The sequence below is a fragment of the Halobaculum sp. P14 genome, assembly GCF_051195155.1.
Classification (GTDB): Archaea; Halobacteriota; Halobacteria; order Halobacteriales; family Haloferacaceae; genus JBNTKA01.
This window is the reverse complement of the sequence record NZ_JBNTKB010000004.1, coordinates 1-111733: the sequence shown is the minus strand read 5'-3', so window position 1 is coordinate 111733 and position 111733 is coordinate 1. Positions and strand designations below refer to the sequence as shown.

General features: G+C 70.4%; 108 protein-coding genes and 2 tRNA genes (1 of these 110 cut by a window edge). 60 read left to right on the top strand and 50 right to left on the bottom strand.

From position 1 onward, the window contains the following. Window positions 1–253, bottom strand: the 5' portion of a protein-coding gene (locus ACQUS7_RS09310) for a hypothetical protein (RefSeq protein ID WP_435126586.1). Its footprint begins 107 nt before the window's first position; only the first 253 of its 360 coding nucleotides appear in the window; it begins with the start codon at window positions 251–253; its stop codon lies beyond the left edge, outside the window. Between the two features lie 146 nt (window positions 254–399). On the opposite strand from ACQUS7_RS09310, the gene ACQUS7_RS09305 reads away from it, so the two are divergent. After that, window positions 400–1203, top strand: a complete 804-nt coding sequence (locus ACQUS7_RS09305; RefSeq protein WP_435146559.1) for a hypothetical protein — start codon at window positions 400–402, stop codon at window positions 1201–1203. On the opposite strand, the gene ACQUS7_RS09300 is transcribed toward ACQUS7_RS09305, so the two are convergent. The 3 genes from ACQUS7_RS09300 to ACQUS7_RS09290 are packed head-to-tail and all read right to left on the bottom strand — an operon-like array spanning window position 1189 to window position 2555. After that, window positions 1189–1791 carry an L-threonylcarbamoyladenylate synthase gene (locus ACQUS7_RS09300; protein ID WP_435146557.1) on the bottom strand — a complete coding sequence of 201 codons (603 nt, stop codon included), beginning with the start codon at window positions 1789–1791 and terminating at the stop codon, window positions 1189–1191. The genes ACQUS7_RS09305 and ACQUS7_RS09300 overlap by 15 nt on opposite strands. After that, on the bottom strand, window positions 1792–2295 hold the full coding sequence (locus tag ACQUS7_RS09295) for a redoxin domain-containing protein (protein ID WP_435126594.1): 504 nt from the start codon (window positions 2293–2295) through the stop codon (window positions 1792–1794). Further along, window positions 2295–2555 carry a glutaredoxin family protein gene (locus tag ACQUS7_RS09290; RefSeq protein WP_435126597.1) on the bottom strand — a complete coding sequence of 87 codons (261 nt, stop codon included), beginning with the start codon at window positions 2553–2555 and terminating at the stop codon, window positions 2295–2297. The genes ACQUS7_RS09295 and ACQUS7_RS09290 overlap by 1 nt, the downstream gene beginning before the upstream one ends. 216 nt (window positions 2556–2771) lie before the next feature. Between ACQUS7_RS09290 and ACQUS7_RS09285 the strand changes: the two genes are divergently transcribed. Both ACQUS7_RS09285 and ACQUS7_RS09280 read left to right on the top strand, forming a co-directional pair. Beyond that, window positions 2772–4187: a hemolysin family protein gene (locus ACQUS7_RS09285; protein WP_435146555.1), complete on the top strand. Its 1416-nt coding sequence runs from the start codon at window positions 2772–2774 to the stop codon at window positions 4185–4187. 90 nt (window positions 4188–4277) lie between these two features. Continuing rightward, window positions 4278–4643, top strand: a complete 366-nt coding sequence (locus tag ACQUS7_RS09280) for an STAS/SEC14 domain-containing protein (RefSeq protein WP_435146553.1) — start codon at window positions 4278–4280, stop codon at window positions 4641–4643. A gap of 29 nt (window positions 4644–4672) precedes the next feature. On the opposite strand, the gene ACQUS7_RS09275 is transcribed toward ACQUS7_RS09280, so the two are convergent. Next, window positions 4673–5878: an anion permease gene (locus ACQUS7_RS09275; RefSeq protein WP_435126606.1), complete on the bottom strand. Its 1206-nt coding sequence runs from the start codon at window positions 5876–5878 to the stop codon at window positions 4673–4675. A gap of 173 nt (window positions 5879–6051) precedes the next feature. Then, a complete protein-coding gene (locus ACQUS7_RS09270; RefSeq protein ID WP_435126609.1) occupies window positions 6052–6207 on the bottom strand; it encodes a hypothetical protein in 156 nt (51 codons plus the stop codon). Between the two features lie 105 nt (window positions 6208–6312). Between ACQUS7_RS09270 and ACQUS7_RS09265 the strand changes: the two genes are divergently transcribed. Then, window positions 6313–7299 (top strand): replication factor C small subunit, encoded by a 987-nt coding sequence (locus tag ACQUS7_RS09265; RefSeq protein WP_435146550.1) that lies wholly within the window; start codon window positions 6313–6315, stop codon window positions 7297–7299. Between the two features lie 106 nt (window positions 7300–7405). On the opposite strand, the gene ACQUS7_RS09260 is transcribed toward ACQUS7_RS09265, so the two are convergent. Then, window positions 7406–8368 (bottom strand): cation diffusion facilitator family transporter, encoded by a 963-nt coding sequence (locus ACQUS7_RS09260; RefSeq protein WP_435146548.1) that lies wholly within the window; start codon window positions 8366–8368, stop codon window positions 7406–7408. Between the two features lie 103 nt (window positions 8369–8471). Here ACQUS7_RS09260 and ACQUS7_RS09255 point away from each other — a divergent pair, with 103 nt between their 5' ends. The 10 genes from ACQUS7_RS09255 to ACQUS7_RS09210 all read left to right on the top strand — a co-directional run bounded on the left by ACQUS7_RS09255 (window position 8472) and on the right by ACQUS7_RS09210 (window position 20285). Next, on the top strand, window positions 8472–10508 hold the full coding sequence (locus tag ACQUS7_RS09255; protein WP_435146546.1) for a DEAD/DEAH box helicase: 2037 nt from the start codon (window positions 8472–8474) through the stop codon (window positions 10506–10508). Window positions 10509–10601: 93 nt separating this feature from the next. Further along, window positions 10602–12461, top strand: coding sequence for an SLC13 family permease (locus tag ACQUS7_RS09250; protein WP_435126624.1), 1860 nt, complete (start codon window positions 10602–10604; stop codon window positions 12459–12461). Window positions 12462–12524: 63 nt separating this feature from the next. Beyond that, window positions 12525–12597 (top strand) — tRNA-Pro (locus ACQUS7_RS09245). A gap of 128 nt (window positions 12598–12725) precedes the next feature. Beyond that, window positions 12726–16274, top strand: a complete 3549-nt coding sequence (locus ACQUS7_RS09240; protein ID WP_435146544.1) for an LAGLIDADG family homing endonuclease — start codon at window positions 12726–12728, stop codon at window positions 16272–16274. After that, window positions 16274–16555, top strand: coding sequence for a hypothetical protein (locus ACQUS7_RS09235; RefSeq protein ID WP_435146542.1), 282 nt, complete (start codon window positions 16274–16276; stop codon window positions 16553–16555). The genes ACQUS7_RS09240 and ACQUS7_RS09235 overlap by 1 nt, the downstream gene beginning before the upstream one ends. Before the next feature lie 122 nt (window positions 16556–16677). After that, complete coding sequence (locus ACQUS7_RS09230; RefSeq protein ID WP_435126632.1) at window positions 16678–17301, top strand: DUF7504 family protein; 624 nt, start codon at window positions 16678–16680, stop codon at window positions 17299–17301. Window positions 17302–17463: 162 nt separating this feature from the next. After that, window positions 17464–17802, top strand: a complete 339-nt coding sequence (locus tag ACQUS7_RS09225) for a hypothetical protein (RefSeq protein ID WP_435126635.1) — start codon at window positions 17464–17466, stop codon at window positions 17800–17802. A gap of 84 nt (window positions 17803–17886) precedes the next feature. Beyond that, window positions 17887–18840 (top strand): hypothetical protein, encoded by a 954-nt coding sequence (locus tag ACQUS7_RS09220; RefSeq protein WP_435146540.1) that lies wholly within the window; start codon window positions 17887–17889, stop codon window positions 18838–18840. Window positions 18841–18897: 57 nt separating this feature from the next. Beyond that, window positions 18898–19632 (top strand): hypothetical protein, encoded by a 735-nt coding sequence (locus ACQUS7_RS09215; RefSeq protein ID WP_435146537.1) that lies wholly within the window; start codon window positions 18898–18900, stop codon window positions 19630–19632. Continuing rightward, window positions 19629–20285 carry a P-loop NTPase gene (locus ACQUS7_RS09210; RefSeq protein ID WP_435126642.1) on the top strand — a complete coding sequence of 219 codons (657 nt, stop codon included), beginning with the start codon at window positions 19629–19631 and terminating at the stop codon, window positions 20283–20285. Before ACQUS7_RS09215 ends, ACQUS7_RS09210 begins: the two co-directional genes overlap by 4 nt. Window positions 20286–20303: 18 nt before the next feature. On the opposite strand, the gene ACQUS7_RS09205 is transcribed toward ACQUS7_RS09210, so the two are convergent. Then, complete coding sequence (locus ACQUS7_RS09205) at window positions 20304–21161, bottom strand: transcription initiation factor IIB (protein ID WP_435146534.1); 858 nt, start codon at window positions 21159–21161, stop codon at window positions 20304–20306. A gap of 168 nt (window positions 21162–21329) precedes the next feature. Between ACQUS7_RS09205 and ACQUS7_RS09200 the strand changes: the two genes are divergently transcribed. Further along, window positions 21330–21845, top strand: a complete 516-nt coding sequence (locus ACQUS7_RS09200; protein ID WP_435126651.1) for a hypothetical protein — start codon at window positions 21330–21332, stop codon at window positions 21843–21845. 90 nt (window positions 21846–21935) lie between these two features. On the opposite strand, the gene ACQUS7_RS09195 is transcribed toward ACQUS7_RS09200, so the two are convergent. The 3 genes from ACQUS7_RS09195 to ACQUS7_RS09185 are packed head-to-tail and all read right to left on the bottom strand — an operon-like array spanning window position 21936 to window position 23467. After that, window positions 21936–22724, bottom strand: a complete 789-nt coding sequence (locus tag ACQUS7_RS09195) for an AAA family ATPase (protein ID WP_435146532.1) — start codon at window positions 22722–22724, stop codon at window positions 21936–21938. A gap of 39 nt (window positions 22725–22763) precedes the next feature. Further along, entirely contained in the window at window positions 22764–23186 is a 423-nt protein-coding gene (locus ACQUS7_RS09190) for an HIT family protein (RefSeq protein ID WP_435146530.1), read from the bottom strand. 50 nt (window positions 23187–23236) lie between these two features. Beyond that, entirely contained in the window at window positions 23237–23467 is a 231-nt protein-coding gene (locus ACQUS7_RS09185; RefSeq protein WP_435126659.1) for a hypothetical protein, read from the bottom strand. An 82-nt stretch (window positions 23468–23549) separates the two neighbouring features. Between ACQUS7_RS09185 and ACQUS7_RS09180 the strand changes: the two genes are divergently transcribed. Further along, window positions 23550–23801 (top strand): hypothetical protein, encoded by a 252-nt coding sequence (locus ACQUS7_RS09180; protein ID WP_435146528.1) that lies wholly within the window; start codon window positions 23550–23552, stop codon window positions 23799–23801. Between the two features lie 32 nt (window positions 23802–23833). Here ACQUS7_RS09180 and prs read toward each other — a convergent pair whose 3' ends face one another. After that, window positions 23834–24691, bottom strand: coding sequence for a ribose-phosphate diphosphokinase (prs, locus tag ACQUS7_RS09175; protein ID WP_435146526.1), 858 nt, complete (start codon window positions 24689–24691; stop codon window positions 23834–23836). Window positions 24692–24727: 36 nt separating this feature from the next. Next, window positions 24728–25564, bottom strand: a complete 837-nt coding sequence (locus tag ACQUS7_RS09170) for an HVO_0234 family beta-propeller protein (RefSeq protein WP_435146524.1) — start codon at window positions 25562–25564, stop codon at window positions 24728–24730. A 207-nt stretch (window positions 25565–25771) separates the two neighbouring features. On the opposite strand from ACQUS7_RS09170, the gene ACQUS7_RS09165 reads away from it, so the two are divergent. Next, window positions 25772–26038, top strand: a complete 267-nt coding sequence (locus ACQUS7_RS09165; RefSeq protein ID WP_435146522.1) for an HAH_0734 family protein — start codon at window positions 25772–25774, stop codon at window positions 26036–26038. Window positions 26039–26143: 105 nt separating this feature from the next. On the opposite strand, the gene ACQUS7_RS09160 is transcribed toward ACQUS7_RS09165, so the two are convergent. After that, a complete protein-coding gene (locus ACQUS7_RS09160; protein WP_435146520.1) occupies window positions 26144–28639 on the bottom strand; it encodes a DUF2298 domain-containing protein in 2496 nt (831 codons plus the stop codon). Window positions 28640–28799: 160 nt separating this feature from the next. Between ACQUS7_RS09160 and ACQUS7_RS09155 the strand changes: the two genes are divergently transcribed. The 3 genes from ACQUS7_RS09155 to ACQUS7_RS09145 all read left to right on the top strand — a co-directional run bounded on the left by ACQUS7_RS09155 (window position 28800) and on the right by ACQUS7_RS09145 (window position 30272). Then, window positions 28800–29633 carry a glycosyltransferase gene (locus ACQUS7_RS09155; RefSeq protein ID WP_435126674.1) on the top strand — a complete coding sequence of 278 codons (834 nt, stop codon included), beginning with the start codon at window positions 28800–28802 and terminating at the stop codon, window positions 29631–29633. Continuing rightward, a complete protein-coding gene (locus ACQUS7_RS09150) occupies window positions 29630–30109 on the top strand; it encodes a GtrA family protein (RefSeq protein ID WP_435126677.1) in 480 nt (159 codons plus the stop codon). The genes ACQUS7_RS09155 and ACQUS7_RS09150 overlap by 4 nt, the downstream gene beginning before the upstream one ends. A gap of 88 nt (window positions 30110–30197) precedes the next feature. Continuing rightward, a tRNA-Met gene (locus tag ACQUS7_RS09145) sits at window positions 30198–30272 on the top strand. 87 nt (window positions 30273–30359) lie between these two features. On the opposite strand, the gene ACQUS7_RS09140 is transcribed toward ACQUS7_RS09145, so the two are convergent. The 6 genes from ACQUS7_RS09140 to ACQUS7_RS09115 all read right to left on the bottom strand — a co-directional run bounded on the left by ACQUS7_RS09140 (window position 30360) and on the right by ACQUS7_RS09115 (window position 35876). Then, window positions 30360–30779: a Rieske (2Fe-2S) protein gene (locus tag ACQUS7_RS09140; RefSeq protein ID WP_435126680.1), complete on the bottom strand. Its 420-nt coding sequence runs from the start codon at window positions 30777–30779 to the stop codon at window positions 30360–30362. Between the two features lie 31 nt (window positions 30780–30810). Further along, a complete protein-coding gene (locus ACQUS7_RS09135) occupies window positions 30811–31911 on the bottom strand; it encodes an aminotransferase class IV (RefSeq protein WP_435146517.1) in 1101 nt (366 codons plus the stop codon). After that, on the bottom strand, window positions 31908–32498 hold the full coding sequence (locus ACQUS7_RS09130; protein ID WP_435146515.1) for an anthranilate synthase component II: 591 nt from the start codon (window positions 32496–32498) through the stop codon (window positions 31908–31910). Before ACQUS7_RS09130 ends, ACQUS7_RS09135 begins: the two co-directional genes overlap by 4 nt. Then, a complete protein-coding gene (locus ACQUS7_RS09125; RefSeq protein ID WP_435146513.1) occupies window positions 32495–34201 on the bottom strand; it encodes an anthranilate synthase component I family protein in 1707 nt (568 codons plus the stop codon). The genes ACQUS7_RS09130 and ACQUS7_RS09125 overlap by 4 nt, the downstream gene beginning before the upstream one ends. Window positions 34202–34291: 90 nt before the next feature. Continuing rightward, on the bottom strand, window positions 34292–34993 hold the full coding sequence (locus tag ACQUS7_RS09120) for a helix-hairpin-helix domain-containing protein (protein WP_435146511.1): 702 nt from the start codon (window positions 34991–34993) through the stop codon (window positions 34292–34294). A gap of 49 nt (window positions 34994–35042) precedes the next feature. Beyond that, on the bottom strand, window positions 35043–35876 hold the full coding sequence (locus ACQUS7_RS09115) for a shikimate dehydrogenase (RefSeq protein WP_435126694.1): 834 nt from the start codon (window positions 35874–35876) through the stop codon (window positions 35043–35045). 157 nt (window positions 35877–36033) lie between these two features. Here ACQUS7_RS09115 and ACQUS7_RS09110 point away from each other — a divergent pair, with 157 nt between their 5' ends. From ACQUS7_RS09110 to ACQUS7_RS09090, 5 genes are all read left to right on the top strand, one after another. Further along, window positions 36034–37095: a calcium/sodium antiporter gene (locus ACQUS7_RS09110; RefSeq protein ID WP_435146509.1), complete on the top strand. Its 1062-nt coding sequence runs from the start codon at window positions 36034–36036 to the stop codon at window positions 37093–37095. A gap of 90 nt (window positions 37096–37185) precedes the next feature. After that, the gene (locus tag ACQUS7_RS09105; protein WP_435146507.1) at window positions 37186–38628 is read left to right on the top strand and encodes a D-aminoacyl-tRNA deacylase; all 1443 of its coding nucleotides are present in this window, start codon (window positions 37186–37188) and stop codon (window positions 38626–38628) included. Window positions 38629–38772: 144 nt separating this feature from the next. Then, window positions 38773–39948 (top strand): cell division protein FtsZ, encoded by a 1176-nt coding sequence (ftsZ, locus tag ACQUS7_RS09100; protein WP_435146505.1) that lies wholly within the window; start codon window positions 38773–38775, stop codon window positions 39946–39948. 246 nt (window positions 39949–40194) lie between these two features. Further along, on the top strand, window positions 40195–40368 hold the full coding sequence (locus ACQUS7_RS09095) for a protein translocase SEC61 complex subunit gamma (RefSeq protein ID WP_435126706.1): 174 nt from the start codon (window positions 40195–40197) through the stop codon (window positions 40366–40368). Next, window positions 40369–40824 carry a transcription elongation factor Spt5 gene (locus tag ACQUS7_RS09090; protein WP_435126709.1) on the top strand — a complete coding sequence of 152 codons (456 nt, stop codon included), beginning with the start codon at window positions 40369–40371 and terminating at the stop codon, window positions 40822–40824. 151 nt (window positions 40825–40975) lie between these two features. Here ACQUS7_RS09090 and ACQUS7_RS09085 read toward each other — a convergent pair whose 3' ends face one another. Further along, on the bottom strand, window positions 40976–41272 hold the full coding sequence (locus tag ACQUS7_RS09085) for a DUF7565 family protein (protein ID WP_435126711.1): 297 nt from the start codon (window positions 41270–41272) through the stop codon (window positions 40976–40978). Between the two features lie 232 nt (window positions 41273–41504). On the opposite strand from ACQUS7_RS09085, the gene ACQUS7_RS09080 reads away from it, so the two are divergent. Then, window positions 41505–42254 (top strand): PHP-associated domain-containing protein, encoded by a 750-nt coding sequence (locus ACQUS7_RS09080; RefSeq protein WP_435126713.1) that lies wholly within the window; start codon window positions 41505–41507, stop codon window positions 42252–42254. A 30-nt stretch (window positions 42255–42284) separates the two neighbouring features. Here ACQUS7_RS09080 and ACQUS7_RS09075 read toward each other — a convergent pair whose 3' ends face one another. Both ACQUS7_RS09075 and ACQUS7_RS09070 read right to left on the bottom strand, forming a co-directional pair. Beyond that, on the bottom strand, window positions 42285–42779 hold the full coding sequence (locus tag ACQUS7_RS09075) for a metal-dependent hydrolase (protein ID WP_435146502.1): 495 nt from the start codon (window positions 42777–42779) through the stop codon (window positions 42285–42287). Window positions 42780–42833: 54 nt separating this feature from the next. Further along, window positions 42834–43352, bottom strand: coding sequence for a CinA family protein (locus ACQUS7_RS09070; protein WP_435146500.1), 519 nt, complete (start codon window positions 43350–43352; stop codon window positions 42834–42836). Window positions 43353–43490: 138 nt separating this feature from the next. Here ACQUS7_RS09070 and ACQUS7_RS09065 point away from each other — a divergent pair, with 138 nt between their 5' ends. After that, entirely contained in the window at window positions 43491–44591 is a 1101-nt protein-coding gene (locus ACQUS7_RS09065; RefSeq protein WP_435146498.1) for a pyridoxal phosphate-dependent aminotransferase, read from the top strand. A gap of 193 nt (window positions 44592–44784) precedes the next feature. Beyond that, window positions 44785–45942 carry an ArsA family ATPase gene (locus ACQUS7_RS09060; protein ID WP_435146496.1) on the top strand — a complete coding sequence of 386 codons (1158 nt, stop codon included), beginning with the start codon at window positions 44785–44787 and terminating at the stop codon, window positions 45940–45942. Here the strand turns inward: ACQUS7_RS09060 and ACQUS7_RS09055 are convergent. The 6 genes from ACQUS7_RS09055 to ACQUS7_RS09030 all read right to left on the bottom strand — a co-directional run bounded on the left by ACQUS7_RS09055 (window position 45939) and on the right by ACQUS7_RS09030 (window position 50028). Next, window positions 45939–46259, bottom strand: coding sequence for a hypothetical protein (locus tag ACQUS7_RS09055; RefSeq protein WP_435126728.1), 321 nt, complete (start codon window positions 46257–46259; stop codon window positions 45939–45941). The genes ACQUS7_RS09060 and ACQUS7_RS09055 overlap by 4 nt on opposite strands. Further along, window positions 46260–47087 carry an SDR family oxidoreductase gene (locus ACQUS7_RS09050; RefSeq protein WP_435146494.1) on the bottom strand — a complete coding sequence of 276 codons (828 nt, stop codon included), beginning with the start codon at window positions 47085–47087 and terminating at the stop codon, window positions 46260–46262. A 284-nt stretch (window positions 47088–47371) separates the two neighbouring features. Further along, complete coding sequence (locus tag ACQUS7_RS09045) at window positions 47372–48187, bottom strand: endonuclease V (protein WP_435146492.1); 816 nt, start codon at window positions 48185–48187, stop codon at window positions 47372–47374. After that, on the bottom strand, window positions 48188–49147 hold the full coding sequence (locus ACQUS7_RS09040; protein WP_435126737.1) for a rhomboid family intramembrane serine protease: 960 nt from the start codon (window positions 49145–49147) through the stop codon (window positions 48188–48190). It lies immediately after the preceding gene. A 52-nt stretch (window positions 49148–49199) separates the two neighbouring features. After that, entirely contained in the window at window positions 49200–49334 is a 135-nt protein-coding gene (locus tag ACQUS7_RS09035) for a hypothetical protein (protein ID WP_435146489.1), read from the bottom strand. Between the two features lie 160 nt (window positions 49335–49494). Continuing rightward, a complete protein-coding gene (locus ACQUS7_RS09030; protein ID WP_435126741.1) occupies window positions 49495–50028 on the bottom strand; it encodes an inorganic diphosphatase in 534 nt (177 codons plus the stop codon). 261 nt (window positions 50029–50289) lie between these two features. Between ACQUS7_RS09030 and ACQUS7_RS09025 the strand changes: the two genes are divergently transcribed. Then, entirely contained in the window at window positions 50290–50649 is a 360-nt protein-coding gene (locus tag ACQUS7_RS09025; RefSeq protein ID WP_435126743.1) for a PadR family transcriptional regulator, read from the top strand. Window positions 50650–50671: 22 nt separating this feature from the next. On the opposite strand, the gene ACQUS7_RS09020 is transcribed toward ACQUS7_RS09025, so the two are convergent. Beyond that, window positions 50672–51355, bottom strand: a complete 684-nt coding sequence (locus ACQUS7_RS09020; RefSeq protein WP_435146487.1) for a DUF7108 family protein — start codon at window positions 51353–51355, stop codon at window positions 50672–50674. Beyond that, on the bottom strand, window positions 51348–51938 hold the full coding sequence (gene rnhA / locus ACQUS7_RS09015) for a ribonuclease HI (protein ID WP_435126747.1): 591 nt from the start codon (window positions 51936–51938) through the stop codon (window positions 51348–51350). Before rnhA ends, ACQUS7_RS09020 begins: the two co-directional genes overlap by 8 nt. A gap of 148 nt (window positions 51939–52086) precedes the next feature. Between rnhA and ACQUS7_RS09010 the strand changes: the two genes are divergently transcribed. From ACQUS7_RS09010 to ACQUS7_RS09000, 3 genes are all read left to right on the top strand, one after another. Continuing rightward, window positions 52087–53073, top strand: coding sequence for a transcription initiation factor IIB (locus tag ACQUS7_RS09010; protein ID WP_435146484.1), 987 nt, complete (start codon window positions 52087–52089; stop codon window positions 53071–53073). A 364-nt stretch (window positions 53074–53437) separates the two neighbouring features. Then, window positions 53438–54712 carry a DNA repair protein NreA gene (gene nreA / locus ACQUS7_RS09005; RefSeq protein ID WP_435126751.1) on the top strand — a complete coding sequence of 425 codons (1275 nt, stop codon included), beginning with the start codon at window positions 53438–53440 and terminating at the stop codon, window positions 54710–54712. Between the two features lie 25 nt (window positions 54713–54737). Continuing rightward, window positions 54738–55079 carry a preprotein translocase subunit TatA gene (locus ACQUS7_RS09000; protein ID WP_435146482.1) on the top strand — a complete coding sequence of 114 codons (342 nt, stop codon included), beginning with the start codon at window positions 54738–54740 and terminating at the stop codon, window positions 55077–55079. On the opposite strand, the gene ACQUS7_RS08995 is transcribed toward ACQUS7_RS09000, so the two are convergent. Both ACQUS7_RS08995 and ACQUS7_RS08990 read right to left on the bottom strand, forming a co-directional pair. Beyond that, window positions 55055–55504, bottom strand: coding sequence for a DUF302 domain-containing protein (locus tag ACQUS7_RS08995; protein WP_435146480.1), 450 nt, complete (start codon window positions 55502–55504; stop codon window positions 55055–55057). The genes ACQUS7_RS09000 and ACQUS7_RS08995 overlap by 25 nt on opposite strands. Window positions 55505–55533: 29 nt before the next feature. Further along, a complete protein-coding gene (locus tag ACQUS7_RS08990; RefSeq protein WP_435126757.1) occupies window positions 55534–55824 on the bottom strand; it encodes a DUF5789 family protein in 291 nt (96 codons plus the stop codon). A 168-nt stretch (window positions 55825–55992) separates the two neighbouring features. Here ACQUS7_RS08990 and ACQUS7_RS08985 point away from each other — a divergent pair, with 168 nt between their 5' ends. Beyond that, window positions 55993–57015 (top strand): DUF7139 domain-containing protein, encoded by a 1023-nt coding sequence (locus ACQUS7_RS08985; RefSeq protein ID WP_435146478.1) that lies wholly within the window; start codon window positions 55993–55995, stop codon window positions 57013–57015. A 15-nt stretch (window positions 57016–57030) separates the two neighbouring features. On the opposite strand, the gene ACQUS7_RS08980 is transcribed toward ACQUS7_RS08985, so the two are convergent. Genes ACQUS7_RS08980 through ACQUS7_RS08970 form a run of 3 tightly spaced genes read right to left on the bottom strand, consistent with a single transcriptional unit; the run spans window position 57031 to window position 59728 of the window. Then, window positions 57031–57549 (bottom strand): Mut7-C RNAse domain-containing protein, encoded by a 519-nt coding sequence (locus tag ACQUS7_RS08980; protein WP_435146476.1) that lies wholly within the window; start codon window positions 57547–57549, stop codon window positions 57031–57033. After that, on the bottom strand, window positions 57549–59291 hold the full coding sequence (polX, locus tag ACQUS7_RS08975; protein ID WP_435146474.1) for a DNA polymerase/3'-5' exonuclease PolX: 1743 nt from the start codon (window positions 59289–59291) through the stop codon (window positions 57549–57551). The genes ACQUS7_RS08980 and polX overlap by 1 nt, the downstream gene beginning before the upstream one ends. Then, window positions 59288–59728 carry a DUF5788 family protein gene (locus ACQUS7_RS08970; RefSeq protein WP_435126762.1) on the bottom strand — a complete coding sequence of 147 codons (441 nt, stop codon included), beginning with the start codon at window positions 59726–59728 and terminating at the stop codon, window positions 59288–59290. The genes polX and ACQUS7_RS08970 overlap by 4 nt, the downstream gene beginning before the upstream one ends. 193 nt (window positions 59729–59921) lie before the next feature. Here ACQUS7_RS08970 and ACQUS7_RS08965 point away from each other — a divergent pair, with 193 nt between their 5' ends. The 3 genes from ACQUS7_RS08965 to ACQUS7_RS08955 all read left to right on the top strand — a co-directional run bounded on the left by ACQUS7_RS08965 (window position 59922) and on the right by ACQUS7_RS08955 (window position 64604). Continuing rightward, window positions 59922–61625 carry an acyl-CoA mutase large subunit family protein gene (locus tag ACQUS7_RS08965; RefSeq protein ID WP_435126764.1) on the top strand — a complete coding sequence of 568 codons (1704 nt, stop codon included), beginning with the start codon at window positions 59922–59924 and terminating at the stop codon, window positions 61623–61625. Window positions 61626–61741: 116 nt separating this feature from the next. After that, window positions 61742–63733, top strand: coding sequence for an acetate--CoA ligase (gene acs / locus ACQUS7_RS08960; protein ID WP_435146471.1), 1992 nt, complete (start codon window positions 61742–61744; stop codon window positions 63731–63733). A 181-nt stretch (window positions 63734–63914) separates the two neighbouring features. Next, on the top strand, window positions 63915–64604 hold the full coding sequence (locus ACQUS7_RS08955) for a zinc-ribbon domain-containing protein (RefSeq protein ID WP_435146469.1): 690 nt from the start codon (window positions 63915–63917) through the stop codon (window positions 64602–64604). Between the two features lie 18 nt (window positions 64605–64622). Here the strand turns inward: ACQUS7_RS08955 and ACQUS7_RS08950 are convergent, their stop codons facing one another. Next, window positions 64623–64865, bottom strand: a complete 243-nt coding sequence (locus tag ACQUS7_RS08950; protein WP_435126769.1) for a DUF7576 family protein — start codon at window positions 64863–64865, stop codon at window positions 64623–64625. Window positions 64866–65033: 168 nt separating this feature from the next. Here ACQUS7_RS08950 and ACQUS7_RS08945 point away from each other — a divergent pair, with 168 nt between their 5' ends. Further along, window positions 65034–66644: a class I adenylate-forming enzyme family protein gene (locus ACQUS7_RS08945; protein WP_435146467.1), complete on the top strand. Its 1611-nt coding sequence runs from the start codon at window positions 65034–65036 to the stop codon at window positions 66642–66644. A gap of 89 nt (window positions 66645–66733) precedes the next feature. Here the strand turns inward: ACQUS7_RS08945 and ACQUS7_RS08940 are convergent, their stop codons facing one another. Beyond that, the gene (locus tag ACQUS7_RS08940) at window positions 66734–67540 is read right to left on the bottom strand and encodes a P-loop NTPase (RefSeq protein ID WP_435146465.1); all 807 of its coding nucleotides are present in this window, start codon (window positions 67538–67540) and stop codon (window positions 66734–66736) included. Window positions 67541–67686: 146 nt separating this feature from the next. Further along, the gene (locus ACQUS7_RS08935) at window positions 67687–68442 is read right to left on the bottom strand and encodes a GNAT family N-acetyltransferase (RefSeq protein ID WP_435126774.1); all 756 of its coding nucleotides are present in this window, start codon (window positions 68440–68442) and stop codon (window positions 67687–67689) included. Window positions 68443–68540: 98 nt separating this feature from the next. Here ACQUS7_RS08935 and ACQUS7_RS08930 point away from each other — a divergent pair, with 98 nt between their 5' ends. From ACQUS7_RS08930 to ACQUS7_RS08900, 7 genes are all read left to right on the top strand, one after another. Further along, entirely contained in the window at window positions 68541–69221 is a 681-nt protein-coding gene (locus ACQUS7_RS08930; protein ID WP_435146462.1) for a haloacid dehalogenase type II, read from the top strand. 161 nt (window positions 69222–69382) lie between these two features. After that, the gene (locus ACQUS7_RS08925; RefSeq protein WP_435146460.1) at window positions 69383–70738 is read left to right on the top strand and encodes a substrate-binding protein; all 1356 of its coding nucleotides are present in this window, start codon (window positions 69383–69385) and stop codon (window positions 70736–70738) included. A gap of 111 nt (window positions 70739–70849) precedes the next feature. Next, window positions 70850–71803, top strand: coding sequence for a branched-chain amino acid ABC transporter permease (locus tag ACQUS7_RS08920; RefSeq protein ID WP_435146458.1), 954 nt, complete (start codon window positions 70850–70852; stop codon window positions 71801–71803). After that, window positions 71800–72915, top strand: coding sequence for a branched-chain amino acid ABC transporter permease (locus ACQUS7_RS08915; RefSeq protein WP_435126781.1), 1116 nt, complete (start codon window positions 71800–71802; stop codon window positions 72913–72915). The genes ACQUS7_RS08920 and ACQUS7_RS08915 overlap by 4 nt, the downstream gene beginning before the upstream one ends. Then, window positions 72912–73670 carry an ABC transporter ATP-binding protein gene (locus tag ACQUS7_RS08910; protein WP_435146456.1) on the top strand — a complete coding sequence of 253 codons (759 nt, stop codon included), beginning with the start codon at window positions 72912–72914 and terminating at the stop codon, window positions 73668–73670. The genes ACQUS7_RS08915 and ACQUS7_RS08910 overlap by 4 nt, the downstream gene beginning before the upstream one ends. Beyond that, a complete protein-coding gene (locus ACQUS7_RS08905; protein ID WP_435126784.1) occupies window positions 73667–74419 on the top strand; it encodes an ABC transporter ATP-binding protein in 753 nt (250 codons plus the stop codon). The genes ACQUS7_RS08910 and ACQUS7_RS08905 overlap by 4 nt, the downstream gene beginning before the upstream one ends. Next, window positions 74416–75117, top strand: coding sequence for a thioredoxin family protein (locus ACQUS7_RS08900; RefSeq protein ID WP_435126786.1), 702 nt, complete (start codon window positions 74416–74418; stop codon window positions 75115–75117). The genes ACQUS7_RS08905 and ACQUS7_RS08900 overlap by 4 nt, the downstream gene beginning before the upstream one ends. Before the next feature lie 82 nt (window positions 75118–75199). Here the strand turns inward: ACQUS7_RS08900 and ACQUS7_RS08895 are convergent, their stop codons facing one another. From ACQUS7_RS08895 to ACQUS7_RS08870, 6 genes are all read right to left on the bottom strand, one after another. After that, window positions 75200–75598, bottom strand: coding sequence for a universal stress protein (locus ACQUS7_RS08895; protein ID WP_435126788.1), 399 nt, complete (start codon window positions 75596–75598; stop codon window positions 75200–75202). A gap of 123 nt (window positions 75599–75721) precedes the next feature. Further along, entirely contained in the window at window positions 75722–76015 is a 294-nt protein-coding gene (locus ACQUS7_RS08890; RefSeq protein ID WP_435126790.1) for a DUF7520 family protein, read from the bottom strand. A 352-nt stretch (window positions 76016–76367) separates the two neighbouring features. Continuing rightward, the gene (locus ACQUS7_RS08885; RefSeq protein ID WP_435146790.1) at window positions 76368–78098 is read right to left on the bottom strand and encodes a cbb3-type cytochrome c oxidase subunit I; all 1731 of its coding nucleotides are present in this window, start codon (window positions 78096–78098) and stop codon (window positions 76368–76370) included. Window positions 78099–78201: 103 nt separating this feature from the next. Further along, complete coding sequence (locus ACQUS7_RS08880; protein ID WP_435146452.1) at window positions 78202–78687, bottom strand: DUF6684 family protein; 486 nt, start codon at window positions 78685–78687, stop codon at window positions 78202–78204. Window positions 78688–78841: 154 nt separating this feature from the next. Beyond that, the gene (locus tag ACQUS7_RS08875; protein WP_435126793.1) at window positions 78842–79219 is read right to left on the bottom strand and encodes a DUF7541 family protein; all 378 of its coding nucleotides are present in this window, start codon (window positions 79217–79219) and stop codon (window positions 78842–78844) included. A 72-nt stretch (window positions 79220–79291) separates the two neighbouring features. Further along, window positions 79292–79495, bottom strand: a complete 204-nt coding sequence (locus ACQUS7_RS08870; RefSeq protein WP_435126795.1) for a VNG_1110C family protein — start codon at window positions 79493–79495, stop codon at window positions 79292–79294. Window positions 79496–79662: 167 nt separating this feature from the next. Here ACQUS7_RS08870 and ACQUS7_RS08865 point away from each other — a divergent pair, with 167 nt between their 5' ends. The 5 genes from ACQUS7_RS08865 to ACQUS7_RS08845 all read left to right on the top strand — a co-directional run bounded on the left by ACQUS7_RS08865 (window position 79663) and on the right by ACQUS7_RS08845 (window position 84419). Continuing rightward, complete coding sequence (locus ACQUS7_RS08865) at window positions 79663–80772, top strand: OBG GTPase family GTP-binding protein (protein ID WP_435126797.1); 1110 nt, start codon at window positions 79663–79665, stop codon at window positions 80770–80772. After that, a complete protein-coding gene (locus ACQUS7_RS08860) occupies window positions 80772–81248 on the top strand; it encodes a hypothetical protein (protein WP_435146450.1) in 477 nt (158 codons plus the stop codon). The genes ACQUS7_RS08865 and ACQUS7_RS08860 overlap by 1 nt, the downstream gene beginning before the upstream one ends. A gap of 82 nt (window positions 81249–81330) precedes the next feature. Beyond that, complete coding sequence (locus tag ACQUS7_RS08855; RefSeq protein WP_435146448.1) at window positions 81331–82410, top strand: hypothetical protein; 1080 nt, start codon at window positions 81331–81333, stop codon at window positions 82408–82410. Window positions 82411–82484: 74 nt separating this feature from the next. After that, a complete protein-coding gene (locus ACQUS7_RS08850; RefSeq protein WP_435146446.1) occupies window positions 82485–83234 on the top strand; it encodes a VOC family protein in 750 nt (249 codons plus the stop codon). 198 nt (window positions 83235–83432) lie between these two features. Then, window positions 83433–84419 carry a hypothetical protein gene (locus tag ACQUS7_RS08845; RefSeq protein WP_435146444.1) on the top strand — a complete coding sequence of 329 codons (987 nt, stop codon included), beginning with the start codon at window positions 83433–83435 and terminating at the stop codon, window positions 84417–84419. Window positions 84420–84538: 119 nt separating this feature from the next. Here ACQUS7_RS08845 and ACQUS7_RS08840 read toward each other — a convergent pair whose 3' ends face one another. Then, window positions 84539–93622, bottom strand: a complete 9084-nt coding sequence (locus tag ACQUS7_RS08840) for a right-handed parallel beta-helix repeat-containing protein (protein ID WP_435146442.1) — start codon at window positions 93620–93622, stop codon at window positions 84539–84541. Between the two features lie 380 nt (window positions 93623–94002). Between ACQUS7_RS08840 and ACQUS7_RS08835 the strand changes: the two genes are divergently transcribed. From ACQUS7_RS08835 to ACQUS7_RS08805, 7 genes are all read left to right on the top strand, one after another. Further along, window positions 94003–94560 carry a DUF7344 domain-containing protein gene (locus ACQUS7_RS08835; RefSeq protein ID WP_435146440.1) on the top strand — a complete coding sequence of 186 codons (558 nt, stop codon included), beginning with the start codon at window positions 94003–94005 and terminating at the stop codon, window positions 94558–94560. Window positions 94561–94698: 138 nt separating this feature from the next. Continuing rightward, window positions 94699–95331 carry an HAD family hydrolase gene (locus ACQUS7_RS08830; RefSeq protein WP_435146438.1) on the top strand — a complete coding sequence of 211 codons (633 nt, stop codon included), beginning with the start codon at window positions 94699–94701 and terminating at the stop codon, window positions 95329–95331. Beyond that, entirely contained in the window at window positions 95328–96236 is a 909-nt protein-coding gene (gene cbiB / locus ACQUS7_RS08825; protein WP_435146436.1) for an adenosylcobinamide-phosphate synthase CbiB, read from the top strand. The genes ACQUS7_RS08830 and cbiB overlap by 4 nt, the downstream gene beginning before the upstream one ends. Beyond that, entirely contained in the window at window positions 96227–96997 is a 771-nt protein-coding gene (locus ACQUS7_RS08820; RefSeq protein WP_435126812.1) for an adenosylcobinamide-GDP ribazoletransferase, read from the top strand. Before cbiB ends, ACQUS7_RS08820 begins: the two co-directional genes overlap by 10 nt. Further along, entirely contained in the window at window positions 96997–97641 is a 645-nt protein-coding gene (locus ACQUS7_RS08815) for an NTP transferase domain-containing protein (RefSeq protein WP_435146788.1), read from the top strand. The genes ACQUS7_RS08820 and ACQUS7_RS08815 overlap by 1 nt, the downstream gene beginning before the upstream one ends. Then, complete coding sequence (gene cobD, locus ACQUS7_RS08810; protein ID WP_435146433.1) at window positions 97631–98659, top strand: threonine-phosphate decarboxylase CobD; 1029 nt, start codon at window positions 97631–97633, stop codon at window positions 98657–98659. Before ACQUS7_RS08815 ends, cobD begins: the two co-directional genes overlap by 11 nt. Beyond that, the gene (locus ACQUS7_RS08805) at window positions 98640–99404 is read left to right on the top strand and encodes an adenosylcobinamide amidohydrolase (protein ID WP_435146431.1); all 765 of its coding nucleotides are present in this window, start codon (window positions 98640–98642) and stop codon (window positions 99402–99404) included. Before cobD ends, ACQUS7_RS08805 begins: the two co-directional genes overlap by 20 nt. Window positions 99405–99503: 99 nt before the next feature. Here ACQUS7_RS08805 and ACQUS7_RS08800 read toward each other — a convergent pair whose 3' ends face one another. After that, a complete protein-coding gene (locus ACQUS7_RS08800) occupies window positions 99504–100517 on the bottom strand; it encodes a DUF1616 domain-containing protein (RefSeq protein WP_435146429.1) in 1014 nt (337 codons plus the stop codon). A 202-nt stretch (window positions 100518–100719) separates the two neighbouring features. Between ACQUS7_RS08800 and ACQUS7_RS08795 the strand changes: the two genes are divergently transcribed. The 3 genes from ACQUS7_RS08795 (at window position 100720) to ACQUS7_RS08785 (ending at window position 104611) form a co-directional block, all read left to right on the top strand. Beyond that, window positions 100720–101967 (top strand): glycosyltransferase family 2 protein, encoded by a 1248-nt coding sequence (locus tag ACQUS7_RS08795; RefSeq protein ID WP_435146427.1) that lies wholly within the window; start codon window positions 100720–100722, stop codon window positions 101965–101967. A gap of 21 nt (window positions 101968–101988) precedes the next feature. Continuing rightward, window positions 101989–103134 carry a glycosyltransferase family 4 protein gene (locus ACQUS7_RS08790; protein WP_435146425.1) on the top strand — a complete coding sequence of 382 codons (1146 nt, stop codon included), beginning with the start codon at window positions 101989–101991 and terminating at the stop codon, window positions 103132–103134. Window positions 103135–103321: 187 nt separating this feature from the next. Beyond that, a complete protein-coding gene (locus ACQUS7_RS08785) occupies window positions 103322–104611 on the top strand; it encodes a sulfatase (protein WP_435146423.1) in 1290 nt (429 codons plus the stop codon). 38 nt (window positions 104612–104649) lie between these two features. Here ACQUS7_RS08785 and ACQUS7_RS08780 read toward each other — a convergent pair whose 3' ends face one another. Genes ACQUS7_RS08780 through ACQUS7_RS08770 form a run of 3 tightly spaced genes read right to left on the bottom strand, consistent with a single transcriptional unit; the run spans window position 104650 to window position 110274 of the window. Further along, a complete protein-coding gene (locus tag ACQUS7_RS08780) occupies window positions 104650–106134 on the bottom strand; it encodes a flippase (protein WP_435146421.1) in 1485 nt (494 codons plus the stop codon). Window position 106135: 1 nt separating this feature from the next. Continuing rightward, window positions 106136–107803 (bottom strand): hypothetical protein, encoded by a 1668-nt coding sequence (locus tag ACQUS7_RS08775; RefSeq protein ID WP_435146419.1) that lies wholly within the window; start codon window positions 107801–107803, stop codon window positions 106136–106138. After that, a complete protein-coding gene (locus ACQUS7_RS08770) occupies window positions 107800–110274 on the bottom strand; it encodes a LamG-like jellyroll fold domain-containing protein (protein WP_435146416.1) in 2475 nt (824 codons plus the stop codon). Before ACQUS7_RS08770 ends, ACQUS7_RS08775 begins: the two co-directional genes overlap by 4 nt. Window positions 110275–110582: 308 nt before the next feature. Between ACQUS7_RS08770 and ACQUS7_RS08765 the strand changes: the two genes are divergently transcribed. After that, window positions 110583–111733 (top strand): surface glycoprotein (locus tag ACQUS7_RS08765; protein ID WP_435146414.1); only part of this gene is annotated, 1151 nt, incomplete at its 3' end.

Below are 111733 nucleotides of genomic sequence, written 5' to 3'. Positions count from 1 at the left end.
CCGAGGCCGCGTGTATCGGCTCCACCGACGCGTCTGCCGCCGCGCTCGGCTCAGACGTCGTCGCGCCGAAGAACGCGAGCAGCAGGGCGCCGCCGAGCACGGTGACGCCGAGCATGCCGGCGCCGAGCGACGCCACCCCGATTCGTTCCGCGGCGGCAGCGAGCCCCGCGCCGACGGCACCGGCTCCGACGCCGGTCAGCGCCGCCGTCCGCAGGTACCGCCAGTTGAGCCCGCTGTCCCGGTCCCGAGGCATGCTTCGCGGTTGCCGCCGCTGAACTAAATAGTTCGCCCGCAGGACGCGCACGCCCGCGTCGACGACGCATCGTCGTCGACACGTCGTCGCCGGCTAAGAGCGTCTGAACGCGAACCTTCAAATACGGAGACGGGGCCAGACGGCGCATGCCTCCGCCGGAGCACGACCGAGTCGCGTTCGCCGACCTCGCCGCCGCCGCGTACTGTCCGCGCCAACTGTACTACGCCCGCCGCGCCGACGACCGGGCGCCGCCGGCCGACGCCCGCGACCGAATCGAACTCGCGTTCCACTACCCCGAACTCCGTCGACTCGACGACGCGGCGCTCCGCCGGAAACCAATCGCGCTCCCGCCGGCCCGGTACCGCGCGGCGCTCGACCGGCTCGCACGCAGCGACGACTGGGACGCGCTGACGTCGCCGGCGGCGACCCGGGCGGTGCTGACCGGGAAGGACTGCCGCGGCGTCGCCCACAAGATACTGGTCGGCGCCGGCGCTGGCGCCGACGCCTCCGGCGGAGACGACGCCGCCACCGCCGAGAGCAGCGCCGCCGCTGGCAGCAACGGAGCCTCCGAGGCGGCCCGGACCGACGGCGGCGACGGCTCCGCGGACGCCGGTCCGCCGATTCCGGTCGTCGTGTCGCCGGGCGAGCCGGCCGAGCGCGGCGTCTGGGAGCCACAGCGAGTCAGAGCGGTCGCGGCGGCGAAGGCGCTCGCGTGGGAGTGTCAGCGACGGATTCCGAAGGCGCTCGTCGAGTACCCGGCGTACGGCGACGTCAGAACGGTGCGCGCGACCACTCGGAACGCGGCCGCGTACCGCCGCGCGCTCCGCGCGGTCCGGTCGATGGACGGGCCGCCGCCGCGGCTCCGCGGCGACGCGAAGTGCGACGGCTGCGCCTACCGGGAGCGGTGCGGGGTGCGGACGCGGAGCCTCCGGTCGCTACTCGGTTTCTGAGGCGAGCCACTCGCGGACCGCGTCGGCGTCGAGCCCGGCGCGGTGGACGACGCCGCGCGCCGGGTCGACGACGGTGCTCTCGCCGCCCGGCGTCTCTCCGCCGTCGACGACGACCGCCGCCGCCTCGCGCACCGCCGGGTCGAGGTCGTCGACGCGGCGGACGCTGCCGGCGCCCGAGCGGTTCGCGCTGGTCGCCGTCACCGGCCCGGCGGCGTCCGCCAGCTGCCGCGCCGTCTCGTTCCCCGGGACGCGGACGCCGACGCGCGGGTCGCCGCCGGTGAGCTCCGGCGGGAGGTCGTCGCCGCGTTCCACGACGACCGTGACCGGGCCGGGGAGGAACGCCCGCATGAACCGCTCCGCGCGGTCCGTCGGGTCGACGTACTCCAGCGCCGCGTCGACCGCGGCGAACCCGACGGAGAGCGGCTTGTCGCGCGGCCGGCCTTTCACCGCGAACACGCGGTCGACCGCGTCGGGGTCGGTCGCGTCGGCGCCGAGGCCGTACACCGTCTCGGTCGGGTACACGACCACGTCGCCGTCGCGGACGGCGGCGGCCGCGGCGACCGCGTCGTCAGACGTCGCGGTCGTCATCTATCGGTCAGCGAACGCGGCTTCCACCGCGTCGTAGTCCGGGAAGTCAGGCCACTCGGACGCCACCCACGCGTACTCGACGGTTCGGTCCTCGTCGAGGACGAACACGGCGGGGCGGGGCTCCACGACGCCCGCCATGCCGTCGAGGTCGTGTTCGACGTCGTACGCCGCGGCGACGTCGGCCGCCGGGTCGGAGAACAGGTCCGCGTCGATGCCGCGCTCGGCGATGAACTGCTTGTGCTCGTACGGCGACGAGATGGAGACGCCGACGACCGTCGCGTCGTCGGTCCAGCCGCGGTCCCGAATCTCGTTCCAGATGTACGTCGCCGGGAACGCGCCGTCCATCGGGTAGAACACGAGCACCGTCGGGTCGTCGGCGACGGCCGACAGCGACCGGTCCGTCCAGTACTCGTCGGTGACGAGCGGCCGCGTGAAATCGGGCGCCGTGTCGCCCTCCTCGGGGTGCGGCGTCTCGGGCAGTTCGACGACGTCGAAGTCGGGCATTACGCCTCACCTCCGTACGTCCGGTCGAGGAACTCCACGATGTTCGCGGACTCCGACATCGTGACGCCGGTGTTCTCGTCGACGATGGCCGGCACGGTCCGCGCGCCCGTGAGCCGCGCCACCGCGTTCCGGTCGGAGTGCATCGGCTCGACGAACCGGGACTCGTACTCCAGGTCGTACTCGTTCAGCTTCCGCACGACGCGCTCGCAGTACGGACACGCCTGCAGCCGGTACAGCGTAATCGGCGGTTCGTCTGGCATACCCGGACGTACGGCCGCGGCTGAGGTAACATCTTCGCCCGCGGCACCGGGCCGCCGGCCACCGGACGGTCATCGTGCGGTCGCCGGGCGGCACCGGACGGTCACCCGGCGACCCCTGTTCGTCGTCGGACCGGTCCGTGAGAGCCGGACGAATACGGTCGGGAGCGCCCGTGAGGACAACGCTTAATTCGGGGGGCGGACAAGCCAGCGTATCCCATGGGTTTGTCGACGGCACACACCCCCGTAGTGACGCCCGCGCCGCTCCAAGCCAGCGGTCTCCTCGGCGCGCTCCCGATCAACGACACGACCGTCACCATCGCGGGCAGCGTCACCATCCTCCTCCTCATCGGGCTCTCTGCGTTCTTCTCGTCGTCGGAGATCGCGATGTTCTCGCTCGCCTCCCACCGCATCGACCACCTCGTCGAGGAGGGGCGGCGCGGCGCCAACGCGGTCGCCGAACTCACGTCGGACCCGCACCGGCTGCTCGTCACCATCCTGGTCGGCAACAACCTCGTCAACATCGCGATGTCGTCGCTGGCGACCGTGCTCGTCGGCATCTACATCGAGAACGCCGGGACCGCGGTGCTGGTGTCGACGTTCGGCGTCACGTCGCTGGTGCTGCTGTTCGGCGAGTCCGCGCCGAAGAGCTACGCCGTCGAGAACACGGAGTCGTGGGCGCTCCGCATCGCGCGGCCGCTCAAGATATCCGAGTACGTGCTGCTGCCGCTCGTCGTCACGTTCGACTACCTCACCCGCATCGTCAACAAGGTCACCGGCGGCCGCTCCGCCATCGAGACGTCGTACGTCACCCGCGACGAAATCCAGAACATGATTCAGACCGGGGAGCGCGAGGGCGTCATCGAGGAGGACGAACGGGAGATGCTCGACCGCATCTTCCGGTTCAACCAGACCATCGCGAAGGAGGTGATGACGCCGCGGCTCGACGTGCAGGCGGTGCCGAACGACGCCGCGCTCGACGAGGCCATCGAGACGTGCGTGCAGGCGGACCACGAACGCATCCCTGTGTACGAAGGCAACCTCGACAACATCATCGGCGTCGTCAACATCCGCGACCTCGTCCGGGCGCGCTACTACGGCGAGGGCGAGACGGACCTCGCGTCCGTCGTCCAGCCGACGCTGCACGTCCCCGAGTCGAAGAACGCCGACGAACTGCTCGAAGAGATGCAGGAGACGCGGATGCAGATGGTGGTCGTCATCGACGAGTTCGGCACCACCGAAGGCATCCTGACGCTGGAGGACATGGTGGAGGAAATCGTCGGCGAAATCCTCGAAGGCGACGAGGAAGAGCCGTTCGAGTTCGTCGACGACGACACCGTGCTGGTGCAGGGCGAAGTGAACATCGACGAGGTGAACGAGGTGCTCGACATCGACCTGCCGGAAGGCGAGGAGTTCGAGACGCTCGCCGGCTTCGTGTTCAACCGCGCCGGCCGGCTGGTCGAGGAGGGCGAGGAAATCGAGTACGAAGGCGTCAAGATCCGCATCGAGCAGGTCGACAACACCCGAATCATGCGGGCGCGCGTCACCATCACCGACGCCGCCCGCGGCGCCGAGCCCGGCGAACCGGCGGAGGGCGACGAATCCGCCGCCGAGCAGAGCAGCGCGCAGGAGTAGCCCGTCGCCCGTCACTCGTCGCCCGTCGTCGAGTTCGCGCTGCGGACGGCCGCCGCCACGGTTACGGGCGCGGCGACGCATCTCCTCGACGTGTACGAGAAACTGGACCGGAGCAGCGACGGCGTCGTCGGCTACGAACTCGGCGGCGAACTCACGGAGCGCGAGTTCGACGACATCGTCGGCGACCTGGAGGCGGAGATCGACGAGCACGGCTCGGTGCGGCTGCTGGTCGCGCTCGAAGACGTCCCGCGGCCCGACCTCTCGCTGCTCGACGACGACGTCGCGTTCTGGCTGCACCACCGCGACGACCTCGACCGGTACGCCGTCGTGAGCGACGGCAGCCTCGTGGAGTGGGCGGTCGACCTCGGCGACCGCCTCGTCGACACGGACGTCGAGCACTTCGACGACCGCGACGCAGCGTGGCAGTGGCTCGAACGCGACGGAGCGGCCGAGTAAGGGATGGTAGCGGGACGAACCGGGCGGGCTCAGAGGACGGCGTCGACGACGGTGTACACGCCGTAGCCGAGGCCGAACGCGAGCACGAGCGAGCCGACCCAGGCGAGCACCGTGTACGCCATCTTCCGCGTGCTGACGCCGGCGCCGCCGGCGGCGTAGCCGGAGCCGATGATGGCGGAGACGATGATTTCGTTGAACGACACAGGGATGCCGAACGCGACGGCGGTCTGCGCGATGGCGAAACTCGGGATGAGCGCGGCGATGCTGCGGCGCGGCCCGAGGTTCGAGTAGTCCTGCGCCAGCGCCTTGATCATCCGCGGCGCACCGGTCCACGACCCGGCGAGCAGGCCGAGCCCGCCGCCGACCAGCACCGCGGTGAGCGGGACGTCGAGCCCGGAGTCGAGCAGCGGGACGAGCGGCCCGATTGCGAGCCCCACCTGCGAGCCGCCGGCGGAGAACGCGACGAGTCCGCCGAGCGTCAAGAGGAAGTGGCGCTGGCCGGCGGCGGCGTCCCGTTCCATGTCGCGGAACAGCGCGACGGCGGCGGCGAGGGCGACGGCGAGCGTGACGGCGACGACGACCGGGTCGACGCCGGCGACCGTCGCGTCGGTGAGGTCGAGCCGCGCCGCCGCTGCTTCGGCGAGCGACGCGGACGTGTCGCCGGGGCCGAGCAGCGTGAAGCCGATGTTGGCGACGATGACGCCGACGAGGCCGGCGAGCCCCGGGACGACGTAGCGTTCGGGGACCCGGTCCGCGCGGAGGAGCCGCGCGGTGACGTACGCGACGAAGCCGCCGACGAACGGGACGGCGACCCACAGCGACGCGATTTCGGTGTACTTCGCCCACGCCGGGTCGCCGCCGAGCGCGAGGCCGACGCCGACGACGGCGCCGGTGACGGTGAACGCCGTCGCGATGGGGTAGCCGGCGAACACGCCGAACGCGACGAGGACCGCGGCGGTCACCAGGCTGACGATGGCGGCGGTCGCGGTGATGGTGACGTCGCCGGCGATGAGGCTCGTCCCGACGGCCTGCGTGACGTTCGCGCCCTGTAACACCGCGCCGAGAAACCCGAGGACGCCGACGACGAGCCCGGCGCGCATCACCGAGATGGCGTTCGCTCCGACCGCGGGCGCGAACGGCGTCGACCCGGACGAGCCTGCGCCGATGGCCCACGCCATGAACAGCGACGCGACACCGGCGACGACGAACGTGGCGAGCGTGCCCGCGGCGACCATGTCCCGGCGGTCGGCGTCCGTGGATAAGTGACTGTCCCTGTGACACCGCGCGGGTCACCGGCAACTCGCCGACGGCTCACGGCTGAGTCGCCGGCGGCTCACGCCGTCATCGCCGCAGAATCGCCGCCAGTCCGACGCCGACCGACCGGCGTCTCGGGCCGCCCGCCGCTCCGCTACTGTTTCCCCTGCTCGTAGCCTTCGCGTGCGCTGACGAAGATGCGGCGAACGAACAGGTACGCGCCGAGCAGCAGCAGCACGATGACGACGAGGATGCCGGTCAGAATCGGGTTCTGCGCGGCCGCCTCGCCGACGACGTCGAGCACTCCCATATCCCGGCAGTCGGGCAGTCGCCGGATAGGCGTTTCGACCGGAGCGACGACGCGCCGCGGTCGGCTCTCGGGGCGTTTATGCCGGCGGCGCGCCCACGGTTCGGTATGAGCGAGGCCGAAGAGGCTGACGGGGACGCGCCGGCCGGCCGGGAGGTCTGGATCGAGAAGTACCGGCCGCAGACGCTCGACGACGTCGCCGGCCACGAGGACATCGTCGAGCGGCTCCGCAGCTACATCGACCAGAACGACCTGCCGCACCTGCTGTTCGCCGGCCCCGCGGGCGTCGGGAAGACGACCTGCGCGGTCGCCATCGCCCGCGAAATCTACGGCGACGACTGGCAGACGAACTTCCTCGAACTGAACGCCTCCGACCAGCGCGGCATCGACGTCGTCCGCGACCGCATCAAGAACTTCGCGCGGTCGTCGTTCGGCGGCTACGACTACCGCGTCATCTTCCTCGACGAGGCGGACTCGCTGACCGACGACGCGCAGTCGGCGCTCCGCCGGACGATGGAGCAGTTCTCGGACAACACGCGGTTCATCCTGTCGTGCAACTACTCCAGTAAAATCATCGACCCGATTCAGTCACGCTGCGCCGTCTTCCGGTTCTCGCCGCTGGCCGACGACGCCGTCGCCGAGCAGATCTGGGAGATCGCCGAGCGCGAAGGCATCGAACTCACCGACGACGGCATGGACGCGCTGGTGTACGCCGCGAACGGCGACATGCGGCGCGCCATCAACAGCCTGCAGGCCGCCGCGACGACCGGCGAGGTCGTCGACGAGGAAGCCGTCTACCAGATCACGGCGACCGCGCGCCCGGAGGAGATTCAGGAGATGGTGGAAGACGCCCTCGACGGCGACTTCTCGAAGTCGCGGGCGACGCTGGACACGCTCCTCACCGAAACCGGGATGGCCGGCGGCGACATCATCGACCAGCTCCACCGCTCCGTCTGGGACTTCGGGCTGAGCGACCGCGAAGCCGTCCGGCTGATGGAGCGCATCGGCGACGCCGACTACCGCATCACCGAAGGCGCGAACGAGCAGGTCCAGCTCGAAGCGCTGCTCGCGTCGCTCGCCATCGACTCGGTGTAGCGACGCCGCGGCGTCGCGGTCGCGGAGCGAGACGGACGCGGAGACAGTTCGGCCGCGGTTTCTGGGTTGCTGCCGCGGTTTCCGGGTCGCCGCCTCTGTGACCCGCCTACAGTTCCGGCTCGATGTAGACGATGCGGACGCGGTCGTCGAGGTCGCGGAGCGCCGATTCGATCTGTGAGATGTCCTCGTCGATGTCGCCGGTGACCAGGTCGGGGTCGAAGCTGACGTCGGCGGTGACGAGCGCTTCGCCGGGGCCGATGAACATGGTGCGGAAGCCGTCGATGTGGACGACGCCGGTGTGGTCAGCGACGGCGCCGCGGAGTTTCGCTTCGGTCTCCGACGGCAGCGACTCGCCGAGCAGCAGCCGCTTGTTCTCCCACGCGAGCGCGACCGCGAACGTCATCAGCAGCGCGCCGATGAGGATGGACGCGACGGCGTCGTACGCCTCGTTGCCGGTGACGCGGGTGAGCGTGATGCCGACGAGCGCGACGCCGGCGCCCGACAGCGCGATGGCGTCCTCGGTGAACGCCGTCAGCGTCGTCACGTCGCTGGTCGCCCGGAACGCCTCGTAGATGCCGTCCCAGCCGTACTTCCGAATCTGCCGGGTGAGCTCCCCGAGCGCCTTCCGGAACGCGTACGCCTCGAAGACGATTGCGCCGACGAGCACCGCGACGTTCACCCAGAACGGTTCGACCGGCACCGCGGCGCTGACGTTGAATCCGGCGATGACGACGTCCGCGGCCTCCTCGGCGTGGCCGGTGGCGACGACGGCCTGGTAGCCGTGTTTCAGCGACTCCCAGCCGGCGATGCCGAACAGCAGCACGGAGACGAGAAACGAGTAGAAGAACTGCGCCTTCCCGTAGCCGAACGGGTGCGCCTGGCTCGGCTTCCGGCCGGAGTACCGGATGCCGACGAGCAGGAACACCTGGTTCCCGGTGTCGGAGACCGAGTGGTACGTCTCCGACAGCATCGACGGGCTCCCGGTGAGCAGATAGCCGAGGAACTTGAGCACCGCGATGGCGGCGTTCGCGACGAGCGCCGCGAGCACCACGGACTTGCTACCAGCCATACGCGGCCCGTCTCGGCCCGCCGTATAGAAAGCCGGTGCTCCGGCGACGACGGCGCGGAGGCGAACCGCTGAAATACCTCTTCCGCCTAGAACGGCCAACAAAGTGTCCGAGCAGATCCCGCAGGTCGAGACGCTGTTCCTCCACGAGCACGGCGACGAGTTCACGGTCGTCGTCACCCGCGACGGCGAGCGGGTGCTGCGCGGCGTCCTCGAACTGAAGGAGGCCGACGCGGGGCCGCGGCCGCGGCGCTTCCGCGTCAAGGACGGCTCCAGCGAGGAGCCGCGGCAGCCCGACCAGTTCGTCGACGTCGCGCGCTCCGCCGAACGCATCCGCATCTCCGAGCAGACGTCGCCGTCGGCGCGCGACCGCCTCCAGTCGATGCTGGACGCCTACCAGCTCGACGCGCTGCAGGTGCGGACGTGCCGGTACTGCGCGAACGCCGGCCGGTACTCGCCGGTCACGGAGGACACGGCCGTGAAAGCCGACCGCGACCACATCTGTCCGGACTGCGCGAAACAGGAGCTGGAGCGCGAACTGTCGTACAAGGGGCAGTTCACCGGCTCCGCGCAGGACCGGCTGGAGGAGCTGCTGTTGGAGGTGCAAGACCTCGACCGCATCACGAACCTGCTGGAGGGGAACCTCGACCCGGACCTGACGAAGTTCGACACGATCTCCGCGACCGTCGAGGACGTCGACGCGGTCCGCACCGACGAACTGGACCTGCATCCGGCGCTGCAAGACCGCACCGAAGACCGGTTCGACGAGCTGCTGCCGGTGCAGAGCCTGTCGGTGCGGAACGGGCTGTTCGACGGCGACGACCAGCTCGTCGTCTCCGCGACGGCGACCGGGAAGACGCTGGTCGGCGAACTCGCCGGCGTCAACAACGCCCTGAACGGCGACGGGAAACTGCTGTTTCTGGTGCCGCTGGTCGCGCTCGCGAACCAGAAACACGAGGACTTCGAAGAGCGGTACGGCGACGTCCTCGACGTCACCATCCGCGTCGGCGCCTCCCGCATCAACGACGACGGCAACCGGTTCGACCCGGACGCCGACGTCATCGTCGGCACCTACGAGGGCATCGACCACGCGCTCCGCACCGGCAAGGACATGGGCGACGTCGGCACCGTCGTCATCGACGAGGTGCACACGCTGAAAGAGGAGGGCCGCGGGCACCGCCTCGACGGCATGATTTCGCGGCTGAAACACTACACGGAGCAGCGCGACTCGCTCGCGCAGTGGGTGTACCTGTCGGCGACCGTCGGCAACCCCGAGTACCTCGCGCGGAACCTGGAGGCGACGCTCATCGAGTTCGAAGAGCGCCCCGTCCCCATCGAGCGCCACCTGACGTTCGCGGACGACCGCGAGAAGCTCCGCATCGAAAACCGGCTCGTGAAGCGCGCGTTCGACTCCGAGTCGTCGAAGGGCTACCGCGGACAGACCATCATCTTCACGAACTCGCGGCGGCGCTGCCACGAAATCTCGCGGAAACTGGAGTACTCGTCGGCGCCGTACCACGCCGGGCTGGACTACCGGCGGCGGAAGACCGTCGAGCGGAAGTTCGGCGACCAGGACCTCGCCGCGGTCGTCACGACCGCCGCGCTCGCCGCCGGCGTCGACTTCCCGGCGTCGCAGGTGCTGTTCGACTCGCTCGCGATGGGCATCGAGTGGCTGTCGGTCCAGGAGTTCGAGCAGATGCTCGGCCGCGCGGGCCGCCCGGACTACCACGACCAGGGGACGGTGTACCTGCTGGTGGAGCCGGACGGCGTCTACCACAACTCCATGGAGATGACGGAGGACGAGGCGGCGTTCAAGCTACTGAAAGGCGAGATGGAAGACGTCACGACGGTGTACGACACGTCGGCGGCCGCCGAGGAGACGCTCGCGAACGTCGTCGTCGCCGGGAAGGGCGCGAAGCGGCTGAACGACCGGATGCTCGGCGACGTCCCGACGACGCACGCCGTCGGGAAGCTGCTGGAGTGGGAGTTCATCGACGGCTTCGACGCGACGCCGCTCGGCCGCGCCGTCACGCGGCACTTCCTCGCGCCCGACGACGCCTTCCGCATCCTCGACGGCGTCCGCCGGGACGCCCACCCGTACGAAATCGTCGCCGACATGGAACTCGCCGACGAGGAACTGTAACGGCACCGCCGGGCCGCCGGCGGGCCGGGCGGGAACGCCGCACGGCTCCCCGGGAGCGTGGAACTTTTACCGGCGCGAAGCGTCGGCTTCGCCGTGCTCGCGCCCGAGATACTCTTCGTCTTTCTCCTCGTCGCCGCGGCGCTCGCGCTGTTCGTCCTCGAACCGGTCCCGGTCGACATCACGGCGCTCGGCGTCTTGGTGACGCTGCTCGTCGCGACGCCGGTGACGACGGCGCTCGCCGACCTCGGCGTCGTCGCCGCTCCGCTCGACCTGGTGTCGGTCGACGAGGGCCTCTCCGGGTTCGCCAACAAGGCGACGCTGACGGTCCTCGCGATGTTCGTGCTGAGCGAAGGCGTCCGCATGACCGGCATCGTCCAGCGGCTCGGCACCCTCATCGCCGGGCTGACGGAGGGAGACGAGACGAAACAGCTCGGCGCCACCATCGGCGTGGTCGGCCCGATCTCCGGCGTCATCAACAACACGGCGGCGGTCGCGATTCTGCTGCCGATGGTGACGGACCTCGCCGAACGCGGCCGCACCTCGCCGTCGAAACTGCTGTTACCGCTGAGCTACGCCTCCATGTTCGGCGGGACGCTCACGCTCATCGGCACCTCAACCAACATCCTCGCATCCGACCTGTACGCGCGGCTCGCGCCCGCCGCAGTCGCCCGGCAGTTCCGAATGTTCGAGTTCCTGCCGCTCGGAGTCGTGCTGCTCGCGGTCGGGACCGCGTACCTGCTGACGGTCGGCCGGTGGCTCACGCCGGAGCGAATCAAGCCCCGAACCGACCTCACCGAGGAGTTCGGAATGGCCGACTACCTCACCGAGGTCGTCGTTCGCGAGGACTCACCGCTCGTGGGTCAGCGCGTCGAAACCGCGCTCGGCGACGTCGACTTCGACGTCGACCTCGTCCAGCTCATCCGCGGCGACAGCGTGTTCCTCGAACCGCTCGGGCAGAAGGAGATACAGGCCGGCGACGTGTTCGCCGTCCGCACCGACCGCGACACGCTCGTCGACCTGCTCGACGTCGAAGGGCTGGACCTCGTCCCGGAGGCGACGGTCGACGAGTCGGAGCTGGAAGCCGCCGAGAGCAGCCAGAACCTCGTCGAAACCGTCATCGCGCCTGGCTCGTCGCTGGTCGGCGAGTCGCTCGCCTCCGCGAGCTTCCGGCAGCGATACGACGCCACGGTGCTCGCGCTCCGCCGCGGCGGCGACGTCATCCGGAAACGCATGGACAACATTCCGCTCCGCGTCGGCGACACGCTGCTCGTGCAGGCCAGCAGCGACTCGCTCGAACGGCTCGACTCGAACCGGAACTTCATCGTCGCCCAGGAGGTCGAACAGCACGACTTCCGGGAGTCGAAAACCACGGTCGCCGTCGGCATCGTCGCCGCCGTCGTCCTGCTCGCCGCACTCGACGTCATGCCGATCGTCGTCTCCGCGCTCGCCGGCGCGCTCGCCATGGTCGCCACCGGCTGTCTCAACCCCGGCGAAGTGTACGACGCGGTCCAGTGGGACGTCATCTTCCTGCTCGCCGGCGTCATCCCGCTCGGCATCGCGATGGAGAACTCCGGCGCCGCCGGCCTCCTCGCCGACACCATCGTCGCCGCCGGCGGCGTCCTCCCGCCGCTCGTCCTGCTCGGCTCGTTCTACGTCGTCACGGCGCTGCTCACCAACGTCATCAGCAACAACGCCTCTGTCGTCCTCATGATACCGGTCGCGCTCGAAGCCGCCGCTCAGCTCGACGCGAACCCGCTCGCGTTCGCCATGGCCGTCACGTTCGCCGCCTCCACGGCGTTCATGACCCCGGTCGGCTACCAGACCAACCTGTTCGTCTACGGCCCCGGCGGCTATCGATTCACGGACTACCTCCGCGTCGGCGCGCCGCTGCAGGCGCTGTTCGCCGTCGTCACGACGCTGCTCATCCCCGTGGTGTTCGGACTCGGACTCTGACCCGGCCACGCCCCGCCCGCCGATGGAACGTTTTATCTCCGTCCGACGGGAATCACGAGCCGCGGGACCGTGGGTTAGCCTGGTATACTTCGGGCCTTGGGTGCCCGTGACCCCGGTTCAAATCCGGGCGGTCCCACTTTTCGCGCCGGCCGCTGCCCGGCGTCAACGCCGCCGTTCGACAGCGGCGTACACGGATTCGCGAGACGGAACTACTTCCGCTCGAAGGCGATACTTCTTACCGCTTGAGGGGCGAAGACGTGTGCAATGAGTCAGGTCGAGCGGGGTGAGCTGGAGCAGTTCCTGAGCTTCTACCGCACCTACTACAGCGACGAAATCGCGCGGCTCGCCCAGAACTACCCGAAAGAGCAGCGGTCGCTCTACGTGGAGTACGACGACCTGTACACGTTCGACGCCGACCTCGCAGAGCAGTACCTGAACCGGCCGGCCGAGATGCAGGAGTTGGCGGAGGAGGCGCTGCGGAACTACGACCTCCCGGTCGACATCTCGCTCGGACAGGCGCACGTCCGGCTCACCGGGCTGCCGCGCGAGAACACCATCGACATCCGCGCGGTCCGCGTCAGCGACGACCACATCGGGTCGCTCGTCGCCGTCCAGGGCATCGTTCGGAAGGCGACGGACGTCCGCCCGAAAATCGTGGAGGCGGCGTTCGAGTGCCAGCGCTGCGGGACGATGACGTACATCCCGCAGAACGACTCCGGGTTCCAGGAGCCGCATGAGTGCCAGGGCTGCGAGCGGCAGGGGCCGTTCCGCGTCAACAACAACGAGTCGCAGTTCATCGACTCCCAGCAGCTCCGCGTCCAGGAGTCGCCGGAGGGGCTCCGCGGTGGCGAAACCCCGCAGAGCATCGACGTGAACCTCGAAGACGACGTCTGCGGCGAAGTCACGCCCGGCGACCACGTCACGGTCGTCGGCCGGCTGGAGATGGAGCAGGTGACGTCCGGCCAGGAGAAGACGACGGTGTTCGACCCGTACATGGAGGGCGTCTCCGTCTCCATCGAGGACGAGGAGTTCGAGGACATGGACATCACCGAGGAGGACAAACAGGAAATCATTGAACTCGCCGCCCACGACGACATCTACGAGGAGATGGTCGGGTCGGTCGCGCCGTCCATCTACGGCTACGACGAGGAGAAGCTCGCCATGATTCTCCAGCTGTTCTCCGGCGTCACCAAGCACCTCCCGGACGGCTCGCGCATCCGCGGGGACCTCCACATGCTGCTCATCGGTGACCCCGGAACCGGGAAGTGCGTCGCCGGCGACACCCGCGTCACGCTGGCCGACGGCCGCGACGTCCCGATTCGGGAGCTGGTCGAGTCGAACCTCGACGACCCGAAGCCGGTCGATGACGGCGTCTGGGACGACGCCGACTTCGCCGTGCAGTCGCTCGGTCCGGACGGCGAAATCGGCGTCCGTGACGCGACGAAGGTCTGGAAGCGCGAGGCCCCGGACCACCTGCTCAGGGTCCGCACGGAAGGCGGCCGCGAACTCGACGTGACGCCGTCGCACCCGCTGTTCACGCGGTCCGGGGGCGCGACGACCGCAGTCCGCGCGGACGAGCTGTCCGAGGGCGCGTTCGTCGCGACGCCCCGCGCCATGTCGACACTCGGAGACGACGCCCTCGCCGTCCCGTTCCGCCGCTCGAGGTCCAACAACGCCGTCCGCCTCGACCTGCCGGACGAGTGGACGCCGTGGCTCGCGCGGCTCGTCGGCTACGTCGTCGCGGAGGGCTACGTCGAACAGCGCGACGACGACTCGGGATTCGTCTCCGTGACGAACGCCGACCGAGAAGTCCTCGACGACGTCGCCGACGCGTTCGACCGGCTCGGCGTGAACTTCACCGAGCGGACCCCGCATCGCGGCGGGTCCGCCCGTGAACTGCGCTGCGGTTCCGGTGAGTTAGTCAGCTTCCTCGCGAACCTCGACCGGGCGCTGCTCGCCGGCTCCGCCGGGCAGCGCGTCCCGGACGAACTCATGTCGGCGAGCGCGGAAACCGCCCGCGCGTTCCTCCGCGCGTTCCTCGAGAGTGAGGGCCACGTCTCGGCCAGCCAACGCGAACTCTCGGTCGCGTCGATGAGTCGAGGGCTGCTTGAGGACGTCCGGACGCTTCTGCTCCGCGTCGGTGTCCGCTCGCAGCTTCATCCGCGCGCAAACGGGAGCTACCGCCTCCGAATCAGCGGCGCGGACTTCGGGACGTACGTCGACCGCGTCGGATTCGTCACCGACCGGAAGTCGCTGGGGAGCACCGAGCTCACCGACGTCCGCGGGAACACGAACACCGACGTGGTCCCGGTCGGCGACGAACTCCGCGGTATCCGCGAGCGCCTCGGGCTGACGCAGGCGGACTGCGGGCTCCCCCGGTCGACGTACCAGCACTACGAGCGCGGCGACCGCACCCCCAGCCGGGACAGCCTCTCGCGCGTCGTCTCAGCGTTCGAGGCGGCCGTCGAAGACGACCCGGAAACCCCGACAGCGCCGGGGACGGGCGAGGAAGCACCACCGCTCCCAGACGGCGGCGCGTCGGTCGCCGAACAGGTGTCCGGGCTCCGTCGACTGGCGGACGGTGCCGTCGCGTGGGAGCGTATCGACTCCATCGAGCGCGTCGAACCGGAGACGGAGTGGGTGTACGACCTCGAAGTCGAAGACACCCACAGCTACGTCTCGAACGGCGTCGTCTCGCACAACTCCCAGATGCTCTCGTACATCCGAAACATCGCGCCGCGGTCGGTGTACACGTCCGGGAAGGGGTCGTCCTCGGCGGGGCTAACGGCGGCTGCGGTCCGCGACGACTTCGGGGACGGCCAGCAGTGGACGCTGGAGGCGGGCGCGCTGGTGCTGGCGGACAAGGGGATTGCGGCGGTGGACGAACTCGACAAGATGCGGCCCGAGGACCGGTCGGCGATGCACGAGGCGCTGGAGCAGCAGCAGATCTCGGTGTCGAAAGCCGGCATCAACGCGACGCTGAAGTCGCGGTGTTCGCTGCTCGGTGCGGCGAACCCGAAGTACGGCCGGTTCGACCAGTACGAGCCCATCGGCGAGCAGATCGACTTGGAGCCGGCGCTGATCTCGCGGTTCGACCTGATTTTCACGGTGACGGACCAGCCGGACCCGGACCACGACGCGGCGCTCGCCGAGCACATCCTGACGACGAACTACGCGGGGGAGCTGAACACGCAGCGGAACGAGCTGGCGACGTCGAACTTCACGGAGGAGGAGGTCGAGAACGTCACCGAGGAGGTGGAGCCGGTCATCGACGCGGAGCTGCTCCGGAAGTACATCGCCTACTCCAAGCGGAACTGCTTCCCGACGATGACCGACGAGGCGAAAGCGGCGATTCGGGACTTCTACGTCGACCTCCGGGCGAAGGGGGCCGACGAGGACGCGCCGGTGCCGGTGACGGCGCGGAAGCTGGAGGCGCTGGTTCGGCTGTCGGAGGCGTCCGCGCGGGTGCGGCTGTCGGACACCGTGGAGCTGGCGGACGCCGAGCGCGTCATCGACATCGTCCGGTCGTGCCTGCAGGACATCGGCGTCGACCCGGAGACCGGGCAGTTCGACGCGGACGTCGTGGAGACCGGGACGAGCAAGAGCCAGCGCGACCGCATCAAGAACATCAAGGAGCTCGTGTCGACGGTGGCCGACGAGTACGACGACGAGCCGGGCGCGCCGGTGGACACGATTCTGGAGCGCGCCGACGAAATCGGGATGGACCGCGAGAAGGCCGAGCAGGAGCTGGAGAAGCTCCGGACGCGCGGCGAGATTTACGAGCCGCAGAGCGGCTACGTCCGGACGACGTAATGGACCGAATCTCCGCGCTCCGGAACGTCGAGGACGCGCTGCGGGCGTTCGAGGACGGCGACGCGGACCTCGCGGCGACCGAGCGGCGCGTGGAGTCCGTGCTGCGGACGTTCGCGACGGAGTTCGAGACCTCGGAGCGCCGGGCGTATCGGGCCGTCGGCGACGCCGCGGCGGGGACGGTCGTGGTCGCGTCGTCGCCGGCGGAGGCGCGCGAGCGGGTCGCGGCGCTCGTCGCCGCCGACGTCGACGCGGCGGCGCTGTCGGTCGAGCCGCTCGACTAGTTCGGCGGCGGACGGGACGGATGCCGCAGGTGTCGGTCCGTACACCTGTCGGAATTAGTTAGAAAGGAAACGCTTTATTTGCTGCCGCGCGAAGTGGTTCGTAGTGTATCGGGGGTATCGACGTGACCGTACGTGAACTCACGGGCGGCGTCCGCGACGAACTCGGCGACGCGTCGACCGTGTTGCTCCTCGCGCCGTCGCTGTCGAGCGGCGGCGGCGACGTGTGCGCCGACCTGCTGGTCCCCGACGAGGGTGCCGACGAGTGTGCGCTGTGGGTGTCGTACACGAAGTCGCCGGACGAGCAGGTCCGGCGGTTCCGGTCGCGCGCGAACGGCGAGCCGCGGCAGGTCGGCGTCATCAACGTCGACGACTCCCGCTCTGCGGCGACCGCCGCACAGAGCGGCGCGTCGCCCGACGGCCCGACCGAGACGGTGACGAGCCCGAACGACCTCACCGGTCTCGGGATTCGAATCACTGAGTACCTCCGCGAGTGGAACGGCGTCGACGGCCGAACAGTCGTCTGTTTCGACTCCATCACTGCGATGCTGCAGTACGTCGACCTCCAGACCGCCTTCGAGTTCCTGCACGTCCTCACCGGCCGGCTGGCGTCGGTCGGCGCGTTCGCGCACTTCCACATGGACCCGACGGCGCACGACGACCAGACGGTGCAGACCCTGTTGACGCTGTTCGACGCCGTCGTCGAGGTCGACGCGGACGGCGGGGCGCCGACGGTTCGGAAGCGCTGACTCGCTCCGCTCGGTTTCGTCCCGCTCTTCCCCGTTTCGTCCTGCTCCGCCCCATTTCGTCGCTCTCTGTCCCGCCCCGCCCGCCTCGGTTCCGGCGCCCGGCCGTCCGCGCTGCGGTCGACGCGCCGACACCTTTATTTCTAACCGGGTGGCATCGAATCCATGATTCTCGTCGCGACGTACTCGCAGGCTGCGCGGACGACGCTCCGGAACGCCTGCCGCACCCACGACGACGTCGTCGTCCGGCGGTTCGGCCGGGCGGCGCTGCTCGAAGCCACGGAGTTCGGCGCGTTCATCGCCTGCCGGCTCCGCGCGAAACACGGCGCAGACGTGCAGGTCGAACGAACCGAGCCGTTCAACGAGTTCACGGCCGTCCGCTCGGCCGTTCGGGCCGCGGCCGACGCCTACGAGGCGCGCGACCAGCCGAGCACGCCGTACGCCAAGTTCGCCGCCGGCACCGACCACCCGTCGCCGTCGACGATGCGCGATGCGGAACTGTGAGCGGCGGCGCGGCGAATCCGCACCGCCGGGTGCGACGGCCGCTGTTCTCGCTGCCGGCCGTCCGGCCCGCGTCGAGGTGCAGCGGTGACCGCGCGGCTCACCGTCGCGGGCCGGACGTATCGCGGCCGCGCCATCGACCTCCGCGGGAGGAACGACGTCGACGTGGCCGCCGTGTTCGACGCGCTGGGCGTCGACAGCGCGGACCCGTTCGCGGCCGACCCGCTGGTCGCGGTCACGGCGTCGCCACCGCCGCTCCGCCGCGCGCTCGCCGCGGCCGCACGGAGTCACGGCCACACCGCGCCGCAGGACGACCGAATCGCCGAACTGAACCGAGAACTGGCCGAACTCGGCGAGTCCGGCGACGCCGACGACCGGGGTGGTGCTCGCAGTGCCCGGGGCGCCCGCGGCGCCGGCGACGCTGCGGGTTCGGCTGAATCGTCGCCGCGGGCGTCGCTTCGGGCCGCGCGGGAGCGCGTCGCCGACGCAGGGGCCGACGTGGAGCGGCTTCGCGAGCGGGCGGCGACGCTCCGCGGCCGGCTCATCGCCGCGCGCGACGCCGCGGAAGAGCGTCCGGCTTCGGACGGTGCGGACCGGGCGAACGGGGACGGGACCGCCTCCGACGACGTCGCCGCGGCCGAGGCGGCGCTGACGGAGACGGTGCAGGCGCTGACGACGGCCGAGACCGACCGCGTGGCCGCCGAGCAGGCGCTGACCCGCGCCGCCGAGCGGATGCGCGCTGCGCGCGACGCCCGCGAGCGCCGGCTTCGACTGACCGACGCTCGCGGGAACCGTCGCCGCGAGGCCCGTGCGGCGCTCGCCCGTGCAGTCTACCCCGCGTTCGCGGCGGCGACGCGGGCCGTTCCCGGCGCGGCGTCACCGGGCGCGGAGCCGGGCGAATGGTCGGGGGACCCGGTGGCGGCGCAGCTCGGCGCGGTGCGGGTCGCAGACCGGGGCGGCCCGGTGGTGCTCGCGGTTCGCCGGTTCGACTCCGCCGCCGGGGCAGCCGACTGCCTCGGCACGCCCGTGATTCTGGTCTGACCCTCCCTGCCGCGGCCGCGCCGTGAGTTTATCGGCGATGACGACGCCAGACCCCGCATGTCAGTCACCGTCGACGCCGCCACGGACGTCCGGTCCGGCGTCGCGCTCGTCACCGTCCGGGTCGCGAACGCCGCCGCCGTCGACCGCCGCGTCCGCGTCGAGAACCGGCTGCCCGGCCCGGTGTTGCCGCCGCGTCGACGCGGCGTCCCGGCTGCCGGCTGGGACGACGGCGGCTGCTCGGTCGTCGTCGCCGCCGACGACGCCCGCGCGCTCGGCTACGCCTGCCCAGTCGGCGACCGGCCGCTCCCGGACGCTCCGGTCGAACTCGCCGCCGTCGGCGACCCGGAGAGCCACCGCGGCGACCCGGTCGACGCCGCGGTCCGGGAACTCGGCGACCACCGGCCGCCGCGCGACGCGCTCCCGACGCCCGACGCGGACGCGGCCGTCTCCCCCGACTCCACCGAATCCGAAATCGACACCGACGCCGTCGCCGCCGGCGACGACGACGCGCTCGTAGCCGAACAGTCGGACCCCGCCGAGGTTCCCGAGTCGGTGGCCGCGTACTTCGACTGCGTGGAGCGCCGCGTCAGCGCCGCCGAACGGCTGACGGGCGCGTCGGTTCCGGAGGCGACGCGGGCGCTCTCGGAACAGGAGGGTAGTCCGGAGGCGCTCGCGTCGACGGTCGCGGCGGACGCGGAGGCGGTTCGAGCCGTCGCCGTCCGGGCCGCGGCGCTCGCCGACCGGGCGGAGGCGGTCGACGTGCCGGTCGACGCGCTCCGGAGGCTGGCGTGATTCTCGCGGTCACCGGCGGGAAGGGCGGCGTCGGGAAGTCGACGCTCGCGTACAACGTCGCCGCCGCGCTCGACGCGCTCGTCGTCGACGCCGACCTCGCGATGGCGGACCTGCCCGGCGGCCGCGGCCCGGACCTCCACGACGTGCTCGCCGGCCGCGCCGACCCGTCCGAGGCGGTCCGGCCCGGCCCGGTCGACGTCCTCCCGTGCGGCCGCTCGCTCGCCGGGGCCCGCGCCGCGGACGTGACGCGGCTCGCGGACGCCCTCCGGTTCCCCGAATACGGACTCGTCGTGGTCGACTGCCCGGCCGGCCTCCGCGCGGACGTCGGCGTTCCGCTCGCCGTCGCCGACGCCTGCGTCGTCGTCGCGTCGCCGCGGCCGTGGGCGCTCGCTGACGCGGTGACGGCGCGCGAACTCGCCCGAGAACTGGACTGCGGCGTCGCGGCGGCCGCGCTCAATCCGGTCGTCGAGGCGCCGCCGCGGGAAGCAGTCCGTCGAGCGCTCGGCGCGCCGACGGTGGCGGTGCCGGCCGACCCGCGGCTCGGCCGGTCGGTCGCGGTCGAGTCTCCGGTGTCGACGTCGGCGCCGGAATCGACGGCCGCGCGCGCTGTCGACGAACTCGCCGACGCGGTCCGGCGCTGCCGGGACGTCTGAGAAGTAGCCGGTACGGCGTCAGTCGCGGAGGTCGGTGTAGGTGTTGCGGAGCGTCACCGGCGTCACGTCGGCGACTTCGGCCGCGTCCGCCTGCGTGCAGCTCGCGCCGTGGTCGCGGGCGGCGGCGTACAGGCACGCCGCGGCGACGCCGCTCGGATTCCGGCCGTTCGTCGAGCCGTCGTCCCGGAGCGCTTCGAGCGATGCCCGGGCGGTCCGTTCGACCACGGGGTCGAGGCCGAGTTCGGAGGCGTACCGCGGCAGGTACTCCGCCGGGTCGATGGGGCCGACCGGCAGGCCGAGCTCGCGGTTCAAGGCGTCGTAGGCGGCCCGGAGTTCGTCGGCGTCGGCTTTCGCGTCCGCGAGCAGTTCCGCGCGGGTGCGCGCGATGCCGGCGACCCGGCAGGCGGCGTACACCGCCGCGGCGGCGAACCCTTCGAGCGACCGGCCGCGCAGCAGGTCTTCGGTCTGCGCCGACTCGAACAGCGAGCAGGCCTGGTCGCGGACCTGGTCGGAGAGCGACTGCACCGACGTGAGCCGCCGAATCTCGGTGAAGCCGTACACCTGGTTCCGTTCGCGTTTCGTGGAGATGCGCGCGCGGGTGTGCTGCCGGCGCATCCGCGCCCACTGCCGACGCTTCCGGCCCTTGACGCGCGTGTAGCCGATTTCCGTGGAGAGGCCGCGGTCGTGCCGCGACCGGGTGAGCGGAGCGCCGGTGCGCCGCGGGTCGGTGTCGTCGTCGCCGAAACTGCGCCACTCCGGGCCGCGGTCGAGCCGGTCTTCGGCGACGACCAGCCCGCAGTCGCCGCAGACGGTTTCGTCGCCGTCGGCGCGCAGTCGGCCGTCGCATTCGGGGCAGGCAGCTGTTGTCTCGCTCATACTCGAAACTCGGTCCCGAACCAATACTTAACCACAGGGGGATTCCGGGGTGTCGCCGCCGAACGAGCCCGATGAACGTACCGATAACCGGTATCTTACTGCCCAGGCGAAAATTAGATTTCTGTCTCCACACGTGAATTTATATCGGATGCGGGCGTGAGTTCGCGTATGGCGCTGTCAGACATCGCCGCGGGACTGGTCGTCGTCGACGAGCAGGACGACCGCGGCGTCGCGACCGTCGACGACACCGGCGTGGGGCTCGCCGAGCGGTTCGCGGCGCACGCCGACGCGCTCCCGTGTACGCCGGAGGCCGCGGCGACGGTCGTCGAGACGTACGGCCGCGGCGTCAGCGTCGGCGACAGCGCCCGCGCGGCCGGCGTCGCCCCGATGACCGCGGCGAAGGCGCTGCACCGCTGCGGCGTCCCCGGCGTGTCCCCGCTGGCGCCGACGGCCCGCCGCGTCGTCCGCGACTGGGTCGCCGGTCACCTCTCCCGCGCAGACGCGCTCGAACTCACCGGCGGCGACGACGCGGCGTTCGCGCTCGCCGGCTACGTTGAGACGCACGACCCGGTTCCGGCGCTCGCCGAGGCGACGGACGCGGCGCTCGACCGCCGCGGCGACGCCAGCGTCGCGAAGCGCGAGGCGCTCGCGGAAACGATGAGCGCCGCCACCGACCTCCGCTGACCGCTCGGCGCTCCGAAGAACGCGAAAATTCTTTTCGGGCGTTTCGGCTCGTCCTTCTCGGTTCCTGCCGGCCCCGATTCGACCGTCCGGTCAGCCGCGGAGCCGTTCGTCCGCCGCGTCGACGAGGCGGTTCAGGGCGCCGCGCTCGTCGAACTCGACGTCGAGCGGCAGGTCGCAGACGGTCCGCGTCGCGTCGGCGACGCCGGCGGCGAACGCGTCGTCGCCGAGACACGCCGGCGCCGCAGCCACCTCGGTCGGCCCGGTCGGAATCGCGGCGTCCGCGTCCGCGAGCGCGCCGCCGACGGCGACGACGTGGTCGGGCGACGCGCCGACGTCGATGAGGCGGTCGGTCATGCGTCGCGCGGCGTCGGCGCCGTGCGTGTCCGCGGACGTCACGACGGCGACGGTGTCGGCGGCCGTGACGGCGGCGACGCTCTGGTTCGCGGCGACCGGCGGGACGTCGACGAGCACGGCGTCGAACCGGGCGTTCAGCTCCTCGATTCGGGCTTCGAGCGCCTGCGCGGCCTCGACGGTTTTCGCGCGGGCCACGCGCTCGAACGGAGCGAGCGCCGGCGCGACGGCGACCCGGCCCGGCGTGGCGTCGCCGTCGGAGCGCGAGGAGTCGGCGTCGGCTCCGGCGCCGGCGAGCGGCACCTCGACGAGCCCGTCGACCACCGATCGGTCCGGGTCGAGACAGAGCGCCGTGACGTCGGGGTCGATTCGGCCCGGGACGTACTCGGAGAGGCCCTGCGTTGCGTACGCGGCGTCGACGACGGCGGCGTCGAAGCCGTCGCGTGCGAGCATCGCCGCACACTCGACGGCGGTTCGGGTGGTGCCGACGCCGCCGGCGGCGCCGACGAGCGCGACTGTTCGGCTCATACCCGCCGTGGTCCGCCGCTCCGAGATAAAATTTCGGGTCTACGCGGACGAAATTTCTTCGGCGATGCCGTCCAGTTCGTCGTCCGAGAGGTCCGGGCGCTCGCCGGCCACGGCGTGGATCGGGCCGCCGCCGTCCCCGTCGAACCGCGGGACGACGTGGACGTGGACGTGCGGAACCTCCTGGCCCGCGGCCTCGCCGTCGTTCACGCCGATGGTGTGGGCGTCGGCGCCGACGGCGTCTTCGATACGCGGCGCGACGTCGTACAGCAGGTCGAACACGGCGCGCGACTCCTCGGCGGACATGTCGCCGAGGCGCTGGTGGTGCGACTTCGGGACGACCAGCGTGTGCCCTTCGGCCAGCGGGTTCGCGTCGAGGAACGCGACCGCGTCCTCGGATTCGGCGACGATGCGGCCCGGGATGTCCCCGGCGACGATGGCGCAGAAGATGCAGTCCTCGCTCATGGGTCAGGTGGGGGATGTGCCGCGCGGCGCTTGAATCTACGGGGCCTCGGTCACTCCGTCAGCGGGAGGAAGATGCCGATGACGAACACGGAGACGAGCAGCCCCAGCACGCCGAACGCCTCGATTTCGACGAGCAGCGTCTCCTCCCACCCCGGCAGCGACACGCCGGCGAGGGCGGCACCGACCTCCACGGCCACGGCGAGCAGGAACGCGCCGAGGCTCACCGCGATTCCGCGCTTCGTCAGCGCGGACCAGTTCCGCTTCCCGTATCGTCCAGCCATATCTGCTGTGTCAAACGCACGGTAAAATGCGTTCTGTTTCGGGAAGCGAAAGACTCAGGGGAAGGTGAGGCCGTGGGCGGGTATGGAAGAGACGCTGTTTGACGCCGCGTGGCAGGTCGCCGAGTGGCTGTTCGTCGCGGCCGCGAGCGTCCTGTTCACCGGCTTCGGCGTGCACTTCGAGGAGGCGGGCCGCGCCGCGCTCGCGGCCGCGAACCTGAACTACGCCGCGGTCGACCTCGCGCTGGCGGCGCTCGCGCTGCTGTGGGGCGTGTACCTCTGCGGCTACAGGCAGTTGCTGCCGCGCACCCGGTCGCTGTTCGCGAACGCGGACTGACGTCCGCACCACGCCGTCTCCGTCCCGCTCGGTCAGCCGTCGAGCGCGTCCACGAGCGCCGGCGCGACCGAGACGTCGCTCTCCTCTCGCTCGACCGTGTCGGTGGCGACGACGCGCTCGACGCCGGCGGCGGCGAGTTTCGTCCGGGCGTTCCCGACGAGCATGCCGTGGACGCAGGCGGCGAACACGCGGCCGCAGTCGCGGTCGTGCAGCGCCTCGACGGCCTCGCTCACGGTGGACCCGGTGGCGACGATGTCGTCGACGACGACGACGTCACGGCCGGCGACGTCGGCGTCGCTCGGCTTCACGGACACCTCGCCGGTGTCGTAGTCGCGCTCCTTCTCGAAGAAGTCCGTGTCGCCAGCGCCGTAGGCGTCCCGGACGGTCCGCGCGAGCGACTCGGCGCTCTCGTCCGGACCGAGGAACAGCGGCTCGGTCAGGTCGCCGGGAAGCGGCGCGGCGAGCCGCGACGCGGCGTCGACGACATCGACCGGGCAGTCGAAGAAGTCCGCGACGCCGGGCTCGTGCGGGTTCACGAGCACGACCCGGTCGGCGCCGGTCGAGACGGCGCGGGCGACGGCGCGGGCCGACACGGGCTCGCCGTGTTCGAACGCCCGGTCCTGCCGGGCGTACCCCATGTACGGCAGCACCGCCGTCACGTCGTCGGCGCCGGCCTCCCGGACGGCGTCCTGTAACTGCAGCAGTTCGACGAAGGCGTCGTTCGACGTGGTCGCGGCGACGACGACGGCGTCGTCGCCCGAAAACCCCGGGACGGCGGCGCACTCCTCGCCGTCGGGGAACCACCGGTACTCGGGCGTCGCGAGCGGGCGGTCCGTCTCGGCGGCGAGCGCGGCCGCGAGCGACTGCGAGGCGGACCCAGGGACGAACATACGCGTCGATATCCGCCGCCGGGTACAAACCGGTTCCTACTCGGCGCGGCCGCCGGATGCGCCCGGGACCACCACGGCTGAGGCGCCCGGGACGCCGAGGTGTCGGCCGCGCCACTCGCCGTCGCGGTTCACGCGGAGTTCGCCGTCCGCGGTGACCGCGGCGAGTAGGTCGTCGCCGACGGCCACGTCCGCGACGCCGGACTCCGCCGCGGCGACCCACGCCGAGCCGTCGGTGTCGCCGTCTTCGGCGTCTCGCCCGCCGCGTTCGTACAGTTCGTCGCCGGTGGCGGCGACGGCGCGGTCGCCGGCGGCGTCGGTCGCGACCGCGCGGAAGTCGCCGTCGAGGTCGCGCATCCAGCCGTTCCCGAGCGCGTACAGCGCCTCGCCGGTGACGGCCAGCGGGGCGCCGCCGCCGGCGACGTCGCGGGCGTCGTCCAGCCCGGCGTACTCCACGTCGCCGTCGCGGACCCGGTGGACGCCGTCCGCCGCCGCGACGAGCGTCCCGGCTATCCGTCGCGGGTCGTCCACCGCGCCGACCGCCGCCCACTCGTCGGCGTCGCCGGCGAGCCGCGAAATCGTGCCGTCGGGCGCCGCCGCGAGCACCGCGTCGCTGCCGGCGTCGACGCCGACCGCGACCGCCGGGCCGTGACCGGACGGCTCGAAGTCGCCGACGAGGACGTCGTCGTCCGTCGCCACGGCGAGCACGTCGCCGGCGGCGGCGAGGTCGCGCGCCGAACACCGGTGGTCGATGCCGAACTCGCCGACGATGTCGCCGGACACCTTCGCGCCGACGACGCCGACCGTCGACGCCACCAGCGCCCGCGTCGCCCCCGTCTTCGCGTCGTACACCCGCTTCTCGTCGATCGTGGGCATCGCTCTCGTCGTGAACGGTGTGCGTCGCCCCCGATAAGCGGTCGGGTCCGCGTCGGCCGCGAGGAAGACACGGCCGGCGCCGACACGGTCGTCCCTGGACCGCCGCCGTCGGACGCGGTTGACCCCGGAAGCCGTCCGGGATTCGCCGCCGCGAGCCGCGCAGTATTCATCGAAACGCTTACCGCCGGACCCCGCAAACCCCGGATTATGCAGAAGCTCATCGTCCACGGCGACCCCGGCATCCGGAAGGACGCCGTCATCGACTACGACGGCGAGGAGCAGACGGTGTTCGCCATCCAGCGGCAGGGCGACTACCACGGCCCGGACGAACCGCAGCTCTGGTGCACCATCGGCACCGAGGACGAACGCGAGGCGTTCGAAAAGCGCGAGTTCGTCCCACACTGGCTCGACGTGGACAGCGTCGACGCCGACGACCTCGACGTCGTGACGGCGAAAGGCGACCTCGCGGTCTGATTCGGCGTCGCCGCCGCTCCGACCGTACTGCCGTCCACTGCTTCTCTCCTGCCGCAGATTCTCGCCGCGTCCGATTTCGCTGGACGCGCCGTCGCAGCGCCGCGGTCAGGCGTCGCCGTCGCCGTCGTTGGCCGCGCCGGGGAGTTCGGATTCGGTGACGCGGTACACCGTCACCGACTCCGTCGTGACGACCGGGTCGACGCCGCTGATGGCGGCGAAGTCGACGACGCGGTCGCCGTACCGGGTCCGCTCGCTCGGGCCGACCCAGACGTACTCGACGTCGTACTCGCGGAGCACCGCGGCCGTCCGGTTCGGGTTCGTGTAGGCGTCGTCGACGTCGCGGACACGGGCGAAGTACGCCTCCGGGCCGCGGTAGCCGACCTCGTGGTGCCAGCCGGCGACCGTCGGGACGCCGGTGAGGCTCGCGGCCGGGCTGGCCTGCCACTGGTACATGCTCGGCCCGTGGCCGTACCGGCTCGGCGCGCCGGGGTAGACGCCGGTCGCGGGCGCCGACAGCATCGTCGGCTGGCCGGCGCGGTCGTCGAGGTAGTCGATTGCGGGCGCCGCGTCCGGGTGGAACTGCGCGACGAAGTCGGTGGCGTTCAGCGTCGGCTCCGCGGGGTAGTCGGTGTCGTACGGGCTGCCGACCTGCCCGTTCCCGCCGCCGAAGTGCGCCGACAGCGCGAACCCGGCGTACAGCCCGGTGGAGACGACGAGCACCGCGGCGCCGACGACGGCGAGCGTCCGCCGGGTCGACGCGTCCGGCCACCACGTGAGCGACGGGCGGGCGACCGGGCGAAGCAGCGACGCCACGGCGGCGCCGGCGGCGACGGACCACAGCGGCCACACCTGCGCGTACGTCTTGAACACGGTGTTCATGCGGCCCGGGCCGGCCTGCTCGTTCAGGTAGACCAGTTCGACGAGCAGCACCAGTCCGGCGCCGGCGACCGCGAGCACCGTCTCGAAGCCGGCGCGGTCGGCTCGGACCGCCACCCAGCCGGCGACGACGACGCCGCCGACGAGGCCGAGCGCCGGGACGCCGACGGCGACGCCGGTGCCGACCAGCGCGAGCGCGGCGGCGGCGACCTGCACCGGGTGGTCGCGGCCGACGGCGCCGAACAGGTGCGCGGCGAACACGGCGAGGAACGCGCCGTGGACGAGCAGCAGGCCGCCGAGCGACGACCGCATCGACGGGCCGAGCAGCGCCGGCGTCCGGCTGCCGCCGCCGACGGCGCCGAACAGGAACGGCGCGGCGACGACGACCGCGACGAGGCCGGCGACCGCGACGAGGCCCGCGGCGACGGCGGGCCGCGCGAATTCGGCGCGAAGCCGGCTGCTCCCGACCGCGTCGTCGACGGCGTCGCGCGCCACGCCGGGGAGGAGCCGCCACGGCGCCGCCGGCGCGAACGTCAGGCCGAGCCACGCCAGCCCGAACACGGTCGGGAAACTCCACGTGTTCATCACCGCCTGGAAGCCGCCGACCACCGGGACGACGCCGAACAGCACCAGCCGTCTGCGGCGCGTCGCCGCCGCGTCGCCGCCGCGGTCCCGGTCGCCACCGTCGCCGGTATCCGCGTCGTCGCTGCCGCTGCCGTGTCTGCCGTCGTCGCTGTCGTCGTCGCCGCCGCGGTCACCGGTCGCGTCGGCGCCGGTGCGGTACAGCGTGAACGCGAGCGCCGCGGCGAGCACGAGGAACGGCGTCGCCGTCATGTGCGCGTGCAGGTCGCCGTTCAGCCAGCCGAACAGCGGGAACTCGTTGATGGTGCCGGGGATGACGCGGCTCGCCGTCCAGTACGAGAAGTCACCGAGGACGGCCGACGGGTCGAAGCCGAACCGGCGGCCGACGGCGGCCTGCAGTCCGCTCGGAAGCGCGCCGAGCACCACCCACGCCGCGGTGTGAAGATTCGACCCGAGACCGACGAAGAAGGCGGCGAACAGGCCGGCGACGCGCCGCGAACGCCCGCGGGAGGCCGCGACGGCGCCGGCGAGGTCGAAGACGGCGGCGACGAGCGTCGCGTAGAACCCGGCGAGCGCGAGGTTGTACGCGAACCGCGCCGCGGTGCCGGTGAGCGTCGCGAGCACCGCCGTCAGCAGGTGGCCGCCGTAGTAGTACCGCACCGGCTCGTTCGCGAACCACGGGTCCTCCGGCGGGAGCGCCGCGCCGCGGAGCAGCGACTTCAGCAGCCCGAAGTCGAGGAACTTCTCGCCGCCGGCCGGGTGGACCGCCGGGTCGACGGCGCGGACCGCGACGAGCAGCGCGAACGCGGCGAGAAACACCGCGGCGGTGTCGGTCGCCGCGTCACGGTTCACCGACATCCCGGAGGCGAGTCGAACGTCGCCGTCCCGGAGCGCGTCGCGGTCCAGCGCGGCGGCGGCGGCGAGCGCGAGCAGCACCAGCAGCGCGGCGGCGACCGCCGGGACGCCGAACGCGACGCGGCCGACCCAGAACGAGACGACGCCGCAGACCAGAAGCGACACCGGCAGCGCCAGCCCCGCGCCGCCGGTCGCCGACTCCGGGAACAGCCGCCGGGCGAGCGGGTAGCCGAGCGCGGCGAGCGCGGCGTACGCGACGACCCAGACGGCGACGAGACCGTACTCCATTGGCTGTGAGAGTCGGTGCCGCGGCTAAGTCCTTTTTGGGACGCGACGCCGCCGTGCGGCGACGGCCGAGCGGTCCCGGGGCCGGCCGGCGCTGCCTCGCCCCGCTCTGGCCCGCCGAGGTTCCGCACGGCTTTTACCGACCGGTAGGGTACGGGTGGGTATGCCGCCGACCGTCGGGGTCGTCGTCCCCGCCTACCGCCCCCGCCCCGACCGGCTTCGCGCGTACCTCCGTGACCTGCAGGCCGCCCTCCGCCCCGACGAACTCCGCGTGGAACTGGACGCCCCCGGCCCCGACGGGCCGACCGACGCCTCGGACTTCGACCTGCCCGACGGCGTCGACTGCCGCGTGGTGACGCGGCGCCGCGGGAAGGGCGCCGCCGTCACGGCCGGCTTCGAGGCGCTCTCCACCGACGTGCTCGCGTTCGCGGACGCCGACGGCGCGACGCCCGCGGACTCCATCGCCGACGTCGTCGCTCCGGTCGTCGCCGGCGACGCCGACCTCGGCGTCGGCTCGCGCCGCCACCCGGACGCCGACGTGCGGTCGCACCAGACGTTCGCGCGTCGGTTCCTCGGCGACGGCTTCGCCTGGATGGGCCGCCGGCTGCTCGACGCTGCGCTGTACGACTACCAGTGCGGCGCGAAAGCCGTCTCCGCGGACGCGTGGGACGCCGTCCGCGGCCACCTGTACGAACCCGGCTTCGCGTGGGACATCGAACTGGTCGCGGTCGCCGCGGCCCTGGAGTACCGCATCGCCGAGGTGCCGGTGACGTGGGAGGACCAGCCCGGGTCGACCGTCTCGCCCGTGACCGACACCATCGACATGGGCCGCGGGCTGCTGGTCGCCCGGCACCGCGCGCGGCTCATCCGCGACGACCGGCTCCACCGGCTGCTCGACCGCGACGACGCCACGGCGCTGGTCGACCAGCGGGGCGACGACCGCGACCGCGTCGGCGACGCCGGCGCCGCCGCGGGCGCCGGAGGCGACACCAGATGACCGGCGACGACGGCGGAGACGGCGATGCGGCCGCGGACGACGGCGCCCGCGAACTGCTTCACGGCGCCCGCATCGGCCAGTTCGTCTCCGTCGGCGCGGTCGGGTTCCTGTTCGACATGGCGGCGTCGACGGCGCTGTCGGAGTTGGGCGTGTTCCCGGAGGTCGCCGCCGCCGTCGGCATCGAGGTGTCCGTCGTCGTGATGTTCCTGCTGAACGACCGCATCACGTTCGCGGACCAGGGGCTCGCCGGCGTCGCGCCGACACTGCGCCGCCTGGTGAAGTCGAACCTCGTGCGGGCCGCCGGCATCGCGGTGCAGCTCGTCGTGTTCTCCGCCGTCTACCGCGGAATCGACGTCTCCGTCTCCGTCGCCGGCATCGACGCCTGGTTCGTCGTGTCGCGCGCCGCCGGCATCGGCGTCGGAATGGTCGTGAACTACGTCGCCGAGAGCCTGTTCACGTGGCGCGTTCTCAAGTGACCGACGCGCCGAATCGTGGTGAAGAGTGCCATACGGCGGCGACCTGCGAAACACAACCCTTACAAACGCGGCCCGTTTCCTCACACGTAGCGGGATGGGATAGCCAGGAGATTCCGCCGGGCTCATAACCCGGAGATCGGTAGTTCAAATCTACCTCCCGCTATGTTCTCCTGCGCACCGACCGACCACGACCGGTCGGCTTCTCCGCCGCTCCGAACTCACCGCTCGTGAGCCGCGGTTCGGCGCCGAGTTAGGAGCCGGTGAAGTCGATGCGGCTCCCGCCCTCTTCGCCCTCCTCGCCGGACTCGCCGCGGTGTTCGAACCGGTAGTCGTCGTCGACGAGGTACACCGCGCCGTCCGCGACGGCGACGTCGACGGCCTCCAGCACCGAGCCTTCACACGGCCCGAAGTCGCAGAAGCCGCTGTCGAGCTGGAACGTCGCGCCGTGTTTCTGGCAGACGACTTCGCCGTTCCTGACGAGCGCGCCGTCGCCCTTGTCGAGCCGGACGTCGGTCCAGTGCTGGCAGTAGTTCCGGAAGGCGACGACGTCGCCGTCGACGCGGGTGAGGAACGCCTCGCCGAGTTCGTCGTCGTCGCTCCGCACCGTGAACAGCAGCGTCGACTCCGCCGGCACCTCGTCGGCGTCCGCGACGCGCGAAGCCTCGTCCATGACTCCCGTACCGCGTCCGAGGGTTGTATGCCTATCCGTCTCGGCCGGCGTCGGCGGCGTCCGGGCCGTCACGGCTGTCGGCGTCGGCTCCGCCGCGCTCGCCGTAGCAGGCGGCTTCGACGCGCTGGTCGTACAGCCGCGAGACGAGCCGCGTCACCGGCCCCGGCTCGGGGTCGTCGCCGATGGTGACGCCGTCGTAGACGCCGACCGGCCGGATTTCGCGGATGGAGGAGGTGATGAACGCCTCGTCGGCGGCGCGGACGTCGTCCGGGGCGTAGCGGCCCTCCTCGACCGGGAAGCCCTCGTCGCGGACGACGTCGAGGACGACGCGGCGGGTGACGCCGGGGAGCACCGGGCCGGCGAGCGACGGCGTCCGGACGACGTCGTCGGCGACGAAAAACAGGTTCGCGGTGGCGCACTCGGCGACGTCGCCGTCGGCGTCGAGCAGCACCGCCTCGTCGGCGTCGCTCACCCGGGTTTCGGCGCGGGCGAGGACGCCGTTCAGGTAGTTGTGCGTCTTCGCGTCGCTCGGCAGCGACCGATCCGGGACGCGGCGCGTCTTCGCGGTCTGCAGCGTCGCCGGGCCGTCCCACACCGATTCGCCGCCGCGGTCCGCGCGGCCGCCCCGCGGCAGCGGCGTCACGAGCGCCACGACCGTCGGCTCCGTCTCCGCGGCCGGCGGCGGCGTGAAGCCGTCCGTCTCGCCGCGCGTCACCGACAGCCGAACCGACGCGTCCGCGAGGCCGTTCGCGGCGAGCGTCTCGTCGACCCGCTCCCGCAGGCCGTCGGCGGTCAGCCCCAGTTCGTCCGCGGGCATCCCGAGGCGGTCGAGCGAGCCGAACAGCCGGTCGACGTGGGCGTCCCAGCGCCACGGCGTCCCGCCGTACACCCGGACCGTCTCGAAGGCGGCGTCGCCGTACAGGAAGCCGCGGTCCCGCACCGACACCGCCGCGTCCGCGGCCGCGACGAGGTCGCCGTCGACGTAATACGTCAGCGACTCGGACGCCGCGTCGCCGTCGCCGCCGCCACTGCTGCCGGCGCCGCCATCGCCGCCACTGCCGCTCCCGTCATCGTCGCGTTCGCCGCCGCCGGTTTCGTCGCGCTCGTCGCGGCCCGCTGCGTCTCCGCTCATCGTGTCTCGCCGTCGTCGCACAGGCCGATGAAGTTGGCGACGACGTCCTTCCCGGTCGGCGTCAGGATGCTCTCGGGGTGGAACTGGACGCCGACGTGCGGCTTCTCGCGGTGGCGGACGCCCATGACGACGCGGCGCTCGTCGTCGGTCCACGCCGTCTCGGCGAGCGCCGCCGGGACCGCTCTGCGGTCGACGGCGAGCGAGTGGTACCGGCCGACCTCGACGCGGCCGGGGAGCCCCGAGAAGACGCCGCCGCCGTCGTGTTCGACCACCGACGGCTTCCCGTGGACGACGTCGGGGGCGCGGCCGACCGCGGCGCCGTTCGCGGCGCAGAGCGCCTGGTGGCCGAGACAGACGCCGAGCGTCGGGTAGTCGCGGTCGCGGAACACCGGAACCGAGACGCCGGCGTCCGCGGGGGTGCCCGGGCCGGGCGAGACGACGACGCCGTCCGGGTCGAGCGCGTCGACGCCCGCGAGGTCGACGCGGTCGTTCCGCCTGACCACGACGTCGTCGGCGAGTTCGCCGACGTACTGGACGAGGTTGTACGCGAACGAGTCGTAGTTGTCGACGACGAGGACGCGGGTCACCGCCGCACCTCCATCGACTCGTCGTCGAGCGCCTCGTCGACGGCGGTGACGAGCGCGCGGGCCTTCGCCAGCGTCTCCTCGTACTCGGCGTCCGGGTCGGAGTCGTGGACGACGCCCGCGCCGACGCGGAGGTGGTAGCGGTCGCCGGTTCGCACCAGCGTCCGAATCACGATGTTGAACACGGCGCGGCCGTCGAAGCCGACCGCGGCCATCGACCCGGTGTACGGCCCGCGCCGGGTCGCCTCCAGTTCGTCGATTATCTCCATCGTCCGCGGCTTCGGCGCGCCGGTGATGGTGCCGCCGGGGAACGTCGCCGCCAGCGCGTCGGCGAGCGACCGGTCGCGGCGCTCGTCGCCCTCGACGCGCGAGACGAGGTGCATCACCTCGGCGTAGCGGTCGACGCGGCGGTACTCCGCGACGTCCACGGAGCCGTACCGGCTCACCTTCCCGAGGTCGTTCCGTTCGAGGTCGACGAGCATCGCGTGCTCCGCGCGCTCCTTCTCGTCGCCGGTCAGTTCCGCCTCCATCGCCGCGTCCGCGGCCGCGTCGTCGCCGCGGGGCCGCGTCCCGGCAATCGGCTCCGTCTCCAGTCGCGCGGCCGCGTCGGCGTCGCGGTGGCGGTCGGCTGCGTCGGCGCGGTGGCGGTCGGGTGCGTCGTCGCCGGCGTCAGCCACGTCGTCGCCGCGGTCCGGGTTCGGGTCGCGCCGCAGCAGCAACTCGGGGCTCGCGCTCACCAGGTCGACGCCGGGGAACTCGACCAGCCCGGAGTACGGCGCGGGGTTGACGCGGCGAAGCGCGGCGTACGCCGCGACCGGGTGGACCGCGGCGGGCGCGGTGAGCCGCTGGCTGACGTTCGCCTGAAAGGTGTCGCCGTCGCGGACGTACCGCTTGACGGCCCGCACCCGGTCGGCGTACGCGTCGCGGCCGCAGTCGCTCTCGAACGCGGCGGCGTCGGCGTCGACGCGAGCGGGGCCGACCGCCGGGTCGCCGCGGCGGATGCGCTCCGCGAGCGACTCGGCGGCGTCGAGCGCCGCGTCGTACGCCGCGTCCGCGTCGGCGTGGTCGGAGAGCCGCGGACACGACGTGATTCGGAGCGTGACGGGGCCGTCGCCGTCCCGCGGCTCCGTCCACGACGCGACGGTGTCGTACAGGCCGAACTGGAGGCGCGGGAGCCCCCGGTCGTCGACCGCGTCGCCGGGGAGCGATTCGAGTTCGCGGGCGACGTCGTACGACAGCCAGCCGAACAGGCCGCACGGGTACGGGACGTCGCAGTCGCCGCGGACCAGCGTCTCCGCGTCGACGACGCCCTCCAGCGCCTCCAGCGTCGGCGACGGCTCGGCGTAGTCGCCGTGGCCCGGATGCTCCGGGTCGCGGGTGACCGCGTCGGCGCCGACCGTCAGCCGCTCCGCCGGATCGACGCCGAACAGCCCGAACCCGGACTGGCCGCCGGTGGTCTCGTAGAACACGCCGCCCGGCCGGTCGGAGCCGGCGTCGTCGTCCGCCGCGTCGGTCTCCTCGTCGCCCGCCCCGTCGTCCTCCGCTCCGTCGGTCTCCGGCGCGTCGTCGGCCGCGTCCCTGCGGGCGCGCCGGTACGCCGCGAACGGGTCGTCGACGGCGACCCGGCCCTCGACGGGGATGCGGGCGTCCGCGGGGGCGTCGGCCGCGAGCCGGCGGTACGTCTCGCGGTCCGTGACCGTCTGCATGGCCGAACGCGCGGCCGCCGAGGAGAAAGTGGTTCGGTTCCGATTCGGCTCCGTGCTGGCTCTGGTCGACGGCTCGCTCTGACCCTGGGGCTACGGCTCGAACTCCTGCGCCCGGTCTATCCAGCGCTCGACGCGCGATTCGGACACCGTGGTCCGCTCTGCGACCTCCGCGGCGTCGGCGTCCGCGAGGTCCGCGACGGTGTGGATGCCGATTTCGCCGAGCCGCTCGGCGTACGCCGGGCCGATGCCCTTGATTTCGTCGACCGGCGTTCCCTCGGTTTCGCCGCCGGCTTCGACCTCGTCCTCGGACGGCTCGACGTCCTCGACGTCGGTGGTCACGTCCTCGGACTCCGGCCCGGCGGCCTCGGCGGGCTCGGCGGCGCCGGCGGGCTCGCTCGTCGCCTCCTCCTCGTCGACGAGCGACTCGGTCGACGCGTCGGCGTCCGTCCCGGCAGCGACGGGTTCGCCGTCGGCGTCGACCTCGTCCTCCGAGGGTTCGACGTCCTCGACGTCGGTGGTCACGTCCTCGGACTCCGGCCCGGCGGCTTCCGCGGGTTCGGCGGCGCCGGCGGGCTCGCTGGCCGCCTCCTCTTCGTCGACGAGCGACTCGGTCGACGCGTCGGCGTCTGTCCCGGCAGCGACGGGCTCGTCGACCGACTCGTCCGTTTCCGTCTCGGTTTCCGTCTCCGCTTCGCGCTCCCGTTCGACCGTGACCGACGTCTCGGCCGACCGGTCTTGCTCGTCGGCGCGCCCGATGCCCAGCAGGCGCTTAATCTTCCGCAGTAACACCATATCGTCGGGGACGACGACGGCGCTATTTAAAAAACCAGCGGGGAAATCGCTACAGTTCGGCGCGGAGCGCGTCGTTCATCGCCTCGACCGGCGCGTCCTCGCCGGTCCACCGCTCGAACGCCGCGGCGCCCTGGTACAGCAGCATCCACGCGCCGTCGATGGCGGTCGCGCCGGCGTCGCGGGCGTCCCGAAGGAGCCGCGTGTCGAGCGGCGTGTAGACGGCGTCGAGCACCGCGAGGTTCTCGTGGAGCAGGTCGGCCGGCACCGGCGTCTCGTCGGACTCCATCCCGACGGTGGTCGCGTTCACCAGCACCGACGCGTACGGCACCCGGTCGTCGAGGCTGTCCAGCCCGCCGCAGGTGACGTTCGTCGGCGTGTCGAGGTCCGACGGCAGCCACGACGACAGGTCGTCGACGAGCCGTCGCGCCCGCCGCTTCGTCCGGTTGGCGACGTGGAGCGCGACGGCGTCGTCGGCGAGCGCGAACGCCGCCGCCCGCGCCGCCCCGCCCGCCCCGACGACGACGACGTCGGCGCCCTCCGTGTCGACGCCGTGGTGAGTCAGCGCGCGCCGCACCCCCTCGACGTCGGTGTTGTGCCCGGTCGGCGCGTCGCCGCTGAAGTCGACCGTGTTGACGGCGCCGACGCCGGCGGCGAGTTCGTCCGGCTCGACCGCGCTCAGCACGTCCTCCTTGAACGGCACCGTGACGTTCAGTCCGGCGACGCCGAGCGTGTCGGCGGCGCCGACTGCGGCCGCCGCCTCCCCGCGCTCCGGCTCGAACGTCACGTACCGCGCGTCGACGCCGGTCGCCTCGTACGCCGCCTCGTGCATCGGCGGCGACAGCGAGTGCCCGACCGGATTCCCGATGAGTCCGTACACGTCCATGCGTCGGCGGTGGGCGCCGGGCCGCATAAACCCCGGCGGGGTCGTCGCGGCGGCCGGTGCCGCGCCCGCTCCGTCCCGCCGCTTATTTCGACTCTGGCTCTCAGAACTGATGTTTTCGGGGACGGGCTTTTCAGTGCGACTCCGGCATCGACGGGAGATGACGTTTCAGCTCCTCGGCACCGCTCTCCCACTCTACGGCACGACTGACACGGTCGTCGAACTGCTCACCGGCGACGCGGGAATCGCCTTGCTGCTCGGCGTCGTGCTCCTCTACGTCGGCGCCGAGTCGCTCGTGAAAGGCGCCTCGAACCTCTCGGTCGGACTCGGGATGCGCGCCGCCGTCGCCGGCGTCACCGTCGTGGCGTTCGCGACGTCGGCGCCCGAACTCGCCGTCGGCGTCCTCAGCGGCCTCGACTTCGGGACGACGCTCGGCCTCGGCGCCATCGTCGGCTCGAACATCGCCAACATCGGGCTGGTGCTCGGCCTCTCGGCGCTCATCCGCCCGCTCGACGTCGCGGAGGAGACGGTGCGTCGACACGTCCCGTTCATGGCGCTCGCCGCGGTGCTGCTCGTCGGCTTCGGCCTCGACGGAACCGTCGGCCGGTTCGACGCAGCGGTGTTCCTCGTCGCGCTCGCCGGCTTCACCTACGTCCTGTTCACCGCGACCGACGACGGCGACGCCGACCTGGACGTCGCCGTCGACGCGGACGCGGACGACTCGGTCGCCACCGACGGCGGCGCCACCGCCGAGGGCTTCGGGTTCCTCGCGAACCGGGACATCCGGCTCCGCGACCTCGCGTTCGTCGCCGTCGGCCTGCTGCTGCTGCTCGTCGGCGCCCGCCGACTCATCAGCGGCGGCCAGACGTTCCTCTACTACCTCGGCTTCGGCGACCGGTTCGTCGGTCTCACCGTGCTCGCGCTCGGCACCTCGCTCCCCGAACTCGCCGCCTCCGTCGTCTCCGCCATCCGCGGCGAAGCGGACTTCTCCGTCGGCAACGTCGTCGGTTCGAACATCTACAACGTCCTCGCCGTCCTCGGCGTCCTCGGGCTCATGACGCCGATTTCGGTTCCGGCCGGCACCAGCACCTTCGAATTCCCCATCCTCGTCGGCTTCACCGGCGGCGCCATCGTCCTGATGCTCCGGAACCGCGAACTCACCCGCGTCGACGGCGTCGTCCTGCTGGCGGGCTACGCGCTGTTCGTCCACTTCCTGCTGTAAGCCCGGGCGCCCCGAGTCGACGCCTCCCTCGCGGTCGCCGTCCCGAACCGGAGCGTATTCGCCGGTCGACGCCCGACAGGCGAACACACCGTGATCGGACTCGTCGCCTCCCGCGCCGACCGCGCCTCCGAACACATCGCCGAGCAGTTGCTCGACCTGGCGGACTGGTCCAGCCGCGTCGACGACGACCGGCCGGACGCGCGCGGCGGCGGCACCTACCACCGACTGCACCGCGCCGGCGACGCCGTCGAACTCCGCGCCTTCGACGACCTCCACATCTACCTCGACGACCCGACGGCGGCGTTCTCCGAGCGCCCGGACTACCTCGTGTTCCTCTCGCGGCACTCCGGCGACACCGGGCCGCTGCTCACCTGCCACTTCACCGGGAACTTCGGCGACGCCGAGTACGGCGGCGCGTCCCGGGCGGTCGCGCCGGCCTGCCCGGGCGTCCAGCGCGCGCTCGTCGCCGGCTTCGACGCGCACGCCCCCGACGGTTACGACGTCGCCATCGAAGGCACCCACCACGGCCCGACCGACCTCGCCGTCCCGGCGGTGTTCGCCGAACTCGGCAGCGACGACGCCCAGTGGGACGACCCGGCGGGCGCCGCAGCGGTCGCTCGGGTCGTCCTCGAACTCCCCGACCGCGACGCCGCGGTCCACGTCGGCGACCCCGCCGACCCGCGGCACCTCGTCGGCTTCGGCGGCGGCCACTACGCGCCGCGGTTCGAGCGCGTCGTCCGCGACACCGCGTGGGGCGTCGGCCACATCGCCGTCGACTGGCAGCTCGACGACCTCGGGAACCCGAAGGCGCACCCGGACGTCGTCGACGCCGCGTTCGACGCCAGCGACGCCCGGTTCGCGCTCGTCGAGGGCGACCGGCCCGTGCTCCGCGAGGCGCTGGAGAACCGCGGCTACCGCGTCGTCTCCGAGACGTGGGTCCGGGTCGTCGGCGACCGCCCGCTCGGCCTCGTCGCGGCGCTCGAATCCGACCTCTGCAGCGTCGACGACGGCCTCCGATTCGGGGCCCGCGCCGCCGACGTCGAGGGTGACGGTGGCGCTGACAGTGACGCGGGCCGCGATTCGGACAGTGCCGCGGACGGGAGCGCAGATCCCGGCGACGCCGCCGACCGGTACGTCGTCGCCGACCTCCCGGACGACCTGCTCGCGGCCGCGCAGGGAATCGACACGGACCGGACCCGCGACGCCGTCGAAGCGCACACCGTCGCGTTCGAGACCGCCGAAAGCGGGACGCGGGCCGTCGGCGAGGCCGCGCTCGCCGACCCGGCGGACCGCGCGGCCCTCGTCGACGCGCTCGCCGACGTGCTCCGCGAGAAGTACGACGACGTGGAGCGCCGCGGCGGCGCCGTCGTCGCCCGCGTCGACGCGTTCGACCCGGCGCTCGCCCGCGACGCCGGCGTCCCCGAGGGGCCGAAGTTCGGCCGGCTCTCGTCGGGCGAACCGGTCGACGTCGACGGCGAAACCGTCGAGCCGGACGACGTGCGGAGCGTCCGAGAGGAGCGATTCCCGGCGTAGCAGCGCCGTGCAGCCCGGCGATACGCGTCGTCGCTGACGCGCCGGAGTGGCTGCCGTCGCTGTCGACGCGCCGAATTGTCTGACGTCGGCAAGACGCGAGGGGGAAAGGTAATAACTCTCCGTCCGCAACCCCTCCCCATAACTATGGACTCTATCGTCGAAGACGCTATCGACGAGGCCGAAGGGGAGGGGGAGGCGCAGGACGCCGGGTCCGTGCCGCCGGCCTCCGACGGCGCCTCCGGGACCGACTCCGACGGCGGCGGCGACGCGCCGCGAACCGGGAAGATGACCGACGACGAGCTGCAAGACGTCCTCAAGGACCTCCAGACCAACATCACCGTGGTCGGCTGCGGCGGCGCCGGCGGCAACACGGTGAACCGGATGGCCGAAGAGGGCATCCACGGGGCGAAACTGGTCGCCGCGAACACCGACGTCCAGCACCTCGTGAACATCGAAGCCGACACGAAAATCCTGATGGGCCAGGAGAAGACGCAGGGCCGCGGCGCCGGGTCGCTCCCGCAGGTCGGCGAGGAGGCAGCAATCGAGAGCCAAGACGAGATCCGCGAATCCATCGACGGCTCCGACATGGTGTTCGTCACCGCCGGCCTCGGCGGCGGCACCGGCACCGGCTCGGCGCCCGTCGTCGCGAAGGCTGCCCGCGAAATCGGCGCGCTCACCATCGCCATCGTCACGACGCCGTTCACCGCGGAGGGCGAGGTCCGGCGGACGAACGCGGAAGCCGGGCTCGAACGGCTCCGCGACGTCGCCGACACCGTCATCGTCGTCCCGAACGACCGGCTGCTCGACGCCGTCGGCAAACTCCCGGTCCGGCAGGCGTTCAAGATCTCCGACGAGGTCCTGATGCGGTCGGTGAAAGGCATCACCGAACTCATCACGAAGCCCGGCCTCGTCAACCTCGACTTCGCCGACGTCCGCACCGTCATGGAGAAAGGCGGCGTCGCGATGATCGGCCTCGGCGAGTCCGACTCCGACACGAAGGCGCAAGAGTCCGTGCAGTCCGCGCTGCGCTCCCCGCTGCTCGACGTCGACATCTCCGGTGCGAACTCGGCGCTCGTCAACGTCACCGGCGGCTCAGACATGAGCATCGAGGAGGCGGAGGGCGTCGTCGAGGAGATCTACGACCGCATCGACCCGGACGCCCGCATCATCTGGGGGACGTCCATCGACGAGGAACTCGAAGGGTCGATGCGCACCATGATCGTCGTCACCGGCGTCGAATCCCCGCAGATATACGGCCGCAACGAGGCCGCGCAGGGCGAGGCGGAAGACCGCCTCAAAGACATCGACTACGTCGAATAGTCCGTCAGCCCGGCAGTCGTCCCGGCCCGACCAGGTCCGGCCGCCCGGCCCCGACCCGAATCGGCTCGGTCCGTGCTACGCCCGACGCGACCCCTTCGGCTTCGGGCCCCCGCTCTCCCGCCTTCTCGGTTCTTCGCTCTTCGCTTTCCGTGTCGAGGACGCGTCGCGTCGCTCCGCGACGGCAACGCGGCACCGTAGGTACCATTCAATAGATAGAAAAGGCACGGGCCCATTTCTCCGACCAACATGGACGTCAAGTACGACCTGGCAAGCTACGTCAGGGTGCTCAAGCTGGCGAGCACGCCCTCCTGGGGGGAGTTCTCCCAGATCGCGAAGATCGCCGGCGCCGGCATCTTGCTCGTCGGGTTCCTCGGCTTCGTGATCTTCGCGGTCATGGAGCTGCTGACCGGGGTGGTCTAGATGCCGATTTACTCCGTGAAAACGACCGCTCGGCAAGAGCAGACCGTCGCCGACATGATCGCCAGCAAGGAGATGCCGGACATCCACGCCGTGCTCTCCCCGGACCAACTCACCAGCTACGTGCTGGTCGAAGCGGACGACGACTCCGTCATCCGGCGGGTCCTCGAGGAGGTGCCGCACGCCCGCGGCCTCGTCGAGGGGCCGGGCGGCGAAGCCGGGAAGTCGTCGATGTCCGAAGTCGAGCACTTCCTGTCGCCGACGCCGGACGTCGAAGGCATCGCGGAGGGCGACATCGTCGAACTCATCGCCGGCCCGTTCAAGGGCGAGAAGGCGCAGGTCCAGCGCATCGACGAAGGGAAAGACCAGGTGACGGTCGAACTGTACGAGGCCACCGTCCCGATTCCGGTGACGGTCCGCGGCGACCAGATTCGCGTCCTCGACAGCGACGAACGCTAACCGCCCGCGTCCGCCGCCGGCGGTCCGCGGTTCGTCCGCTCCGTTTTTCTCCGAGCCGGGACCCACGACGCTCGAACGATTCCCAGCGCCGAGCGCGTCGCTCGTCGGCGGTCGGTTCGGCGGAGAAACCGCGGTTCGGGGCGGCCTGCGGTCAGGGCGCCTGGTTCAGCCGGTCGACGACGGCGTCGATATCGGCTTCGGCCTCGATGTCGTCTTTGACGTCCTCCCGTTCGCGGACGTCGTCCGAGTCGGCGTCGTACGCCCGCACGAACTCGGCGCGGGTGTGTTCGTCGAACGCGTGCTGGATGGCGAAGTAGCCGTCCGGCACCTCCGTGCCGCACACCTTGCACTGGTGGCGGTCGTGCGCCGACGCCTGATGGACGATGGCGTCCTCCACCGCGTCGAACGCGGCGTCGCAGCCGTCGATGCCGCAGGCCCACGGTGACATACCGATTTCGACGCCGGGCAGACGCAAAAGGGTTTCCCGCCGGTGGTCACGCCTCGGCGCCGTCGCCGTTGCGTCTCGGCGTAGCGTGGCCGTGTCGCCGCCGAATCGTCACCGCGTCGTCGCCGTGTCGCCCCGGCGTGGCGTCGTCGACACCGATGGCGCGTCGCTGCCGTCCGCCGCATCGGTGCTGAAAGCGGAACCCATTACTTCCCGGACAGCGGAGTTCACGGCCGTGAGCAGAGTCGACCTGCACGTGAAACGGCTCGACGAGCAGGTCGTCGAGCGCGCACGCTCCGCGGGCCTCGACGCCCTCGTGTACGCCCCGCACTTCACGCGGCTCCCCGAGATTCGCGACCGCGCCGAGCGCTTCTCGACGCCCGACGTCACCGTCGTCCCGGCGCGGGAGGTGTTCACCGGCGACTGGCGGAACCGCCGGCACCTCCTCGCCGTCGGCCTCGACGACCCGGTCCCCGACTTCATCACGTTCGAGGCGGCGCTCGCCGAGTTCGACCGGCAGGACGCCGCCGTGCTCGTCCCGCACCCCGAGTTCATGAACGTCAGCCTCACCCGGGCCGAAGTCGGCGCCTACTCCGACCGCATCGACGCCGTCGAGACGTTCAACGCGAAGCTGTTCGACCGGCAGAACCGCCGCGGCGCCCGCATCGCCGAGGCGTTCGACCTGCCGGTGTTCGGGTCCTCGTACGCCCACCTCCGCGGCACCGTCGGCTCCGCCTGGACCGAGTTCGACGACGACGTCCGTACGGAGGCCGCGCTGGTGGACGCGCTGAAAGCCGGCGCGGACCGGACCGTCGTGAAGCGCCGCGACCCGGCCACCCGGGTCCGCCGGCTCGCGGAGTACGTCCACCTCGGCGTCGAGAACAGCTGGGGGAAGCTCGACCGGCTGTTCCTCTCCGGGATGGAGCCGACGAACCCGCGGCACATCGCCTACGAAAACCGGTTCGACGACGTCGCAGTCTACTGATTTTCGGTTCTCGGAGCGGTTCGGGGCCGGTCACACCATCGCCGCGAACGACGCCGTCTTCGCCGCCGCGGTGTTGAGGTCGACGACGTAGAAGTGGACGGCCGCCAGCGCGCCGAGTTCGACGAGCGTGATTGCCACCGTGACGACGTCGGCCCAGCCGCTGCTCGTCGGAACGCCGACCGGCAGGTCGAACTCGTCGTCGAGCAGCGGGTAGAACAGCGCGATGCCGCGCTTGCTGCCGGCGAGGTCGAGCAGGTAGTGGGTGGCGACGCCGACCCAGACGAAGTGGAGGTTGTCGAACACGACCGGGTAGGCCGCGGTGACGCCGAGAACCGGGAGGTTGTGCAGCGTCTTGCGGTGCCGGCCGAACGCCGTGTCGACGTCCGGGAACAGCGCGCCGAGCACCAGCGGCACGAACAGCGACGCGATCTTCACGAACGTCGTCACGTCGCCCGCGGGCTCCAGAATGTACCCCAGTCCGACCGCGAGCAGCGCGCCGTTCAACACGTGTCCCTTCTTGTTCACGGCTTCCCGTCTCGCCGCCGCCGTCCAAACGTTTTCGGCCTCGACCCGCCCGGTTCAGCGCCGCCGCTCGACGGCCGCGAGCAGGTCCGTCAGCGCCTGCCGCGCGATTTGCTCTTTGATCTGCGTCCGGTCGCCGTCGAACTCGTAGCGCTCCACGGAGACGGCCGACTCGCCGCTCCCCCACTCGCCGCGGTACGCGACGCCGACGTACACCGTCCCGACGGGCTTCTCGTCGGTGCCGCCCGTCGGCCCGGCGATGCCGGTCGTGGAGACGCCCCACGTCGTTCCGGCGACGTCGCGGACGCCGCGCGCCATCTGCCGGGCGACCGGCGCCGACACCGCCCCCTCCTCGTCGAGGGCTTCGCGGTTCACCGCGAGGTCGGTGAGTTTCGCGTCGTAGCTGTACGTCACGGCCGACCGGTCGAAGTAGTCGCTCGACCCGGGGACGTCGGTGAGCAGCGACCCGATGAGGCCGCCGGTACACGACTCGGCCGCGGCGACGGTCGCCTCCGTCTCGCGGAGGGCGTCGCCGACGCGCTCTTCGACGGGCGGCTCCTCGGCGAACTCGCGCATACCGACGCTTCCGGCGGCGACCGGAAATAGGCGACGGGCGCCGCCGGGTACGGCCGACGAGGCCGTCCACCTGTCCCTGCACATCGTCGCGCTGCCGAGACCGCGGAAGCCAAGTGCGCGCCGCGCGGACGACACGCCGTGACGTACGAGCGCCCGCAGTTCTTCCGCGTGATGCAGTACGCCGCGGCCGCCGACCGCGACGTCGTGGACATGGTGTCCGGGAACCCCGACTGGGAGCCGCCGGCGGCGCTCCGCGACGGCCTCAGGGAGTACGCCGACGCCGACCCGGACGACTTCCAGTACCCGCCGAGCGAGGGGCTCGTCGAACTTCGAGAGGAGATCGGGGCGCGCCGGAACGTCTCGCCGGACCGCGTCGTCGTGACGAACGGCACCGGCGAGGCGAACTACCTCGCGATGGCGGCGGCGCTCGACCGCGACGCCGGCTCCGAGGTGTTGCTCACCGACCCGGTGTACCCGTACTACCCCGGGAAGGCGGCGCTGCTCGGCGGCGACGTGACGTACGTCCCGGCCGCGGAGGACGGCGACGTGGACCAGGAGGCGTTCCGGGAAGCGGCGTCGGAGGAGACCGGTCTCATCCTCGTGAACACGCCGAACAACCCGACGGGAGCCGTGTACTCGCGGGAGACAATGCGGGCGCTCGCCGACCTCGCCGAGGACGTGGACGCGACGCTCGTCGTCGACGAGGTGTACGACCACTTCGACCTGACCGGCGAGTTCGAGTCGGCGCTGACGCTCGACTCCGACCGCGTCGTCGTCACCACCGGCTACTCGAAGTCGATGGCCATCACCGGTTTCCGCGTCGGCTACGCGGTGCTCCCCGAGCAGTTCGTCGACGGCGCGAAGACGCGGCACATGCTGGTGAACGTCGCGACGTCGCGGCCGCCGCAGGTCGCCGTGCTCCGCGCGCTCCGCGAAACAGACCCGGCGTACTACGCCGACGCCCGAGCGCTGCTCCGAGACCGCGTCGAAACGTTCACGGACGCGCTCGACGCCGCCGGCGCGGACTACACCCGCCCCGACGGCGCCTTCTACGTGCTCGCCCGCTTCGACGGCTTCCCCGGAACTATGGCGAACGCCGAGACGCTCATCGACGAGGCGGGCGTCGCCGGCATGCCGGGCGAAACCTTCGGCTCGGCGCGCGACGACTGGCTCCGGTTCGCGCTCGTCACGCCGCGCGTCGACGAAGCGGCGTCGCGGCTCGCCGACTACTTCGGCTGACTGGGTGCTCGGGCCGCGCGGCCTACTCGGACTCTCGGTCGCGCCGCCTCCCGCGACCCGGCTGCGTCCGAGTCGTCTGGCCGCGGCTTCCTATTTAACGGTTGGCCGCAGAGCCGTCGCGTCCGGCCCCGTTTCGAGGCGGCGACGCCGCGGGACCAACGGATAGACAAGTGCGCGCGACCTGCTCCGGGTAATGAGCGACATCGACGTGGAGGCGGTCGACGACGTCGACGCGGCCGTCGACGAGGCGGACGAGGCGGCCGCTGACGAAGTGGCCGCAGACGAGACTGACGAGGCGACCGACATCCCCGCGGCGGTCGGCGCGGAGGCGCCGGAGTACGTGCTGTACGGCGGGAAGGGCGGCGTCGGGAAGACGACCTGCGCGGCGGCGACGGCGCTCGCGTCGGCGGCCGACGGGACGGCGACGCTCGTCGTGTCGACCGACCCGGCGCACTCGCTGTCGGACACGCTCGGCGTGGACGTCCCCGCGAGGCCCGCCCGAATCCGCGAGGACGTCCCGCTGTACGGCGCCGAAATCGACCCGGACGACGCCATGGCCGACGGGCTGTTCGACGGTGCCGCCGGCGACGCCGATGGCGACGGTGCGGGCGATGCGGGCGCCGGCGCGAACCCGCTCGGCGGACTGGGCGGCCTCGGCGACGCGGCGGGAGAGTCGCCGCTCGCCGGGATGCTCGGCGGGCAGATACCGGGCGCGGACGAGGCGGCGGCGATGCGGGAACTGCTCGAACACCTCGACGACCCGCGGTTCGACCGCGTCGTCGTCGACACCGCGCCGACCGGCCACACGCTCCGGCTGCTCCAGCTCCCGGAGCTGCTCGACTCCATGGTCGGCCGGATGATGAAGCTCCGCCAGCAGTTCTCCGGGATGATGGACGGCGTCAAGGGCGCGTTCGGAATGGGCGGCGACGACCCCGCCGAACCGGACCTCGACGAACTGAAAGAGCGAATCACGCGGCTCCGCGCGACGCTGCGCGACCCCGAACGCACCGACTTCCGCGTCGTCGTGGTTCCCGAGGAGATGAGCGTCGTCGAGTCCGAGCGGCTCGTCGACCGGCTCGACGAGTTCGAAATCCCGGTGAACACGCTCGTCGTGAACCGGGTCATGGAGGACCCGAACGACGTCGCCGCCACCGACATCGACGACGACTGGGTGGTCACCCCGAACCTCGGCTCCTGCGACTTCTGCCAGCGCCGCTGGGAGGTCCAGCAGAACGCGCTCTCGCAGGCCACCGACCTGTTCCGCGGCCGCGACGTCAAGCGCGTGCCGCTGCTCGCCGACGAGGTCCGCGGCGAGGACGCCCTGCGCGTCGTCGCCGCCTGCCTCGCTTAACCCCGGTCCTCCGTGGCGTCCGGCTCGGCGGCCAGTTCGGCGGCGAGCGCCCGCGCGGCGTCGACGTGGCTGTCCGCTTCGTCGTCGCCGGTGCCGTCCAGTTCGTCGAGCAAGTCGACGACGTGGCCCGCCCGTTCGCGGACCACCGCCGGGTCGGCGTCGTGGTCCGCGAGGTCGCGGGCGACCGCGGCCGCCTCGCCGAGATACGCGTTCGCCTCCCGCGTCACCGGCCGCTCCTCGGTGGCGTCGAGACGGTCCGCGAGCCGCTGTATCCGGGCTTCGCGCTCCGATTCGTCGTTCGGCGAGCCGTCGGTCATCTACGAGAGCTTCGCGGCGAACGACCAGACGGAGTCGGCGACCCACGTCGGCGCCAGCCGGGCGAGTTCGGCGGCCTTCGCGAGCGGCCCGACCGGGTAGCGCGGCGCCGGCTTCGTCGCGCTCGCCGCGTTCACGACGTCCTCGGCGACCCGTTCGGGCTGGACGGCGCCGACGCCGTCACCGCCGCCGACGACGCTGTAGTCCTCGATGAGCGAGTACACCGCGTCGTAGGCGCCGGACCGCTCGACGCCGCTCAGTTCGGACTCGACGCGGGAGTCGAAGCCGGTGTCGACCGGGCCGGGCTCGACGAGCGACACCGTGATGCCGTACTCCCGCACCTCGTTCCGGAGGGCGTCCGTCATCGCTTCCAGCGCGAACTTCGAGCCGCAGTACGCGCCGCTGCCCGGAATCGACACGCGGCCCGCCGCCGAGGAGACGTTGACGATGGCGCCGTCCTCGCGGCGCCGCATCGCCGGCAGCACCGCGCGAATCAGCCGGTGCGGCCCGTACACGTTCACGTCGAACTGGGACTCGACGGCCGGCGTCGGGACGTCCTCCACGGCGCCGAACTGGCCGTAGCCGGCGTTGTTCACGAGCGCGTCGATGCGGCCCTCCTCGTCGAGGATTCGCTCGACGACGCGCTCGACGTCGTCCGACTCGGTGACGTCGAGCGTCGCGATTCGGCAGCCGTCGCGCTCCCCGAGCGTCTCGACGTCCGCCGGGTTCCGCGCCGTCGCGTACACCGTCCACTCCTCGTCGAGGAACGCCGCCGCCGTCGCGCGGCCGATGCCGGACGAGCAGCCCGTGATGAGAACCGTCCGTTCCATACCCGCGAATCGTCGGCCGCCCTGTTAACTCCCTGCGTCTCCGACGGCGCCGTCGTTCGGGAGGGCAGCGAGCGACGACGGCCGGCACCGGGCCGCGTGTTGGTTTAAGTTGTTCTCGTCACAAGGGATAGATACGACAGGGAGTCGGGCCGTGGACTCGGCCCGGATTCGCCGCTTTTCGGGTGGTTCGTCGCTTCGAGCGTCGCCTCGACCTGTGGCTTCTTCGGCCGTCAGTTCTCCAGCACGTCCGTCTTGGGTCAGTTCTCCAGCACGTCCGTCTTGGGTCAGTTCTCCAGCACGTCCGTCTTGGCTTCGTCCGCGTACGCGTCCGCGCGACGCGTCGGCTCCGGCAGTTTGTAGTCGCCACACAGCGCCTCGACGAGGTCGACGGTCGTGTCGGCGCCGACGCGGTGTCCGGGGCTGACGTACAGCGGATTGATGATGCGGCGGTTCTCGTACTGCCGCGACTGGAAGGCGTAGCCGATGACGGTCCCGTCGGGCGCCTCCACGGAGTCGTCGGCGACGACCGGGGTGCGCCAGCCGGCCTCGTGGCCGTCGACGTCCGCCTTCGGTTCGCCGCACAGCAGGCTCTTCGCGACGCCGACCGCGGGGGCGTCCAGCGTGACGCCGATGTGCGTCGCGATGCCGGCCTGCCGGTAGTGGATGCGGCCGCTGCCGTCGAAGACGTACAGGTCGGGGTCGGCCTCCAGCGTCGCGAGCGCGTCCAGAATCGGGCCGCCTTCGCGGAACGCCAACAGCCCCGGTATGTACGGAATCGTCAGCGGCGACACCGCGTACGTCCGCTCGACGACGTCGCCGCCGCGCATCACGACGACTGCGGAGACGACGCGCTCGTCGAGGAATGCCTGGTCGACGCCGGCGACGAGCGGCGCGTCGGCGCCACCCGCGTCTTCGGCGCCGGCGGCGTCACTCCCGGTCAGCGTCGTCGCGTCCGGGTCGGACAGCCCGACTGCGGCGGGGTCGAACGGGAGGTCGTCGGTGAAGACTGCCTCCGCGACGAGTTCGCGCTGGAGCGTCTCCATCTCGTCGTGGCTCAGCGACGGGTCGGGGCGGAACTCCGGGTGGACGACGTCGGGCATTCAGAACCGCCCGCCGGGGCCGCCCGGGCCGCCCGGGCCGCGGCCGCCACCGAACTGAATCGATTCGGGCGCCTCGCGTTCGCCCTTGATGACGGCGCCGTACGCGAAGCCGATGCCGAGGCCGACGAGGTGCGCCCAGTTCGCGACGCCGGCGCCGCCGCCGAGCCACGACACCGACGACAGCCCCCAGATAATCGAGAGTATCGCGAAGCCGACCGTCAGCACCCACAGCGGCATCGGGATGATGAAGTAGAGGTACACCTTGAGGTTCGGGCGGAGAATCGTCAGGACGCCCATTATCGCCATAATCGCGCCGGACGCGCCGACGACGCCGGTGGCGACGCCCGGGGCGAGCAGGCTGCTGGCGCCGATCTGTGCGAGGCCGGCGAGCACGCCGGCGCCCATGAACAGCGCCGTGAACCGCTTCGAGCCGAGGCGGCGCTCCACGACCGGCCCGAAGAAGTACAGCGCGATACTGTTGAACAGGATGTGCGTGAAGCCGCCGTGAGAGAACACCGACGTCACCCACGTCCAGACGTACAGCGGGTGGTTGCTCGACAGGACGAACGCGGCGTCCCACAGCGGCGACGGGTCGGCGCGGGTCGGCACCTCGATGCCCAGCAGGAACGGGAACACGAGATACTGGAAGGCGAACGTCACCCACATCAGCGCGAGGAACGTGAACGTCATGTTCCCGCGGAAAAAGCCCATCGTGCCGCCAGTCGAGGTCTGCCGGTCGAGGTACGACTTCGCCTTCGCGGCGACGCCGCCGGAGCCACCGCCGGAGTTCACGGAGTCGTCGAACCCGGAGTCGAAGACGCCGCTCGGGTCGTTCCACTCGTTCAGCCCGGGGCAGTCGTGGTTCTCCGGCAGCCGGTGTTCGGCGCAGAACGTCCGTCCGCAGCGCCGACACTGGTACGGCATGTTCTCGTAGGCGCCGCACTCGTCGCACTCAGCCATCACCGGGAGTTGCCGCGGCCCGGTTATATGGTTTCGCCTCCCCGGCGCGGCGTTACGCGTCGGCAGCCGACTGCTCGTCGTCGTCGTCGCTGCCGGCGTCCTCGCCAGCCCCGTCGTCGCCGGCGTCGAAGTTCGTGGGGACGACGGTCAGGTGGTTCATCCCGTGGGTCGGCTGTTTCGCGGCCATCTCAGGCAACCATTGCCGACACACCGACTAAAGATTACCCATAATCATAACACATCCGGCGGCAGAGTTCCATGTCCACGGCTAATCCCGGACGGCGAACGCGGCGGCTCGCCGGGCGAGCGCGGCAAAAACGGGGGTTCGTCGCCGACGCGGCGCCGACTTACCCGAAGTGCTCCTCGTAGAGGTCCTGGGCGTGTTCGATGGCGTCCTTCGCGGACTGCGCGTCCTCCCAGCCCAGCGTTTCGACCTCCTTCCCCTCCTCGAGGTTCTTGTACGTCTCGAAGAACTCCTCGATTTCAGCCTTCTTCTGGTCGGTGATGTCGTCGACGTCCTCGACGTGGTCGTACCGCGGGTCCTCCGTCGGCACCGCGATGACCTTGTCGTCCTTCTCGCCGTCGTCGTCCATCTTCATCAGGGCGACGGGGCGCGCCTCGACGATACAGCCCGGGAACGTCTGGTCTTTCACGAGCACCAGGACGTCGAAGGGGTCCTCGTCGTCGTAGTAGCTCTGCGGGATGAAGCCGTAGTCGGACGGGTAGTGGACGTTCGAGTGCAGCACGCGGTCGAGGACGACCGCCGGCACGTCCTTGTCGTACTCGTACTTGTTGCGCTCGCCTTTCAGGCACTCCACGACGGCGTAAATCTCGTCGGGGGCGTCCGGGCCCGTCTCGAGGTCTTCCCAGAGGTTCGTCATGCGCCGGATGGTTCCGGTAACGGCCGCAAATGCCTTTCGGGATACCGCTCCCGGCGCGCTGCGGGGTCTGACGCGGCCCCTGCACGTCCGAGCATTTATCTGTCACCTGCGTCTTCGTTCAGCGTACGCACACGTCCGGCGCAACGGGGGGATCGTTCCGTCGGAACATCCGTGAGCGGCAGCTACAGCCGCTCAGAAGCCGAATCGGGATTCCGAGTTGCCAAGCGTTAAATATCCAGCCAACCTTTCAGCCAGTATACCATGTCAGAGGCACAAACTGACGGTACGGGCGTGGGGATCGCCCGCGATCTCACGGCGTTCCAGCAGAACATCCTCGTCATCCTCTCCGAGGAGGCGATGTACGGGCTCGCGATCAAACGCGAACTCGAAGCGTACTACGACGCCGAAGTCAACCACGGCCGACTCTACCCGAACCTCGACGAGCTCGTCGAGATGGACCTGGTGGAGAAGAGCGAACTCGACAAGCGCACGAACCAGTACGAGTTGACCGAGACCGGCCGCGAGGCGGTGCTCGACCGCATCGACTGGGTGCTCTCGAAGTACGTCACCGACGACGACCGCGCCGACGACGTCCGCGACGTCATCGACGCCGCGCTGTAAGGCGAAACCGACGGCGGCCGGGCTACAGGGGGAACGGCTCGTCCGCCGCCTCGAACACGGAGCGAAGCGACGCGCGCACCGCGTCGCGCTGTTCTTCGGACGGCCACGCGTTCCGCGGATAGTACTCCGTCAGGAACTCCTCTACCTCCGCGGCCGTCGCCGACTCCACGGGCCGCGCGTAGTGGTTCCCCATGAAGTCGGCGAACGCCCGGGCGTTCGCCCCGTGGACCGAGCCGTACTCGTCGCTCACGGTTTCGACCACCGCGGCGTTGTGCGATTCGACGTCGTTCCAGTCGTCGGGGTCGCCGGCGCCCGACAGCGACACCTCGATGGCGCGGTCGGTGTCGTCGATGCGGTCGAACTGGACGGTGCCGTCCTCCAGCCACTCCTCGGGGTGTAACACCAGCGTGTCGTCCTCGTCGCGGACCCGCGCGGTGAAGCCGTGGGCGTCGAGGCGGGACTCGCGGTCCGCGCGGTACGCCTCGGCCTCCTCGTCGACGACGGCGTCGCGGGCGAGCCGCGTCAGCCGCTCGACTTCGTCGACCGTGGCCGGCGGAACCTCGGGCTCCTCGTCGGCGTCGCCGTCCGATTCTTCGACTTTCACCGGCTGTTTCGGGTCGGCGTCCGCGCCGCGGGCACCGTCGGCGCCGCCGACTGAGCGGTCCGCCACGTCTGCGTCTCCTCGGGCGTCATCGTCCTCACTCATCGAAAGCCTCGTTCGCGAGTTCGTCGGCGCGCTCGTTTATCTCCCTCGGGACGTGCTCGATGCTCCACCGGTCGAACTCGTCGAGCAGCTCCCGCGCCCGGACGCGTTGCTCGCGGAGCTCCGGGTCGTTCGCCTGCCACTCCCCGCGCACCTGCTTGACGATGAGCTGGGAGTCGCCGCGGACGTCGACCTCGTCGAGGCCGTAGTCTCGGGCGGCTTCCAGCGCGCGAACGAGCGCCGCGTACTCCGCTTTGTTGTTCGTGGTTCGGCCGATTCGTTCGCCGCCGTCGGCGACGACGCCGTCGCTGGTGACGATGGCCCAGCCGACGGCCGCCGGGCCGGGGTTGCCGCGCGAGGCGCCGTCGAAGTAGACGTGGCCGCGGCCGCCGCCCTCTCGAAGCAGCGTGGCGAGCCGCTCGGGGTCGCTGCCCTGCACGACGACCTTGTCGTCGTACGCGACCGCGGTGGCGCCGTCGCGTTCGGCGCGCCACCGCTCGTGGTCGGTGTTGCCGTCGGTAACGTCGACTCCGGCGTCCGCCAGCCGTCGGCGGGCGGCGTCGGGGTCGCACTCGATGACCGGCATGCCACGGAGTCGGCGGCGACGCGGCGAAAACGTTCCGTTCGGCGGACCGCCCCGGACTCCGCGGTCGCCGCAGCCGACCGCCGGAACTGTGGCACGCTATAGCGGGACAAAGTCTTAAGGCCGGCGCGCGAGAGAGCGTAAAAATGCGATGACACGGCCCACTCGCCAGCGGGAGGAACGTGAGCGACGACAGTGGCAGGGGCAAGAACAGGACGAATCCGAGGAGGCGGACGGCGACGACGAACTCGACCTCGACGACATCGACGAGGAGGACCTGGTGCGGACGGCGGACGGCGAACTGATGCACGAGCCCACCGGGCTCATCGTCGAAGAGGAGCGCATCGACCCGGGGCCGGAGTGGCGCGCGTTCAACCACTCAGAGCGGCAGGAGAAGAGCCGCGTCGGCGCCCCGACGACCCAGACGATGCACGACAAGGGGCTGACGACCACCATCGACTGGAAGGACAAAGACGCCTACGGCCGCTCCATCAGTTCGAAAAAGCGCAGCCAGATGCACCGGCTGCGGAAGTGGCAAGAGCGCATCCGGACGAAGGACGCCGGCGAGCGGAACCTCCAGTTCGCGCTCTCGGAGATCGACCGGATGGCGTCGGCGATCGGCGTCCCGCGTTCGGTCCGGGAGGTCGCCTCCGTCATCTATCGCCGCGCGCTCAAGGAGGACCTGATTCGCGGCCGCTCCATCGAGGGCGTCGCCACGTCGGCGCTGTACGCCGCCTGCCGGAAGGAGGGCATCCCGCGCAGCCTCGAAGAGATATCCGACGTGTCGCGGGTCGAACGAAAGGAAATCGGGCGGACGTACCGCTACATCTCCCAGGAACTCGGGCTGGAAATGAAGCCGGTCGACCCGAAGAAGTACGTTCCGCGGTTCTCCTCCGAACTCGACCTCTCCGAGGAGGTGCAGTCGAAGGCGAACGAAATCATCGAAACCACCGCCGAACAGGGCCTGCTCTCCGGGAAGTCCCCGACCGGCTACGCCGCCGCCGCCATCTACGCCGCGTCGCTGCTGTGCAACGAGAAGAAGACGCAGCGGGAAGTCGCCGACGTCGCGCAGGTCACCGAGGTCACCATCCGCAACCGGTATCAAGAGCAGATCGAAGCGATGGGCATCCACAGCTAGGCGGCGCGGACCGCCCTCGACGGCCCGTCTCGCTCCGGCGAATCGACCGTTCCGTCTCCGCCGCGTCTACCCCTTCTGTCGCGTCGGTATCGTCCCCGCGGCGTCGACGCCGGCGTACCTTTAACTCCGATACCGCGCCCAGCACCCGCAGATGCGCTGACTATCGCCGGACGGCGTCCGCGGCTGCGCGACGCAGCGCCGTTCGTCACCGACGGCCGAATCGGCGGACCGCAGCCCGGACGCGGCGGTCGACCGTCGACTCCCCAGACTCCGCGTCGCCTGCACGCCACTCTCTGAACCGAGTGCAGCGCTGAAACCGGCGGTGACGGGAACGTTCAAGCCCGCGTAGCCGTAATTGCCGCGCGTGAAGCTGGACGACTTCATGGAGTTCGAGGTGAACGAGCGCGCCGAGCGCCGCCGCCTCGCCGAGGAGAAGTCCTACGAACTCATCGACCACCTCGAGTCGTTCCAGCACCGCTTCGACGAGGTGACCAGCGGCGACGCCGTCTTCGGCTCCGTCTCGCCGAGCATCTTCGTCGGCTCGTCCAACTACCCCGACCTGTCGACCGGTATCCTCTCGCCGGTCGGCCACGAGGCGGACGCCGAGGCGTTCGAGACCAGCGCCGCCTGGTACGACGAAGGCGTCTCCATCTCGGACGTCTTCCAGCGGCGCACCTCGCTGCTCAACTCGAACCGGTCCGTCGACGCCACGAACGTCCACGACGCCTGGGACGGCTTCCTCGGCGTCCAGCGCGAAGTCGCCATCGCGGACCGGCCGGTCGACGTCGAAATCGGGCTGCAGGACGGCCCGAACCTCGACTTCGACGTCACCGCCGACGACATCGCGACGCCGACCGGGCCGCGCGCCCGCGCCGAGTCCGCCGACCTCGCGGAGAACCCGCACGTCCCGCGGCCCGTCAAGAAGACGCTGGAGGACGACGACTGGCGCGCCGAGGGCGCCATCAACTACCTCTACCGGCGCGGCTTCGACGTCTACGACATCAACACGGTGCTGTCCGCCGGCGCGCTCGGCCGCGGCGAGCAGCGACGGCTCGTCCCGACGCGCTGGTCCATCACCGCCGTCGACGACACCGTCGGGAAGTATCTCCGCGGCACCATCCGGGGTGCTCAGAGCGTCGACTCCGTCCAGGTGTGGCGCAACGACTACCTCGGCAACGCCTTCTGGGTGATTCTCGCGCCCGGCGACTGGGAGTACGAACTCGTCGAGATGAAGTCGCCGGGCAGCATCTGGAATCCCGACCCGCAGGCCGGGCTTGCGCTGTCGTCGGCGCACGAGAACCGCGACGGCCGAACCGGCTACGTCGACGAGACGGCGGGCGCGTACTACGCCGCGCGGCTCGGCGTCCTCGAACACCTCTCCGAGGTCGGCCGACAGGCGAAGGTGTTGGTGCTCCGGCACGTCTCCGACGACTACTGGGGGCCGGTCGGGGTCTGGCAGATCCGCGAAGCGGTCCGGAACGCGTTCGACGGCGAACACGGCGAGGCCGAGACGTTCGCCGACGCCGTCCGCTCCGTCACGGAACACCTGCCGGCGTCGCTGGGGCGGCTCCGGCAGAAATCCACCATGGCGGCCGGGCTCCAGTCGAGCCTCAGCGACTTCACCGCGGGCAAGAACTAACCGCTCGGACGCCGTTGCGCCGACCATGGTCCCACTGTTCGGCGCGGTTCCGGGCGGCCCGGAACTGCTCGTCATCCTGCTCGTCCTCCTCCTGCTGTTCGGCGGGAGCGCCCTCGTCCTCGTCGTGCTCGGCGTCGGCGGCTACCGGCTCTTCGGCGGGTCCGCCGGCCGCGACGACCGGGTCGACGAACTGGAGCGCGAACTCGAAGCGACGCGCGCGGAACTGGCGGAACTCCGCGAGGACCGCGGCGACGCGGCCGGTGGTGACCGCGGCAGCGACGCCGACGCCGAGGACGACGCAGACCGCGGCGGCGACGACGCCGAACCGGACGCCGACGCCGGCTACGACGAGTCGAGGTCGGCGTAAGCGGCGTCGACCAGTTCGCCGGTGTCCGCGATGATTTCGTCCATCGCGTCCTCGTCGGCGTCGAGCCCGAGCAGCCGCGCGATCCGCATGATGCTGACGTGGTACACCGCTTGGACGCCCGGCGCTTCCTGCCAGACGACGACGTTACACGGGAACAGCGCGCCGATTCGGCCGTCGGTGGCGTCGAGCGCGCGGTCGGCCATCTGCGGATTGCAGGCGCCGAGCACGTAGTACGGGTCGCGGCCGGCGTCGACTTTCTCGTTCAGCAGTTCGGACGGCGAGAACTCGACCGGGACGCCGAAGCCGTGGTCGGTGAACGTCTCGCGGACGTGTTCGACGGCCTCGTCGTGCGCCATTTCGAGGGTCGCGCGCTTCTCGCCGTAGTCGCCGGCGCGAATCGCGTCGGGGTCGATTGGAAGCGTCATGGGCGTCGGTTCGGCCGACGCCGGGAAAACTATTCTGCGGTCTGCACCGGGCCGCGTCCGACCTCGTCTTCGACGGCGTCGACGAACGTCTGCCGACGGTCGAAGTACGAGACGTCGACGGCCTCCAGGACGTCTGCGAGTTCGCGCGGCCCGTCGGGCGTCCGGATGACGGCGTCGCCTTCCTTCTCGACGATGCGGGACTTCTCCTGGGGCCACGTGAGCCGTGACGCGACGCGGGCGAGCGGTGCGCCCTCCACGTCCGGCCCGTCGCCGAGTTCGACGGCGGGCGCCTCTTCCTCCTCGGATTCGTCGTCGGCCATGGCTCCGGGTTCACAGACCGGCGGCGTAATCCTTTCGAACCGGACGGCTCCGGCGGGTGGCCCCGCGAATCGGGGACGCGGCCGTCGGCGTCGCGGCGCCGTCCCGCGCTGCGCCGTCATCGCGGCGTCTGACATACCGTTTTGTGTGATGACTGTGTAGGCGGGTGCATGACCAGTCTTTCGGAGGTGTACGAGGGCCAGGTGGGCGAGTACGCCAGCCTCCGGCGACTGTACCTCGGCGTCGGGCTGTTTTCGCTCGGCGCCTTCCTCGTTATCAGCGGCATCGTCGTCGCCGCCACCGACCTCGGCGTCGGCACGTTCGGGCTGACGATGGCCCGCGAGTACGGCGGCGTGCTCGCCGGTCTCGGCGTCCCGGCGACGTTCCTCGGCGTGTTCACGGTGCTGCCGGCGGGCCGGCGGACGCAGGCCGCGGCGGTCGTCGGGACCGGCGTCGCGGTGCTCGGCGTCGCGCTGTTCTCGCACGCGTACCCGTGTCACTGGTCCGGGACGAACTGCGGCGCCGGCCTCGCGAACCTGACGCTTCCGACCGTCGGCGTCTACTTCCTCGGCGCAATCACGACGTTCTGGTGTCTGTTCGCCGGCGTCGCGAACTTCAAGTCGCGGAACGACCCCGGCGGGACGGTGTCGCTCGAAATCACCCGCGAAGGCGAAACCCAGGTCATCGAGGTGCCGAAGTCCCAACTGGAAGACGTGCAGGGAGCGAAGGGCGCCACCGGGTCCGTCGGCGGCGTCGGCTTCCTCGGGAGCACGCCCGACGGCAACGTCGAAACCCAGACGAACCAGCGAGGCGCCGGCGACCGCGCCGCGACGGATTCGACGGTGAGCGACGGCGGCGCCTCCACGAACGACATCACGTCGCTCGCCGACGACGCCACCGTCACTCGGTCGGTATCGTCGTCGACGAACTCCGGGTCCGCCGGGTCACCGCCGACCACTGACTCGCCGCAGTCGCCGTCCGGGCCGTCGGCGTCGTCCCCGGCCGCCGGCGGCGACTCGGCGTCCGAGCAGCGCGGCGGGGCAGCGAAGCCGAAGAACACCGGCGACGCCTACTGCGGCAGCTGCGGGCACTTCCAGTACGTCCGCACCGAGAACGGCATGCAGCCGTACTGCGCGCTCCACGACGACCTCATGGACGACATGGAGGCGTGCGACGAGTGGACGCCGCGGTGACGACTGCGGTCGCTCTCACAGTTCTTCGAGCGTCCGCTCGACGTCGGCCCAGTGGCTTCCGCGCCAGAAGCACTGCCCGCAGTCGACGCAGCGCCACACCGGGCCGTCGTCCGGGGCGTGGTCCGGCCGCGGTTCGTCGTCGCGGAGGCGGCGCAGGTCGCCGTTGCAGGCGCTACACCGCGTCGGCTCGTCCGGGAGCGACAGCGCGAAGCCGGCGTCGCGGAGTTCGCGGAGCTGGTCGTCGACGTCGCGTGCGGTGAGCAGCACCGCGCCGGGCGTCCGGTCGGCGAGGTCGCGGTCGCGGGTGAGCAGCCGTCGGTCCTCGTCGGCCGCGAGCGCCCTGATTCGGTCGTCGGCTTCGACGCCGCGGTCGAGCGCGTACGCCGCGTCGTAGCCGCACATCCGGAGGTACGTCGCCAGCGTCCCGAGCATGACGTCGAGCAGCAGCGCCGACTCGTCGGGGGCGACGCCGTCGTCGACGTTGTCGTCGTCGGGGCCGTCTCGGTTCGCGGCCTCGCGGCGGCCGTCGGCCATCAGTCGGCGATGAACTCGCGGAGGCCGTCGGCGTCGCGCGCGTTCAGCACGTCCGCCGGCTCCGCCCAGCCGCGTCGAGCCGTGTGGACGCCGAATTCGACGTTGTCGAGTTCGGGCGGCGAGTGCGCGTCGGTGTTGACGGCGACGGTGGCGCCGGCGTCGACGGCGGCCCGGACCGCGTCGCCGTTGAGGTCGAGCCGCGCCGGATTCGCGTTGATTTCAAGTGCGGTCCCGGCGGCCGCGGCCGCCTCGGCGAGCCGGTCGAAGTCGACGTCCAGCCCGGGGCGTTCGTTGATGAGTCGGCCGGTCGGGTGGCCGAGCACGTCGACCTCGGGGTGTTCGACGGCGCGGACGAGCCGGTCTGTGGCCTCGCCCTGGTCGAGTGCGGCGTGCGGCGACGCGACGACGATGTCGAGCTCGGCGAGCAGGTCGTCGCTGGTGGTGATGTCGCCGTCGGCGTCGACGTTCGCCTCGACGCCGTGGAAGATTTCGAGGTCCGCATCGTCGCGGACCGACTCGATTTCGTCGGCCTGCTCGCGGACGTCGTCGTCCGACAGCCCGGTGTCTCCGAAGACGCCCGGCCCCTCCGCGTGGTCGGTGACGCAGTGGTAGTCGTAGCCGCGCTCGGCGGCGCCTTCGACCATCTCCTCGACGGTGTTCGAGCCGTCCGACCAGTCGGTGTGGGTGTGGAGGTCGCCGCGGACGTCGCCGCGCTCGACGAGGTCGGGGAGATTTCCGTTGGCCGCGGCCTCGACTTCGCCGTTGTCCTCGCGGAGCTCCGGCGGGATGACCGGGAGGTCGAGCGCGTCGTACATCTCCGCCTCCGTCTCGCCGCCGACGCGGTCGCCGGCGCGCTGGTGGTCGTCGGCGTCGCTCACGTCGGAGACGTCGAAGACGCCGTACTCGTTCATCTTCAGGCCGCGGTCGATGGCGCGGTTCCGCAGCACGACGTTGTGGTCTTTCGACCCGGTGAAGTACTGCAGCGCCGAGCCGAACTCGTCGGGGGAGACGACGCGGAGGTCGACGCGGACGTCGTTCGCCCACAGGCTGGCTTTGGTGTCGCCGGCCTCGATGAGTTCGTCGGCGTTCGGCAGGTCCTCGAACGCGTCGACGACGGCGGGGCCGTCGGTGCTGGCGGCGAGCGCGTCCACGTCGCCGATGGTGTCTTTCCACCGCCGAATCGACCCGGCGATTTCGGCTCGCTCGACGGCGTCGACGCCGTCGAGGTACGACCGGACGTCGTCGGCGAGCGGCTTGACGTCGCCGAGCCGTTCGCGTTCGCCGGCCTGCCGCGCGAAGTCGACGTTCTCCAGGATGTTCTGCTCGGTCTTCGGGCCGAACCCTTTCACCTCCTGAATCTCGCCGGCTTCGGCGGCCGCCTTCAGCTCGTCGAGCGTCGTGATTCCGAGCTCCTCGTACAGCGTCCCGACGGTTTTCGGGCCGACGCCTTCGACGCGCGTCAGCGCCTCCATGTCGACAGGGAGGTCCTCGCGGAGCTCCTCCAGCTCCTCGATTTCGCCGGTCTCGAAGTACTCGACGACCTTCGCGGCGATGGCGTCGCCGACGCGGTCGATTTCGCCGACGGCGTCTTCGCCCTCCGCGGCGAGCTCCTCGATGGCGCTCGGGTAGTCGCGGATGTTGTCGGCGGCGCGCCGGTAGGCGTTCGGCTTGTACGAGACGTCTTTCGCCTCCAGCAGGTCCGCGAACTCCTCGAGCCGCTCGGCGACCTCGGCGTTCCTCATGGCGCCCTCCGCGCCGAGTCCGCGTCGTCGTGGCCGAGCGCCTTCTTCAGGAACCGCATCCAGCGCTTCCGGTCCATCGTCTCCTGCCGCTCGATTTCGCCCTCGATGTCCGCCGGCTCCAGCTGTTCGAGCGCTTCGAGCGCCCGGTCGATGCCGATGATGCTCGCCGCCAGCTCCTCGCCGGTCTCGAAGTCGACCTCGTTCTCCTCGATGGGTTCGAGCCGCTCCAGCCGCTCGCGCCGGAGGTTCCGCTTCGCCTGCTCGACGCGCTCGCGTTCGCCCGCCGGCACCGTGTCGCGGCGCTTGATTTCGAAGACGAACTCGCGCAGGTCGACCTGTTCGCCCTGCACCTCCAGCCGCTCCGGGATGTCCGCGCCGATGGTCGCGCCCTCCTTGTTGACGCGCTCCAGGAGCTGCTTGCGCTGAAACTCTTTCACTGTCTTGCCAGGACTACGGCGGTCCGGCTCTTTTGTGTGTCGGCGAGACGGGACGTGACCCGCCGGTCGCGGCTCCGTTCTCCGCTTCGTTGCGGCGGCGCCGCTCCGTCGTCCGTCGCCGCGGCGTCGACGCCCCCGGAGAGTCGGGGTGCCCACCCGAATCCTTAATGGCTGTTCCGGCAATTCTTGGGTCATGTACGACGAGGAGGACCTCGCCGATATCCGCGAGGCACGCGAAGAGTGGGAGGCCGAGACCCGAGACCCGGCCGTCGAGGCGCGCGGCGAGCGGAAAGACCGGTTCGCGACGGTGTCGAACCTCGAAATCGACGACCTGTACACGCCCGAGGACGTCGCCGACATCGACTACGAGGAGGACATCGGCTTCCCGGGCGAGGAGCCGTACACGCGCGGCCCGTACCCGACGATGTACCGCGGGCGGACGTGGACGATGCGGCAGTTCGCCGGGTTCGGCACCGCGGAGGAGACGAACGAGCGGTTCCACTACCTCATCGAGAACGGCCAGACCGGGCTGTCGACGGCGTTCGACATGCCGTCGCTGATGGGGAAAGACTCCGACGACCCGCTGTCGGACGGCGAGGTCGGCCGCGAGGGCGTCGCGGTGGACACGCTGCGCGACATGGAGATCCTGTTCGACGGCATCGACCTCGACGAGGTGTCGACGTCGTTCACCATCAATCCGAGCGCGCCCGTCGTCTACGCGATGTACGTCGCGCTCGCCGACCAGCAGGGCGTCCCGCGCGAGGAGCTCCGCGGCACCCTGCAGAACGACATGCTGAAGGAGTTCATCGCGCAGAAGGAGTGGGTGATTCCGCCGGAGCCGTCACTCGACCTCGTCACCGACACCGTCGAGTTCGCGGTGGCGGAGACGCCGAAGCTCTACCCGATTTCGGTGTCCGGCTACCACATCCGCGAGGCCGGCTCGACCGCGATTCAGGAGCTGGCGTTCACGCTCGCCGACGGCTTCGCGTACGTCGAGGACGCCGAGCGGCGCGGACTCGACGTCGACGAGGTCGCCCCGCAGCTCTCCTTCTTCTTCAACTCGCACAACTCCATCTTCGAGGAGGTCGCGAAGTTCCGCGCCGCGCGCCGCGTGTACGCGAACGTCATGGACGAGTGGTACGGCGCCGAGGCCGACGCGGCGAAGCGGCTGAAGTTCCACACGCAGACCGCCGGGCAGTCGCTGACGGCTCAGCAGCCGCTGAACAACGTCGTCCGCGTCACGATTCAGGCGCTCGCCGGCGTCCTCGGCGGCACGCAGTCGCTGCACACCAACAGCTTCGACGAGGCGCTCGCGCTCCCCTCCGAGGAGGCGGTCCGGGTCGCGCTGCGCACCCAGCAGATCATCGCCGAGGAGTCCGGCGCCGCCGACTCGGTCGACCCGCTCGCCGGGTCGTTCATGGTGGAGAGTCTCACCGACGAGGTGGAGGAGAAGACGATGGCGTACCTCGAAGAGATTCGGGAGATGGGGGACGGCTCGGTCCGCGACGGCGTGCTCGCCGGCATCCAGAACGGCTTCTTCCACCGCGAGATTCAGGAGGCGAGCTACGAGTACCAAGAGCGCGTCGACGACGGCGAAGAGGTCGTCGTCGGCGTCAACAAGTACGCCGTCGAGGACGACGCGGACCCTGACCTGCTACACGTCGACGACGAGGTGCAAGACCGCCAGCTCGCCCGGCTGGAGGAGGTGAAAGCGGAGCGCGACGACGACGCGGTCCGGGAGGCGCTCGCCGCGCTCGACGACGCCATCGACGCCGACGAGAACGTCATGCCGGCGGTCATCGACGCGGTGAAGGCGTACGCGACGATGGGCGAAATCATGGACGTCTTCGAGGCGCGCTACGGCTCGTACCGCGAGAAAATCGGGCTCGCGTCGTAGCCCCGCCGCCCGCTTTCGCCGGTTCGTCGGCCGAGGCCGCCGAAACCGCAAGCAAGCGGCTAGCTTCGCGAAGTGAGGTAGGTTTATCACGGTCGATTCCTACTTTTCCGGTGACTATGTCAGACGATGACGTGGAACTCGAGGCGCGGCTCGAAGAACAGGAGGAGTTCGAGCCACCCGCGGAGTTCGTCGAGCAGGCGAACGTCGCGGACCCCGACATCTACGAGGAGTTCGACGAGAACTGGCCGGAGTGCTGGCAGGCCGCGGCCGACCTGCTCGACTGGGACGACGACTACGAGCAGGTGCTCGACGACTCGAACCCGCCGTTTTACGAGTGGTTCACCGGCGGGTCGCTGAACGCCTCCGCGAACTGCATCGACCGCCACCTCGACGAACGCGGCGACGAAGCCGCAATCGAGTGGGTGGGCGAACCGACCGACGAGGAGAACGTCACGCTGACCTACGAAGAACTGCACGAGCAGGTGAACGAGTGCGCGGCGGCGCTGCGCGACCTCGGCGTCGAGGAGGACGACGTCGTCACCATGTACATGCCGATGATTCCGCAGCTCCCGGTGGCGATGCTGGCGTGCGCCCGCATCGGCGCGCCGCACTCCGTCGTGTTCGCCGGCTTCTCCGCGGACGCGCTGGCGACCCGGATGAACTCCGCGGACTCCGAGTACCTCGTGACCTGCGACGGCTACTACCGCCGCGGCGACCCGCTCGACCACCTCGACAAGGCGAACGAGGGGCTCGAAGGCGTCGACCACGACGTCACGTCCGTCGTCGTCGACCGGCTCGGCCCGAACGGCGACGACTTCGGCCACGACCTCACCGACGACCAGCGCGACTGGGACGACCTGCTCGCCGCCCACGAGGGCGCCGAAGTCGACCCGGTCGAGCGCGACGCCGAGGACATGCTGTTCTTGATGTACACGTCCGGGACGACCGGACAGCCGAAGGGCGTGAAACACACCACCGGCGGCTACCTCGCGTGGACCGCCTGGACCAGCCAGTCGGTGCTCGACATCAAGCCGGAGGACACCTACTTCTGCTCGGCAGACATCGGCTGGATCACCGGTCACTCGTACATCGTCTACGGGCCGCTCGCGCTCGGCACGACGTCGATGATGTACGAGGGGACGCCGGACTACCCCGAACGCGACCGGCTGTGGGAGATCATCGAGGAGTACGAGGCGACGCAGCTGTACACGGCGCCGACCGCCATCCGGTCGTTCATGAAGTGGGGCTCTGAGTACCCGGACCGCCACGACCTCTCCAGCCTCCGGCTGCTCGGCACCGTCGGCGAACCCATCAACCCTCGCGCGTGGAAGTGGTACTACAAGTACATCGGCGACGAGTCGTGCCCCATCGTCGACACGTGGTGGCAGACCGAGACGGGCGGCATGATGGTGACGACGCTGCCCGGCGTCAACGACATGAAGCCGGGCTCTGCGGGGCCGCCGCTCCCGGGGCTCGACGTCCAGATCGTCGACACCGACGGCGACGAGGTGGAGCCGGGCCGCGCCGGCTACCTCACCGTAAACAAGCCGTGGCCGGGGATGCTGCGGACGCTGTACAAGAACGACGAGCGGTTCATCGAGGAGTACTGGGCTGAGTACTCCGACACCGACTCCGACGACCCGGACGACTGGGTCTACTTCCCGGAGGACGGCGCGAAAATCGACGAGGACGGCTACATCACCGTGCTCGGCCGCGTCGACGACGTCATCAACGTCTCCGGGCACCGCCTCGGAACGATGGAGATCGAGTCGGCCATCGTCGGCGTCGAGGGCGTCGCCGAGGCCGCGGTCGTCGGCGGCGACCACCCGGTGAAGGGCGAAGCCGTCTACGCGTACGTCATCGTCGAGGAGGGCCAGGACGAATCCGACGAGTTCCGCCAGGAGATCGTCGGCGCCGTCGAGGACGCCATCGGTCCCATCGCGCGGCCGCAGGAGGTCATCTTCACGCCCGAACTCCCGAAGACCCGCTCCGGGAAGATCATGCGTCGGCTCCTCGAAGACATCGCGAACGAGGCCGAACTCGGCGACACGTCGACGCTCCGCAACCCGGACATCGTCGAGGAGATCCGCGTCAAGGTCCAGGAGTAACGACCGGCCGCCGCGCCGTCTCCGCGTTCGTTTTCTTTCCGCGTTCCGTCTCTCGTTTTCTCTCCACGGTTTCTCTCCACATCTTCTCTCCGCTCGTTCTGCTCACGCGCCGCAACCGGGGCGCACCGGCCGGCTTCGTGGAGAGCAGAAGCTTTAGGCGCTGGCGGGCGTCGGGCCGCCCATGGATTCGCCCTCCACAGCCGACGACGACCCCGACACCGGGGACTCAGCGGACGACGCCCCGGACACGGCCTCCCCGGCCGACGAGCGGGACACCGCGTTCTGCCGGTCGTGCGGCGACCGAATCGACGCCGACGCGGCGTTCTGTCCGTCGTGCGGCGCGAGCCAGTCCGGCCCCGCGTCGTCGGCGTCGTCACTGGACAGCGCGCTGGACGAACTGGTCTCCGGCGGGAACCCGTTCGTCGCCGCCGCGCTCTCGCTTCTGGTGCCGGGGCTCGGTCAGTTCTACAACCGCGAGCCGATGCGCGGACTCGCGTTCGTCGCGGCCAGCATCGTCTCGGTGCTGTCCGCGCTCGTCCTCGTCGGCTTCGTGCTGTACCCGGCCGTCTGGCTGTTCTCCGTCTACGACGCGTACACCCGCGCCGAACAGCAGGCCGCACAGCTCCCGTCCCGCGGCGTGAACGCCGCCGGCGACGAGACGGCCGTGGACACCGACCGCGACGAGGAAGCGGAGAGCGGCGACGGAGCGGACAGCGACGGCGGGACAGCCGGCAGCGGCGGCGGCGCTGAGCGGAGCGACGGCGAGACGGACGCCGCCGGCGACGAGGCGGCCGTGGACACCGACCGCGACGAGGAAGCGGAGAGCGGCGACGACGCCGGCGGCGCGGACCGCGGAGACGAGTCGGCGTAGCCGCCGGTCGCTGCCGGGTCAGTCCTCCGAGAGCCAGCCGTCGACGCACTGCTCGTCACAGAGGTGGTGGCGTTCGTCGCCGCCGACCGGCTGTGAGAGCGTGACGAGGACGTGCCGCTGGGACAGTTCGAGTTCGGTGCCGCAGTGGCGGCAGCGCGCCCGGACCACGCCGGCGGGCTTCCAGCGGTAGTGCGGCGTGGCGCGCGCGACGGTCGCCTCCTCGTTCGGGTGCCGGGTTCCCACGTACTCTGTGAGCTCCATACGCCGCGTTCGACCCGCACGCATATGTCACTTTTCTGGGTAGTGTTCCCCTGCAGTCCCGAGCGCTCCCGAGCGGTTCGTACGCGCACGGAACCGCTGGAGGAAAGTGGTGTGTGGTAGCAATCCCCGCAAGGATTATCATGAACGTACCGGAAGTTTCCACCGAGCATGGAGAAACCGCTGTTAGTCACGGACTTCCTCGACCGGGCGCGACGGAACTACGGCGACCAGGAGGCGGTCGTCACCGTCGACGGCGACACGTACACCTACGACGAACTCGGGCGGCGCGCGGACGGCTTCTCCGCGGCGCTCCAAGAACGCGGCGTCGGAAAGGGCGACCGCGTCGCGGTGCTCGACCCGAACACGCACTACCACCTCGAAGCCGCCTACGGGAGCTTCCAGGTCGGCGCCGTCCACACGCCGCTGAACTACCGGCTGGTCGCCTCCGACTTCGAGTACATCCTCAACGACGCCGGCGTCACCGCCGTCTACGCCGACGCCGAGTACGCCGACGCCATCGAGGAAATCCGCGACGACGTCCCGACGGAGGTGTTCATCACGAACGACGCCGACGCCGTCGACGGCGACTGGGAGTCGTTCGACGACGCCGTCGACAACGACGGCGCCCACGACCGGCCGGAGATGGCCGAAGACGAGGTCATCACCATCAACTACACCTCCGGCACCACCGGCGACCCGAAGGGCGTCTGCCGCACCCACCGCACCGAGACGCTGCACGCCTACCTCATCTCGGTCCACCAGGAACTCAGCGACGACGACACCTACCTGTGGACGCTGCCGATGTTCCACGTGAACGGCTGGGGCCACATCTACGCCGTCACCGGCATCGGCGCCCGGCACGTCTGCACCCGCGGCGTCGACGCCGCCGAGGTGTTCGACCGCCTCCGCGAAAACGACGTGACGTACTTCTGCGCCGCGCCGACCGTCCTGAAACTGCTCAGCGACCACTACGACGACCACGGCGGCCCCGTCGACGCCGGCCAGGACGTCCGGGTCGCCACCGCCGGCGCCGCGCCCCCTGAAGCGACGATTCGGACCGTCGAAGACGAGTTCGGCTGGTACCTCAAACACGTCTACGGCGCCACCGAGACCGGGCCGCTCATCACGACCAGCGACGCCCGCCGCTACTTCGACGACGACTCCGACGACCGGTTCGCCGTCAAGAAGACGCAGGGGTTCGGCTACCTCGGCACCGAGGTCCGCGTCGTCGACGAGGACGGCGACGACGTCGCCGAGGACGGCCAGACCGTCGGCGAAATCGTGGTGCGCGGCAACCAGGTGATGGACGGCTACTGGGAGAAGCCCGAGGCCACCGAGGAGGCGTTCCACGACCGCGTCGACGGCTACTACCACACCGGCGACCTCGCCGTCGTCGACGAGGACGGCATGCTGACGATTCAGGACCGCAAGAAGGACATCATCATCTCCGGCGGCGAGAACATCTCCTCTATCGAACTGGAGGACGTCCTGTTCGACCACGACGCCGTCGGCGACGTCGCCGTCATCCCGGCGCCGAGCGACGAGTGGGGCGAGACGCCGAAGGCGTTCGTCGTCCCGGCGAACGGCGACGTCGACGACCCCGGCGTCACCGAGGCGGACCTGCTCGCGTTCTGCCGGGAGCGGCTCGCGTCGTTCAAGGTGCCGAGACGAATCGAGTTCGTCTCGCAGCTCCCGAAGACGGCGACCGGGAAGATTCAGAAGTACGAACTCCGCGAGCGCGAGTGGGACGACGAAGAGCGGATGGTCGGCGAAGGATAACGCGACCGCCGTCCCGCCTCGCACGCGGTGCCCTGCACTGTTCTCGACCGCTGCCGCCGATTCCGGCGGCTCGTCGCGCGCCGCTTTCTCTATCGGAAGAACCGGTCCGTGCCGCCGTCTGCGGCGGCGTCGTCGCCGAAGCGGAAGCCGCCGCTGTCTGCGGTGACGGTCATCCCGAGCATGTCGGGGCGGCGGCGGAGCGCGGCGGCGACCTGCCGGTAGGCGGAGGCGGCGTCGCTGTGCGGGGCGTGCGCGACCGTCGGGACGCCGGCGTCCTGCGCGTCCGGAATCGCCTCGTCGTGCGGGACGTGCCCGAGCAGTTCGGTGCCGAGGAACGCGGCGATGCGCTCGGCGGGCGGCGACCGGCCAGTCCCGGACTTCGTCAGGACGACGCCGCCGACCGGCGCGTCCGCGCGCTCCGCGACGGTCATCGTCTTGTCGGCGTCGCGGATGGAGGCGACCCGCGGCGTCGACACCAACACGGCGCCGTCCGCGCTCGCCGTCGGCACCACGGTTTCGCGGCTGACGCCGGCGCCGGTGTCGATGATGACCGCGTCGTAGCGCGCCCGGAGCGTGTCGAGCGCCGGCGGGAACCGGTCGAGGTCGGCGTTGACGAAGCCGTCGAGGTCGACACCGCTCGGCACGACGTCGAAGCCGCCGGGCGCCGGGTAGGTCGCGTCGTCGACGCCGGCGCCGCCCGCGAGCACGTCGTGCAGCGTCTTCCCGCCGTTCACGTCGACGTCGAGGAAGTCGACCGCGTTCGCCATCGCGAGGTCCGCCTCGACGACGACGACCGCGCGGCCGTCCTCGGCGAGCGCGGCGGCGAGGTTCAGGCTCGTCGTCGTCTTGCCGACTCCGCCCTTCGCGCCGACGACGGCGAGCACCCGTCCGTCCATACGCGCACCGGCACGCGTCGACACCTTAACTCACGCCCCGCAGCTATCGACGCTGAGACTCGGAGCGGCGTCGTGGGCCGTCGCGGGGGGGGCGGCCGCGATGGAGAACCGAGGGTCCGTGGAGGACTCGGGTGGCCGCCGGGCGGTTACAGGTACGCGGCGTCCCACCGCGTCGGCTTGCTGTGGTTGCCGCAGTCGTTGCACTCGACGCGGCCCATCGTGTTCATCGCCGTGTCCAGCGAGTCGCAGTTCCCGCAGAGGTATCCGTACCGGTCGTCGCGGTCGCGGTCGCTGTACGTCGCGTAGAACGGCGCCTCGGTCGCCCGGAGGCTCTCGTCGTACGCGACGTAGACGGTGTCACCGTCGTCGGTGGTGCGCTCCTCCACCAGCACCTCGTCGTCGCCGACGTCGGCCGGCGTCTTCGTGTAGACGCGCTCGGTGAACCGTTCGCCGCCGATGTCGACGTCGCGCTCGGCGGTCTCGGAGAACCCTTCCTCCTCGTAGAACGCGGCGCCGGCCTCGTTCGCGGCGAGCACGCGGCCCTTGATGCGGTCGGCGCCGCGGTCGAGCAGTTCGGTCTCCACGCGCCGCAGCAGGTCGACGCCGATGCCGCGGCCGCGGTAGTCCGGGTGGACGTGCAGCCAGTCCAGTTCGCCGATGGCGGTCCGGCCCTCGACGGCGTGGCTCTGTGCGAACCCGACGACGTCGCCGTCGTCCACCGCGACGACGAACACCGTGTCGTCGTCGGCCAGTTCGTCGGCGATGGTGTCGGCGCCGTACCACGATTCGACGGCGTCGTCGATGACGTCGTCGTCCAGCGCACCGTACGACGATTTCAGCGACGCGCGCGCCACGCGCCGGATTCCGTCGACGTCTTCCTGCGCAGCATCTCGGAGGTCCATACGGGCCACGTCTCTCCCCGACCACACTAAACGTCGTGGCCGTTCTCCCGGGGCGGAGCCTGGGGTGCTACTTTGTACCGTGAGTCCCATTCACTCGTATGGCCGAGACCGAGACGATCTGCTTCGACATGTACGGGACGCTGTGTGACACGAGCAGCGTGACGGCGGCGCTCAGCGCGGAACTCGACGCGCCCGAGTCGGTGGTGGCGGAGATTGACGCGACGTGGCGGTCGAAACAGCTCCAGTACTCCTACCAGCGCGGGCTGATGGGGGCGTACGAGCCGTTCCAGTCGGTGACGCGGGACGCGCTCGGCTTCGCGCTCGACCAGTGGAACGTCGACGCGGACGCGGCGACGGAGGACGCGCTCATCGACGCGTACGACCGTCTCGACCCGTACCCCGACGCGGTCGACACGCTTCGTCGGCTTTCGGACGCCGGCCACACCGTGACGGTGCTGTCGAACGGGAACCCGGCGATGCTCGACGCGCTCGCGGAGAACGCCGGGCTCGCGCCCGAACTGGACGACGTCATCAGCGCGGACGAGGTGGCGACGTTCAAGCCGAACCCGGCGGTGTACGAGAACGCCGCCGACCGCACCGACACCGCGGTGTCGTCGTGTCGGCTCGTCTCCGGGAACGCCTGGGACGTCGCGGGCGCCGCGAACGCGGGGCTGCGGACCGCCTGGGTGAACCGAGCGAACGACCCGTTCGAGCGCCTCGGCGTCGAACCCGACCTCGAGGTCGGCGGGCTGGCCGGCGTGGCTGACCACCTCGACTGACGCGCGGTCCCCGCACCGTTTCCCGCAAAACCTGCCGACTTCAACGCTGCGGTGTGTTATCTATCCTCATTATATGCCGGCGAAGGACTATAATCAATATTAACATTATCTAAGGGGATATACACAAAAAGTTCATTAAGAATGTGGCCTGCGGTAGGGGCATGGCACGGGATACCAAAGCGCTTAGCAGGCGTGATGTGCTGAAGACGTCAGGTGCAGCAGGCGCCGCAGGACTCGCCGGACTGGCCGGCTGTTCGGGAGTCACCGGCGGCGGCAGCAGTGAATACCCGGCGCTCGGGAACTACCCGGTCGAGGGCAGCGAAGTCGTCTACGGCTTCAACGTCCCGCAGTCCGGCTCCTACTCCCAGGAGGGACAGGACGAACTGCGCGGCTACAACCTCGCGAAGAAACACCTCAACAACGGCGGCGGCTGGGTCGACAGCTGGAACGACCTCAGCGGCGACGGCGTGCTCGGCAAGACGGTCGCGTCCGTCACCGGCGACACCGCGACCTCGCCGGACACCGCCCGGCAGTCTGCCCAGCGGATGATTTCGCGGGACAACGCCATCATGATTACCGGCGGGTCGTCCTCGGCGGTCGCCATCGCGGTGCAGGAGCTGTGCCAGCAGGAGAAGGTGCAGTTCATGGCGTGCATCACGCACTCCAACGCCACCACCGGCTCGGAGTGCAAGCGGTACGGCCACCGCGAGATGTTCAACGCCTACATGACCGGCGCCGCGCTGGCGCCCATCCTGAAAAGCGAGTTCGGGGCGAACAAGCAGTTCTACCAGCTGTACGCCGACTACACGTGGGGGCAGTCCCAGCAGAAGTCGATGAAGAAGTTCCTCACGGAGGCGGGCTGGTCGCAGATCAACTCGGTGCCGACGCCGCTCGGCACCTCCGACTACTCGTCGTACCTCTCGGACGTCCCGCGCGACAAGACCGACGTCCTCATCCTGAACCACTACGGGCTGGACGGCGCGAACTCGCTGCCGCAGGCGATTCAGGCCGGCCTCGACAACGACATGGAGATCGTCGTCCCGCTGTACAACCGCCTGATGCTGAAGGCGGCGAGCGACTCCATCGGCGGCGTGTACGGCACCGTCGACTGGAACTGGAAGCTCAGCGACGACGCCTCGAAGTCGTTCGTCAGCGCCTTCCAGAGCGAGTACAACCGCGTCCCGTCGTACGCGGCCCGCATCGCGTACACGCAGGCGCTGCAGTACTCCGCCGCCGTCGAGCGCGCCGGGACGTTCTACGCGCCGGAGGTCATCCGCGAACTCGAAGGCTACTCGTACAACGAGGCGGGTCTCGGCGAGGAGCTGATGCGGAAGTGCGACCACCAGGCACAGCGCGACGTCCTGGTCGGCCGCGGCCTGCCGACCAGCGAACAGACGGACAAGAACCTGCTCGAAATCGTCCAGCGGACGCCGCGCGACAAGGTCAAGTACGCGTGTGACGCCGGACCGGCAGCGAACTGCTCGCTCGGCAACTACGGCGACGAGAACAGCGGATAGCCCACGTCGCCGTCTTCGACCGTTCTTTCCACCGTCGTAGTGTCAATGAATGACCTTACCGACAACTACTAACAACCGGCCGGGAAATCCGGTCGAACAGAAACAATAATCATGATATTGCAAGCTGACGTCGCAACGATTCTTCTCAACGGGCTCCAGCAGGGGGCGATTTACGCGCTCCTCGGAATCGGGCTCACCATCATCCTCGGGACGATGGAGTTCCTCAACCTCGCCCACGGCGCGCTCTACCTCGTCGGCTCGTACACCGGACTGCTGGTGTTCCGCGAGGTGTCGCTCACGACCGGGCTCTTACACAGCTTCGGCATCACGACTCTCGGCGTCGACGGCGGCTTCCTGGCCGCGCTCGTCGTCGTCCCGATAGTCGGGTTCGTCGTCGGGCTCGGCATGGAGAAGTTCGTCGCCGAACCGTTCTACGACCGCCCGGAGACCGACCAGCTACTGGTCACGTTCGGGTTAGCGCTCATCGCCGAAGAGCTGGTGCGGAACGTCATCGGCGGGAACACGTTCCAGTCGATCACGCCCCAGCAAGTGTTCGGGGTCAACATCGCTCAGCCCGTCGACCTGCCCATCATCGGGCTGTACCCGTCCTGGCGGCTGTTCATCGTCGGTATCGCCGCCGTCGTCATCCTCGTGACGTTCATCATCGTCGAACGCACCGACTTCGGCCTCGTGGTGCAGGCGGGGACGCACGACTCCGAGATGGTGCGGCTGCTCGGCATCAAAATCAACCGGTCGTACAGCCTCGTGTTCGCGCTCGGCGCGGCGCTCGCCGCGTTCGCCGGACTCATCGGCGCGTCGATTCAGACCGTCAGCCCGCAGGTCGGCACCGAGCGCGCGCTCGTGCCGGCGTTCCTCACCATCGTCGTCGGCGGCGCCGGCTCGGTCCGCGGCGCCATCGCCGGCGGGATGGTGCTCGGACTCATCGTCGCCGCGATGACGCAGACGTACTCCCAGTGGGCGCAGATCGTGCTGTACCTGTTCGTCGCGCTGATGCTCATCGTGCGGCCCGAGGGCATCTTCGGCAGTACGGGGGTGTCCGAATGAGTAGCGACACGAACGCGGCCGCCAGCCTCGTCGGCCGGCTCCGCGACCGCGACGACGCCGTCGTCATCGGCTCCGCCGTCGCGCTGCTGTTCTTCCCGTTCGTCCTCATCGACGTCCTCGGGTTCGTCGGCGCGCTCACCGGCTTCTCCATCGGCGGCTACGCCGGGCTGCCGGCGCTGGTGCTCGCGTTCGGCGTCGTCGTCATCGGCTTCAACCTCCTGCTCGGCTACACGGAGCTGCTGTCGTTCGGTCACGCCGCGTTCTTCGGAACGGCGGCGTACACCGCCGGCATCGTCAGCTCCAGCGACCTGCCGCTGCTCGCCACCGTCGGCAGCAGCCCGATCGTCATGGTCATCGCCGGCGCCATCGTCGCGACGCTGCTCGCGTGGCCCATCGGCTACGTGTCGATTCAGCGCTCCGGCGTCTACTTCGCCGTGCTCACCCTGACGTTCGGGCAGGCGCTGTACTTCTACGCGCTCGCACCCGGCGCGTGGCTCACCGGCGGCGACAACGGCTTCTCGAACGTCCAGGTCGGCCACCTGCTCGGCGTCATCGAGCTGGAGGCGCAGCTGCCGTTCCTTGGCACCTGGATGTACGTGTTCGTCGCGGCGTTCATGCTGCTCGCCATCTGGTCGGCGAACCGCATCGTGAACTCGCCGTACGGCCTCATCTTCGAGGCGCTCGGGCAGAACGAACAGCGCGTCGAGTTCGTCGGGCTGAACGTGTTCCGCTACAAGCTGATGGCGTTCGTCATCTCGGCGGTGTTCGCCGGCGTCGGCGGCGCCCTGTTCGCCATCCACGAGTCGTACATCCACCCCGGAACCGTGCTGTACTGGATCACGTCCGGCGACTTCGTCATCATGACCGTGCTCGGCGGCACCGGCAGCATCGTCGGCCCGGTGTTCGGCGCGTTCATCTTCGAGTACGTCTCGAACGTGATTCAGGGCGTCAGCCTCCCGTTCATCGGCGCCATCGGGTCGCTGTGGCGGCTCGTCCTCGGCGCCATCTTCGTGTTCGTCGTGTGGGTGTTCCCGCGCGGCGTCCACGGGGCGCTGAACGACCTGTACGGGTTCGCTCGCCCGGGCGGCGACGACGGAGGTGACGAGCAGTGAGTCTGCTCCGAACCGACGGGCTCACCAAGGAGTTCGGTGGGCTGGTCGCCGTCGACGAGGTGTCCTTCGAGGTCGAATCCGGCGAGACCCGCGCGGTCATCGGGCCGAACGGCGCCGGGAAGTCGACGCTCATCAACTGCATCACCGGGATGCTCGAACCGACCCGCGGCACCGTCGAGTTCGACGGCGAGGACATCACGCACCTCTCGCCACACGAGTCGGTGCAGCGCGGCATCAGCAAGTCGTTCCAGACGGCGTCCATCTTCCCGGAGATGACCGTCGAGGAGAACGTCACTATCGCCGCGCTCGCCGCCGAACACGGCTCGTTCCAGTTCAACTTCCTGAAGAAACTCGGCGGCTTCGACGAGGTGCACGACACCGCGGCGCGGATGCTCGACGCCGTCGAGCTCAGCGGCGTCGCCGACGAGGAGGCCGGCAGCCTGCCGTACGGCGACAAGCGCCGACTGGAGATCGCCATCGCGCTCGCCGCCGACCCGGAGATGCTGTTCATGGACGAACCGACCGCGGGCATGTCGCCCGACGAGACCGAAGCGACCGTCGAGCTCATCGAGCAGCTCCAAGACGAACTCGGGCTCACCATCCTCATCGTCGAACACGACATGGAAGTCATCTTCCGCATCGCCGACCGCATCCTGGTGTTGAACCGCGGGGAAGTCATCGCGGACGGCACGCCGGACGAGGTGCAGGGCAGCGACGCCGTGCAGGACGCCTACCTCGGCGGGGTGGAGCTATGAGCGACGACGCGCTGCTGTCGGTGGAGGGCGTGGACGCCTACTACGGGCAGAGCCACATCCTCCGCGACCTGTCGATGCACGTCGAAGAAGGGGAGGTGTGCGCCCTCCTCGGCCGGAACGGCGCCGGGAAGACGACGACGCTGCGCTCCATCGCCGGCGCGCGGCCGCCGGACGTCCGCGACGGCGCCATCCGGTTCCACGGCGACGACATCACCGACGACACCACCGAGGACATCTCCTCGCGCGGCATCTCGCTGGTGCCCGAAGAGCGCCGCGTGTTCCCGAACCTGACCGTCGAGGAGAACCTGCACCTGTCGGACGTCTCCCGGAACTGGTCGAACCGGGTCGGCCGCGACATCACGATGGGCCGGCAGGGGATGTCGACCGCCGAGGTGTTCGAGGAGTTCCCGCGGCTCGAAGAGCGCGCCAGCCAGAAGGCCGGGACGCTGTCGGGCGGCGAACAGCAGATGCTCGCCATCGCCCGCGCGCTCAAGCAGGACACCGACCTGCTGATGCTCGACGAGCCGTACGAGGGGCTGGCGCCGCAGATCATCGCCTCCGTCGAGGACGCCATCGAACGCATCGCCGACGCCGGCACCACCATCCTGCTCGTCGAGCAGAACGCCGTCGCCGCGATGAACATCGCCGACCGGGCGTACGTGCTCGACCAGGGCGAGATGGTGTTCTCCGGCGGCGCCGAGACGCTCCGGGAGGATGAAGAGACCCGCGAACAGTACCTCGGCGTATGAGCACCGACCCGGCCGCCGACGTCGACCCGGAGGCGCTGCTCGACCGACTGGTCGCCGCCGGCGTCGTCGACGAGTTCGACGACGGCACGCTCGTCACGACCGACGAGTTCGAGTCGACGCACGCGGTGTACCGGGACAGCTACCTCGACGCCGACGACGCGCGGTTCCACGACAGCGTCGCGGACGCGTTCGGGCTGGACCGGTCTGAGGCGGAGCGGCGCGTCGACGAACTCGGCGTGACGCGCGCCGAACTCGCCGCCTACCTCGCGCTCCAGTCGTTCCTCGACGACCCGCCGGCGCAGCCGGCGCTCGCCACGATGGCGGCGCTCGTCGTCGAAATCGAGCCGGCGTCCCCCATCCCGGACGGCCAGCACGAACTCACCGACGAGACGTACGAGATGTTCCGGACGGAGCACCCGGACGCCGCGGTGTTCGTCTGGAAACGCGACTGCAAGCCCTGTGAGGCGATGAAAGCGGACCTGCCGGAGATACTCGACGCGCTCCCCGCGGACGTCGAATCCGCGGGCGTCGCGGTCGGCGACGACGCCACCGAGTTCCTCCGGGCGTTCGACGTCTCGAAGGCGCCGACGCTGCTGCTGTTCCGCGACGGCGACGTCGCAGACCGGCTCGAAGGCCGGCAGCAGCCGCTGGACGTGAAGGAGGCCGCAGACCGCGTGTACGGCGACGCGGAGAACTGACCGCGGCTCGGGCCGCTCCGTCCCCGCTGCGTCTCTTCTTTTCTTCTTCGAGTTCGAGTCTCCGGCTACGCTGCGGCGCCGGCTACGCTTCTTCGGTGACGCCGGTGACCATCACCGGGCGGCCGGCGTTGAGGATGACGGCCTGCGTGACGGAGCCGAACAGCGCCTTCCCGGTCGGCGAGCGCTTCCGGCCGCCGACGACGACGAGGTCGGCGTCGACGTCGTCCGCGATTTCGATGATGGCGTCCGCCGGGTCGCCGCTGGACTCCGCGATGTCGACTTCGATGCCGGCTTCGGTCAGGACGTCCTCGGCTTCGCGGACCGCGCCGACCTGCCCGGCTGACGCGCCGCTCGGGTTGTCCTGGAAGACGTGGACGAGCGTCACTTCGATCTCGTCGGTTCCGGGGAGTTCCGTCACTTCGCGGGCGGCAGCGGCGGCGTGTTCCTCGTCCTTGTCGACGCCGAGCACAATGTGGTACATTTCTACTCGATTGTTCAGTCGGCACCGAATTAGTCGTTTCGACGGACCCCGCGCCGTGAGAGCGGCCGGAGCGAAGCACGCCGGCCGCGCCGCCCGGGCAGGTGCCGACGGATTCGGTCGAGGTCAGTCCCGGCCGACCGCGTCCGGGTCGTCGACGCGGTGGGAGACGTAGACGACGAGCGCGAGCGGGACGCCGAGCACGAACGCGATGGTGACGGCGCCGTAGACGGCGAATCCGGCGGGCGATACGGGGAGTGCGAACACGCCGAACAGCGCCGGCGCGGACAGGTCGTCGACGAACACCGGGATGAGCGCGCCGCCGACGCCGGCGATGCTCACCAGCGCGCCGTACAGCACCAACACCAGTCTCGGCCCGCGGCGCCCGCGCGCGTCGTCCGCCTGCTCGGAGTCGGTCACGGCCGAAATTCGGTGTGTCCGCGAATAGGGTTTACGTTCCCGGGGGCGCCGAGCGGCCACACCGACGCGCCTTTGCTGCTCCGCGTCGAACCGCCGACGATGACCGACAAGGACCTCCTCGGCGTCATCCTCGGCGCCGTCGCGCTGCTCATGTTCGCGACCGGACTCGTCCTCGTACTCGCGTAGCCCCGTCACGCGGCGGGTCGCTGGTGCGGTCGTCGTGGACCCGCCGGTCGCTTCTCTCGTCTCAGCCGTCCCGGAGCGCCGCGGCTGACTGTCCGTGCATCGTCGGCTCCGGCACGAAAGTCGCCCCTGAATCGCAGAAAACCGCGGTGTCCGCGTCGGAGGCGGCTTACTCGTCGCTGCCGCCGTCCATCCGAACGTCCGTCTCCTCGCCGCCGTCGGTGACCGCGGGGACGTCGGAGTCGCGCTGCTGTTCGAACCAGTCCCACTCGGCGGTGTTGAGGTCGTCCGCTTCGAGGTTCCACGGGTCGCCGCTCTGCACCCGTGGGCCTTCCAGCCAGGAGACGACGACGTTGTACACCCAGATGATGCCGCCGAGCAGCAGCATGAACGCGCCGAGCGTCGCAATCTGGTGGAGCGTCGCGAACTTCGGCAGGTAGGTGGCGTACCGGCGCGGCATGCCGCCGTAGCCGAGCAGCACCATCGCGAAGAACGTCACGTTGGTGCCGACCATCCAGAGCCAGAAGTGCGCCTTCGCGAGGCGGCGCTGGTACCAGCGGCCGCTGACCAGCGGGAACCAGTAGTAGATGCCGGCCATGCCGGCGAACGTGATGGCGCCCATGACGATGTAGTGGAAGTGGCCGACGACGTAGTACGTGTCGTGCAGCACCAGGTCGACCGGGATGGACGCGAGGAACACGCCGGTGACGCCGCCGATGATGAAGTTGCTGACGAACCCGATGCAGAACAGCATCGGCGCGGTGAGCCGGAGCCGGCCGTTCCACATCGTCGTGATCCAGTTGAACGTCTTCACGGCGGACGGGATGGCGATGGCGAGCGACACCGCCATGAAGCTCGCGCGGAGCCGCGGGTCGATGCCGGTCGCGAACATGTGGTGCGCCCAGACGCCGAACGACAGCACGCCGATGGCCAGCGTCGAGTAGACGACGAACTTGAACCCGAACAGCTTCCGGCCCGAGAACCGCGGGAGGACGTAGCTGACGATGCCCATCGGCGGCAACACCAGGATGTAGACTTCGGGGTGGCCGAAGAACCAGAAGAGGTGTTGCCACAGAATCGGGTCGCCGCCCCCCACCGCGAAGAACGTCGTCCCGAAGTTCCGGTCGAGCAGCAGCATGACGAGCGCGGAGCCGAGCAGCGGGAACGCGAACAGGATCAGGCCGGACTGCGTCAGAATCGTCCAGCTGAAGATGTCGAGGTTCGCCCAGGTGACCTCCTCGGCGCGCTCGGTGAAGATGGTCGCGATGAAGTTGATGGCGCCCATCGTCGCCGAAACCCCCGTGAGGTGGAGGCCGAGCAGCATCAGGTCGACGCCGACGTTCGCCTGGTTCCCGTTGCCGACGCCGGCCGACAGCGGCGTGTACATCGTCCAGGCGGTCTGCGCCGGGATGACGTCCGGAATCGGGAAGAACCCGGCCCAGATGAGCAGCGCGCCCGGCGGCAGCAGCCAGAACGCGATGGCGTTGATGCGCGGGAACGCCATGTCGTCCGCGCCGATGACGAGCGGAATCAGGTAGTTCGAGAACGCCGCGATGACGGGCGTCCCGAACAGGAACAGCATCGTGATGCCGTGGCTCGTCATCAGGGAGTTGTAGAACGTCGCGGAGCCGAGCACGTCCATCGACGGCGTCGCGAGCTCGGTCCGCATCCCGATGACCATCAGGCCGCCGACGACGAACGCGATGACGGCGTACGTCCCGTACAGCAGCCCGATGTCCTTGTGGTCGACGGTCGTGAGCCAGCGAATGAGTCCAGCCGGCTTCTCGCCGTGGCCGTGCTCTGTCTCACCGACGGCCCCCCCGGCGCCGATGGGGGTGTACGACCGCCAGTCCTCGACCCTCGCGAGGAAGGCGGCCACGCCCACGAGGAGCAGCCCCATGAGCGCCGTCAGCAGTAGTTGGCCGGTAATCTCCATGGGAAACGGTCTGAATCGGAAGCACAAGAAAGATTCGGGTCCGGCGCGGCCGCCGCCCGGCCGGCGGTTACTCCTCGTCGTCCTCGTTGGCGTCGTCGTCGGCAGCGGCGTCCTCGTCGTCCTCGTTGGCGTCGTCGTCGGCAGCGGCGTCCTCGTCGTCCGCGTCGACGTCACCGTCCGCGTCAGCGGCGGCGTCAGTCTCCTCGTCGTCCGCGTCGTCGCCGTCGGCGGCCTCTTCGGCCTCGTCGGCGACGTGCGTCTCCGCTTCGGCTTCCTCCTTGGTCGGTGCGTCCTCGAGGGTCGCTTGCCCCTGGAAGAACACCTTCGCGCGGTGTTCGTCACCGGCGACGGCCTTCCCGGAGACGTACGTGAGGATGGCGAGCGCGACGAACGGGAACGCGAGCAGACCCATCTGCAGCACCTTCCCGAGCGTGTCCATGCCTCCCCACGGGTCGAGCGCGAGGAACACGGCGACGAAGAACAGGATGATGCCCAGCGGGATGGCGTTCACCGTCAGGTCCAGCAGGGTGTCCCTGTCGAAGATGGTGGCCATACGCGGACCTCGTACAGCGCGGCCAAATACCTTGTTGATTCGGCGGGCGTCGCGACCGCCCCGGTGAACGCCGCGGCCGACGGTCGCGACTCCGCGTCGGCGTCGAGAAAATCCGGCGTCGCCGCGTCGCGTCGACGCTGGGGCTGCTCCGGCGTCAGACCGCGACGTCGGTGTCGTAGCTGAACAGTTCGCCGACGACGCCGGCGAGCAGCATCACGGCGCCCGCGCCGACGGCGGCGTAGCCGCGCGCCGCCACCGAGACGGACGTGTACGATTCGGCGTACACCAGCGCGGCGCCGAGCAGCACGGTCAGCACGGCGACGACCGCGAGCGCGCGCCACGGCGTCTCGGTGTACCCCGCCTCCTGCACCATCCCGGCGATGCTGCCGCAGAACAGGAACAGCCCGCCGACGGTGAGCGGAAGCAGCCCGAGCAGCAGCCCGAGCTCCGCGATGGGGAGCCCGAGCGCGACGAACAGCGGCCACGGGCTCGCCATCCGGTACTGGTCGCTCAGCCCCGGAGTCTCGTCCATACCGGTGGTTACGTCCTGTGGATGGTAAGCGCATCGGTGTCGCGGCCCGGACGGCGGGCGGCGAGCGTCGGGTCAGGGGAGCGTGACGCCGTGGCGCGCGAGAAACTCGGAGACCGCCTTGATTTCGACCGGACTCCCGATGATGCGGCACTCCGCGTCGTCCACCGAGAACACCGTCACTGTGAACTCCGCTTCGAGATCGGTGCGGACGCCGTCGAGCGCGTCGCACGGGAGGACGATCTGCGTGCTGTCTCGGAGACGGGACGGGTCCGGCATCTCGTTCGTACCAGCAATCTGACCAGCACCACGTATAACCGTATCGAAGTATTCAGCGGCGAGACTCCGAGGAGAACCGGTTCGCGAGCGGCTCGCCGGCAGCGACCCGGAGATGCGGCCACGGCGAAGGGAAGCGTTTAGGCGGCCGGACCGCCGACTGTTCAGTGATGGGACTGGAGGAGGAGATCGAGGAGTTGCGCGAGGAGATCGCGGAGACTCCGTACAACAAGTCGACCGAGGCGCACATCGGCCGGCTGAAGTCGAAACTCGCGCAGAAGAAGGAGAAACTCGAAAACCAGTCCTCCTCGGGCGGCGGCCACGGCTACGCGGTCGAGAAGACCGGCGACGCCACCGTCGCCCTCGTCGGATTCCCGTCGGTCGGGAAGTCCACGCTGATCAACGCGCTCACGAACGCCGAAAGCGAGACCGGCGAGTACGAGTTCACGACGCTCGACGTCAACCCCGGCATGCTGCAGTACCGCGGCGCCAACATCCAGATTCTGGACGTCCCGGGGCTCATCGAGGGCGCCGCCGGCGGCCGCGGCGGCGGCAAGGAGGTGCTGTCGGTGGTTCGGACCGCCGACCTCGTCGTGTTCATGCTCTCGGTGTTCGAAATCGACCAGTACGAGCGGCTGCGGTACGAACTGTACGAGAACAAGATTCGGCTGGACACGGAGCCGCCGAACATCTCGGTGCGGAAGACGCACAAGGACGGCATCCGCGTGACGATGCGCGACGACGTCTCGCTCGACGAGGAGACGGTGAAGAGCGTCCTCCGCGAGCACGGCTTCGTCAACGCCGACGTCACGATTCCGCACGACCTCACCATCGACGAACTCGTCGACGGCGTCATGGACAACCGCGAGTACGTGCCGTCCATCGTCGCCGTCAACAAGGCCGACCTCATCGACGAGGCGTACCTGCCGACGGTCCACGAGAACCTCCGCGAACACGACATCGACCCGGAGGACGCCATCTTCATCTCCGCGGCGGAGGAGAAGGGGCTCGACGGCCTGAAAGAGGAGATCTGGGAGGCGCTCGGACTCATCCGCATCTACATGGACAAGCCGGGCCGCGGCGTCGACTACGACGAGCCGCTGGTGCTCCGGGAGGGCGCCACGGTCGGCGACGCCTGCGAGAAACTCGGCGGCAGCTTCGACGACCGATTCAAGTTCGCGCGGGTCTCCGGCGACTCCGCGGTCCACGACGACCAGCAGGTCGGCCGCGACCACGAACTCGCCGACGAGGACGTGCTCCGCATCGTCGCCCGGAAGTGATGGCGGACTCGGCGCGGCTCCGCGACCGATTCGCGCGGGCGCTGCCGGCGTCGTCGCCGCGCCGCGTGCTGGCCGCCGTGCTGCTGTGCGGACTGGTTCCGTGGTCGATTCAGGTCTCGCCGGGGAGCCGCGCGTTTCTGCGGTTCGCGTGGGGCGGCGTCAGCCTCGACCCGGTCGTCGCGCGGACGCTCCTGACGTACCTCGCGTACTCGTCGTCGCCGCTGCTCGGCCGCTGGGTCGCCGCGGCGGCCTGCTGGCTGCTCGCGGTCGGCTCCGCCGCGCTCGGCTTCGTCGACGCCGAGGACGGCCGCGTCACCGCGGGGCTGCTCGCCGTCGCCGGCGCCGCCAACGTCGTGGTCGCGTCGTCGTTCGCGGCGTCGCCGGCCCAGCGCACATACCCGGTCGGCTCGCTGCTTCTGTGGGCGGTCGCGGCGTGGCGCTACCGCGCTGCTCGCGCCGCTCGCGCCGACGCCTGAACTGCTCGGGCCACCGGGACCGAGAATCAATCGCGGTACTCGGCGGGCAACGGTTATCCCGGCCGAGCGGGCGATGGCAAGCATGGACTCGGACGCCCTCGTGTGTTTTCAGCAGAACCGTCGCGGCGGCGGTGACAGGCGGTTCAAGGTGTACCGCGTCGACGTGGACGCCTCGGTCGACGAGTTCGTCGGTCGGCTCGACGACTACGTCGCGCGCGAGACGTTCCGCGACGGCGTGACGCCGCCGCACTGGCTCGACACCGACTCCGCGGTGATGGACGCCCGGCTCGCCGACATCGGCGACAAGCTCGTCCCGTTCGCCGGCTTCCACCTGTTCGTCGTGACCCGCGACGGCGTCCGGCCGTTCCTCGCGGTTCCGCTCGCCGTCGACGTGATTCCGGCGCTCGCCGACGGCATCCGCACCCGCGAGTACGCCGCCGACGACTGCGACCCGGAGACGCTCGCGCCGGCCGCGGACGCGACGCCGACCCGCACCGTCGACGCCGACGCGTTCGGCTGGCCGCTGACCGGCGACGCCGCCGCGGACGGCCTGCTTGAGTGGTGGCACCTGTTCGCGCTCCGCGCCGGCTTCCGGCTGCTCGTCGGCCCGCGGACCGGCGTCGTCGACACCGACGGCGACGCGCCGACGATGCGGGTGCGCCACGGCGGCGACGTGGTCTGCGTCGACGTGCTCGACAAGACGCCGCTGCAGCGGCTCTGCCGCGACGTGGTCTACCTGAACTACCGCGTCAGCGACGTCGCCGGCGCGGACGCCTCGCTCGACGACCGGGTGACCGACGGCCTCCGCCGCACCGCTCGGCTCCGGTACCGGCACGCGCGGCACCTCTGGGCGGTCCGGCACGGCGAACACGACGACTGGCTCGTCGACGTCGACGGCCGCTCCGCCGCCGACCGGACGCTCGCCGACGAACGAAAGACCGCCCGCGCGCGGCTGTTCGCGGACCTCGAATCGACGTACGGAGCCGCGCTCGCGCCGTTCTCCGCCGGGTCGTACGGCGCCGCACTCCGCCAGGCGACCGCGACCCGCGCCGACACGTACGAACTGAACGAGGCGCCCGGCTTCGCCGCCGAAACCGTCGAGGCGGCCGTCGACGACGTCGACCCGAACTTCACGCCCGACCGCCGCCCGCAGCGCTTCTGAACCGGCGCTGTGACGTCGCGGCGGCGTCGCCCGGGTTCGGTAGGGATATGGGTCCGGCGCCCGACGCATCGCGTATGACGTTCAATCTCGACCACGTGATGATGCGGGTGGAGGACCTCGACGAGGCGATGGAGTTCTACACCGAGCTGTTCGGTTACGAGGAGAAGAGCCGGTGGGACGCCGAGACGTTCACCAACGTCCACCTCGGCCCGAAGAACATGCACGAGGAGGGGTCGACGCTCGAACTCACCTACAACCACGACGACCGCAGCTACGACATGGGCGACGCGTGGGGCCACATCGCGGTGCGCGTCGAAGACCTCGAAGCGTCCTACCAGGAGCTGATGGACGCCGGCGTCGAGGACTACCGCGACCCCGAGTCCTGCGGCGGCAACTACGCGTTCGTGAAGGACCCGGACGGCCACGAAATCGAACTGGTGCAGCGCGACCACGGCGCCCGCTGGAGCCTCGACCACACCATGATTCGCGTCGAGGACGCCACCGAGGCGCTCGGCTACTGGCTCCGCACCTTCGAGTACGAACACACCGGCCGCTGGGAGGCGGACACGTTCGCGAACTACTTCATGAAAGCCGAGGGCGCCGCCGAGGAGGCGATGGCCGTCGAACTCACCTACAACTACGACGGCCGCAGCTACGACATGGGCGACGCCTGGGGCCACCTCGCCGTCTCCGTCGACGACCTGGAGGAGGACTGGGCGACCGTCCTGGAGCGCGAATCCGAAGACTACCGCGACCCCGAGTCCTGCGACTTCCGCTACGCGTTCACCAAAGACCAGGACGGCCACGAAATCGAACTGGTCTGACGCCGACCGGCGTTCCGCGCCGCTGCTGACCTGGTTTCGTGCCGAAGCTGACCGGGTTTCGCGCCGCACCCCCGCTAATTATCTCGCGTAATAGTTCGGCCCAAGCGTACATACCGGTCGGCGTCGTCCGGCCAGCCACACCTGCTGAACGGCGCGCCGCCCGGATTCGGCGGTGGGCCCGTTCGGCCATCGACTGCTATGACCGACTCACTCGACGAGGGCGCTGGCTGGCTCCCGCGCCTGATTTCCGGCGCCGACGCCGCCGTCGCGGCGGTCGCCCATCGGGTTCGCCCCGCGGACGTCCTGGTGGTCGCCGGAGTTCCGGCGGTGCTGCTCGCCGTGTTCGCGCTGCCGCGACCGACGAAGCTGTCGTACGCGCTCGCGTACGCGGAGCCGACGCTGCCGGCGATGTACGCCTCGCACTTCGTCCACCTCTCGGTCGGCCACCTCGCGTCGAACCTCCTCGTCTACCTCGCCGTCGTCCCCGTCGCGCTCGCGCTGAGCGCCCGGAGCGGCCGCCGCCGCCTGTTCTTCGTCACGTTCGTCGCGGTGCTCGTCGCGTTCCCGTGGGCGCTGTCCGCGCTGAACATGCTGTTCCCGCGCCACAGCATCGGCTACGGCTTCTCCGGGCTCAACATGGCGTTCCTCGGCTTCCTGCCGCACGCCATCACCTGGGCGGTCGCGGACTGCGTCGACGGCGCGCCTGGAGACGTCGACGCGGACGCAGACGCCGACGAAGGCGCGTACGCGACTACCGACACCGACGCCCCCGTCAGCGGCGCCGCCGTCGCCGCTGTCGCTGACGCGTCGCCGGCGCTGTTCTTCGTCGGGACGGCCGTGGTGTCGTTCTGGGCGGTGCCGCTGTCGACGGCGAGCGCCGCGGCGGGCGTCGCGAGCGTCGTCGCCGTCGCGGTGTACGGCCGAGCGGTCCTCCGGTCGGCTGGCGGTGCTATCGCCGACACCGTCGTCGCGCCGGCCGGAACGGGCGACGGCTACGGCGGCGTGGTGCTGGTCGCGGCGGCGCTGTCGGTGCTGCTGTTGTTCCCGGCGTTCCCGGCCGTCTCGCCCGGCGACGGCACCGTCCTGAACGTGTTCACGCACCTGCTCGGCTACTGCTTCGGCTACATCGTCCCGTTCGTCGCGTTCCGCCTCACGCCGCTGGCCGACTCGCACGTCGGCGCCTGACGGCGGGGTCCATTGGCGGCTGACGGGGACGAACGGACGGGCCTCCCTGCGGACGCAGAAAAAGAACGCCGAGCCGCAGCGGCGTCGTCGTCGGCGTTGTCGGCTGTCGGCGGTGCGGCTTACTCGCGGCGGCGGAGCGCGACGAACGCGCCGACGATGACGAGCAGGAGCAGCACCGCGGCGACGACGCCGAGGTCGAAGCCGGCCGGCTCCTGCACCGGTTCGCTCGTCGCCGGCTCGTCGGTCGGCGTGTCCGCGGGCGTCTCGGTCGGTTCGTCGGTCGGCGTGTCTGTCGGCGAGTCGCCGTCGGTCGGCGTGTCAGTCGGCGTCGACTGCTGTTCGGCGGTCGAGCCGACAGCGAACAGCGAGAAGCCCGGCGTCCGGGCCTCCAGCACGACCGTTTCGTCGGTCGCGGAGACGAGGCTAGTGTCGAGCGTCGACCAGGAGCCGTCGTGGTAGTGGTACACCACGAGGCCGCTCGGGTCGGCCGTGCCGACCGCGTCGCGGTCGACGGTCAGCCGGACGGTCGCGCTCGAGTCGGTGAGCCCGGACGGGACGGTCACGTCGATGAACGCGACGTCGCGGGCGCCGTCGGGCAGCGGCGGGACGGACGCGGGCCGGCCGTCGAGCTGCTGCACCGTGACGATGCCGGACGCGCCGGCGTCGTCGAACGTGATGTCGACTCGGGAGACGCTCGTGCCGAGGTCGACGGTCGCGACGCCGCCCTGCAGCACGTCGGAGACGCGGACCTGCGTCGGCGTCGACGGGCCGGTCGACGGCGAGTCGTCGTCATCGTCGGCGGTGTTGCCGGGGGCGCTCGGCGTGTCCGGCTCGGGGGCGGCGACTTCGACGGTGACGGACTCGGTGACCGTGTTGCCCTCGGCGTCGACGACCGTCGCCGTGACGGTGTGCGTCGACCCGTTCGTGAGCCCGAGGACGGTGTACGTCAGGCCGTCGGCGGTGACGACCGCGTCGCCGGTGACGTCGGTTCCGTCGAGCCGGACCGTGACGTTGCCGGCGTCGATACTGCTCGTGGCGTCGGTGTACTCGAACTCGACGGTCGCCTGCGTCGTCCCCATCGGGAGTTCGCCGTTCGTCGGCGTCGGCGAGATGGTGGTCGACGTGACCGTCGGAGTGTCGGTGTCGCCGGCGACGACGAACGACTCGGTGACGGTGTCGGTGTTGCCGGCGGCGTCGGCGACGGTCAGCGTCGCGGTGTGCGTGCCCGGCCCGAGACCGGTCGCGGTGTACTGGACGCCGGAGGCCGTGACGGTCGCCGGCCCGGTGACGTCGACGCCGTCGACGGACAGCGTGACGGCGGAGACGTTCACGCCGCTCAGGCTGTCGGTGAGCCCGAACGACAGCGGGACCGACGTGGTTCCGTACGGGTGCGAGTCCGTGATGGACTCGGTGACCTGCGGCGCGTCCGTGTCGCGCGGCACCGTGAACGAGACGTTCTCGGTTTCGGCGTTGCCGGCGGTGTCGGGCACGGAGACGTTCAGCCAGTGGGTGCCGGAGCCGACGAGGCCGGACGCGGTGTACGTCACCTGCGACCCGGAGACGCTCGTCGCGGCGCTCCCCGTGACGTCGGCGCCGTCGAACCGCACCGTGACGTTGCCGGCGTCGACCTGCTTGTTGTCGCTGTACTGCACCGTCACCGTCGCGGTCGCGGTGCTGTACGTCGGGCTCGTCGGCGACACGGCGGTCGAGTCGATGCTCGGCGCGGTCGTGTCGGGCGCGACCGGGCCGTACGTCGAGAAGTGCTCGACGGTCGCGACGAAGTACTCGGTGCCGTCGATGACGCGGACCTCGGTGGTGCCGACGGCCTCCCACGACCCGGTGGTCGCGTTGTACCGCCGGATTTCGACGTCCTCCGTGTCGACGCCGGCGGGCGTGTTCCCGGCGGTCGGGATGCGGATGGAGGCGTTGTCGAGGTTCGCTGTGAGCCCCGGGCTCAGTTCGCCGTTCAGGAACGTCGACCCGACGTTCGTGCCGAGTTCGGCGAGCGGCGTGTCAGAGCTGGTGAACGCCGCGTACTCGCTGGTGACGCTCGCGTTCATGTTCAGCACGACGACGGTGCCGTCGCCGCCGCGGATGGTGAACTGCCGGCCGGTGAGCGCCGTCGAGACGTTCGCGGTCGCGGTCGACTCGCCGGCGTTGCCGGCGGCGTCGGTCGCGCTCGCGTTCAGCTCGTACTGGCCGCTGCCGGTGAAGCTGAAGGTGCCGGAGTAGACGTTCGTCGACCCGACTTCGCTGAATCCGTTGACGGTGACGTCGTTTCCGTCCGGGTCGTCGAGGTCGAGCGTCGGCGCGGACGGGACGTCCTCGGAGACGGTGACGTTCACGTAGCCAGTGGTGCCGTCCTTCGGTTTCACGACCGCGCTGACGGTCGGCGCGGAGGTGTCGACGGCGAGTTCGCCGCTGCCGACGGCCGCCGCGTCGTTGCCGGCGGCGTCGGTCGCGGTGACGCGGACGGTGTAGTTGCCGTCGACCGTGAGGTTCGCGGCGTCGAACGTCGCGGTCCACGTCCCGGAGCCGTTCGTCGCAGCCCTGGTCGTCCGGTAGTTCACGTCTTCGGCGACGAGCGTCACGTCGACCGCGTCGACGCCGGAGCCGCCCGTCGCCGCGTCGGCGGCGGTGACGTCGACCGTCACCGTTCCGCCGCCGCCGAGGTGCAGCGGCGACACCGAGTCGACGCCGACGGACGGCGCCGCGTTGTCGACGGCGACCGTCGCGTTCGCCTCCGCGGTGAGCCCGCCGGCGTCGCTGGCGTTCAGCGCCAGCGTGTAGGTGCCGGAGGGCACCGGGTCGCCGGTCGCGTTCGTGCCGTCCCAGCGGACGGTCGCGGCTCCGTCTGCGAGTTCGTCGCCGACGTCGACCGCGTACACCGCGTCGCCGCCGGCGTCGCGGACCACGAAGGTCGCGTCGCCGGGGTTCGCGTCGGTGACGGAGAGGTCGACGGCGACGCCGCGGTTCGCGCCGACCGCGTCGGTGCGGCTCGGCGTCACGTCGACCGTCGGCGGCGTCGAGTCGACGGTGAACGTCCGCGTCTTCGGCGGCATCGCGTTGCCGAGGTTGTCGACGAGCCGCACCGTGACGGTGTGGCTGCCGTCGCTCAGCCCGGTGAGGTTCACGGCGGTCCGGTTCAGGTCCGTGACGGACTGGGCGGCGCCGCCGTCGACGGCGTACCTGACCGCGGCGATGCCGGCGTCGGCGTTCCGCAGCGCGTACGTCAGCGTCACGTTCCCGTCACTGACCGTGGCGCCGGCGGCCGGCGACGTGATGGAGACGGACGCCTGCGGGTTCGTCGCGCGGTCCGCGACGACCGTCTTCGCGGCCAGCGTGTTCACCGAGTCGTTCACCGTGACGGCGTGGGCGCCGACGGCGAACCGGTGCTGGAACGTCACTGTTCGCGAGGTGTTCGCGGGCACCGTCACGGACTTCGCGCCGACGGCGGCGCCGTCGACGAGCAGCCGCACGGTCCGGTCGGCCGACCGGTTCCCGACGTTCCGGACCGTGACGGTCACGTCGACGACGTCGGTGTTCAGCGGCGTCGCGTCCGAGACGCTGAACGTCGTCGTCGTCTCGGAGTCGGTCGACAGGTCGACCGGGTTCGTCGACGCCGAGCCGACCGCGCCGCCGCGGTCGGTCGCGACGACGGACAGCGCGTAGCTCGCGTCGACGGACGCGGCCGCGGCGTCGACGGTGAACGTCGCCTCGTAGACGCCGTCCGCGTCGCCGTCGGTGAGCGTGACGGTGCCGGCGCCGAACGGTCCGGCGTCCACCCGCACCGAGTCGACGCCGCTCGCGTCGGTCACGCGCGCGGAGACGGTGAGTCGGTCGCCGTCGCCGACGACGCCGTTGCCGTCGGTCGCGTCGACCAGCGTCGCGTTGCTGACGGCGGGCGGCTCCGTCGACAGCGTCGTCATCGCGGCGTCCACGTAGAACGGCGACACCGTCACGTTCGCTGTGACGTTCGCGCCGTCGCCCGGTCCGGCGCCGCCCGGTCCGGTCGGCGCGCCCCAGTAGTTCAGCGTGGCGTTGACCGTGCCGGTCGCGTTCGCCGAGTCGGCCACGAACAGCCCGTCCGTCCGGAAGGCGGTGATGCGGTTCTGGTGAACCTCCACTTCGTCGCGGTCGGCGAGGTTCGAGCCGATTTTCACGGCTGCCTGCGGATACGTCGTGTTCGCGGCGCCGGCGTTCGTGAACGTGTTGTTCACCACGTCGACGTCCCGTGTCGCCGTGTCGAAGACGGCGCTGAACGGCCCTTCGACGAACACGCCGGCTTTCGTGGAGTTCGTCACCGTGTTCTGCGCGACGACCGCTCCGTCGACGCTGATGAGCGACACGGCGGACCCGGAGACGTTCGTGAAGTCGTTTTCGGTGACGGTGAGTTCACCGAGGTTCCACAGCCTGAACCCGGTCGACGCGTTCGTCACCTCGTTGTCGGCGATCGTCCACCCGGTCTTGACGTGGTCCTGGCCGCCGGATTCGCCGCCGTGGATGACGGGGTTCGCGACGTCGACGAACCGGTTGTTCGTCACTGTCAGGTCGTCCCCGGCGTTGTTCGCGTTGATGGCCTTCTCGGTGTCCGTGAACGTGAACCCTGTCACGGTGACGCCGTCCGGGTGGGCACCCGTGAAGCCGATGCCGCCGTGAATCGTCGCGCCGTCCGCGCCGACCAGCGTGAGGTTCGCGGTGTCGACCGCGACGGACTCGTCGTAGCTGCCGGCGGCGACGAACAGCACGTCGCCGGACGCGGCGTCGTCGACGGCGGCCTGGATCGAGGCGTACGACTCGCCGGTGTCGGTGTTCGTGACGGGGCTGACCGTCGACGCGGTGCCCGCGCCGGTGAGCGATGCGTTCAGCCACGGCGCGAACGCCACGTCGCCGGTGACTGCTGCGCCCTGGCTGCCGGCGTTGTAGCGGTTCGCGTCGGCGGCCGGGCCGTTCGCGCTCCCCCAGTAGTTCAGGGTGGCGTTCAGTTCGCCGGCGCCGTTGTTCGCGACGGCGACCGCGTCGCCGCCGGACTGGCCGGTCGTCCCGAAGTCGTTGAACTGCAACGTCACCGCGGCGGCGTCGATGCCGGCGGTGACGTTCACGGCGACGTCGGTGTGCGTGAACGTCGTGCGGCGGACGGTGAGCGACCCGGTCGGCTCGTAGCCGAGCCCCGTGAAGTCGTTGAACTTCACGCCGGTCGTCGTGTTCGCGACGCGGCTGTCCTCGATGACGAGGCTGCCGACGCCGCCGACTTCGAACGCGCCGACGTCGCTCGTCACGTTCCGGACGGTGACGTTCTCGAACGTCGCCCGCTCGGTGTCGAACAGGCCGACCGCGGCGACGCCGCCCTCGACGACGGCGTCCTCGACGGTGACGTTCCCGGTCTCGTAGTCGTCGTCGGTGTTCGAGACGGTGTGCAGCCCGATTTCGCCCGGGGCGGCCCGAACGGTCAGGTCGCGGACCGTGACGTCGTCGACCCTGATGCGGTCGCCGCTCGTGACGTTCTCGATGCTGACGGCGGTGCCGCTCTCCGGCGCGATGACGGTCCGGCCGGCGCCGGCGCCCTCAAGCGTCACGGACGTGTCGACGACGACGCTCTCGGTGAAGGTGCCCGCGGAGACGCGGACGGTGTCGCCGGCGGCGGCGTGGTCGACGGCGGCCTGAATCGTGCCGTAGACGCTGGACCCGCCGGAGACGGTGGCGACGCCGCCCGTGAAGTTGTTGCTGGCGACGAGCGCGGCCGCGTCGAGCCCGGAGCCGGTCGTGACGTCGTACACCGGGACGTCGTAGCCGGTGAACGTGTTTCCGGCGACGGTGACGTCGGTCGGGCCGGCGTTGCCGGCGCCGGGTTCGCCGAACCGGAGCGCGACGCGCTCGGAGTCGTCCTCTGCGACGAACGTGTTGTCGACGACGGTGACGCCGGTCAGCGTCGCCGCCGGGGTGTCGCTGTCGTTGTAGTCGCCGTCGTCGCGGGCTTTGATGGCGAGCGCGCCCGAGAAGTCCCGGCCGGAGACGGCGGACGTGAACTCGCCGGAGCCGACGAACCGGGAGTCGCGGACGGTGACGTTCTCGTAGTCGCCGGCCTTGAGGTTGATGTCGAAGCCGTTGTTGTACTGGTAGGTGTCGTCGACGCCGCTGTCCTCGACGGTGATGCCGTCGAACACCGCGTCTTCGAGCTTCTCGACGTACAGCCCCTTCTTGTCGTTGTCGGCGAAGGTGACGTCGACGAAGCTGACGTTGCTCACGGTCGAGTCGCCGGGTGTGTCGTACTTCTTCGCGAAGTAGACGCCGAACGTGTTGTTCGCGAAGCGGCTGTCGGCGACGCGCAGGCCGTCGACGGACTGCGTGCTCGCGACGTCGAGGCCGGTGTTGAAGTTCCGGACCGTGACGCCGCGGATGACGACGTCGTCGGCGGCGAGCGAGATGCCGTCGCCGTCGCCGCTGCCGTTGACGACGACGGCGCCGGCGCCGACGAGCGACAGCGGCTCGTCGACGGTGAGCGACTCGTCGTACGTCCCGTTCGCCACCCGGACGGTGGCGCCGGCGTCCGCGGCGTCGATTGCCGTCTGGATGGAGAGGCCGTCCGCGACGACGTACGTCGACCCGAGGTCGACCTCGTCGCCGGCGCTGTGTGTCAGCGTCCGGACGGTCGAGCTGCTGTTGTTCGCGAGGCCGCGCGCGAGCGAGACGGCTTCGGACTCGGTTTCGGTGTAGAACACGAAGTCGTCGCCGCGCGGTCGGTGGTCAGGGTTCTGCACCGCGTAGTCGTACGCGGGCGCGTACAGCGCGCCGAGCGTCCCGCCGAACGCCTGGTCGGAGTACAGCGAGATGGACTCGTTGAGGTCGCTCGACGGCGCGACGGTGACCTCGGAGGTGTTCTCGACGAGCGTCCAGCCGCTCGGGTAGTTGTTCTTCACGCTGGTCGAGACGTCGTACAGGCCGACGCCGCCCCAGCCGTTCCCGGTCGTGTCGACGTCGTCGAGCGTCACGTTCCGGACCCCCGAGAGCGCGACGCCGACGCCGCCGGTGCCTTCGCCGTCCGCGTCGACGTTCCGCAGCGTCGCGTTCACGACGTTGTTCAAGTCGAGTTCGTTGCCGGCGGAGCCGTTGACGGCGACGTTCTCGATGGTGAGGCCGTCCACGAACGCGGCCTTGATGGTGTCGTCGGAGCCGGACTGCTCGGTGCCGTAGACGGTGAGGTTCCGCAGGGTGACGTCGCTCTGGTTGTGGACGTATATCGGCCACGACGCGCCGGAGCCGTCGACGACGACGCCGGACTTCGACTCGCCCTCGATGGTGATGCCGTCTTTCGACACGTCGACCCGGTCGCCGCCGAGGTCGTAGTACCCATTCGCGACGTGAACGGTGTCGCCGGAACTGGCACCGCTGACCGCGGCACTGAGCGTCCCTACGATGGACGCACCTGTCGTACCGGTGGCGTTTCCGGCGTACGCTGCGGTGTCGAAGTCGTTGCTCTCGAAGATGGTGGTCGTGTCGAGGCCCCCGGTGTAGTCCGCAAGGTGCCAGGTGTTGTTCGAGAAGTTGTTGCCGGTTACCTCAACGTTGGTCGAACCGGACACAGCGAGCGCACCCATGCTGTTCGATAGCGTGTTGTTCGCGACCACCGTTGTCTCGTTTGTACTGTGACCGGATAGGAGGATATCCGTCGCGAGCCAGTTTCCGGGTGTGTAGTCGTGTCCACTGACCGTGTTCTCCTTTATTATACCAACTGCAGATCCAGAAATCTGAATGCCGTTCTGCGCGGTGACGTCCGTCGGCCCTTGACCCGTTACGTCGTTGTCGATGACGCGCGCGGTGAGCCCGCTACCGCTCGCGACGAAGCCGCCCTTCTGATAATCGACGAGCGTCGAGTCTTTCATCGTGAACGTCCGCTGTTGACCGTCGAGGTTGTATACCGCGACGGCGGTGCCATGCTGGCTGCCCGAGAACTGAGAGTTCATCACGTTCTCCACGGTGACGTTCGCGATTGTGCCGCTCGCATTCGCATACGCGATGCCGTGGAACTCGACGTTTCCGTCGCCGTTGTTTGCGCCGTCGACAGTCAGCCTCCGCACGTCAGCGTTAGCGTTCTCCACGACGAGGGCGGCGTACCCGGCTTCGCCGCCAGCCGTCGTGAACGAGTGGGCGAGGGAAGACGGTGACTTGATCGTCGTCGCTTCCTCGCCCGCGCCGACGATGCTCACGTTCGTCTCGATAACGACTTGCTCGGTGTAGGTGCCTGCGGCGACGCTGACCGTGTCGCCGTCCCCGGAGGCGTTCACGGCGTCCTGAATCGACATCCCGGAGCCGACCAGGTACGTTCCCTGTCCGTCGGTGACGACGGCGTCCGGCATGGTGGCGCCAAAGGAGAGCGCGTCGGATTCGGTGGCGAAGTAGACCGTCGTGTTCGGGTAGGCGCTGGTGGTGGCTTCGTAGCCGTAGCCGTCGAGCGAGACGTTGCTGACCGTCCCGGAGATTGCGCCGACGGAGATGCCGTTCGAGTTCACGCCGGCGAGCGTGTTGCCGGAGACGTCGACGCCGTCGACGCTGCCGCCGTAGTTCGCCGCGACGGCGAGCGGCCCGGCGAACCCGGAGACGTCGTTGCCGGTGACGGTGACGTTCGCGACGGTTTCGCCGCTCCCGCCGCTCTCGTCGTCGAGGACCATGATGCCCTTGTTGTGGAGGTCGGTGAACCCGGACCCGACGACGACGTTGTTCTCGATGCGGACGTCGCTGCCGGAGACCCGGATGCCCTGCGCGAACGGCGCCGACGAGCCGCGGCCCGCGGCGGCGACGCGCTCGACGGTGAATCCGGAGACGGTGGCGCCGTCGTGCGTGACTTTCACCGCCGGCTGGCCGGTGGCGCTCCCGGGCGCGTATCGAATCGTCGCGCCGTGTGGCGACTCGGCGGTCAGCGTCACGTCCTCGTCGACGACCACCTGGCCGTCGTAGGTGCCGTCGCGGACGACGACGGTGTCGCCCGCGTCGGCGAGGTTCATCGCTTCCTGTATCGTCGCGGTCGCGTTGGTCCCGACGACGTAGCCGTCGCCGACGGTGTCGCCGCCGCTCGCGCCGCTCCAGTCGTCGTCGACGTAGATGGTCGTCGGGTCGGCCGCGGCGGCGGGGGCGGCGAGCGTCGCGAGCGCGACGACCGCGGCGAGCAGCACCGCGCGCCGAACCGCGCTGGCGTCCGAGCGCGTCATCGGTCCTCCGGCGGTGCAGGCCGCTTGTCCGCCGGCGATGTCGGTCTGTTCGCCGCCGATACTGGTCTGGTCGGGACCGTCGATTCTGGTCTGAGCTGTTCGCGCGTCCGCGGCCCGTCGTCGGGCGGCGCGGGCCGCGTCGGCTGCCGAGTCCGGTGCAGGGGAGACATCTGGTATCAACACACCCACAGATCCCCGACGGCTTATTCAATGGCCAGTTAACGCCCGCTTAACGGCTGATTATGCGGGGAGTGGGCGGCTGAACGGGCCGTTTAATCGAGCGCCTCCGGAGCGGTCGGCGCGAGAAGCAGAAAATTTAGCTGTATTCTGCGTGAGCAAATCACACAGATTGATTACTCGGTTGACCTATTCTCCGCACAATGATCGCTGGTGCGTCACACTACCGCGGCAGCACCGACACTCCGGAGCTCCCGGAGACAGCAATCCACGACGTGTTGCGCAACGAGCGGCGGCGCAGACTGCTCTCGCTGCTCACCGACCGGGCGACCGCGTCCGTGAGCGACCTCGCCGAACGCATCGCCGAACAGGAGTCCGACGAGGTGCCGGCGCCGCGCGACGTCCGGCAGAGCGTCTACGTCTCCCTCCAGCAGACGCACATCCCGAAGCTCGTCAGGCTCGGCATCGTCGAGCAGGACGGGGACGGAATCCGGCTCAGCGACCGCGCGGACGACGTCACCGTCCACCTCGAAGTCGTCTCCGGGTACGACATCGCCTGGAGCGAGTACTACGTCGGCGTCGGCCTGCTCGGCCTGCTGGCCGTGCTCGCCGTGGAGGTCGGCGTTCCGGGGTTCGCCGCGCTCCCGTCGGTGTTGGTCGCGGCGCTGTTTCTCGCCGTCGTCGTCGCCTCCGCGGTCTACCAGACCTGGACGCTCGGCAGCACCGTCTTCCACCGGGCGCGACGCGACGGCGACCGCTGACGGCCAGCGGCCGGGACGACGACCGCTGACGAACACACGACGCGGCGGGTCGCCCCGTCGTGCCGCGGCGGTACGTGGCGCGCCCCGGCGACCGCGCTGACCGAGTGATTCAAGTCCAGTTGCAGGAATCCAACCACAGTGGCAACTTCGTTCGACCTGTTCGGGACGCTCGTGGCGGTCGCGCGGCCCGCCGACCCCGCGACGGCGGTCGCCGACGCGCTCCGCGACCGCGACGTCCCGGTCCCGGACGACTGGGCGGCGGCGTACCGCGAGCCGCACGTCGACGTGCCCGCCGGCGCCGAGTGCTCGCTCGGCCGGCACGTCGCGGCGGCGCTCGACAGCCGCGACGTCGACGTCGCCGAACCGGTCGCCGCGGCCGCCGTCCGCGACGCGTTCGACCGGCCCGTCACCGTCCGCGACGGCGCCCGCGACGCGCTCGCTGCGGCCGCTGACCGCGGCGCCGTCGGCCTGCTGTCGAACTGCAGCGTCCCCGGGCTCCCCGAGCGCGTCCTCGACCGCTGCGGCGTCGGCACGGACCGGTTCGACGCGGTCGTGACGAGCGTTGGGTGCGGCTGGCGGAAGCCGGACCCGCGGGCGTTCGACGCCGTCGCCGCGGCGCTCGACGTCGACTCCGCGGAACTGGTTCACGTCGGCGACGACCCGGACGCGGACGGCGGCGTCGAGGCGGTCGGCGGCCGCGCGGTGCTGCTCGACGAGTCACGGTCGCTTCCGGCCGTCGCCCGGGAACTCCGGGCGGAGGGCGAGCCGTGAGCCTGCCCGCCGCGGCGGCCGTCGCTGTGGCGGCGCTGCTCGACGCCGCCGTCGGGGAGTTCCCGACGCGCACACACCCCGTCGTCTGGTTCGGGGCGGCGGTCGCGCCGTTCGACCGGGAGTGGTCCCGGCCGCTGGCCGTCGGCGTCGCCGTCGCGGTCGCGCTCCCGCTCGCCGCCGCGGTCGCCGTCGCCGGCGTCGTCGCGGCCGCGGGGCGGCCCCACGTCGCGGCCGCGGTCGCCGTCGCGGCGCTCGCGCTGTTCAGCGCGACGAGCCTCCGGATGCTGCTCGACGAAGCCCGAGCCGTCGTCGCGGCGACCGAAGGCGACGTCGACGCGGCCCGCGACCGGCTCCGGTCGCTCGCCGGCCGCGACCCCGCGGGGCTGTCCGCCGGCCAGATTCGGAGCGCCGCCGTCGAGAGCGCCGCCGAGAACCTCGCGGACGGCCTCGTCGCCCCGCTCGCCGCGTTCGCGGTCGGCGCGTCCGTCTCGCTGCCCGTCGCGGCCGGCGCCGCCGCGTGGGTGAAAGCCGTGAACACGCTGGACTCGATGCTCGGCTACCGGTCGAAGCGCGTCGGCACCGCGAGCGCCCGGCTCGACGACGCCGTGATGTGGCTCCCGGCGCGGCTGAGCGCCGCCCTCGTCGCCGCGGCGGCGCTGGACCCCGGTGCGCTCCGGCGGGCGTGGCCGCACGCGTCGACGCCGCCGTCGCCGAACTCCGGGTGGCCGATGGCGACGCTCGCCGCCGCGCTCGACGTGCGGCTGGAGAAGCCGGGCGCGTACGAACTGCCGTGCGGGCCGGCGCTGCCGACCGCGGCGGCGGCGCGACGCGGGATTCACGTCGTCGGCGCCGCGGGGCTGCTGGCGACCGCGCTCGCCGCCGCGGGGGTGGCTGCGTGGCCCTGAGCGACGCCGCCGACGCGGTCCGCGGCGCGCTCGGCTTCCTCACGCGGCTCCGCGTCGGCCACGACGACGCCGGCTGGGCCGCGTTCCGCGGGTCGCCGTGGGCGTTCCCGGCGACGGGCTACGCCGTCGGCGCGCTGCTCGCCGTCCCGGTGGCTGCGGGCGTCGCGGCCGGGCTTCCGGCGACGGTCGGCGCCGCCGCGTACGTCGGCTCGGTGCTGTTGCTCACCGGCATCAACCACCTCGACGGCGTCGCCGACGTCGCCGACGCGGCGGTCGTCCACGGCGACGCCGCCGACCGGCACGCCGCGCTGAAAGACACCACCGTCGGCGTCGGCGCCGCGGCCGCGGTCGGCGTCGCGCTGCTCGCGCTCGGCTTCGGCGCCGTCGGCGCCGCCGGCCTCCCGCTCCGCGTCGCCGCCGCGGTCGTCGTCGCCGCCGAGGTCGGCGCGAAACTCGGGCAGGCCGCCGTCGCCTGCGTCGGCACCGCGACCCACGACGGACTCGGGTCGCAGTTCACCGGCCGCGCCGCCCGCAGCGACCTGCTTCCGGCGGTCGCCGTGGCGGTGCCGGCCGCGCTGCTTTCGGCGCCGTCACCGGCCGCGGCGGGCGCGCTCGCAGGCGCCGTCGTCGGCGCCGGCGCGGTGCTGTGGCGGGTCAGGCGGCTGCTCGGCGGCGTCAGCGGCGACGTGTTCGGCGCCGTCAACGAGGCCGGGCGAATCGCGGGGCTGCACGCGGGGGTGATGGTGTGGACGCTCTCGTGATGTGCGGCGGCCGCGGCACCCGGCTCGACGCCGACGCGGAGAAGCCGCTGTTCGCGGTCGGCGGCGCACCGATGGTCGACCGCGTGTGCGACGCGCTCGCGGCCGCAGACCGCGTCGACGCCGTCTCCGCCGCCGTCTCCCCGCACACGCCCGACACGCGCGACCGCCTCGCAGACGACGACGCGGTCTCCGTGATTCGGACGCCCGGCGACGGCTACGTCGCCGACCTGCAGGCGGCGCTCGACGCGACGGGGACGCCGGTGCTGACCGTCGCCGCCGACCTGCCGCTGCTCGCCGGCGACGCGGTCGACGCGATGCTCGCCGCCGCCGACGGCTCGACGACGGTGCGCGTCCCGGCGGCGCTGAAGCGCGAACTCGGGGTCAGCGTCGACAGCGCCGACAGCGTCGACGCCGGGGACGCCGGGGACGCCGGAGACGCCGCCGGGGGCGACGACGCCGACGCAGCTGCGGCGTGGGTGCCGACGGGCGTCAACGTCGTCGCCGCCGACGGCGACACCGCGGTCCGGAGCTACGACGCGCGGCTCGCCGTGAACGTGAACCGCCGCGCGGACGCCGCGGTCGCCGAACGGCTGCTCGCGGCCCGACGCGCGCCGGCCGGCGGGGAGGTGGCCGATGGACCCTGACGCCGTCCGCGACGCGGCGCGCGTCCCGCACGGCGGCGCCGACGACCCGGACGTCCTCGACTTCAGCGCGAACGTCAATCCGCGGACGCCGCCAGGGACCCGCGAGGTGTACGAGGCCGCCTTCGACGACGCGACCCGGTATCCGAACGACGACGCGCCGGCGTTCCGCGCCGCCGCCGCAGACTACGTCGGCTGCGACCCCGACCGCGTCGTGCCGACGCCGGGCGGCCTCGCCGGCATCCGGCTCGCCATCGAGACCCGCGTCGGCCCCGGCGACACCGTGCTGGTCCCGGCGCCGAGCTTCGGCGAGTACGCCCGCGAAATCGAGCTGCAGGGCGCCGAGCCCGTGTTCGTCCCGCACGACGAACTCCTCGACGCCGACCCCGCCGGGCACGCGATGGCCGTCGTCTGCACGCCCAACAATCCGACCGGTGAGGCGGCCGCCCCCGACGCGCTGCGGGAGTTCGCGGAGCGCTGCCGCGCCGCCGACGCCGAACTGCTCGTCGACGAGGCGTTCCTCGGCTTCACCGACCTCGACTCGCTGGCCGGCGCCGACGGCGTCGTCGTCGTGCGGTCGCTCACCAAGCTGTTCGGGCTCCCCGGGCTCCGCGCCGGCTTCCTCGTCGCCGCCGGCGACCGACTCGCAGACCTGCAGACCGCGCGGCGCGCCTGGAACCTCGGCGCCCCGGCCGCCGCGGTCGGCGCGCACGCGATGCGGCAGACCGAGTTCGTCGCGGAGACCCGGCGCCGCGTCGCCGCCGAACGCCGCCGCCTCCGAGCCGCGCTCACCGAGCGGCACGGCTTCGACGTGGCGCCGTCGGACGCCCCGTTCCTCCTCGTCGACGTCGGCGACCGCGACGTCGACGCGCTCACCGCCGCCGTCAGCGCCCGCGGCGTCGCCGTCCGCGACGCCACGACGTTCCGCGGCCTCGACTCGCACGTCCGCGTCGCCGTCCGGACGCCAGACGACAACGACCGGCTTCTGGAGGTGCTCGCCGATGTCGACGCCGACGTTTGAGGCGACGACGCGCGACGGCGTCCTCCGGCTGCGGCGGCCCGGCACGCGGTGGCTGTCGACCGGCTGGGACGGCGGCTTCGCCGACGCCGACGCGGCGTACAACGTCACGGTCCCGGACGGCTGGCACCGCGACGACCTCGCGGCGTACGTCGACGAACGCCTCGCCGCCGCCGACTTCGACGCCGCGCCCGCGTCCGGGCCGGTGCTGCTCACCGGCGTCGACCAGCGACACGCCCGCGGCGCCCGCTGCGGCCCGGTCGAAGCGGTCGTCACCGCCGGCGTCTCCAACCCCGCCGCGCTCCCGATGACGCCCGCCGGCGGCGACCTCCCGGCCGACTCCGCTGCCGACGCTGACGCCGATGCCGATGCCGATTCCGATGCTGACGCCGACGCCGGCACCGTCAACGTCGTCGTCGGCACGACCCGGGCGCTCGGCGACGCCGCGCTCGCAAACCTCGTCGCGGTCGCCGCCGAAGCCAAGACCGCGACGCTGCTCCACGAAACCGGATTCCCGGGGACGACGACCGACGCCGTCGTCGTCGCCACCGACCCCGACGGCGAGCCGTCGCGGTACTCCGGGAGCGCCACGCGAGTCGGCGCCGCCGCACGCGCCTGCGTCCGCGACGCGCTCCAGGCCAGCCTCGACTCGCGATACCGGGACGCGGAGCCGCCCCGGTCGGTCGAGGACGCGGAGTACGGCGTCGAAACAGCCGTTCGGAGCGACGTGTTCGTTCCCGGAGAGTAAGCGTCCTGAGGGCCGATGCACGAATCGGCGTCCGCCGCGGCCTCTCCAGGAGTTGCGGACGGTGACGCCGACCCCCGCCGGTCGGAGCCGTGTCGGCGTCTACGAACCGGTGACGTTGACCCAGTAATGGGTCTCCCGGTAGGCGTTCGCGACCGTCGAGTTCGCCGGCGGTTCGCCGCGGTACAGCAGGTACGTGAGCCGGAGCCTGGAACCGCTCATCGTCGGCGTCACCCGATGAGGGCTGTACCGCGTCTCGTTGGCCGGAACGGTCAGCTTCAGTTCGCGAAGCCGTTCCTGCTCGGTCACCACCGGCTCTCCGTCTCGCACCGCGACCCTGTTGAGTTCGACTACCACGGTGTACGCGGTGCGCTCGCGTTCGTGGTTGCCGACGCCGACGACGAACGAGTGCGGTTCGCCGACCGTCATCGTCGACGGGTATCCGGACGGCGTCGCGGCGCCACTCGCGTTCTCGGTGAGGAGGTAGAGGTTCGTGTTCCCGTTCGACTGGGGCGCCATCGCCGCGAACGCGACGCTGCTCGCTGCCAGCACGAGGCTGCACGCGAGGAGGACGGTGAGGGCTGTTTCGACGTCCGCCTCCGACCGGCGGAGTCCGGCACGGCCGGCCGATATCCACTCACGCCACGGAACGGCGAACCGCTGTTCGGGCGGGAGCGCGCGCCGTCGACGTGCCGCGAGCAGCGCCGCGACCAGCGTTCCGGAGCCGAGTGCGAGCACGAACGGCAGGAGTCTGACGCCCCACGCCGTGAACCTGAGCGCAATCCCGACCAGCGGCACCGCGACGACGCTCACCACGAACGAGAGGACGACCCGTTCCAGGCCGCTGATACCCTCTGCGCTCGCTCCGGCCGCTTCGGGGTCCGAACGGGACTGCTCGGACAACTGCCGCGGCGCAGCGGCCGATTCGGGGAACAGCGCGGCGACGAACGCGTACCCGGGGACGAACGTGAGGAACGCAGCGCCCAGGACGAGCCGAATCGGCGTCTGACCGAGCGGCTGCACTGCGACGACGACGGCGGTGAGCAGCGTGCTCACGGCGACCAGCGCGAGGTCGACCGGGAACTGCCGGGGCGTGTTCGAGCCGCGGGCGCGCATGATTCGCTTCAATACGGTGTCGGTGAAAAGTGGGTCGGAACGGAACCGGCCGAGGCGGCTCGGCGGACGGTCAGCGAGCGACTTCGCGGAACCTCACGGTGCTTCGCGTTCGTGGCTATCGACCGGTGTGCGTATCGTTGGCAGTCGGAGACGGTAAACCAAGAAATTTAACGCTGGCAGGAAGCGAACACAGATAAGAGGTATGGCCAGTACAACCCCGGCCCCTGACTCCGGCGTCGACGACTCGACCAGGGACACCGACCGGTCGACAGGGGAGACGGGGCATCCGGCCGACGACCTTCTCGTGTCGTCGACTGCTGACGAACAGCCGACGCTGTCTGTCGTCATGCCGACGATGAACGAGGAAGAGGGGGTCGCCGAGTGTATCACGCGGGCCAAGAACGCCATCGCGGAGCTGGAGGTCACCGCAGAAATCCTTCTCAGCGACGCGTCGAGCGACCGGACCCCGGAAATCGGTGCCTCGATGGGCGCCATCGTCCTCGAACCGGACCGTCCCGGGTACGGCTACGCGTACCGCTACGCGTTCGACCGGGCGCGCGGCGACTACATCGTGATGGGCGACGCCGACACGACCTACGACTTCGAGGAGATTCCGAAACTGTTCAGACTCGTCGCCTCCGGCGAGGCGGACATCGCGATGGGAAGCAGGCTTGAGGGGAACATCCGGCCCGGTGCGATGCCGCCGCTTCACCAGTACGTCGGAAACCCGCTGCTGACGAGGTTCCTCAACGCCTTCTACGACGCGGGGGTGAGCGACGCCCACAGCGGATTCCGGCTGCTGTCCCGCGAGGCGCTCGAAACGCTGGACCTCAAAACCGACGGCATGGAGTTCGCCAGCGAGATGATAATGGACGCCGGCGCGAAGGGGCTGAACATCGTCGAAACCCCGATTACGTATCACGAACGGGAGGGAGAAGCCAAACTGGAGAGCTTCCGTGACGGCTGGCGGCACGTGAAGTTCATGCTGGTGAACGCGCCGGGATTCCTGTTTTCGATTCCCGGAATCGTGTCCGGTGCGGCCGGCAGCGTGCTCATGCTCTTCGGCTACCTGAACGCGGTGGTTCTCGGTCAGCCGCTCGGCGTCAACACGCTCATCGCCGGGAGTCTCCTGGTCCTGGTCGGCCACCAAATCGGGAGTTTCGGGTTCCTCTCGGCGGAGGCGGCCGCGCCCATCCGCAGACCGGCGGATCTCATCACCGAGTTCGTCCTCAAACGGTTCACGCTGGAACGAGGCGCGCTCGTCGGCGCGTCAGCGTTCCTCTTCGGGGGCACGCTAGCCGCCTTCCTCGTCGCGCGCTGGGTCGAAAGTGGCTACACACGGCTGCCGCCGACGCCCGAGGTCGTGGTGGCGTTCACGTTCATCGTCCTCGGGATGCAGACGCTCTCGGTGTCGTTCTTCGGGCATCTGCTCTCTCAGAACCGCGACTGACCGGGAGGACCTTTCACTCACATGAAAATCGCGTTCGTCTACGACGCCGTCTACCCGCACGTCACCGGCGGTGCCGAGCGGCGCGTCTGGGAAATCGCGACCAGGCTCGCCGACGAACACGACGTCCACTGGTACGGCCTGCACTGCTGGGACGGGCCGCGCGTCGTCGAACGGGACGGGGTCACGCTCCACGGCGTCATGCCGTGGGACGACCTCTACACGGACGGCCGCCGCTCCATCCGGGAGGCGCTGGAGTTCGCCGCTCGGCTCGCCCCGCATCTCCTCGGAGCCGATTTCGACGTCGTCGACTGCCAACAGTTCCCCTACTTCCCGTGTTTCACCGCGAAGCTGGCGAGCGTCGGCACGGAGACGTCGCTCGTCGTCACGTGGCTGGAGATCTGGGGGGACTACTGGTACGACTACCTCGGACGCAAAGGCGTCGCCGGAAAGTACGTCGAGAAGGCCGTCATGCGGCTCCCGGACTACCACCTCACCGGGACCGACGGCAACAAACAGACGCTGGTGGACGCGGGCGTGAACCCGGACCGCGTCGAAACCGGCGTGCTCGGCGGCGTCGACCTGACCTGGATAGACGGTGTCGAGCCACACGACGAGCAGACCGACCTCATCTTCGTCGGCAGACTCATCGAGGCGAAAGGCGTCGACACGCTCGTCCGTGCCGTCGAACGGCTCCGCGCACGCAACGTCGACGTGACCGCCACGGTCGTCGGCGACGGCCCGGAGCGCGACGCCCTGGAGTCGCTCGCCGAGCGGCGCGGCGTCGCGGACTCCGTCGACTTCGCGGGGCGCGTCGAGAGCGACGAGGAGGTCATCGCGCGGATGAAATCCGCCGCGCTGTTCGTCTACCCGGCGGCGCCCGAAGGCGGCTGGTCCATCAGTGTCCTGGAGGCGAACGCCTGCGGCGTCCCCGCGGTCAGCGTCGCCAGCGGAGAACTCGGGCGAAACGAGGTGGTCGAAGACGGCGTCACCGGGCTGCTGGCCGACGCTCGAAGCCACGAGGAAATCGCTTCGCTCGTCCAGTCGCTCCTGGCGGACGACGACCGCCGGGCGGAACTCGGCGCGAACGCTCGGTCGTTCGCGGAGTCACAGAGCTGGGACGCCATCGCCTCACGGATGGACGGCATCTACGAGTCCATCGGCGACTGAGCGGGCGGGCTCACGAACCAGACTCGACGGTGACGAGTACGCCCTGGTCAGGACAATCGAGGCCGACGAAACGGTCTACGTGTACCATCGGACCGGGTGACGCGCCGGAGCCGAATGCCCCGAAACCGGCGGTGTTGCGGCTCTGCGTCGGCGTGACACTCCGAAAGGAAAATCAGCGTCGGGACGAATGGGTGGGACACTCGTGAGCAACATCGTCCTCCTCACTGCGGACTCGCTCCGCGCGGACCACGTCTCCTCTCACGGATACGAACGGGAGACGACGCCGAACATCGACGCGCTCGCTGACGCGAACACCCAGTTCATGCGAGCGTACAGCCCCAGTTCACACACCCGTGAGTCCGTCGGCTCCATCCTCTCGGGGCGGTACCCCGACGAAGCCATCGACGAGCGCTACGCGTTCGACGCGGAGGGCCTCGCGGAGAAGCTCGACGACCACGCGACCGCGGCGTTCCACTCGAACCCGTTCATCTCGGAGGCGTACGGCTACGACGACGGGTTCGACGAGTTCTTCGACGACCTCCGAATCGGGAGCCACTGGACGATTGCGCTGGCACAGCGGCTGTGGGACATCCTGCGGAACCACAACTACGTCCGCGCCGACGAACTGAACGAGCGGGCGCTCTCGTGGGTGGACTCTCTCGACGACGACGAGGACTTCTTCCTGTGGGTCCACTACATGGACACGCACGGCCCGTTCGAACCGCCGGAGCCGCACCGCAGCGAGTTCTTCGCCGGGTCCGTCGGCGGCCGCGAGGGGCAGCGGCTGTACCGGCGCGCCGCCAAACACCCCGAGGAGGTCACCGACGAGACGCGCGAGATGTTCCTCGACCTGTACGACGGCGAAATTCACTACTTCGACCACCACGTCGACGACCTCGTCGACTCCCTCCGGCGACGCGGCCGCATGGACGAGTCGCTGCTGCTGCTCTCGGCGGACCACGGCGAAGAGTTCGGCGAGCACGGCCAGTACTCTCACCCCGCGGAGCTGTACGACGAACTCACTCACGTCCCGCTCGTCGTCAGCGGCCCGGGGTTCTCGGCCGCCGACGTCGACGTCCCGGTTTCGCTCATGGACGTGGTTCCGACTGCGCTGGAGTTCCTCGGCGAAGACGTCGACGGCTACCCCGGCGTCCCGCTTCAGGCCGTCGCGTCCGACCCCTCCGAGTACGCGGACCGCGTCGTGTTCTGTGAGGCGCGCGGCGAGGACGACGACTCGGACGTCCGGCGGTTCTCGGCGCGTCGGCAGGGGAGCGACCCGGTGTTCGTCGAGTGGTCCGTCTCGGACGACGAACTCCTCGGCGTCTCGCCCGCCGACGCGCCCGCCGACCTCCGTGACCGACTCGAGTCGTTCGTGGCCGACAGGATGCAGGCCGGAACCACTCACAGTCCCGAACTGGGCGACGAAATCGACAGCGAAGTCGAGCGCCGACTCGAAGCAATCGGATACAAGGAGTAACGCCGTCGTCGCGGCGCCGCTCGGCCAGGCGAGGACGTCTACCGGAACCGCTCGACGCGCTCCGCGATGAACCGCCGTTCGCGTTCCGAAGGCGGGTCGAGGACCGCGGTAACGCCGAGGTGAAGCGGCGTCGCCAGCGCGACGAACGCGACCACCAGCGGAAGCGACGGCTGAACCGCGGACCTGAACGCGCTCGCACCTGCCGTGAACGCGGCTGCGGCGACGACGACCGTCAGGAGCGTCCTGCGGGAGACGGGTCGGACCCCGTACTCCCTGTACAGCACGACGGAGGCGAGGACGTTGAACGACCCGTACGCCGTCGCTGTCGCGATGGCCGCCCCGACCATCCCCATCGTCGGAACCAGCAGCAGATTCAACACGACGTTGCCGCCTCCGGCGAGCGCCGTTCCCACGAGCACCGCGCGGGTGTCGCCGGTGCCGATGAGCGCTTCGCGGTTCATCCCGAGCACCACGTGCGAGAAGAACCCGAGCGAGATTATCGGCAGCACGTGGGCGCTGGCTGCGTACTTCTCGCCGAACACGCCGACGATTATCTCGCCGTTGAACACCATCAGCGTCAGGAACACGGGGAGCGTCAGGTACGTGATCCACTTCGTGGACAGCAGGAACGTGTCCCGCATCCCCTCGCGGTCACCGTCGTCGTGCAGCGAGGAGAATATCGACAGGAACGGCGCCTCGAACGACCAGATGACGACCAGAAGTAGCCGAGCGACGATGAAGTTCGGGTCGTACAGTCCGACCTCCTCGCTTCCCTGAAACGCCCCGATGAACGCGGTGTCGAGTTCCTCCATCAGCCGCCACAGCGAGGTGACCAGAAGCAGCGGGAGCGAAAACGCGACCAGCGACTTCAGCCGTCCGGCGGCGCCCCTCGACGCCACCGCTCGGACGGAGAGCAGGCCGGTGCTGACGGCGACGTACGCCGATGCGACTGCCGTGACCGTCATTCCGGCGACCCACCCCATCGCCGCCCAGTAGACGGAGCGCATCACGGCCGCCCCGACGACCAACCCCGTGAGCGTCGAGATTCGCATCACCGCCTTGAGCATCACCTCCGCCCGCGGTTCGTTGATTCCCCTCGTTCCGCTTATCGTCAGCCAGTACGCGACGTACAGCGGGACGGTCGTCAGGACCAGCGCCACCGTCTCTGTCGCATCGGGAGACAGGAGCTTCGGGACGAACCAGCCGGTGAGCGACAGGGCCGCGGCGGTGACGACGACCGCCGCCAGCTGCGCGAACAGGAAGCCGCTGGAGAACGCTTCGGCGACGTCGTCTATCCTCGGGAGCGTCCGCGTGATTCCCTCCCGAAGCCCGAACTCGGCGAACAGGATGAGGATGTTCACGACACTGAGCGCGAACACGAAGACGCCGTACCGATCCGGTCCGAGGAGTCTCGCCCCGGCGATGCGCGTTCCGAACGCGAGTGCGAGCGCGAACACGTTCCCGCCCAGAATCAGCAGTCCGCTCGTCGCGAGCGTCTCCTGAGCCGACCCCTCTCCCGTCATCTCAGGAGGCAGTCGAGTTCTCGCGCAGGCAGACGGAGAGCGACCCCCCGGCGGCGATTTTCGACGCGTTCCAGCAGCCGCTTCTCGTGAGTATCAGGTCGCGGCCCGTGCTTTTCACCGCCAACCCCGGAGCGACCTGCGGGACGGCGTGCGTGACGTACTCGTCGCCGGTGAGCGCCCTGTCGAACGACTGGAGCTGTTCGACCTCGGCCTCGGTGAACCGCCAGTCAGTCCCGCCGAACCGCGGGTCGACGTTGTTGCCGAGCGGCGACATCGGACCGACGACGCTGAAACAGAGGAACAGCGTCAGCACCACGACCGTCACGCTCCGGTTCCGGTCGAACTCTCGCCGCCCGACCTCGGCCAGCAGAACCGCCGCGAACAGGGCGAGGACGACGCCGACAAAGTAGTACAGCCGGTACCCGATGTTGAACATGAGGTCCAGGGAGACGAGCAGTACCGTCGGGCCGACGACCGTCACCGCGAGCGCGAGGAGGACGACGTCTCCCTTTCGCCGCCGGAGCGCCGAGAGAACCGCGCCGAGGCCCCCGAACACGCCGAGCACCGCCATCGGGGAGAACGTCAGCAGCATCCCGACCGGCCCGCCCCAACTTCCGGCGCCGATGCTTCGCCCGACCACGTCGTTCTCCGGAAGGAACTTCGGGAGGTTCCCGCTGCCCTCTGCCGACCCACCGCCGGTCGACCCGGACCCACCGCCTGCGTTCCTGTCGGTGTATCCGGAGGAGACGCCGGAGTCCGTGCTGTTGTCGAACCCGGAGCCGAAAATCGCGACCGCGAGTCGGCGGCCTCTCGACGTCAGAATCACGGCGACCGCCGCGACGAACGTCGCCACGGTCGCTTTCAGCGCCGCGGCGAGATTCGGGAATCCGTCGGGCCGCTCCACCTCGTGATACGCCGTGACGACGGTGACGACGCCGACCGCCGTCCCGGCTATCACCAGCGCGTACATGAAGTGGATGAACACGGTGGCACAGCCGAGGACCCCCAGCAGGACGAGAAACCGTCTGTCGCCTCCCTGGATGTACTTTCCGAGGAGGAAGACGACCGAGCAGAACACGAAGATCGCGAGCGACTCCGGTTCGAGCAGCGCCGACGTCCGAAACAGGAGGAAGTGTGCCGACGCGACGACCACCGACGCGAGCGCCACTCTCACGTCGTCGTACAGCGCCGTGGACACGCAGAACACCACGAGCGGCGTGATGGACGCGACGAAGATGACGAGAAACCGCGACCCGAACGGCTGGAGAGCAAGCAGTTCGCGGCCGAGCGCCTGAAACACGAAGTACGCCGCGGCGGTCGAGTACATGTCGCCGCCCGGGATGCTCCCGGTCGCGACGATCGCCTCGACGCGCCGCATCCACAGGTAGTGGTCTATCCCGCTCGTCACGACCGAGATGAATCCGGACAGACGGACGAAAGCGCCAGCGGTGAGCGCCACGAGTATCACCGCCCACCGGTCGCCGCGAGTGAGGTCCCCAGTCAGAACAGCGGCGAGCAGCAGCGTCGCCGCCGCGCCGAACCCTGCGAAGACGTACAGCGGCCGCGGGACCGGTGCGCCGGCGAGGCCGAACCGCGTCGCGGTCACGGCGAGACAGAGCGCGGCCGCGCTGATGACCGTCCGCGCGCGGTAGTCGAACCGACGACTCATGTCACTCCGGTCGCGGCAGGACCCAGTTTAGCCCGTCGCTTCGCGTCGACGGCCGCGTCGTTCGAGCGCCGTTCGTTCGCGACGGTGACGTCGGCGTTCTCTGTCCCCGCCCCGCCGACTGACACGTTCGCCCCGCCCAGGACAGCCCGTTCGGAGACCTGCACCCGCTCTCCGGCCACGACGTACTCCCCCGGGTACGGAACCACGACCGAAAACCGGCTGTTCGCGGACGACTGAACCCTGCGCTCGTACGTGAACGAGGTCGCCCCGACTTCGATTTCGGCTGACGCGGTCACCGTCGAGTTCGCCGGCGCGTCACCGACGATTCTCGCGCCGGGGACGAAGGCGAACGCCTTCACCGCTCCACCGGGGCTCGCGTGGATCAGGCGGAAGTGCGACAGGCCGCCGACGCCGTCGAAGCGACTCCCGTGGTGTCCGTGTAGCCGCGTGTACATCGACTCGTCCGGCGGCGACCCGTCCACGTCGGTCGTAACGACGAAGCCGACCGGGTGGGTTCGGAACGTCGACGACCACGCGCCAGGATTCGTCGAGAGCAGGAACTTCTCGTACGTGTCCCGCGCGTACGAGTAGTCCCGCGAGTGGCCGTTCACGAAGTAGTTGTAGATGCGGACGTCCGACCACTGGCTCAGGACGTAGTTCTCCGGGTACTCGATGCGTCGCTCGGACGCGTAGTCATCGATGGCCGTCGCGGTTCGATAGGTGGACTCGTCGACGGTCTGCTGGCTCATCTTGACCGGCGTCTGCACGAACCCGAGACTGGCCACCAACACGAACAGCACCACGACGTACTTCGCTTCCTCTCCCGTCGGCAGTCGGAGCGAGCGGCTCTGCGGCGAGTCGCCCGTCGGCCTCGAACCGCTCTCGCTTCCGAACATCGACGGTCGTGACGTGATTCCCACGCGCGCGGCGAGCGCGACGAACCCGAGCCCGGCGAAGACGGAAACGAACAGCGACAGCGGGCCCAAGAACCGAATCTGGACGACGCTGAGGACGAAGAAGTACAGGGTGAGCGTCGTGACGGCGAGCAACGCCGAGTGGTGCTCGCGGAACACCCGGCGGGCCGCCCACGCCACCCCCGGAACCGCGAGGAAGAACGCCAGCCCGAAGAACAGCACCGGCGCGAAAATCGTCCCGAGGTCGCCGCTGAACAGCGACATGGTCTCCGCAATCTGTCTGGAACTCGTCTGATTCATGTAGATGACGAACTGTTCGACCGCACGCGCGACGTCCGGCACGAACAGCCACGCGAGGGCTCCGCCGGCCAGAGCGCCGGCGACGCTCGCCGCGGCGGCCTCGGACACGGAGCGTCCGAACCGGACGAACACTTCCCCACAGGAGACGACGAGCACGGCGCCCGCCAACAGGAGCGCGGGGGCGAACGCCCGGAACGCCTCGACCCAGCCGAGACCGAAGAACGCGAGGAACGTCAGGAGCGTCGCCACCGCGAGGCCGGCGAGGAGGCCGACGTTCTCTCGGAGCGGTCGCGTGTCGGCACGGACCGACGAAAGCACCAGCAGTTCGGTGTAGATGGCGACCGGGAAGACGAACAGCGGTCCGCCGCGCCAGTTCAGCACCAGCGCCGTAACCCCGACACCGAGCCCCAGGACGCCGAGTTTGGAGACGGACCCGTCACGGTTCGTCGCGAGCGCCACGAGCGAGAGCGCGACGACGGCGATGAACACGTAGTCGAGCGCGTGGTGGTCGCCGAACCCGAGCATCGTCCGGTAGCCGTGAACCGGGACGACGGCCAGCAGAAACACCGCCGACAGGCCGACGCGGACGTCGTCGAAGACGTCGACGGCGATGCGGTACACCAACAGCGCGGAGAACAGCGCGGCGATGGGCGGATACCACGCCAGGACGAGACCCGCGGCCCTGTCCGTTCCGCCGAGCGCCGCGGCGCTCCACCAGGAGAGCACCACGATGAGAACGTCGTGCGCTGCGAGGGAGTCGGGGAGCGACGTCAGCGCGCCGACGTCGAACGCGGACAGGTCGCTTTCGAGGAGCCGCTCGGTCCAGTACCGGTAGAACCACGGGTCGTTTCCGACGAGAACGACGTCGGAGCCGCGGAACACGGCGTTCCACGGCAGCAGGACGCGGACGGCGAGCAAGAACAGCAGTGCGGCCGCGAGGCCGGCGACGGCGGTCCGGTCGACGTCGGGCCGGGAGACGCTCACCGACGAGATTCGGTCAGCGATACCGGCTCCGGCGTCATCGGTCTCGCCGGAGAGCCCGGCTTGCACGGCGTCGCGGTCGGCGAGGCGGTAGCCGTCGTCGGCGGTCACGACGATTCCCCTGTCGACGAGTTCGCCGAACAGACCGGAGTCGACGTCGACGTCCGCGAACTCCCACGGACCCTCCGCATCCGCTTCGAGGAGCTGTTCGAGCGCGCGCTCGCCCCCCGATTTCTCTGCGAGGAAGCCGTCGACCTCCCCGCGAACGTCGGACATGCCCGAGTCAAGCGAAGGTCGGAAGATAAACCCTCCGCGACGGTGTGGCGCTCGCAGTTCGCCTCCACAAAGTACTTAGCTGCCACCCGACCCGTTCGCCGCCTATCCCCGGAATTCCGGTGTGTGAAGGGTTGACGCGCCACGCGACCCACCACAAGACATTTATAACGAGCGGTGTTTCATCAGCCCGTACCCCTACCCATGGTGACAGCAGCTAGTATCCCTCGCCGAGTCCGCTCCGCGGGCGGTCTGGGGCAGGCGTGGGCGAATGGTGATGTCGCCGATGCAGTGCAGATCCGATCCAAACTATGACAGACTATAACGACAAAATCCGCGCGCTGTTCCTGACAGCGCTGATGGTGTTCAGCGTCTTCGCTGGGACCGTCGCGTTCTCAGGCGCAGCAGCTGCTGGTAACTCGAGTACCGCCAGCAGCCTCTCCGTCACACCCAGCACGGTCGCGCCTGGGGAGACGGTCTCAGTCAGTGTAACGACTTCAACTAGTGGAAAAGACGTCGTGTTCGCGATCGACGCGGACAACGACGGCAGCATCCAGTCCGACGAAATCCTCAGCGCCATTCAGGACAACGGCGCAGAGGACACGGACGACAGCGACAACGCTGTCAAGGGAGAAATCACGCTCCCGACTGGCCTCTCTGACGGTACGACGTACACAATCGTCGCCATCGAAGAGGACAGCACCTACGGCAGTAGCAGCACAGAGGACGGCAACGCCGACATCAACACGCCGTTCTCGGTCGCTGGTGCTGACACCTCCGACACCGTGACGGCCGAAACCAGTGCGTCCCCCGGTGCGCCGACGTTCCGGAAGGCGACGCACTACCGTAACAGCACGAACAGCGCCATCATCGAGCTCGCGTTCAACGAGCAGATCAGCAGCTACGGTGGCGTGAATGTTGGCCTGGAAGATGGCTCGGTCGTCTCCATCAGTTCCAGCAATATCTACAAGGACCCGAACGACCCCGCCCAGCCTCCGGCAGCTTCGACTGGTCGGCTGGTCGTCAACACGTCCGGCTCCGTCTACACGGGCATCAAGAACGTCAGCCTGACTGGCACGTGGCAGGACGCCTCGGGCATCGCACCCAGTAGCTCCACCATTAGCGCGACGTTCGCGCCGACTACGGTCGAATCCGACCAGCTCGGTACGTCCACCCCGTACACGACGGTTGAGGGGTACGTTGGCGCTAACGTCGCTATTGAAGCTGGATCTGCCAACACACAGATCAGCATCAATGGTCCGGGCGTCGACCGGAACCGTGGCACCGGCGCTGGTAGCCACGTGTACGTGCTCGACACGGACGACTTCCAGACTGGCAACTACACGATCGCGGTCGGCAACAAGAAGGCCTACCTCGCTCTCTCCGACCTCGGCCTGACGGTCGAGTCCGACGAGAGTTCGTTCACGACCGCGCAGAACGTGACTGGTGTCGTCCAGGCTGA

Coding starts and splice junctions, on each gene's coding strand:
- ACQUS7_RS09305 (WP_435146559.1), top strand. CDS start 400: ATGCCTCCGCCGGAGCACGACCGAGTCGCGTTCGCCGACCTCGCCGCC.
- ACQUS7_RS09300 (WP_435146557.1), bottom strand. CDS start 1,791: ATGACGACCGCGACGTCTGACGACGCGGTCGCCGCGGCCGCCGCCGTC.
- ACQUS7_RS09295 (WP_435126594.1), bottom strand. CDS start 2,295: ATGCCCGACTTCGACGTCGTCGAACTGCCCGAGACGCCGCACCCCGAG.
- ACQUS7_RS09290 (WP_435126597.1), bottom strand. CDS start 2,555: ATGCCAGACGAACCGCCGATTACGCTGTACCGGCTGCAGGCGTGTCCG.
- ACQUS7_RS09285 (WP_435146555.1), top strand. CDS start 2,772: ATGGGTTTGTCGACGGCACACACCCCCGTAGTGACGCCCGCGCCGCTC.
- ACQUS7_RS09275 (WP_435126606.1), bottom strand. CDS start 5,878: ATGGTCGCCGCGGGCACGCTCGCCACGTTCGTCGTCGCCGGTGTCGCG.
- ACQUS7_RS09270 (WP_435126609.1), bottom strand. CDS start 6,207: ATGGGAGTGCTCGACGTCGTCGGCGAGGCGGCCGCGCAGAACCCGATT.
- ACQUS7_RS09265 (WP_435146550.1), top strand. CDS start 6,313: ATGAGCGAGGCCGAAGAGGCTGACGGGGACGCGCCGGCCGGCCGGGAG.
- ACQUS7_RS09260 (WP_435146548.1), bottom strand. CDS start 8,368: ATGGCTGGTAGCAAGTCCGTGGTGCTCGCGGCGCTCGTCGCGAACGCC.
- ACQUS7_RS09240 (WP_435146544.1), top strand. CDS start 12,726: ATGAGTCAGGTCGAGCGGGGTGAGCTGGAGCAGTTCCTGAGCTTCTAC.
- ACQUS7_RS09235 (WP_435146542.1), top strand. CDS start 16,274: ATGGACCGAATCTCCGCGCTCCGGAACGTCGAGGACGCGCTGCGGGCG.
- ACQUS7_RS09225 (WP_435126635.1), top strand. CDS start 17,464: ATGATTCTCGTCGCGACGTACTCGCAGGCTGCGCGGACGACGCTCCGG.
- ACQUS7_RS09215 (WP_435146537.1), top strand. CDS start 18,898: ATGTCAGTCACCGTCGACGCCGCCACGGACGTCCGGTCCGGCGTCGCG.
- ACQUS7_RS09205 (WP_435146534.1), bottom strand. CDS start 21,161: ATGAGCGAGACAACAGCTGCCTGCCCCGAATGCGACGGCCGACTGCGC.
- ACQUS7_RS09200 (WP_435126651.1), top strand. CDS start 21,330: ATGGCGCTGTCAGACATCGCCGCGGGACTGGTCGTCGTCGACGAGCAG.
- ACQUS7_RS09195 (WP_435146532.1), bottom strand. CDS start 22,724: ATGAGCCGAACAGTCGCGCTCGTCGGCGCCGCCGGCGGCGTCGGCACC.
- ACQUS7_RS09190 (WP_435146530.1), bottom strand. CDS start 23,186: ATGAGCGAGGACTGCATCTTCTGCGCCATCGTCGCCGGGGACATCCCG.
- ACQUS7_RS09185 (WP_435126659.1), bottom strand. CDS start 23,467: ATGGCTGGACGATACGGGAAGCGGAACTGGTCCGCGCTGACGAAGCGC.
- ACQUS7_RS09180 (WP_435146528.1), top strand. CDS start 23,550: ATGGAAGAGACGCTGTTTGACGCCGCGTGGCAGGTCGCCGAGTGGCTG.
- prs (WP_435146526.1), bottom strand. CDS start 24,691: ATGTTCGTCCCTGGGTCCGCCTCGCAGTCGCTCGCGGCCGCGCTCGCC.
- ACQUS7_RS09170 (WP_435146524.1), bottom strand. CDS start 25,564: ATGCCCACGATCGACGAGAAGCGGGTGTACGACGCGAAGACGGGGGCG.
- ACQUS7_RS09165 (WP_435146522.1), top strand. CDS start 25,772: ATGCAGAAGCTCATCGTCCACGGCGACCCCGGCATCCGGAAGGACGCC.
- ACQUS7_RS09160 (WP_435146520.1), bottom strand. CDS start 28,639: ATGGAGTACGGTCTCGTCGCCGTCTGGGTCGTCGCGTACGCCGCGCTC.
- ACQUS7_RS09155 (WP_435126674.1), top strand. CDS start 28,800: ATGCCGCCGACCGTCGGGGTCGTCGTCCCCGCCTACCGCCCCCGCCCC.
- ACQUS7_RS09150 (WP_435126677.1), top strand. CDS start 29,630: ATGACCGGCGACGACGGCGGAGACGGCGATGCGGCCGCGGACGACGGC.
- ACQUS7_RS09140 (WP_435126680.1), bottom strand. CDS start 30,779: ATGGACGAGGCTTCGCGCGTCGCGGACGCCGACGAGGTGCCGGCGGAG.
- ACQUS7_RS09135 (WP_435146517.1), bottom strand. CDS start 31,911: ATGAGCGGAGACGCAGCGGGCCGCGACGAGCGCGACGAAACCGGCGGC.
- ACQUS7_RS09125 (WP_435146513.1), bottom strand. CDS start 34,201: ATGCAGACGGTCACGGACCGCGAGACGTACCGCCGGCTCGCGGCCGAC.
- ACQUS7_RS09120 (WP_435146511.1), bottom strand. CDS start 34,993: ATGGTGTTACTGCGGAAGATTAAGCGCCTGCTGGGCATCGGGCGCGCC.
- ACQUS7_RS09115 (WP_435126694.1), bottom strand. CDS start 35,876: ATGGACGTGTACGGACTCATCGGGAATCCGGTCGGGCACTCGCTGTCG.
- ACQUS7_RS09110 (WP_435146509.1), top strand. CDS start 36,034: ATGACGTTTCAGCTCCTCGGCACCGCTCTCCCACTCTACGGCACGACT.
- ftsZ (WP_435146505.1), top strand. CDS start 38,773: ATGGACTCTATCGTCGAAGACGCTATCGACGAGGCCGAAGGGGAGGGG.
- ACQUS7_RS09095 (WP_435126706.1), top strand. CDS start 40,195: ATGGACGTCAAGTACGACCTGGCAAGCTACGTCAGGGTGCTCAAGCTG.
- ACQUS7_RS09090 (WP_435126709.1), top strand. CDS start 40,369: ATGCCGATTTACTCCGTGAAAACGACCGCTCGGCAAGAGCAGACCGTC.
- ACQUS7_RS09085 (WP_435126711.1), bottom strand. CDS start 41,272: ATGTCACCGTGGGCCTGCGGCATCGACGGCTGCGACGCCGCGTTCGAC.
- ACQUS7_RS09070 (WP_435146500.1), bottom strand. CDS start 43,352: ATGCGCGAGTTCGCCGAGGAGCCGCCCGTCGAAGAGCGCGTCGGCGAC.
- ACQUS7_RS09060 (WP_435146496.1), top strand. CDS start 44,785: ATGAGCGACATCGACGTGGAGGCGGTCGACGACGTCGACGCGGCCGTC.
- ACQUS7_RS09055 (WP_435126728.1), bottom strand. CDS start 46,259: ATGACCGACGGCTCGCCGAACGACGAATCGGAGCGCGAAGCCCGGATA.
- ACQUS7_RS09050 (WP_435146494.1), bottom strand. CDS start 47,087: ATGGAACGGACGGTTCTCATCACGGGCTGCTCGTCCGGCATCGGCCGC.
- ACQUS7_RS09045 (WP_435146492.1), bottom strand. CDS start 48,187: ATGCCCGACGTCGTCCACCCGGAGTTCCGCCCCGACCCGTCGCTGAGC.
- ACQUS7_RS09040 (WP_435126737.1), bottom strand. CDS start 49,147: ATGGCTGAGTGCGACGAGTGCGGCGCCTACGAGAACATGCCGTACCAG.
- ACQUS7_RS09035 (WP_435146489.1), bottom strand. CDS start 49,334: ATGGCCGCGAAACAGCCGACCCACGGGATGAACCACCTGACCGTCGTC.
- ACQUS7_RS09030 (WP_435126741.1), bottom strand. CDS start 50,028: ATGACGAACCTCTGGGAAGACCTCGAGACGGGCCCGGACGCCCCCGAC.
- ACQUS7_RS09025 (WP_435126743.1), top strand. CDS start 50,290: ATGTCAGAGGCACAAACTGACGGTACGGGCGTGGGGATCGCCCGCGAT.
- ACQUS7_RS09020 (WP_435146487.1), bottom strand. CDS start 51,355: ATGAGTGAGGACGATGACGCCCGAGGAGACGCAGACGTGGCGGACCGC.
- rnhA (WP_435126747.1), bottom strand. CDS start 51,938: ATGCCGGTCATCGAGTGCGACCCCGACGCCGCCCGCCGACGGCTGGCG.
- ACQUS7_RS09010 (WP_435146484.1), top strand. CDS start 52,087: ATGACACGGCCCACTCGCCAGCGGGAGGAACGTGAGCGACGACAGTGG.
- ACQUS7_RS09000 (WP_435146482.1), top strand. CDS start 54,738: ATGGTCCCACTGTTCGGCGCGGTTCCGGGCGGCCCGGAACTGCTCGTC.
- ACQUS7_RS08995 (WP_435146480.1), bottom strand. CDS start 55,504: ATGACGCTTCCAATCGACCCCGACGCGATTCGCGCCGGCGACTACGGC.
- ACQUS7_RS08990 (WP_435126757.1), bottom strand. CDS start 55,824: ATGGCCGACGACGAATCCGAGGAGGAAGAGGCGCCCGCCGTCGAACTC.
- ACQUS7_RS08985 (WP_435146478.1), top strand. CDS start 55,993: ATGACCAGTCTTTCGGAGGTGTACGAGGGCCAGGTGGGCGAGTACGCC.
- ACQUS7_RS08980 (WP_435146476.1), bottom strand. CDS start 57,549: ATGGCCGACGGCCGCCGCGAGGCCGCGAACCGAGACGGCCCCGACGAC.
- polX (WP_435146474.1), bottom strand. CDS start 59,291: ATGAGGAACGCCGAGGTCGCCGAGCGGCTCGAGGAGTTCGCGGACCTG.
- ACQUS7_RS08965 (WP_435126764.1), top strand. CDS start 59,922: ATGTACGACGAGGAGGACCTCGCCGATATCCGCGAGGCACGCGAAGAG.
- acs (WP_435146471.1), top strand. CDS start 61,742: ATGTCAGACGATGACGTGGAACTCGAGGCGCGGCTCGAAGAACAGGAG.
- ACQUS7_RS08955 (WP_435146469.1), top strand. CDS start 63,915: ATGGATTCGCCCTCCACAGCCGACGACGACCCCGACACCGGGGACTCA.
- ACQUS7_RS08950 (WP_435126769.1), bottom strand. CDS start 64,865: ATGGAGCTCACAGAGTACGTGGGAACCCGGCACCCGAACGAGGAGGCG.
- ACQUS7_RS08945 (WP_435146467.1), top strand. CDS start 65,034: ATGGAGAAACCGCTGTTAGTCACGGACTTCCTCGACCGGGCGCGACGG.
- ACQUS7_RS08940 (WP_435146465.1), bottom strand. CDS start 67,540: ATGGACGGACGGGTGCTCGCCGTCGTCGGCGCGAAGGGCGGAGTCGGC.
- ACQUS7_RS08935 (WP_435126774.1), bottom strand. CDS start 68,442: ATGGACCTCCGAGATGCTGCGCAGGAAGACGTCGACGGAATCCGGCGC.
- ACQUS7_RS08930 (WP_435146462.1), top strand. CDS start 68,541: ATGGCCGAGACCGAGACGATCTGCTTCGACATGTACGGGACGCTGTGT.
- ACQUS7_RS08925 (WP_435146460.1), top strand. CDS start 69,383: ATGGCACGGGATACCAAAGCGCTTAGCAGGCGTGATGTGCTGAAGACG.
- ACQUS7_RS08920 (WP_435146458.1), top strand. CDS start 70,850: ATGATATTGCAAGCTGACGTCGCAACGATTCTTCTCAACGGGCTCCAG.
- ACQUS7_RS08915 (WP_435126781.1), top strand. CDS start 71,800: ATGAGTAGCGACACGAACGCGGCCGCCAGCCTCGTCGGCCGGCTCCGC.
- ACQUS7_RS08905 (WP_435126784.1), top strand. CDS start 73,667: ATGAGCGACGACGCGCTGCTGTCGGTGGAGGGCGTGGACGCCTACTAC.
- ACQUS7_RS08900 (WP_435126786.1), top strand. CDS start 74,416: ATGAGCACCGACCCGGCCGCCGACGTCGACCCGGAGGCGCTGCTCGAC.
- ACQUS7_RS08895 (WP_435126788.1), bottom strand. CDS start 75,598: ATGTACCACATTGTGCTCGGCGTCGACAAGGACGAGGAACACGCCGCC.
- ACQUS7_RS08885 (WP_435146790.1), bottom strand. CDS start 78,098: ATGGGGCTGCTCCTCGTGGGCGTGGCCGCCTTCCTCGCGAGGGTCGAG.
- ACQUS7_RS08880 (WP_435146452.1), bottom strand. CDS start 78,687: ATGGCCACCATCTTCGACAGGGACACCCTGCTGGACCTGACGGTGAAC.
- ACQUS7_RS08875 (WP_435126793.1), bottom strand. CDS start 79,219: ATGGACGAGACTCCGGGGCTGAGCGACCAGTACCGGATGGCGAGCCCG.
- ACQUS7_RS08870 (WP_435126795.1), bottom strand. CDS start 79,495: ATGCCGGACCCGTCCCGTCTCCGAGACAGCACGCAGATCGTCCTCCCG.
- ACQUS7_RS08865 (WP_435126797.1), top strand. CDS start 79,663: ATGGGACTGGAGGAGGAGATCGAGGAGTTGCGCGAGGAGATCGCGGAG.
- ACQUS7_RS08860 (WP_435146450.1), top strand. CDS start 80,772: ATGGCGGACTCGGCGCGGCTCCGCGACCGATTCGCGCGGGCGCTGCCG.
- ACQUS7_RS08855 (WP_435146448.1), top strand. CDS start 81,331: ATGGACTCGGACGCCCTCGTGTGTTTTCAGCAGAACCGTCGCGGCGGC.
- ACQUS7_RS08850 (WP_435146446.1), top strand. CDS start 82,485: ATGACGTTCAATCTCGACCACGTGATGATGCGGGTGGAGGACCTCGAC.
- ACQUS7_RS08845 (WP_435146444.1), top strand. CDS start 83,433: ATGACCGACTCACTCGACGAGGGCGCTGGCTGGCTCCCGCGCCTGATT.
- ACQUS7_RS08840 (WP_435146442.1), bottom strand. CDS start 93,622: ATGACGCGCTCGGACGCCAGCGCGGTTCGGCGCGCGGTGCTGCTCGCC.
- ACQUS7_RS08835 (WP_435146440.1), top strand. CDS start 94,003: ATGATCGCTGGTGCGTCACACTACCGCGGCAGCACCGACACTCCGGAG.
- ACQUS7_RS08815 (WP_435146788.1), top strand. CDS start 96,997: ATGTGCGGCGGCCGCGGCACCCGGCTCGACGCCGACGCGGAGAAGCCG.
- cobD (WP_435146433.1), top strand. CDS start 97,631: ATGGACCCTGACGCCGTCCGCGACGCGGCGCGCGTCCCGCACGGCGGC.
- ACQUS7_RS08805 (WP_435146431.1), top strand. CDS start 98,640: ATGTCGACGCCGACGTTTGAGGCGACGACGCGCGACGGCGTCCTCCGG.
- ACQUS7_RS08800 (WP_435146429.1), bottom strand. CDS start 100,517: ATGCGCGCCCGCGGCTCGAACACGCCCCGGCAGTTCCCGGTCGACCTC.
- ACQUS7_RS08795 (WP_435146427.1), top strand. CDS start 100,720: ATGGCCAGTACAACCCCGGCCCCTGACTCCGGCGTCGACGACTCGACC.
- ACQUS7_RS08790 (WP_435146425.1), top strand. CDS start 101,989: ATGAAAATCGCGTTCGTCTACGACGCCGTCTACCCGCACGTCACCGGC.
- ACQUS7_RS08785 (WP_435146423.1), top strand. CDS start 103,322: ATGGGTGGGACACTCGTGAGCAACATCGTCCTCCTCACTGCGGACTCG.
- ACQUS7_RS08780 (WP_435146421.1), bottom strand. CDS start 106,134: ATGACGGGAGAGGGGTCGGCTCAGGAGACGCTCGCGACGAGCGGACTG.
- ACQUS7_RS08775 (WP_435146419.1), bottom strand. CDS start 107,803: ATGAGTCGTCGGTTCGACTACCGCGCGCGGACGGTCATCAGCGCGGCC.
- ACQUS7_RS08770 (WP_435146416.1), bottom strand. CDS start 110,274: ATGTCCGACGTTCGCGGGGAGGTCGACGGCTTCCTCGCAGAGAAATCG.